The organism is Microbacterium gorillae (genome assembly GCF_000826185.2).
Lineage (GTDB): Bacteria > Actinomycetota > Actinomycetes > Actinomycetales > Microbacteriaceae > Microbacterium > Microbacterium gorillae.
The window spans coordinates 57672-171469 of the sequence record NZ_LN648870.1 but is presented as its reverse complement, the minus strand read 5'-3'; the positions used below and the strand labels follow the sequence as shown (position 1 = coordinate 171469).

Below are 113798 nucleotides of genomic sequence, written 5' to 3'. Positions count from 1 at the left end.
GTCGAGGGGCTGCGCGATGACACGCCGTCGTGTCTCGTCGAAGGACTCATCGTGGGTGGACGACGGTGTCAGCGCGTCCGCGATGAACTGGTCTCGTCCGATGAACGCCCGCAGCAGCGGCCAGTGCACGCCGAACGCGGGGTCGCGCCGCATCATGCCGACCACCTCGGTGCGCCAGCGACGATGCAGCGCCGGGTCCACGACGACCGCGCGCACGGCCGTGACCGTCTCCCACCACGGCGAGACCACGAAGCGGATCCGCGCCAGGTCGTCGTACTCCAGAGGGAGGAACATGCTTCGAGCCTAGGTTGGGTGTCCGACAACGCCAGGATTCGATCTCAGCCGAATCCTGGCGAACGCTCGGCGGTGAGGGGCGGAATCGGCGCCGATTCGGGACCATCCGAATCGGTGCGCGCCGTCCGGACCGAGCGGACGCTGGGGACATGTTCCAGAAAGCACGCAAGCCTCGTCAGTTCCACCACCAGACGGTCGCCCCCTCGCCGGACCCGCGACGCGAGGACGCCCACGCTCGAATCCGAGCCGAGGCCGACCGGCTGGTGTTCCGCTACGGGTTCGGCCCGCACTTTCCGTAAGGGGGTCGGCTTCAGATTCACGCCATGAATGAACGCGTCAGGCGGCGGATGTCGTCGCGTACCGACCGGAGGCGACCGCCCGGGCACGGGCCTTCGCGGCTTCCTCCTCGCGGTTCTTCGGCGGCGCCGCTGTGACCAGATCGTCGAGAAGGTGCTGGGTCGCGTGGGCGATTGTGGCGACGGCGCGGTCGAACGCGTCCTGATTCACCTTCGACGGTTTCGTGGTGCCCGCGACCTTGCGGACGTACTGCAGCGCCGCCGCGTGCACCTCGTCGGAGGTGGCGGCGGGTTCGAAGTTGTGGAGCGTGTGGATGTTCCGGCACATGCCGCCGACGATACGCCGGGCGCACGCAGGTCGGAACCCCGCGGCGTACCTCAGAGTTCGGGGGTCCAAGCCGGTGCCGCCGTGGCGGCCGCGCGCTCGGAGCCGTCGCGAGCCGCAGCGGCCAGAGCGTCCAGGAGCGCGACGTCTCCGGAGACCTCCAGCCCGTCACCGCGGGTCATCGACCCGCCGTCCGCACCGAACACCGCCCAGGCGAGCGCAGTGGAGTCACCCCGCACCGTGGCGACCGTGCCGGCGAGCGCTCCGCGCACCGCCCGCACGCCGCCGCCGTCCCATTCGAGCGTGTAGGTATAGGTCTCCCGACGCTCGGTCCGCTCGTCGCGCAGTTCGGCGGCGATGCGTACGGGGACGGCCGGTCCGGGGCCGGCCATGGTCTTCAGCGCCAGCACCGCGCCGTCGGGAGTGAGCCCGGTGTCCTCGATCTCCCGCGTCGTCGAGCCGTGCGCCCAGCGCGAGAGCCCCTCGACCAGTGGCTCCAACGCGTGCCCCCAGTCGGTGAGCTCATAGACGCTCCCCCGCGCGGGTGGGGCGAGGCGAGCGGAGCGCACCAGGCCGCGACGCTCCATCTCCCGCAGCCGCGAGGTCAGCACGGCGGGCGTGATGCCGTGCACGAGGACCAGCAGTTCACCGAAGCGCTTGGGCCCGAGGAACATCTCGCGCAGCAGCGGATAGGTCCAGACCTCGCCGATCAGCTCCACCCCGTGCGCACCGACGCAGGCGTCGCCGTGTTCGGCGTACGAGCGGCGGATCGGCATGCCCCAATCCTAAGTGAGAAAACTCTTGACCGCATAGTTCCGGATATGTTTAATAAAGTCCATGACCGTTCAGACACGAATCAATGGTGTCGCCACGTCCGCGGACGGCACCCCCATCGCCTACACGATCCAGGGATCGGGCCCGGCTCTCCTGTTGATGAACTGCGTGAGTTGCGACCGCGTGAGCACGCCGCAACCGACCCTCGCCGACGAGCTCGCCGCGAACTTCACCGTGATCTCGTACGACCGCCGCGGCAACGGCGCCTCGCCCAGCACTCTCCCGTACGCCCTCGAGCGGGAGTTCGAGGACATCACCGCCCTCACCGCGCTCGTCGATGGACCGGTGGATGCGTACGGATTCTCGTCCGGAGCGGTGCTGGCTCTCCTCGCCGCAGGTGCCGGCGCGCCGATCCGACGTCTCGCGCTGCTCGAGCCGCCGTTGATCACCGAGGACTGGCCCGACGAGCGGGAGCGCATTGCGACGCTGATGCCGACCGATCCCGCGGCCGCGCGCCAGATCTACCTGACCGAGATCGTCGGCGTGCCGCCCGAGGTCCTCGCCACGATTCCGGCGACGGACCGCGATCTCGCCAACGCCCCGACGATGCTGCACGAACTGGAGTTCCTGCCCGGCGCGGACGCGTCGGCGTTCGCCGGCCTTGCGAACCCCACCCTGCTGATCCGCAGCGACCACACCGTGCCCGAGATGGCGATGTGGGCCGAGCAGCTCGTGGCGGTGATGCCGAACGCCCGGGCCGTCGCGGTGCCCGGGCAATGGCACGGCGTGGACGACGCGACGCTCGCCGACGTGCTCGTCGGCTTCCTGGCAACGGAGGAATGATCATGAGACTGCCGATCCGGTCCGTCAGCGCGGACGCACGCCCCGAGACCACAACGCGCGAGGCGTGGCAACGGGAACTGGATACCCTGCTCGTCCGGGAGAAGAAGCACACGCGCGAGGGCGACGCCATCGCGGCCGCACGCCGACGCCTGCCGATGGTCGAGGTGCCCGCCGACGCCACGATCGAGGGCCCGGACGGCGTGGTGCCGTTCGTGACCGCCTTCGAGGGGCGGCGCATGCTCGTCGGCTACTTCCACATGTGGCACGACGGTCAGGGCTTCGAGGGACAGTGCATCGGCTGCACGTTCACATCCAGCCAGATCCAGGTGCCCGAATACCTCAACGCCGCCGATGTCACTCTCGCGGTGTTCAGCGAGGGCACCTACGCGGAGTCGCGTCCATACGCGGACTGGCTCGGATATCGGCTGCCCTGGTACTCGGCGCGCGGGTCGTCGGTGCCGGCCGGCCGGGACTTCGGCTTCTTCGCGTTCTTCCTCCGCGACGACGACGACCGGGTCTACGAGACCTACTGGACGACCGATCGCGGCACCGAGGTGGCGGACATGAGCTACATACTGCTGGACCGCACGGTCTACGGCCGGCAGGAGGCGTGGGAGGACTCCCCCGACGGATGGCCGCGGTTCTCCGGCGGCGACTACACCTGGCGCATCGCCGGACGTCCGACGGTGCAGTGGCGGTTGCTCGAGGGGTGAGGCCCACCCACCGGGGTGCCCCCGTCGTCCGATTCATGGTTGGATGGGCGCCGCGACCGGAGACCCCGGTCGCGACGTATGAGGAGCATGCATGGGATACGTGGCCGAGCCGTTCAAGATCAAAGCCGTCGAGCCGATCCGGATCACCACCCCTGAGGAGCGGCGAGCGGCGATCATCGCGGCGGACTACAACAATTTCGGCCTCTCCTCCGATGACGTCTACATCGATCTGCTGACCGACTCCGGCACCGGCGCGCTGAGCGATCGGCAGTGGGCCGGGCTCATGATCGGCGACGAGGCGTACGCCGGTGGACGCAGCCATCGACACCTGATGCAGGTGACGGACGAGATCTTCGGTTACGACTGGGTGCAGCCGGTGCACCAGGGGCGAGCCGCGGAGAAGGTCCTGTTCCCGTTCATCACGACGCCCGGGCAGTACGTCATCTCCAACACTTTCTTCGACACCACTCGCGGGCACGTCGGTCTCGCGGGTGGCATTCCGGTCGACCTCGTCTGCCCGGAGGGCGGCGATGTGGAGGTCGACGCCCCGTTCAAGGGAAACATCGACGTTCCGCGGCTGGAGGCGTTCCTCGCGGAGCACGGCGGAGAGTCCGTCGCCGCCATCGTGATGACGATCACGAACAACTCCGTCGGCGGGCAGCCGGTGTCCGTCGCGAACATGCGCGAGGCGTCCCGCGTCGCACGCGAGCACGGCGTGCTGCTCGTGATCGACGCCGCCCGCTTCGCCGAGAACGCCTACTTCGTCAAACGCCGCGAACCGGAGTTCCGGGACGCTTCGATCCGTGAGATCACGCGGACCACGTTCGCGCTCGCCGACGCCTTCACGATGAGCGCGAAGAAGGACGCCATCGTGTCCATGGGCGGTCTGATCGCCGTCCGGGACCGCGCCGCGCACCCGGACCTCGTGGCCGGGTTGCAGGCCAACGTCGTCGCGGGTGAGGGATTTCTGACCTATGGCGGTCTCGCCGGACGGGACCTGGAGACCCTTGCGATCGGCCTCAAGGAGGGCCTGGACGAGAACTTCCTGCGCTATCGGCTCGGCCAGAGCGAGTACCTCGCCGACCGACTGCTGGAGGACGGGATCCCGCATCAGCGTCCGGTCGGCGGGCACGGGGTCTTCGTCGACGCGGGGGCGCTGCTGCCACACATCCCCTGGTACCGCTTCCCCGGGCACGCGCTCGCCGTCGAGCTGTACCTGGAGGCAGGGATCCGTTCCTGCGACATCGGCTCGTACCTCCTGGATCCGGACCCCGTGACGGGTGAGCCCCAGCAGGCGGTCGCCGAGTTCACCCGCCTCGCGATCCCCCGCCGCGTGTACACGCAGTCCCACCTGGACGTCGTCGCCGATGCGCTGCGCGCCATTCGGGACCGTGCGGATACGGTGCCCGGCTACCAGATCGTCGAGCAGCCGGCCGTGCTGCGTCACTTCACCGCGAAGCTGCGGCCCATCGTCTGACCCCCGCCACGAAGGCCGCGACACGCCCGGGTTGCGCGCGACGTCCCCGCCCGGGTACGGTTGCCAGTCCGTGCCGAGATCGGCCCGGACGTCACCCGGAGGAACACTCATGAACTCGAAGCTCGAACTTCGCAGCGGTGTGCAGCGTGAGCCGCAGTACCGCGATGAGTCGTACCCTCCGGCGCCACCCGTGCATCAGTGATCTCCTGATCGCACGCCCCGGCACCGCTGAAGGTTCCGGGGCGTTTTCCTTTTCCAAGCGCCGTCCACAGGGGGCGTACCGGATGGGCCGGGGTCGCCGGGTTCGAATCCCGCACGTCCCGCCAGGGCGCCGAAGGCGTCCGCACAGACGCCTCCGGGCGTTCGACGAAGGAAAGGAATCATGGAGACCATCTCCGCACGGCTGCTCAACTGGGCCAGTGTCCTGGACGAGAAGACCCTCGACCAGGCGCAGACCACGGCCACGCTGCCGTTCATCTTCCCGCACCTGGCACTCATGCCGGACGCGCACCTCGGCAAGGGAGCGACGGTCGGTTCGGTCATCCCGACGCTCGGCGCGATCATCCCCGCGGCGGTCGGTGTCGACATCGGCTGCGGCATGATCGCCGTCCGCACGCAGTTCACGCGCGCCGAGCTCGAGGGCGCCGACCTGCGCGGCCTCCGGCAGCAGATCGAGCGCGCCGTGCCGCTGTCCGCCGGTGCCCGCAACCGCAAGGTCGTCAAGACCGCCCAGCCCCGGGTCGCCGAGCTGGAGACGCTCGCGTCCGACACGGGCGTGAACCCCGACACCTTCGCGCCGCAGTGGCGGCTGCAGCTCGGCTCGCTCGGCTCGGGCAACCACTTCATCGAGGTATCCGTCGACGAGCTGGATCGGGTGTGGATGTTCCTGCATTCAGGATCACGAGGCGTCGGCAACCGGATCGCGACGCACCACATCGCCGTCGCGCAGCGCCTGGCGAAGCAGTGGTGGATCGAGCTGCCCGACCCCGACCTGGCCTACCTCGTCGAGGGCACCGACGAGTTCGGCGCGTACATCCGGGACCTGCGGTGGGCGCAGCACTTCGCCCTGCTCAACCGCGAGGAGATGATGGACCGCGTCGCGCGGCAGCTGTCCGAGACGATGGGCCGTGTCGTGGTCGAGGCCGAGCGGATCAACTGCCACCACAACTTCACCGAGCACGAGCGGCACTTCGGCAAGCAGGTGTGGGTGTCGCGGAAGGGTGCGATCCAGGCTGACGTCGGGCGTCCGGGGCTCATTCCGGGGTCGATGGGCACCGCGTCCTACGTCGTCGAGGGCCTCGGCAACCCGCTGTCACTGAACTCGTCGCCGCACGGTGCGGGTCGGGAGTACTCCCGGACGGCGGCGCGCCGGACGTTCACGCACGAGCAGCTCCGAGCGGCGATGGTCGGCATCGAGTATCGCGACACCGACGCGTTCATCGACGAGATCCCGCAGGCGTACAAGTCCATCGATCAGGTGATGGCCGACGCGTCCGACCTGGTGCGGGTGCGGCACACGCTGCGTCAGCTCGTGAACGTGAAGGGCGACTGACCCACCCTTGTCCCGCTTTCTGTCGATTTCCGTGAGGCGGAGATCGGCGGGAAGTGGGACAGCAGGGTCAGAGGTCAGGAGTTGAGGGAGCCGGACAGGCGCGTGTGGAAGGCGGCGCTGTGCGGGTTCAGCCCGATGAGGTCCACCGTCGCGCCGTGTTTGGCGTAGCGGGTCGTGACGGCGTCCAGGGCGGCGACGCTGGACGCATCCCAGACGTGTGAGCCGCTGAGGTCGATCTCCACGCGGACCGGATCGTCGACGTAGGAGAACTGGTCGACCAAGTCATTGCTGGAGGCGAAGAACAGCGGACCGAGGACGCGGTAGCGGACCACGGTGCCGTCCGGGTCCAGCTGCCGCTCGACGTGGACGACGTGCGCGATGCGGCGGGCGAACAGCACCAGGGCCAGCAGCACGCCGACGCCGACGCCGGTGGCGAGGTTGCTCGTGATCACGGTGACCGCGACGGTGACCAGCATGACCAGGGTCTCCGGTACCGGCATCCGGCGGAGCGTCGCGGGCCGGACGCTGTGCCAGTCCACCGTGCGCAGCGCGACGATCATCATGACCGCCGCGAGCGCCGCCATCGGGATCATCGCCATCACGGGCGAGAGCACGCCGATCAGCAGCAGCAGGAACAGGCCGGCGACGACGGTCGACACCCGGGTGCGAGCGCGTCCGATCTCCACGTTGACCACGGTCTGACCGATCATCGCGCACCCGGCGACGCCGCCCCACGCTCCGGCGAGGATGTTCGCGATGCCGAGGCCCCAGGACTCGCGTCCCTTCGCCGAACGGCTGTCCGTCATATCGTCGACGAGCTTCGCGGTCAGCAGCGACTCGAGCAGACCGACGAGGGCCGCCGCGACGGCCGTCGGGGCGATGATGCGCAGCGTCTCCAGGTCGAACGGCACGGTCCAGGGCGTCAACCCCGGCAGCACGCCGCTGACGGATCCCTCGTCCCCCACGGTGGGGACGTTCATGCCGAACACCACGGCCGCGGCGGTCACGAGCACGATCGCGACCAGCGGCGCTGGGACGGCCGTGGTGAGCCGGGGCAGGAAGATGACGATGAGCAGCGTGACGGCGAACAGCGGGTAGACCTGCCACGGCACATCGATCACGTGCTGCAGCTGCGCCACGAAGATCAGCACGCCGAGCGCGTTCACGAAACCGATCATCACGGAACGCGGGATGTAGCGGATGAGCTTCGCCAGGCCGCCGAGTCCGAACGCGATCTGGATCACACCGGTCAGCAGCACGGCGGGCAGGACGTACGCCGTGCCGTGCGCCTGCACCATCGGCGCCAGCACGAGCGCGACGGACCCGGCGGCCGCCGTCACCATCGCGGGACGCCCGCCGAGGAAGGACATCACGATCGCGAGAACGACCGAAGACAGCAGCGCGACGTCCGGTCCGACCCCGGAGATCAGGGAGAACGAGATGACCTCGGGAATCAGCGCGAGCGTCGTCACGATGCCGGCGAGGGACTCGGTCAGCAGCAGCCGCGGACGGCGCAGCACCGCCCGCACCGGCACCTGCCCGTTCGGCAGTCGATACGCGCTCGACGCCGGTGCATCGGGAATCTGCGGCACGGCCACCCTCGCTCTCATGCGAGACACCCAAGCGCGTCCGAGACCTCCCGCGGTGCGGGGTTTCTCGGACGCGCTTGGGTGTTTCGCGGGATGTTTACTTGCGGTAGTTCGGGGCCTCGACCACGATCTGCACGTCGTGGGGGTGGCTCTCCTTCAGACCGGCGGCGGTGATGCGGACGAACTTGCCGCGCTGCTGGAGCTCTTCGATCGTCCGCGCACCGACGTAGAACATCGACTGCCGCAGGCCCCCGACGAGCTGGTACGCGACGGCCTCGACCGGACCGCGGTACGCGACCTGACCCTCGATGCCCTCCGGGATGAGCTTGTCGTCGGTGGGCACGTCGGCCTGGAAATAGCGGTCCTTGGAGTAGGACGTCTTCTTGCCGCGCGTCTGCAGCGCGCCGAGCGAGCCCATGCCGCGGTACTGCTTGAACTGCTTGCCACCGACGAAGACGATCTCGCCCGGCGACTCATCGGTCCCGGCGAACAGCGACCCGATCATCACCGTGGAGGCCCCGGCGACGAGCGCCTTGGCGATGTCTCCGGAGTACTGCAGACCACCGTCGGCGATCACCGGGACACCGGCGGGACCGGCGGCCTTGTTGGCCTCATAGATCGCCGTGACCTGCGGGACGCCGACACCGGCGACCACGCGCGTGGTGCAGATGGAGCCCGGGCCCACGCCGACCTTGACCGCGTCGACGCCCGCGTCCACGAGCGCCTGAGCGCCGTCCCGCGTGGCGACGTTGCCGCCGATGACGTCGATGTGCGCGAAGGACTCGTCGGCCTTCAGGCGCTTGACGATGTCCACGACGCCGGCGGAGTCGCCGTTGGCGGTGTCGACCACGAGCACATCCACGCCCGCGTCACGCAGCGCCTCGGCGCGCTCCCAAGCGTCGCCGAAGAAACCGAGGGCGGCACCGACGCGCAGGCGTCCCATGTCGTCCTTGGTCGCGAGCGGGTACTTCTCGCTCTTGTCGAAGTCCTTGATGGTGATCAGGCCCGCGAGCTTGCCCTTGTCATCGATGAGCGGCAGCTTCTCGACGCGGTGCTTGGCGAACAGCGCCATGACCTCGTCGGCGTGGATCCCGACCGGGCCGGTGATCAGGCCCTCGGAGGTCATCACATCTTTGACCTTGGTGGTCGAGGCGGCGCGGTCGTTGACGAAGCGCATGTCGCGGTTCGTGACGATGCCGACCAGGCGTCCGTCGGTGTCGACGACCGGCAGGCCGGAGATCCGGTACGTGGCGCAGAGTTCGTCGACCTCGGCGATCGTGGCGTCCGGCGTCGTGGTGATCGGGTCCGAGATCATGCCGGACTCGGACCTCTTGACGCGGTCCACCTGTGATGCCTGATCGGCGATGGACATGTTGCGGTGCAGGATGCCGATCCCGCCCTGGCGCGCGACCGCGATCGCCATCCGCGCCTCGGTCACCGTATCCATCGCCGCCGACAGCAGCGGCGTCGCCACGGTGATCCGCTTGGTGAGCCGGGACGAAGTGTCCGCATCACTCGGGATGACGTCGGTGTGCGCCGGCAGCAGGAGCACATCGTCGTAGGTCAGTCCGACGAATCCGAACGGATCGTTCTGGTCCATGTATTGAGGGCTCCTCTCGCGCCTGCTGGCGCGCTGTGCGTGAAGATCGCGCGGGACGACGACGGCCGGCGTGGGATGACTCCCGACGACACCAATTGTAAGGTCCGCGGCCGCCCGAACATTCCCAACCATGACCGATCCACCGACAGCCGTCGTCGTGCTCGTCGATTCTGGCGCGTTTCCGCGCCGGGATCGGCAGCGAGGGTCCCGTGCGGGCACCGATTCCACCGCTAAGTGCGAAAACAAGTAGGCGGTCAGCGCGTCTCACAGTAGGTTTGCAGGATCACGCCGACCCACGCGGACGGCGTGCGCCGGTTCCCGACCCGACCCGACAAGGGAGGATGCGTGGCTTCCACCACATCCGATCTCACCCGTCCACGACGATGGACGCTCGCTCTGCTCGTCATCCTGATCGCCTTCGCCTCCGTCCTCCTGGCCCCCGCGACCGCGCATGCCGCGCCCGGGGATGACCAGGAGAAGACCGACTTCTACTTCGCCGGAACGATCACGTTCGACGACAAGCCCGTCCCCGACGTCGTCGTCGAAGTGGACGGCAACGGCTTCAAGGCGCACACCAAAACCGATGCCGAGGGCAAGTGGCGCCTGTACGTCCCCGAGAAGGCGAAGTACACCATCACGGTGGACGAGTCGACGCTGCCGAAGGGCGTGATCGTCGGCAGCGAGGACGGCTCGAGCGGGTCCGCCTCGCAGGAGGTGGAGTTCGGCCTGACCGGCTCCAAGATCGTCAACCTCTTCCTCGGTGAGGGGGTGAGACAGACCACGTCCAAGTTCGACGAATTCCTCGGCGGCCTGGTCAACGGCATCAACTTCGGTCTGCTGCTGGCGCTGGCCGCGATGGGCGCGGCGCTCGTGTACGGTACGACCGGCCTGTCGAACTTCTCGCACGGCGAGATGGTGTCCTGGGGCGCCGTCGTGGCGCTGATCGTCAGTTCGTTCTGGCATCTGCCGCTCTGGCTCGGCGTCACGGCCGCGATCGTCGGCGGTGTCGCGCTCGGCCTCGCGATGGACGCCGGCCTGTGGCGTCCGCTGCGCCGCCGAGGGCTCGGCACCGTGCAGCTGATGATCGTCAGCATCGGCCTCTCCCTCGCGCTGCGCTACGCACTGCAGTTCCTCATCGGCGGCGGGACCGCACAGCTGCCGGGGGCCAGCCCGGACCCGATGGTCTTCGGTCCGATCCGACTGAGCTACATCGACCTCATCAGCATGGGGGTCTCGATCATCGCGATCCTCGGCGTGATCTTCTTCCTGCGCGGCACCCGCGTCGGCAAGGCCACCCGCGCCATCTCGGACAACCCGCAACTGGCTGCCGCATCCGGCATCAACGTGGACCGCGTCATCCGTTTGGTCTGGATGCTCGCCGGTGGCCTCGCCGCCCTCTCCGGCGTGCTGTGGGCCTACTTCCGCCCCGGCGTGAAGTGGGACATGGGTACCGGCATGCTGCTGCTGATCTTCTCCGCCATCACTCTCGGCGGGCTCGGTTCCGCAACCGGCGCGCTGATCGGTGCGCTCATCATCGGCATCGTGGTGGAGACCTGCACGGTCTTCGGCGTACCCAGCGACCTCAAGTACGCGGGAGCCCTCGTCGTGCTCATCATCATGCTGCTGGTGAGACCGCAGGGACTGCTCGGACGAAAGGAAAGGCTCGGCTGATGGACTTCGGAAGCATCCTGAGCAACACCGCCTCCTATCTGCTGAGCCCGGTCACCATCGCGTACGCGCTGGCGGCCACCGGTCTCGCGGTGCACTTCGGCTACGCCGGCCTGCTCAACTTCGGTATGGCCGCATTCATGGCTCTCGGCGGCTACGGATACGCGATCGGCGTGCTCACCCTCGGCCTGCCGTGGTACCTCGCGATGCTGCTGGGCATCATCGCGGCCGCGGTGTTCGCGCTGATCCTCGGCATCCCGACCCTGCGCCTGCGCGCGGACTATCTCGCCATCGCGACCATCGCGGCCGCCGAGATCGTGCGCCTGCTGTTCACGACGCAGGCGTTCGATGACGTGACCAACTCCGCCGACGGCCTGGCCGGCTACCACGCCGGCTTCCGCGCCGCGAACCCGTTCCCGGAGGGGACGTACGGCTTCGGCCCATGGAAGTACACGGCCAATGACCTCTGGGTCATCGTGTTCGGTGTGATCCTCCTGGCGATCGCCGTGCTCGTCGTCTGGGCGCTGATGCGCAGCCCGTGGGGCCGGGTGCTCAAGGGCATCCGAGAGGACGAGGACGCCGTTCGCTCGCTCGGCAAGAACGTGTTCTCGTTCAAGATGCAGGCGCTCGTCATCGGTGGCGTGATCGGCGCCTTGGGCGGCATCGTCTACGTGCTCCCCTCGGCCGTGGTTCCGGGCAACTACACGACCTCGACCACGTTCTTCCTGTGGACGATCCTCCTGCTCGGCGGCGCCGCCACGGTGCTCGGCCCGACGCTCGGGGCGGTGCTGTTCTGGGTCGTCTTCGCCTTCCTGACCAACCTGCTGCCGGAAATGGCCAAGCACGGCTTGCTGCCAGTGACCACCACTCAGGCCTCGACGCTCTGCTTCGTGCTCGTCGGTGCCGCGCTGATGCTGATCGTGATCTTCCGACCGCAGGGCATCCTCGGAAACAAGAGGGAGATGACCTTTGTCAAGTGACGTGAACCCCCAGGACGCCCCGATCGAGGACGCCTCCGTGAATGAGACCACCACACCGACCGGCAGCGTTCGCCGCCCGAAGACCACCGGCCTCGCGGTCGGTGAGCCCGTCCCCGGTGTCGCCAAGGTCGACCCGATCCTCGTGATCGATGATGTGACGCGGCGCTTCGGCGGCCTCACCGCCGTGGACGTCGATCACCTGGAGATCCCGCGTCATGCGATCACCGCGCTGATCGGACCCAACGGCGCCGGCAAGACCACGCTGTTCAACCTGCTGTGCGGTTTCGACAAGCCGAACACCGGCTCGTGGACCTACGACGGCAAGAACCTCGCCGGCGTGCCCTCCTTCAAGGTCGCCCGGATGGGTCAGGTCCGCACCTTCCAGCTCACCAAGGCGCTCTCGCTGCTGACGGTGCTGGAGAACATGAAGCTCGGTGCTCCCAACCAGAAGGGCGAGCACTTCTGGGCGTCCTTCTTCCCCTTCCTGTGGAAGGGCCAGGAGGCCGAGATCGAGGCACGAGCGCGTGAACTGCTGACGCGCTTCAAGCTCGACACCAAGGAGAAGGACTTCGCGGCCTCGCTCTCCGGCGGCCAGCGCAAGCTCCTGGACATGGCGCGGGCGCTCATGAGCGACCCCAACCTGGTCATGCTCGACGAGCCGATGGCCGGCGTCAACCCGGCTCTGACGCAGTCGCTGCTCGATCACATCCTCGATCTCAAGGATCGGGGCATGACCGTGCTGTTCGTCGAGCACGACATGCACATGGTCCGGCACATCGCCGACTGGGTGGTGGTGATGGCCGAGGGCCGCGTGGTCGCGGAGGGTCCCCCGGAGACGGTGATGGACGACCCCGCGGTGGTGGACGCGTACCTCGGCAGCCACCAGGACGTGGATCTCGGTGTCGTGACCGGTCGCGTGTCCGGCGAGCTGAACACCGAGGCCATCAGCCTGCTGGAGGAGATCGACGTCGAGCGCGCGGAGATCGCTGGAGACCTGGAGGACAAGTCATGACCGACACCACGCCCACCCCGGCGGAGGACGTCGTCGTCCAGATGGCGGACGTGCACGCCGGCTACCTGCCGGGGGTCAACATCCTCAACGGTGCCAACCTCACGGCTCGCAAGGGCGAGCTGATCGGCATCATCGGCCCCAACGGCGCCGGCAAATCGACCCTGCTGAAGGCCATGTTCGGCATGGTCAAGGTGCGTTCCGGCTCGATCACCCTGAACGGCGAGAGCATCGTGGGCCTCAAGGCCGACAAGCTCGTCTCCCGTGGCGTCGGGTTCGTGCCCCAGACCAACAACGTGTTCCCCTCCCTGTCGATCGAGGAGAACCTGCAGATGGGTCTGTACCAGAAGCCGAAGGTGTACGCCGAGCGCCTGGAGTTCGTCACCGGGATCTTCGCCGAGCTCGGCGGTCGCCTCAAGCAGCGCGCCGGATCCCTCTCCGGCGGTGAGCGGCAGATGGTCGCGATGTGCCGGGCGCTGATGATGGACCCGTCCGTGCTGCTGCTGGATGAGCCGTCCGCAGGTCTGTCACCGGTGCGCCAGGATGATGCGTTCATCCGCGTCTCGGACATCAACAAGGCGGGCGTGACGACCATCATGGTCGAGCAGAACGCGCGCCGCTGCCTGCAGATCTGTGACCGCGGCTACGTCCTGGATCAGGGCAAGGACGCGTATGAGGGGCCCGGACGGGATCTGCTGAACGATCCGAAGGTCATCGCGCTCTACCTCGGCACCCTCGGCGCAGAGGAGGACGCCGCCTGACGGTCCGACACAGCTGACACGAAGGCCCGGGAGCACATGCTCCCGGGCCTTTTCGCTCGCTCCACGAACGCGGGGCCCGGAGGCGAGCCTCCGGGCCCCGCGCAGTGCGAGTGCGTCAGTTGATGCGCTCGTACTCGTTCTTGTCGTTGTACTTGTAGATGCCGATGGCAGCACCCTGCGGGTCGCCGTGCTCATCGAAGGTCACGTCGCCCGAGTAGCCGTCGTAGTCCGGAACCTTGCCCGAGTTGATGATGTCCGCGCACTCCTTGAAGGTGGTGCACTTCTTACCGTCACCGGAACCGCCGGAGACCTCCTGCATCTTGGACGCGATGTCCTTGCCCTCGACGGACTTGGCCGACAGGGCGGCCAGCGCCATCAGAACAACGGCGTCGTAGGCCTCACCGGCGTAGGTGAAGTCCTTGACCTCCTTGTTGCCCTCGCCCGTCCAGAACGTGTTCAGACGCGTCGTGAAATCGTCCGAGAGCTTCGGGCCCGGCTTGGTGCCCTTGGCGCCCGCGAGCGAGACCGGGATCTCGTCGCCGTACTGGGACAGGTTGCCGTCGACGAGGTAGAACGAGTCAGCCTTGACGCCGGCGTTCACCAGCAGCGGAGCGATCGTCTTGAACTGGTCGAACGTCAGGATCGCCACAGCGTCGGGCTTGGCGGCCGCGACCGCGGCGACCTGCGAGTCGAACGTGGCGTCACCGACGTTGAACGACTGCGCGGTGACGACCTTGCCACCGGTCTCTTCGAAGTTCTTCGTGACGGCGTCCTTCAGACCGGCACCGTAGGCGTCGTTCTGGTAGATGATCGCGAGGTTCTTGTGGCTGTCCTCGGCGATGAGGTTGCCGAGCACCTCACCCTGGAGCAGGTCGCTCGGGGCGGTGCGGAAGTACAGGCCGTTGTCATCCCAGTCGGTGAAGTCCGGCGACGTGTTCGACGCCGAGACCTGGATGATGCCGGCGCTGACGTTGCCGTCCAGGATCAGCTTGGACACACCCGAGGATGCTGCGCCGACGAGGCCGGTGATGCCCGCGCTGCGCAGCTTGGTGATCGAGGTCTCGTACGCCTTGGTGTCGGTGTCGCCCTCGTCCGCCGCGGTCAGGTCGATCGTGATGCCGGCCTTGGCATCGTTGACCTCCTTGACCGCGAGGCCCACGCCGGACTCCATGGGCGGGCCGAGGAAGGCGAGGCTACCGGTCTGCGGCAGCAGCGAGCCGAGCTTGAAGGTGAGGTCCTGCGTCGCAGCGGCGGTGCTGTCACCGGTCGCGGCACCATCGGTCTTCTCGGCAGAGGTCGATCCGCCGCCGCAACCGGCGAGAACCAGGGCGCCGGCGGTCACCAGGGCGGCACCCCACAGGGCGCGTCCCTTGCGCATACGTCCGTTCATCGTGCTCCTTCGTGTCATGAGCACACCCGATCCGGGTGCGTTCTCCCCCGCGAAACATTTTTCGGGTTCCCGCCACCCTATAAATTCGCCGAGCTCCGCGGGTATCGGACAGCTAACGATCTGTGGATGGACGACATCCGGCGTCATCGAACATCGCACGCACGAGCGCGACGCACCGCCCGTCAGCGGCTCGCACGGCGTCCGGCGCGCAGGGAGTCGACCGCGAACACGGCGACCGCGCACCAGACGATCGCGAAGCCGATCCATCGCTCCGGCGGCATCGGCTCGTGCTGCACCAGCACGCCGATGAGGAACTGCAGGATGGGCGCGGCGAACTGGAGCATGCCGACCACGGACAGCGGCACGCGCCGCGTGCCAGCGGCGAAGAGCAGAAGAGGGACGGCGGTGACCACGCCGAGTCCGATGAGCAGCAGCGTGTGGTCAGGACCGACCGAGCCGATGGTGAGCGCGCCGGACAGCGCCACGACGGCAAGCTGGACGACCGCCACGGGCATCAGCCAGACCGTCTCCAGCGTGAGGCCGCTCACCGCATCGACGCTGCCGCCGATCCGATTCTTGACCAGGCCGTAGCAGCCGAAGCTCAGCGCCAGTGCCACCGAGATCCAGGGGAACGCGCCGTACCCGATGGCGATCACGATGACGGCGAGGGCCGCCAGTCCGATCGCCACCCACTGCAACGAGCGCAGCCGCTCGCGCAGTACGAGGACGCCCAGCAGCACCGTGACGATGGGGTTCATGAAGTAGCCGAGACTCGTCTCGACCACGTGACCGGTGAGAGTCCCGAGGACGAACACCTGCCAGTTGATGTAGACCAGCACGCCGGCGAGCGCGATCAGGCCCATCAGCTTCGGCTGCCGCGCGATCGCCAGCAGCCGCCGCCACGAGCGGGTGACGAGCACGAGGAAGGCGCAGAACACCAGGGAGAACACGATGCGCCACGCCACCACCTCCCACGGGGTGGCGCGCCAGACCAGCAGGAAGTAGAGCGGAAGCACGCCCCACAGCAGGTACGCGGTGATCGTGTAGAGCACGCCGGCTCCGCGTTGCGACGACGCGGCCGGACCCGGCTGCGGTTGGACGGTCATCTCTCCCCCTCCGATCAGACGCCGACGGGCCCGCGCACCGAAGTGCGCGGGCCCGTCGGTCGAGCGTCAGCGAACGACGACAGCCAGGACGTCGCGCGCGGAGAGAACGAGGAACTCGTCCGCTCCGAACTTGACCTCGGTCCCGCCGTACTTGCTGTACAGGACGCGGTCGCCGACGGCGACGTCCATCGGGACGCGGTTGCCGTTGTCGTCGATGCGACCCGGACCCACGGCCACGACCTCGCCCTCCTGGGGCTTCTCCTTGGCGGTGTCAGGGATGACCAGACCACTCGCCGTGGTCTGCTCGGCCTCGACCTGCTTGATGACGATGCGGTCTTCGAGCGGCTTGATGGAAACCGACACGGTTTACCTCTTCCTTCTTGACGTACAAGACTGGTTAGCACCCGAACACCGCGAGTGCTAACGCCAGTGTACGTCCGCAACTGGCACTCCTGCAATGCGAGTGCCAACTCCCGGGCAGAGCACAGCGATCGCCGCGCCGTAGGCTGGTGCGGTGGAGACGGATGAACTGCGCGCGGTGCTGACCACGGCCGGCCTCGCCCTCATCGACGAAGTGGGCGAGATCACCACCTCCGAGGACGCGCTGCGTGCCGTCACCCGCCTGCGCGCACGGGGCGAGGACCCGACCCTCGTCGCCGCCGTCGTCACCCAGGCGCGGTTGCGCACCCGCGCAGCGGCGAAGTTCGGCCCCTTCGCCGGACGCATGCTGTTCACGCGCGCCGGGCTCGAGCAGGCGACCCGGATGCCGGTCGCCGCGCTGCACGCCGGCCGGTTCCGCGCCGCGGGCATCACCCGAGTCGCCGACCTCGGCTGCGGAATCGGCGGGGATGCCCTCGCCTTCGCCGGCGCGGGCCTGCGCGTCACCGCCGTGGACGCGGACGAGGTGACCGCGGGGATCGCCGCGTACAACCTCGCCGTCTTCGGCGATGACGCCCGCGTGCTCCACGCGCGGGCGGAGGAGGTCGACCTCGCCGACATCGAGGGTGCCTGGCTCGACCCGGCGCGCCGCAGTGCCGGTCACGCCGAGACGCACCGCGTCCGTGCGGACGAGTACACCCCGCCGCTGCCGTGGATCCACGACCTCGCCGGCCGACTGCCCGTCGGCGTGAAGCTCGGTCCGGCTCATGATCGTGCCGAGATCCCGGCGGACGCCGAGGCGCAGTGGGTCAGCGACGGCGGGTCCGTCGTCGAACTCGCGCTCTGGTTCGGCGCCCTCGCCCGCCCGGACATCCGCCGCGCCGCGCTGGTGCTCCGCGACGGGGTCATGCACGAGCTCACGGCGTCGCACGATGCGCAGGACGAGCCGGAGCGCGCGCTCGGAGCCTTCATCCACGAGCCGGACGGCGCGGTGATCCGTGCGCGTCTGATCGGTACCGTGGCGCGCGATCTGCAGGCGGGCATGCTCGCGCCGGGCATCGCGTACCTGACCGGAGATGCGGCGCTGACGAGCCCGTTCGTCTCCTCATTCCGGGTCCGCGAGGAAGTGCCCTTCGATCCGAAGCCCCTGGCGAAGGTGCTCCGAGCGCGCGGGATCGGGCGCCTGGAGATCAAGAAACGCGGGGTGGACGTCGATCCCGCTCAGCTGCGCAAGCGTCTCTCGCTCGCCGGAGACGACGCGGCGACGCTGATCCTCACCCGGCGCGGCGGGACCCGCCTCGCGGTCCTCGCCGACCGCGTCTGAAGTGCCCCGCCGTCACCACCAGACGAGCTGCGTGCCGACCCACCAGATCCAGCCGGCACTGTAGACGAGGGCGAGGATGCTCAGTCCGATCGCCCACGCGCCCAGGCGGCTGCTCTCCGCGGGACGGCGGACGGCGAGGATCCCGAGCACGAGTGAGAGCACCGCGACCGGCGCGAGCCAGCCCATGAAGAACGATCCGATCAGCGCCGACACGGCGAACGAGAACGCACTGCCGCCGAGCCCCTTGCGAACGAGCGTGGGCTCCGTCCACGCGGCCTCGTCCGTTCGGCGCGCGACGGGCGGCGTGCGCACCGGTCCGGTGGCCGGTCGCTGGATGGGGATCGCCCCGGTGCCGAACAGTTCCTCCGTGCGCGCCTGCAGGCGCTCCGCGTAGGCGTCGACGTCCTCCGCAGGCGAGATCGCCGGATCGGTCGGCTGCTGATCGGGCGCGGGATCAGTCACGGCTCGCCTCGGCGACCTGGATCTCGGTGACCGGCAGCGTCGAGTCCGCCCCGAACGCGAGCGTCGAGGGCGTCCGGCCGGCAGTGATCAGCTCGGCGGCGAGCCCGGCGATCATCGCGCCGTTGTCGGTGCACAGGCTCAGCGGCGGGATACGGACGGTGACGCCCGCTGCGGCACCGCGCTCGGTCGCGACATCACGCAGACGCTTGTTGGCGATGACCCCGCCGCCCAGGAGCAGGCGCGGGACGCCGTACCGGGCGCAGGCGTCCAGAGCCTTGGTCACGAGCACATCGACGACGGCTTCGCGAAAGCTCGCCGCGACATCGCCGACCGGAACCTCGGCCCCGGCGGCCTCCTGCTGCTCGATCCAGCGGGCGACAGCCGTCTTCAGTCCGGAGAAGGAGAAGTCGTAGCGGTGCTCGGCCATGTCCGACGCGCGCGAAAGACCGCGCGGGAAACGGATCGCCTTCGGGTCGGCTCCGGCGGCGACGCGGTCGATCTGCGGTCCGCCGGGGTACGGGAGGCCGAGGATGCGGGCGACCTTGTCGAACGCTTCGCCGGCGGCGTCGTCCACCGTCTCGCCCAGGAGTTCCACATCCGTCGTGAGATCACGCACGAGCAGCAGCGAGGTGTGGCCACCGGAGACCAGCAGGGCGATCGTCGGGTATTCCAACGGCTCGGCGTCCGCGTCCAGGATGTCCGCGGCGATGTGGCCGACGAGGTGGTTCACCGCGTACAGCGGACGATCCAGCGACACCGCGAGCGCTTTCGCCGCACCGACGCCGACCATCAGCGCCCCGGCCAGGCCCGGACCACTGGTGACGGCCACGGCATCGAGGTCCGTCAGCACGACGTCGGCTTCGGCCAGCGCCGCCTCGATCGCCGGCTGCAGGGCTTCCAGGTGCGCTCGCGCGGCGACCTCCGGCACGACGCCGCCGTAGCGGGCGTGCTCGTCCATGCTGGAGGCGATCGTGTTGCTCAGCAGCGTGCGGCCACGGACGATGCCGATACCGGTCTCGTCACAGCTGGTCTCGATGCCCAGCACCAGGGGCTCGTCGCGGTTCACGCGTTCTCTCCCGTTTCTCCGCCCGTCTCGCGACGGGTACGCCAGTCGGCCAGATCGATCTTCATCACGAGGGCGTCCACGTCATCCGGCTGGTAGTAGCGCGGGCGCCGCCCGACCTCGACGAACCCCTCGGTGATGTAGAGCTTCTGCGCGACGGGGTTGTCATCGCGCACCTCGAGGAACACATCCCGCACGCCGCGCGCATCGGCTTCGGCCAGCAGCGCCACGAGCATGACCCTCCCCCGCCCCCGTCCCCGCGCGGTCTCGGCGACGGTGATGGTCTGCACGTCCCCGCCGGCCGCTCCGCGGGGCGCGCGCAGCCCGGCGCAGCCGGTCACCTCGCCCGCCGTCCCATCCCCCGCCCCCGTCCCCGCGCGGTCTCGGCGACGGTGATGGTCTGCACGTCCCCGTCGGCCGCTCCGCGGGGCGCGCGCAGCCCGGCGTAGCCGGTCACCTCGCCCGCCGTCTCATCGACGAGGTAGTACCCGTGCGGGGACTCCAGTTCGGCGCGCATCGTCGCCTCGCTCCAGGCGTCGGTCGGGAACGACGTGCGCTCCAGGTGCATGATCGCGGCGAGGTCATCCACGGACGCGGTGCGCACCGTCACGCGCTGACCCGCTTCGGCGCGCTCGGTTGCTTCACGTCGGGCGAGCGGAGGTAGAGGGCGTCGTCGGGACCGACGACCCGGTCCGCCGCGATGGCACGACCGGCGACCCGGGCCAGCATCGCCGCCGAGACCGCGGTGGCGTCATGGCGGCGCGCGCCGAGCCCTGCCAGACGTGCGTCCACCTCGTCCCGCGGCGACAGCGCCGGCTCGCTGACGCGAATCGGCAGTCCGTCCGCGTCGAGTCCGGAATACACGGTGTAGGCGAACTCGCGACGGCGCGCGTCCGTCACCACGGCGAAGGGTTCCGTGTCCGGGTCGGCCGTCAGCAGCTCCAGCGCCACGGCGTCATGGGTCACGACCGGAACGACCGGGACGCCGCGACCGAGCGCGAACGCGCGGGCGGCCGCGATCCCGACCCGCAGGCCGGTGAAGGGCCCCGGGCCCATGCCCGCGGCGACATGTGTGATCTCGCCCGGGCCGGCAGCGAGCGCGTCGACGAGCATCGTGCCGATGATCTCGGCGTGTCCGAGAGGGTTCTCGTTGCGCAGGTCAGCGTGCGTCGCGCCGTCCGAGTCGATGAGGGCGACCGCCGTGCCGAGGGAGGTGTCGATGCCGAGGATCACCGTTCCAGGGTAGTCGCCTCCGCCTCGCTCCCACTTCCGGCGCTTCTGGCGCGGGCGAACCGTCGCGGTCGAGAGCGACGGCGGGGATGCTCTCATCCGCAGCAGATCCACGCCCGTGGAGGTGTCGAACGTGAGAGCATTCGCGGCGTGACCAGGGCCCCTCGACTCACGACAGGAGGCGGTCGACGAGACGGTCGATGACGGCGGAGGTCGGGGTGTCCGGGTCCAGGGGCGTCGTCAGCCGGTCGAGCATCAGGCCGTCGACGGCGTAGTGGAACAGGGCGATGTCCGCGGCGGTCGCGGGCAGACCGGCGGCCGTCGTGAAAGCCACGTCGGCGGCGAACCCCTGCCGCAACCAGTCGCCCAGCGCCGCGGCGACGGCGGGACGGCGGGCAGCCTCGAGTCGCAGTTCGAACAGGGCCAGGGTGACCTCGGGGGCGGCGGTGAGCCGCTCCGCGATGTCGCGCACGTAGGCGGCGAACAGGGCTCGATCCGGTGTCCGCGAGGCCAGCTGCGCATGGGTGATCGTGTCCGGGGTGAGGCGCTCGCCGATCCGGGCCACGAGTGCGCCGATCAGCTCGTCCCGCGTCCCGAAGTAATTCGATGCCGTGCCCCGCGGGACGCCTGCCGCCGCGTCCACCGCGCGGTGCGTGAGTCCGCGTGCCCCCTCCGTCGCGAGCACGCGCAGCCCCGCATCCGCGAGCGCCGCGCGCCGGTCGATGTTGCGAGCCATGTCACCACCGTAGCGGAACCACGACGGCTGTCGTAGTCTGTCTAACCACAACACCTGTCGTGATGGGAGAACAATGCGCGAACTCGTCTACTACGTCGCCGTCAGCATCGACGGCTTCATCGCGGACGCTGACGGCGGCTTCGACGCGTTCCCCGTCGAAGGCGACCACGTCGCCGCCCTGCTCGAGGACTACGCCGACGCGTTCCCCGCGCACGTGCTCTCCGCGTTGGGCCGCACGGCACCCGGCACCCGGTTCGACACCGTCCTGATGGGGTGGAACACGCTGCGGCCGGCGCTCGAGGTGGGCATCGCCAGCCCCTACCCGCACCTGCGACAGTACGTCGCGAGCCGGAGCGAGCGCGACGTGGCGCCGGACCTGACGCTGACCCGCGACCCGGTCGCCACGGTGCGCAGCCTGAAAGCCGAACCCGGTCGCGACATCTGGCTGTGCGGCGGCGGCGTGCTGGCCGGAGCGCTGATCGGCGAGATCGACCGGCTGGTCCTGAAGCGGAACCCCGTCCTGATCGGCACGGGCATCCCCGCGCTCCGGACCGACGACAGCGCGGTCCGTCGCTTCCGGCTGAAGTCGACGCGCCCGTTCGCATCCGGCGTCGTGATCGAGGAGTACGTCCGTGAACCCTGATGCTCTCAGGTCCGGCACTTTCATCTCGATGGAACCGTCACAGGTGAGAGCGACCCCGGGCACGCTCACACATGCGGTAGTTCTCACGCCGCAGAAGTGCGGGAAGGTGGAGCGACGTCAGAGGTGATGGTGAGTGAGCTCGGCGACCCGGGGGGCGTCGTCATCGAGCTCGGCGTCGGGTGCGGGGGCGCCGCCCACCGGACGAATCAGCTCGAGCTCCCACCACTCGTCGACGATCGCCTCGACCATGCCGCGTCCCCACTCGACGACGACGACGGATCCGGGCAGGTCCAGGTCCAGATCGTCCAACTCCGCCGCGGATCCGAGGCGGTAGGCGTCCACGTGGACGAGGGGCGGTCCGTCCACCAGCGACGGGTGGGTCCGCGCGATGACGAAGGTGGGGCTCTGGATCGGTCCGCGCACGCCGAGACCGGCGGCGAGACCGCGCGTGAGAGTGGTCTTTCCCGCCCCGAGCGGTCCGGTGAGCACGAGCAGGTCCCCCGCCGACAGCCGCTCACCGAGGTTTCGACCGAACGCTTCCGTGTCCCGCGCGGTCGCCAGTTCGTGGCGACCGGTGAGGGCGGCGAGGTCGCTCACGAGTGCACCTCGCGGCGGGGTACGCGGGAGCCGATGCGCGTGACGATCTCGTAGTTGATCGTGTCCGCGGCCGCGGCCCAGTCCTCAGCGGTCGGGTCGCCCCGATCCGGGTCGCCGAACAGGACCACCTCGTCGCCCACGGCGACCGGGGCGTCGCCCACGTCGACGACGAACTGATCCATCGCGATGGTTCCCGCAACAGCGTGCATGGTGTCGCCGATGCGCACCGGACCGCGCCCGGACGCCGCCCGCGGCACGCCGTCCGCGTAGCCCAGCGGCACGAGGGCCAGCGTGGTGGCGTGGTCGGTGCGGTAGCGGTAGCCGTAGGACACACCCGTGCCGGCGGGAACCTGGCGTACCGCCGCGATCTGCCCGCGCACCGTCATCGACGGCCGCAGACCGAGATCGGCGGAGCTGCGGCCCTCCAGCGGAGACAGGCCGTGCAGTCCGATGCCGATGCGGACGGCGTCCAGTCGCGTGGCGGGCAGCGTGAGAGCGGCGCCCGTGGCCGCCATGTGCCGCCAGCGCGGGTGCAGGCCGGCGGCGGAGGTCTCCGCGACCGCATCCTCGAACCGCGCCAGCGCCGCGAGGTCGTCGATGTCGGTCGTATTGGACAGGTGCGAGAACACGCCGTCGAGAACGATGTCTCCGGACGCCACGAAGCGTGCGGTCTCCGCCAGCACGGCGGACCGGTCCGCGGGCGCGATGCCGTTGCGACTCAGCCCCGTCTCGAACTTCAGGTGCACGGACGCCGGACGCTCCGCCACGCGGGCCGCGGCGACCGCGCGCAGCTGCTCGAGCGAGGACACCCCGATCGTGATGTCCTGCGCGAGCCCGGCCCGGAAGTCCGTCCCGGGCGCGTGCAGCCAACTGAGGATCGGCGCGTCGATGCCCGCGTCCCGCAACTCGAACGCCTCCCCGAGGTCGGTCACCCCGAGCATCTGCGCGCCCCCGGCCAGCGCCGCGCGCGCGGTGCGGACGGCGCCGTGGCCGTAGGCGTCCGCCTTCACGACCGCGATGATCGGGACCCCGACCGCGGCGGCGATGTGGCGAGTGTTGTGCGTGATCGCCCCGACGTCGATCGACGCCTCACGCAGCACTCCGGGAGGCAGGGCGCTCATGCCGATTCCCCCCGCGCCTCGGCGATGACGTACGCCGTGGCCAGGCCCCCGTCATGGGACAGCGAGACGTGCATCATGTCGATGCCGCGCGCGGCGATGACCTCTGCGGTGGACCCGGTCAGGTCGAAGTACGGGCGCCCCTCCGGGTCGTTGCGCACCTCGATCTCGCTCCAGTGCACACCGTCCGAGCCGCCGAGCGCCTTGATGAGCGCCTCCTTGGCGGCGTACCGGGCGGCGAGGGAGCGCGTCGGCAGGGGTCGTTCGGTCGCCGTGAACAGCCGCTCCCGCAGGCGCGGCGTGCGGTCCACCGACCGGGTGAATCGGGCGATGTCAACCAGATCGACCCCGATGCCGACGATCACTCCACCGTCACCGACTTTGCGAGGTTGCGCGGCTGGTCCACGTCCAGACCCTTGGCCGTCGCCAGGCCCATCGCGAAGATGTGGAGCGGGACGACCGACAGAATGGGCTCGAACAGCGGCTCGGCGAGCGGAATGCGCAGCACCTCGTCGGCGAACGGCAGCACGGCGGCGTCGCCCTCCTCGGCGATCACGATGACGCGCGCACCGCGCGCTCGGATCTCCTGGATGTTGGAGACGACCTTGCTGTGCAGCAGCGCGGAGTGACGCGGCGACGGCACGAGCACGAACACCGGCTGGCCCGGCTCGATGAGCGCGATCGGACCGTGCTTGAGCTCACCGGCGGCGAAGCCCTCGGCGTGGATGTAAGCGAGCTCCTTGAGCTTGAGCGCGCCCTCCATGGCGATCGGGAAGCCGACGTTGCGGCCGAGGAACAGCACCGAACGCGTGTCCGCCATCCAGTGCGCGAGCTGCTCGATGTGCGCCTGCTCGTTCTCCAGGACCTGGCTGATCTTCGCCGGCAGCGACTCCAGCTCGCGTGCGTGCTCGGCGGCCTCGGCAGCCGAGACCGTGCCGCGCACTCGCCCGACGTGCAGAGCGAACAGCTGCAGGGCGGTGATCTGCGCCACGAACGCCTTCGTCGAGGCGACCGCGACCTCCGGGCCCGCGTGCGTGTAGACCACACCGTCGGACTCACGCGGAATCGTCGCGCCCTGCGTGTTGCAGATGGACAGCGTCTTGGCGCCGTGCTCACGGGCGTACTTGACGGCCATGAGCGTGTCCATGGTCTCGCCGGACTGGCTGATCGAGACGATCAGCGTGTGCTCGTCGATCACCGGGTCGCGGTAGCGGAACTCGTGCGCGAGCTCCACGTCCACCGGCACGCGGGTCCACTGCTCGATGGCGTACTTGCCGACCTGGCCGGCGTAGGCGGCGGTACCGCACGCGGTGATGATGATGCGGTTGATGTCGCGGAAGAGGTCGTCCATGCCCTCGAGCTCGGGTACCGAGATCACACCGTCGTGGATGCGGCCGCGGATCGTGTTGGCCACGGCCTCCGGCTCCTCGGACACCTCCTTGGCCATGAAGGAGGACCAGCCGCCCTTCTCCGCGGCGGCGGCGTCCCAGCTCACCTCGAACGGCTCGGCCTCGGCGGGGTTGCCGGCGAAGTCGGTGATCTCGACGGCGTCCGGAGTGATCGCGACGATCTGGTCCTGTCCGACCGCGAGGGCGCTGCGGGTGTACTCGACGAAGGCGGCGACGTCGGAGCCGAGGAAGTTCTCACCCTCGCCGAGCCCGATCACCAGCGGGGAGTTCCGGCGGGCGCCGACGACGACACCGGGCTCGTCCTGGTGGACGGCGAGCAGCGTGAACGCGCCCTCGAGGCGGTTCACGACGTTGCGGAACGCCGTGCGGAGGTCTCCGGTGGCGCGGTATTCGCGGCCGACGAGGTGTGCGGCGACCTCGGAGTCGGTCTCGCTGCGGAACGTGTAGCCCTCCGCGATGAGGTCGGCCTTCAGCTCGGAGAAGTTCTCGATGATGCCGTTGTGGATCAGGGCCAGCCGGTCATCGTCGGCGAGGTGCGGGTGGGCGTTCTCGTCCGTCGGTCCACCGTGGGTCGCCCACCGCGTGTGGCCGATGCCGGTGTGCCCGTCGGGCATCGGGTGCGCCTCGAGGTCCTCGCGCAGGACGGCGAGCTTGCCGGCGCGCTTGCGCATCTCGATCTTGCCCGCGTCATCGACGACAGCGATGCCCGCCGAGTCGTAACCGCGGTATTCAAGTCGGGCGAGCCCGGCCAACAGGACGGGCTGCGACTCGCGCGCGCCCACGTATCCGACGATTCCACACATGGATCCGATTCTACGGGTCCGCTGTGCCGCCCTGCTGTGAGGCCCCCCGCGAGACGCCGGACGAGAGTCAGAGCTTGCGCAGGGAGACGGACTCGACCGCGTGGTCGGCACCCTTGCGCAGCACGAGCGTGGCGCGGTGTCGCGTCGGCATCACGTTCTCGACCAGGTTCGGCATGTTGATGTCGTTCCAGTACCCGAGCGCGGCCTGCTCCGCTTCCGCATCGGTGAGATGCGCGAAGACGTTGAAGTACGAGTGCGGGTTGCTGAACGCACCCTGGCGCAGGGCGAGGAAGCGGTCGACGTACCAGGTGCGGATGTGCTCGACGTCCGCGTCCACGAAGACGGAGAAGTCGAACAGATCACTGACCGCGACCTCGTTGGGGCTCGGCGGGGGCTGCAGCACGTTCAGCCCCTCCACGATCACGATGTCCGGACGGCGGACCACGACGTGGGCGTCCGGAACGATGTCGTATCGCATGTGCGAGTAGAACGGCGCGCGGACCTCCGGCGCCCCGCTCTTGACCTCGGTGAGGAAGGACAGCAGCGCGCGGCGGTCGTATGACTCCGGGAAGCCCTTCCGGTCCATGAGCCCGCGCCGCTCCAACTCCTCGTTCGGATAGAGGAAGCCGTCGGTGGTGACCAGCTCCACGCGAGGCGTGTCCGACCAGCGGCTGACGAGCTCGCGCAGCAGACGGGCCACGGTCGACTTGCCGACGGCCACGGACCCCGCGATCGCGATCACGAAGGGCGTGGTCGCGTCCTCCTCCTGGAGGAACTCACTGGTCGCGGCGCCCAGACGCTTGGTGGAGCTGGCGTACAGGCTGAGCAGACGGCTGAGCGGGAGGTACACCTCGCGCACCTCGGTGAGGTCCATCCGGTCACCGAGCCCACGCAGCTGCACCAGCTCGGTCTCGCTCAGCGGTTGAGCGAGCCCGGCGGCCAGGCGCGCCCATTCCGCGCGCGGGATCTCACGCGACAGACTGAGCGACGGATCGGAGGCGACGTCGGGCATTTCGCCATGCTATCGCGGCGCGCGACACCCTCCACTCGCGTCGGAGACGCCCCACCGCGCCGGGCGGGGACGGGTAGGGTGCCAGCATGCGTCTGGGCGTTCTCGACATCGGCTCGAACACCATCCATCTGCTGATCGCCGACATCCATGCCGGTGGCCGCCCGATCGCCGCCACGAGCGAGCGCGCCGTGGTCCGGCTCATGCGCTACCTCGGCACCGACGGCGCGATCGCGAGCGAGGGCGTGACGGCCATCCTGGACGCCGTGCGCGAGGCGCGGCGGGTTCTCGACGCCGAGGCTCCGGACGATTTCATCGCGACGGCGACCAGCGCGATCCGCGAGGCCCCGAACGGACCCGCGGTGATCGCCATGGTGGAGGAGGCGCTGGGGCGTCCGCTGCGCGTTCTCTCCGGAACGCAGGAGGCCGACCTGACGTTCCTCGCCGCCCGACGATGGTTCGGCTGGTCCGCCGGCCAGCTGCTGATGCTGGACATCGGTGGCGGCTCCCTGGAGCTCGCCGCCGGCAGTGAGGAGCTCCCCGACATCTCCCGCTCGCTCCCCCTCGGTGCGGGTCGGATGACCGTCGAGTTCCTTCCGCAGGACCCTCCCGGGGAGGAGGCCGTCGGCGCGCTGCGCGCGCACGTCCGCACCGCCCTGGCACCCGTCGTGAGCGAGTTCGCCACCCAGCTCTCCCCGGACCACGTCGTGGGATCCTCCAAGACCATCCGGTCCCTGGCGCGCCTGGCCGGGGACCAGCACCCGGGATGGGCGGGCTCGGACCGCGTCACGCTGTCACGCAGTGCGCTGGGCAGCTGGATCCCGCGCCTGGCGAGGCTTCCCGCCGATTCGCGCCAGATCCTGCCGGGGATCACGGCCGACCGGACGATGCAGATCGTCGCCGGCGCGGTGGTGCTGCACGAGACGATGGACGCCCTCGGGGTCACCGAGCTGGAAGCGTCGCCGTGGGCTCTGCGTGAGGGCCTGCTGCTGCGCTACATCGAGACCGTCCGGGACTGAGCCGGAAACGACGATGAGCCCGGGACCGAGATCCCGGGCACATCGTGACGTTCAGATCGCGAGGCGCGTCTTGACGAGATCGGCCAGCTCCGCCGCGTGACGGTGCGCGGTGTCCTCGTCGGCCGCTTCGACCATGACGCGTACCAGCGGCTCGGTGCCGGACGGACGCAGCAGCACCCGGCCGGTCTCCCCCAGCTCATCGCCGGCGCGCGCGACCGCAGCGGCGATCTCGGAGTCGCCGTGGACGCCGTCCCGGTTCACGCCGCGGACGTTGATCATCACCTGCGGGTAGACCGTCATGATCGAGGCCAGCTCGGCGAGGCTCTTGCCCTGACGCGCCATCTCGCTGACCAGGTGGAGCCCGGTCAGCAGGCCGTCACCGGTGGTGGCGAACTCGCGCATGATGACGTGCCCGGACTGCTCGCCGCCGAGAGCGAAGCCGCCCTCGTTCATGGCTTCCAGGACGTAGCGGTCACCGACCGCGGTCTGCTTGACCTCGATACCGCGACCCTTCATCGCCAGGCGCAGGCCGAGGTTGCTCATGACGGTGGCGACGAGCACGTCGTCCGTGAGCGTTCCGGCGTCGTGCATGGCGGCCGCGAGGATCGCCATGATCCGGTCGCCGTCGATGACGTTGCCCTCCGCGTCCACCGCGAGGCAGCGGTCCGCGTCGCCGTCGTGAGCGATGCCGACGTCGGCGCCGAGGCGGACGACGGCCTCAGCCAGGTTGTCGAGGTGCGTCGAACCGACGCCGTCGTTGATGTTCAGCCCGTCCGGGTCCGCACCGATCACGGTGACCTCGGCACCGGAATCGCGGAAGGCGTCCGGAGAGACGCCGGCTGCCGCACCGTGGGCGCAATCCAGCACCACGTGGATGCCGTCGAGGCGATGGGTCAGCGACCCGAGCAGGTGCACGACGTAGCGGTCCTCCGCGTCGGAGAACCGGATGATCCGGCCGACACCGGCCCCGGTGGGCTGCAGCTTCGGACCGGCCATGGCGGCCTCGATGCGCTGCTCGACGACGTCCGGCAGCTTCACGCCGCCACGGGCGAAGATCTTGATGCCGTTATCGGGCGCCGGGTTGTGCGAGGCCGAGACCATGACACCGAAGTCGGCGTCGTGGTCACCGACGAGGAACGCGAGGGCCGGCGTCGGGATGACACCCGCGTCGTACACGTCCACGCCGGAGGATGCCAGACCCGCTGCCACGGCCGCCGCGATGAACTCTCCGGAGACGCGCGGGTCGCGGGCGATGACGGCGCTGAGCCGCTTGCCCTCCTGACGACGCGCCTCCGCGGAACGGCCCTGGCCCAGGACGACCGCGGTCGCCTGGGCCAGGGTGAGCGCCAGATCGGCAGTGAGGGAGCCGTTGGCCAGCCCCCGCACGCCATCCGTGCCGAAGATCGGCATAGAAGGTCCGAGCCTCAGCGCTTCGAGTACTGCGGCGCCTTGCGGGCCTTCTTGAGACCGGCCTTCTTGCGCTCCTTGATGCGAGCATCGCGGGAGAGGAAGCCGGCCTTCTTCAGGGTCGGGCGGTTGTTCTCAGCGTCGATCTCGTTCAGCGCGCGAGCGATGCCGAGGCGCAGGGCGCCGGCCTGGCCGGAGGGGCCACCGCCGCCGATGCGGGCGATCACGTCGTACGCGCCGACGAGGTTCAGCACCGTGAACGGGTCGTTGATCAGCTGCTGGTGCAGCTTGTTCGGGAAGTAGTCCTCCAGCGCACGGCCGTTGACCGTGATGGTGCCGGAACCCGGGACCAGGCGCACGCGCGCGATGGCCTCCTTGCGGCGGCCCACGGCGCCACCGGGGACGCTCAGGACGGGACGGGGAGCCTCGACGGCGGTCTCGACGACCGGGGTCTCGGTGGAGTAGTTCTGCGGAGTTTCGATGTCAGCCACGAGTGTGTCCTTTTGTTCTCGGCGCTTACTGGGCGACCTGGTCGAAGACGTACGGCTTGGGCTGCTGGGCAGCGTGCGGGTGCTCGGCACCGGCGTACACCTTGAGCTTGCTCAGCTGGTCACGGCCGAGGGTGTTCTTCGGCAGCATGCCGCGAACAGCCTTCTCGACGGCGCGGACCGGGTTCTTCTCCAGGAGCTCGGAGTAGGCGACGGCCTTGAGTCCACCCGGGTGACCGGAGTGGCGGTAGGCGATCTTCTTCTCGAGCTTCTGACCCGTCAGCGCGACCTTGTCGGCGTTGATGATGACGACGAAGTCGCCGGCGTCCATGAAGTTGGTGAAGGTCGGCTTGTGCTTGCCGCGGAGGAGAGCCGCCGCGTGCGAGGCCAGGCGACCGAGCACGACGTCAGTCGCGTCGATGACCAGCCATTCGCGCTGGAGCTCGCCAGCCTTCGGAGTGAAAGTGCGCGTCACGATAGTGCTGCTTTCTTTGATCGAACGGAGAGGTTCGTGAATCCCACTCCCGTGGTGATTGCGACGAGGATGTCGCCGCAGTCGGCCGGTGGAGGGCTCACGTTCGCGGTGGACTGCAGCAGGCGCAGCACACCAAGGGAAGAGTCTACGCCATTCGGGCGTGTCGACCAAACCGGACCGGGGTCACGGCGAGGTGACCGAGGTGTCCTCCGGCGAGGCGGGGCGCACACCCGGCAGGGCGCCGACCGTGACGAGGATCGGCAGGTGGTCGCTGGATCCCTGCGGGAGCGTCCGGACGGATGAGATGTCCATTCCCACGGAAGTCGCGAAGTCGTAGTAGCCGCGGAAGTAGCGGTACCGCGTGTAGGTGCGGCTGTCGCTCATCACCAGTTCGTAGCCGTGCTCACGCATCCGGCGGGAGAGGTCTTCCTTGAAGACCGGGTAGTTGTAGTCGCCGACCATGAGGATGGGATGGTCCCCGAGGTCGGACAATCCGGCGAGAGCCGCGCGGATCTGGTGCCGACGAAGCGAGTTCAGCGCAGTCAGCGGAGCCGCGTGGAAGGACGCCACGATGACGTCGTGGCCGTCATCGATGTCGTGCAGGCGGACCCCCAGCACCCGCTCGTGCGCCGGACGGAGCACGCGATCGTGCAGCGACTTCTTCAGCTCCAGCGTGGTGGTCGCCTCGCAGCGGTACGCGCTCTCGCGGTAGTACACCGCGAGTCCGAGCCGGTTCCCCCGGGTCGCATTGGCCAGCCCCAGCTCTCCGACCTGCTCCGGGAGGTCGGTGGTGTCCGCCTCCTGCAGGCACAGCACGTCCGGATCGTGGTCGGCGACGAGCGCGCTGAGCTCGGAGGCGGCACGGTGCTTGCGGAGGTTGTACGAGATCACTCTCATGACCATCCAGCGTACGTGTCCCGGCTGTCCTCCGTATGCGCATCGGTCAGATGACGCCCGGCGACTCCCGCCGTGCGCGCGTCTGGTCGGCGCGCGTCGCGAGCAGGTCGTCCGCCGGGTAGCCCACTTCGGCGAGGGTGAGGCCCCGCGCCGCGAGGACCTTGAACGCGCTCGTGCGCTCCCCCGCCTCGCGCAGCGTCTCCACATCCGCCGGCGCGAGCTTGCCGACACCGACCGCGGAGCACGCGCCCACCAGGGCCCGCACCATGCTGTGGCAGAACGCATCCGCGCGCAGGTGCGCCACCAGGGTGCCGGCGTCGTCGCGGGTCCAGGTGTACTCCAGCAGCGTGCGGATCGTCGTCGCCTCCTCACGCGGCTTGCAGTACGCCGCGAAGTCGTGCAGTCCGATCAAACGGGATGCGGCGTCGTTCATCGCCGCGAGGTCATGCTCGCCGCGGACCTGGGTCGTGCGGTTCCGCTCGAAGACGTCGTAGCCGGACGCATCGTCGGCCAGCCGGTACTCGTACCGACGCCACACCGCGGAGAATCGGGCGTCGAATCCCTCCGGAGCCGGCGTCGTCCGCGATACGTCCACGTCCGCGTACGCCCCCAGAATGCCCCGGAGGCGGTGCGCGAGGCGTTCGACCGGGTCGCCGTGGTCCCCGCGGCGCACCGCCGTCACACGCGCCGCCTGTGCGTCATCGAGATCCACGTGCGCCACCTGCCCGGAGGCGTGCACGCCGGCGTCCGTGCGACCGGCGACGACCAGGGCGGCGCGGGAACCGACGATCCGCGCGAGGGCCTCCTCGATCGTGCCCTGGACGGTCCGCAACCCCGGCTGGCGAGCCCAGCCGCGGAAGGCCGTGCCGTCGTACGAGATGTCGAGGCGGAGGCGCATGCCCTCAGCCTAGCCAGGCGCACCTCGTCGCCCGGACGCTCGCCCTCGGCTGCGCCACTTCGGCGGAATGGCAAGGAGTGGGAGCGAGGGAACAACGAAGGCGCCCCACCGGATGGTGGAGCGCCTTCGTTCGGGCTGTTACTTGCCGGCCTCGGTGAAGCCGGCGGCCTCAGCGGCCTCGGGGGTGCGGAACCAGACCTCAGCGATGGTCTGGTCGTACCACTGACCGTCCGGGCGGTGGAACTTCATCGAGTCCGCGTTGCCCTTGATGTCGAAGCCCTCGGGAGCCGAGCCGTCCTCGTTGGCCGGAGCCGAGTCCGGACCGAAGTCCTTGGCGTCAGCGGCGGGAGCCTCGGTGGCGGGAGCCTCCTCGACGGGAGCCTTCTCGGCCGGAACCTCAGCGAGCTTGGCCGGGGCGGCCTTCTTCGAGGAAGCCTTGGTGGACTTCTTCACGACGGGCTCGAGAACGAGCTCGATCACGGCCATGGGGGCGTTGTCACCCTTGCGGTTGCCGATCTTCGTGATGCGGGTGTAGCCACCCTCACGCTCGGCGACCAGCGGCGCGATCTCCGCGAAGAGGATGTGCGTGGCGTTCTTGTCGCCGATGACGCTCAGGACGCGACGGCGAGCGTGCAGGTCGCCGCGCTTGCCGAACGTGATGAGGCGCTCGGCCAGCGGACGCAGGCGCTTGGCCTTCGTCTCGGTGGTCGTGATCGACTTGTGCGTGAACAGCGCCGAGGCGAGGTTCGCGAGCAGCAGGCGCTCGTGCGCGGGTCCGCCTCCGAGGCGGGGGCCCTTGGTGGGCTTAGGCATGGTTTCTTACTCCAGGAATAAAAGGGTCAGTCGGGATCAGATCGCGTCGTCTTCGTAACCGCCGTAGAAGTGCGCGGACCCGTCGAAACCGGGAACCGAGTCCTTCAGCGACAGTCCGAGCGACGTGAGCTTGTCACGAACCTCGTCCACCGACTTCTGACCGAAGTTGCGGATGTTCATCAGCTGGGTCTCCGAGAGGGCGACCAGCTCGGACACCGTGTTGATGCCCTCGCGCTTGAGGCAGTTGTACGAGCGGACCGACAGATCGAGATCCTCGATCGGCATGGACAGCTCGTTCGACAGGACGGTCTCGACCGGCGCCGGGCCGATCTCGATGCCCTCGGCCTCGACGTTCAGCTCGCGAGCGAGGCCGAACAGCTCCACCAGGGTGCGGCCGGCCGAGGCGACGGCGTCGCGCGGGGCGATCGCAGCCTTGGTCTCCACGTCCAGGATGAGCTTGTCGAAGTCGGTGCGCTCACCGGCACGGGTGGCGTCGACGCGGTAGCTGACCTTCAGCACCGGCGAGTAGATCGAGTCGACCGGGATCTGGCCGGCTTCGGCGTACTCGTTGCGGTTCTGCGTGGCCGAGACGTAGCCGCGGCCACGCTCGATCGTCAGCTCGAGCTCGAACTTCGCGGTGTCGTTCAGCGTGGCGATGACCAGCTCGGGGTTGTGCACCTCGACACCGGCCGGAGCCGAGATGTCAGCGGCGGTCACTTCACCGGCACCGGTCTTGCGCAGGTACGCCGTGATCGGCTCATCGCGCTCGCTGGAGACGACCAGCTGCTTGATGTTGAGGATGATCTCGGTGACGTCTTCCTTGACACCGGGGATGGTGCTGAACTCGTGCAGCACACCGTCGATGCGGATGCTCGTCACGGCGGCACCCGGAATCGAGGACAGCAGGCTGCGACGCAGCGCGTTGCCGATGGTGTAGCCGAATCCGGGCTCGAGCGGCTCGATGACGAACCGACTACGGAACTCCCCGATCTTCTCCTCGGTCAGAGTGGGACGCTGTGCAATAAGCACTCTGTGTTCCTTTCAATCAAGTGCCCGCTATATGACACTTGCGGCTTGAGGTGTTGAGTTGTCTCGGTCCGCGGCGCGAACCGGAAGCCTGCGCCGCGCCGGGACGAGCCCGGCGCGGCGAGAGGAATCAGACGCGGCGACGCTTCGGGGGACGGCAGCCGTTGTGCGCCTGCGGGGTGACGTCGGAGATGGATCCGACCTCGAGGCCCGCGGCCTGCAGCGAACGGATCGCCGTCTCGCGACCCGAACCCGGGCCCTTCACGAAGACGTCGACCTTCTTGACGCCGTGCTCCTGCGCGCCCTTGGCGGCGGCCTCAGCGGCCATGCCAGCGGCGTACGGGGTCGACTTGCGCGAGCCCTTGAAGCCCACGCCACCGGACGAGGCCCACGCGATGACCGCGCCGGTCGGGTCCGTGATCGAAACGATCGTGTTGTTGAACGTCGACTTGATGTGGGCCTGGCCCAGCGCGATGTTCTTCTTCTCCTTGCGACGCGGCTTGCGCGCAGCAGTCTTAGGTGCAGCCATGTGCTCTCTCCTAATCCTTTCCCGCCGCTATCAGCGGCCGGCCTTCTTCTTGCCGGCGACGGTCTTCTTCGGACCCTTGCGCGTGCGGGCGTTGGTCTTGGTGCGCTGGCCGCGGACGGGCAGTCCACGACGGTGGCGCAGGCCCTCGTAAGAGCCGATCTCGACCTTGCGACGGATGTCGGCGGCCACCTCGCGGCGAAGGTCACCCTCCACCTTGTAGGTTCCGTCGATGTAGTCACGGAGAGCGATGAGCTGGTCGTCGCTGAGGTCCTTGACGCGGATCGACTCGTCGATTCCGGTCGCCTTCAGGATCTCGACGGAGCGGGTACGGCCGATGCCGTAGATGTACGTGAGTGCGATCACCACGCGCTTGTCGCGCGGGATGTCGACGCCGGCAAGACGTGCCATGCGGTTCTCCTCGGAGTTGGTGGAGGTGTGGAGCAGGAGCTGTTCCCGGGCCTCCACCCCGGGGTGTCCCCCGCGAACGGGTTCTCGATCCTGCCGATTTCTGTTGTTGAGTTGTTCTGCCCGAGGTTTCGACTCGGCCCCTGGGGGCCTCGCTCAACCCTGAGTCGTCGACGTGTCAGCGCGGCTTCGCCGCGGTGGCACGTCGCGGCTCAACCCTGGCGCTGCTTGTGGCGCGGGTTGCTCTTGCAGATGACCATGACGCGACCGTGGCGACGGATGACCTTGCAGTGGTCGCAGATGGGCTTGACGGAAGGCTTGACCTTCATGATGTTCCTTATCGCTGTCTTCGTCCCGGCGGACCGGGACGTTACTTCTCGACCGGAGGGCTCAGCGGTAGCGGTAGACGATACGGCCGCGGGTCAGGTCGTAGGGGCTGAGCTCCACGACCACACGGTCCTCGGGGATGATGCGGATGTAGTTCTGTCGCATCTTGCCGGAGATCGTTGCAAGCACCTTGTGTCCGTTGGTGAGCTCAACGCGGAACATCGCGTTGGGCAGAGCCTCCGACACCGTGCCTTCGATCTCGATGACACCGTCTTTCTTAGCCATAGCCTCGCTGACGCTGGGCAGACCGGTCGGTCTGCGGTGGATTGATGAGTGTTCGGTACCGCGACACGCCAACAAAGGCGCAAGGCACCAAAGATTGATACTACGTGATATCGGATCGGCAGGCAAACCGGGGCGCCCCGGCGCGCCGACCGCTGCGCGCGATCACTTCGCGGCGGGTGCGCTGGGCGTCGGCGTCGGAGCTTCAGTGGAACCGGTCGAGCTGCCGAACTTGTCGGTGAAGTACGTCTGCGACGCGCCGATGTCGGACAGCGACGTGTACTTGCCGTTGATCACGATGGTCGGGGTGCCGCGACGGCCCGTGGTGGGATCGGCCGGCATCTGCTTGGTCATCGCGGTGACGAACTTCTCGTACTTCTTGCCCGTCTGGCAGGTCGCGATGTCCGCTCCGGCATCCTTGGCGTACTGGATGAGCTGCTCGTCGGTGAGACCGGCCGTGCCCTCCGAGGGCTGGTTGGTGAAGAGGGTGGACATGAACGGCAGCACGGCGCTCTCCGCGGTGTCGGCGACGCAGTAGAAGGCGTTCGCCGCGCGGGTGGAGTAGTTCGTGCCCATCGACTGCGAGTCGAGGATCGCGACCGGGTGCAGGTCCAGGGCGATGTCGCCCTTCTGGGCGAGCTCCTTCAGCTGCGCACCGTAGACACCCTCGAACTGGTTGCAGATCGGGCACATGAAGTCGATGTACGTCGCGACCGTGTCCTTCGCGTCGGCCTCACCGACACGCACCGCGCCGGTCTTCGCGTCGACGGACGCAGCACTCGGGGCCTGCCCCGGGCTGTTGGAGATGTTGTTCGCGATCACGACGGCCGCGCCGACGCCGACGACGATGACGGCGACGATGATGGTGGTCCAGATCGCGAACCAGTTGGTCTTGCGCGCAGCGGTTGCCATGGTTCCTCTTGGGTGGTTGCTGTGGGAGGCCGTGCGCGGTGCCGCGCAGGATGGCGGATGGATCCGCCTACACCATCTTGCACGGTGTCGCTGGGCCGGGCGTGTGAACGGCTCACCGTGTCAGCGCAGCAGAGTCCCCAGCACGTCCAGGCGCACCTGTGCGACACCGAAGATGAGCACCAGGACGACCAGGGACAGGATCGGCACGGCCCACGTGAGCGCGCGACCGCGGTCCCGCGCGAGGGTGCCGAACGCGCCGGACGCGGGAGCGGCGACCAGCGTCGCGATCCACATCGGGATCACCGCCACGTACACCAGCGCGCACCACGGGCACAGTGTCCGGAGGGCGAAGACGCTCTGATAGGCCAGCCACAGCACGAAGACCGCGGCGAAGGTCATGCCGATCCCGAACAGTGCCCAGAACCAGGCGCGGAACCGGGCGCCGGACAGGAGCATCATGCCGACGACGATCGGCGCGACGAACAGGCCGAGTCCCCATACCGGGTTGGACACGCCGAAGAAGACGTGTCCCTGCCAGGACGCGATGTTCGTCGCGCAGTTGACCGTCGCGTTCACCGAGCAGGTGAGGGCCGCGTTCGGGTCCGCCGCCACGGCGAGGGAGTCCAGCACCAGCGCGAACGCGGCGATGACGCCTGCCGCTCCCCCGATGATCAGCGTGAGCGCGTACAGCACGACGCGCGAGCTGGGGCGAGGACTGACCACGGTGGCGTCAGTTCCCGCCGAAGTTCTCGGTGAAGTAGTTCCGCTGGCCCCAGAAGGTGTTGAGGTCGAGGTAGGAGCCGTCCACCATGACCGTCGGTGTGCCGCGCGAGCCGTCCGAGTTCGCCGGCAGCGCCTCCGTCCACGTGGCGATCTTGTCCGCCCACGGCATCTTCTTCTGGCAGGACGCGATGTCGGCTCCGGCGTCCTTCGCGAGCGCCACGAGCTTGTCATCGTCAAGCCCCGTCGAGTTCTCCTGCGGCTGGTTCTTGAACAGTGCGCGAACGAACGGCACTACGGCGGCGGGAGTGCTGTCGGCGACGCAGTAGAACGCGTTCGCGGCCCGCGTGGAGTACTTCGTGCCGCTGGAGGCTCCGTCCAGAATCGCCACCGGTCGGTATTCCAGCGTGATGTCGTTCGCCGCCGCGAGGTCGACCAGCTCGTCGCCGTAGTTCGTCTCGAACTGCCCGCAGATCGGGCACATGAAGTCGATGTACGTCGTGATCGTCTTCTTGCCCGTGCCGACGGGCACCACACCGGAGTCCGCATCGAGCTGACCCGCCACTGGGGCCGTTTTCGAACCGGTGCCACCGCCGCTGTTCATGGCCAGGACGGCCCAGCCGACGCCGATCACGATCACGGCGACGATGACGACGGTCCAGATCGCGAACCAGTTGGTCTTGCGGGGGGCGGCCATCGGAACTCCTGTCAGGGAATGGGGGTGGGTGTCACGCCGAAGGGGGCGAGTCCGGCGGCTCCGCCATCCGCGGCGGTGAGGACCCAGATGCCGCGGGCGTGCACGGCGACGCTGTGCTCCCAGTGCGAGCCCCAGGATCCGTCCACGGTGGTGACGGTCCAGTCGTCGTCCTCGACGTACGTCTCATCGCCGCCGGTCGTGGTCATCGGCTCGATCGCCAGGCACAGGCCCGGCTTGATCTCCGCCCCGCGCGCGGAGGTGTGGTAGTTGAACACGCTCGGTGCCTCGTGCATCTTGCGCCCGATGCCGTGTCCGACGTACTCCCGCAGAATGCCGGCCGGTCGACCGTGCGCGAGCCGATGCTGCAGCAGGTACGCCTCGATCGCCGTCGAGATGTCATCGACGTGCGTCGCGGACGCGATTGCCGCAAGACCCGCCCACATCGACCCTTCGGTCACGCGGGAGAGCTCCTCGCGCTCGGCGACGAGCTGTGGGCGCGACGGGTCCGGAATCACGAAGGTGCGCGCCGAATCGCCGTTCCATCCGGCCAGCTCCGCACCCGCGTCGATCTTCACGATGTCGCCGGGCTCCAGCACCCGCGAACCCGGGATGCCGTGCACGACCTGGTCGTTCACGGACGCGCACACGGTGTGCCGGTAGCCGCGCACCATCTGGAAGTTCGACTTCGCTCCGCGCTCGCGCATCACGCGCTCGGCTTCCGCGTCCAGGTCGGCCGTGGTCACGCCCGGGGCGATCATCGCCTGCACGGCGTCGAGCATCGCCGCCGTGATCAGGCCGGGCTCGATCATCCCCCGCAGCTGTGCGGGATTCTTGTAGATCCCCCGACCGAACACCATCAGGCCGTGGCGGGCGTGAAGCCGCGAGCGGCCAGCGCGTCCATGATGCGAGCGGTGATCTCATCCAGCGAGCCGACGCCGTCGATCTTGTCGACGATGCCCTTCTCGCCGTACACCGCGAGGATCGGAGCGGTCTCGCGCTCGTAGATGTCCAGGCGATGGGCGATCGCCTCGTCGGTGTCGTCCGCACGGCCCTGCTCCTGGGCGCGCAGGCTGAGGCGCTCGATGGACTCCGCACGCGGCACGTCCAGCTCGATCACGGCGTCGAGCTCTTCGCCGCGACCGGCGAGGAACTCGTCCAGGTGAGCGACCTGCGCGCGGTTGCGCGGGTAGCCGTCCAGCAGGAAGCCCGGCTGCGCGTCGTTCTGCGCGAGGCGGTCGCGCACCAGTTCACCGGTCAGCTCGTCGGAGACGAGGTTGCCGGCGGCGGTGATGGCCTGGACCTTCTTGCCGAGGTCCGTGCCCTCCTTGATGTTGGCGCGGAAGATGTCGCCGGTGGAGACCACCGGGATCCCGAACGACTCGGCGATGCGGACGCCCTGCGTGCCCTTGCCGGAGCCCTGCGGGCCGACGATCAGGAAGCGTGCGGAGGTGTTCGTCATCGGAGGAGCCCTTCATAGTGGCGCTGCTGAAGCTGCGCGTCGATCTGCTTGACGGTCTCCAGACCCACACCGACCATGATGAGGATCGAGGTTCCGCCGAACGGGAAGTTCTGGTTCGCCCCCACCGTCGACAGCGCGATGAGCGGGATCAGTGCGACCAGACCGAGGTAGATCGAGCCCGGCAGGGTGATGCGCGTGAGGACGTACTCGAGGTAGTCCGCCGTCGGCCGGCCGGCACGGATGCCGGGGATGAAGCCGCCGTACTTCTTCATGTTGTCCGCGACCTCGGTCGGGTTGAACGTGATGGCGACGTAGAAGTAGGTGAATCCGACGATCAGCAGGAAGTACAGCAGCATGTAGAGCGGGTGATCGCCCTTGACGAGGTAGTTCTGGATCCAGACGACCCAGCCCGCGATTTCGCCGGTCTTGGGGTCCGGGGTCTGGTTGAACTGCGCGATCAGCTGCGGGATGTACAGCAGCGAGGACGCGAAGATCACCGGGACCACACCGGCCATGTTGACCTTGATCGGGATGTACGTGTTGGTGCCGCCGTACGTGCGACGACCGACCATGCGCTTGGCGTACTGCACCGGGATCCGGCGCTGCGACTGTTCGACGAACACCACGAGCGCGACCACCACGATGCCGACCGCGATCACCATGAAGAAGACCTCCGGACCCTTGGCGGTCCAGATCGCCATCATCGAGGCCGGGAAGCCGGCGGCGATGGAGGTGAAGATCAGCAGGGACATGCCGTTGCCGATGCCGCGCTCGGTGACGAGTTCGGCGAACCACATGATGAGGCCGGTGCCGGCGGTCATCGTGATGATCATCAGCATCTGCGCCCACCAGGCGTCATTGGTCAGCAGGTTGTTGCAGGCGCTGACGCCACTCGTGCCGAACAGCTGGCCGGTGCGGGCGACGGTGACCAGAGTGGTCGACTGCAGCAGCGCGAGCGCGATCGTCAGGTACCGCGTGTACTGCGTGAGCTTCGCCTGGCCGGACTGCCCCTCCTTGTGGAGAGTCTCGAAGTGCGGGATGACCACTCGCAGCAGCTGGGTGATGATCGTCGCGGTGATGTACGGCATCACACCGAGAGCGAAGATCGACAGCTGCAGCAGCGCGCCACCCGAGAAGAGGTTGACGAGCGAGAGCAGTCCCTGCGAAGTCGACGTGCCGGCGAGGCACTCCTGGACGTTCGGGAAGTCCACGAACGGAGCCGGGACGTGCGCGCCGAGGCGATAGATGGCGATGATCGCCAGGGTGAATCCGATCTTCCGCCGAAGATCTGGCGTGCGGAAGATCCGCGCGATTGCGCTGAACAAATGCATTCCTCCTGACGAGAATGTCCATACGGGGACGGGCGGCCGGGGTCGTGACCCCAGCCGCCCGTCTCACGGCTCAGGTGTGAGCCTTAGCCTACCGAACCACCGGCGGCCACGATCTTCTCCTGTGCGGAGGAGGAGACCTTGTCCACCTGAACGGTGAGCTTCACGGTGATGTCGCCGTTGCCGAGGACCTTCACCTTCTCGTTCTTGCGAACCGCGCCCTTGGCGACCAGGTCGGCGACGGTCACGTCGCCACCGGTCGGGTAGAGCTCCGCGAGCTTGTCCAGGTTCACGACCTGGTACTCGACGCGGAACGGGTTCTTGAACCCGCGCAGCTTCGGGGTGCGCATGTGCAGCGGCATCTGCCCACCCTCGAAACCGATCTTGACCTGGTAGCGAGCCTTCGTACCCTTGGTACCGCGGCCCGCGGTCTTACCCTTGGAGCCCTCACCACGACCGACGCGGGTCTTGGCAGTGTGGGCACCCGGGACCGGACGCAGGTGGTGAACCTTCAGCACACCGGGGCGCGAGGCCGGAGCCTCGGCCTTGGCGGCCGTCTTCTTGGCAGCCGGCTTGCGCGCCGGAGCCTTCTTGGCGGGAGCTTCAGCCGTCTCGACGGCTTCCTTCTTCTCGGCCATCAGTCGATCTCCTCAACCTTGACGAGGTGTGCGACCGTCTTGATGTAACCGCGCGTCTGCGCGTCATCCGGACGGACGACCGAAGCGCCGATGCGCTTCAGGCCCAGCGAACGCAGCGTGTCGCGCTGGTTCTGCTTCTCCGACACCTTGGACTTGATCTGCGTGATCTGCAGGCGAGCGGCCATCAGGCACCCACCTTCGCAGCAGCAGCGTCAGCAGCGGCCTGAGCCTCTGCCTTCAGGATCTTCGCGGGCGCGACCTGGTCGTAGTCCAGGCCACGGCGAGCGGCGACCGCACGCGGCTCCTCGAGCTGCTTCAGAGCCGCCACGGTCGCGTGCACGATGTTGATCGTGTTCGACGAACCGAGGGACTTCGAGAGCACATCGTGGATACCGGCGCACTCGAGCACGGCGCGGACCGGACCACCGGCGATGACACCGGTACCGGCAGCAGCCGGACGCAGCAGCACGACACCGGCAGCGGCCTCGCCCTGCACCGGGTGCGGGATCGTCTTGAGGATGCGGGGAACGCGGAAGAAGTTGCGCTTCGCCTCCTCGACACCCTTCGAGATCGCCAGCGGGACCTCGCGGGCCTTGCCGTAACCGACACCCACGAGACCGTTGCCGTCACCCACGACGACGAGCGCCGTGAAGCTGAAGCGACGGCCACCCTTGACGACCTTCGACACGCGGTTGATGGTCACGACGCGCTCGAGGAACTGGCTCTCCGAACGGTCACGCGAACCGCGGTCACCGCGGGTCTGGTTGCGCTCACGGCCGCCACGACGTGCTTCACGGGGCTCGCGCTCCGTGGTCGCAGCCGCGGTGGTCTCTGCCGCAGCAGTTTCGGACACTGCGTTCTCCTTGTTGTCGCTCACAGGCTCAACCCTCCTTCGCGGGCGCCATCGGCGATCGCGGCGACGCGACCGGCGTAGCGGTTACCACCGCGGTCGAAGACGACCTCGGTGACGCCGGCGGCCTTGCCGCGCTCGGCGATGAGCTCGCCGACCTTGCGGGCCTTGGCGGTCTTGTCATCGTTGGCACCACGCAGGTCGGCCTCGAGCGTCGAGGCGGAAGCCAGCGTGTGGCCCTTGCTGTCGTCCACGATCTGGACGAAGACGTGACGCGCGGAGCGGGTCACGACCAGGCGCGGCCGCTCGGCGGTGCCGACGATGCGCTTGCGCAGGCGAGCGTGACGACGCGACCGCGCTGCGGACTTCGACTTCACAGCCATGATTACTTACCAGCCTTTCCGGCCTTGCGACGCACGATCTCGCCGGCGTAGCGGATGCCCTTGCCCTTGTACGGCTCCGGCTTCTTGATCTTGCGAATGTTCGCGGCAGCCTCACCGACGGCCTGCTTGTCGATGCCGGCGACGGTGACCTTGTTCGTGCCCTCGACCGTGAAGGTGATGCCCGCGGGCGGGTCCACCAGAACGGGGTGCGAGAAGCCCAGAGCGAACTCGATCGAGCCGCCCTTCTGCTGCACGCGGTAACCGGTACCGACGACCTCGAGGCCCTTGGAGTAGCCCTCGGTGACACCGATGATGTTGTTATTGATCAGCGTGCGGGTCAGGCCGTGCAGCGAACGCGACTCGCGCTCGTCGTCGGGACGGGTGACCAGAACCTGGCCCTCCTCGACCTTGACCTCGATCGGGCTGGCGACGGCGAGCGTCAGCTCACCCTTCGGGCCCTTGACGGCCACCTCGTTGCCGTCGACCGAAACGGTGACAGCGGAGGGGATGCTAATGGGAAGACGACCGATGCGTGACATAGGTGATCACCACACGTAGGCGAGGACTTCCCCACCCACGCCCTTCGTCTCGGCCTCACGGTCAGTCAGCAGACCGGAGGAGGTGGACAGGATGGCGATGCCGAGGCCGCCGAGGACCGAGGGCAGCTCGGTCGACTTCGCGTAAACGCGCAGACCGGGCTTCGACACGCGCTTGATGCCCGAGATCGAACGCTCACGGTTGGGGCCGTACTTCAGCGAGATGGTCAGGTTCTTGCCCACGCGAGCGTCGGCGACGTCCCAACCGGCGATGTAGCCCTCCTTCTGGAGGATCTCGGCGATGTGCGTCTTGAGCTTGCTCGACGGCAGGGTCACGGAATCGTGGTGCGCCGAGTTCGCGTTGCGCAGACGGGTCAGCAGATCTGCGACCGGGTCTGTCATTGTCATGTGTTTTTTCCTTCGTTCACCAGGTTTCGACGCCGCGTTACGCGCGAGCCGACCTGTGGTGGAGATACCAAGGGTCTATCCTCTCATGCCGATTCCCTGCGTGTCTAAACGCAGGGAATCGGCAGAGCGGAAATGCCCTCGGTGGGGCGTTCAGCCCGACTTACGCCTGAGCGTCCGTCGACTTGAACGGGAAGCCCAGCTGCTTCAGCAGCGCGCGTCCCTCGTCGTCCGTCTTCGCGGTGGTGACGACGGTGATGTCGAAACCGCGAACGCGATCGATCTTGTCCTGGTCGATCTCGTGGAAGACCGACTGCTCCTGCAGACCGAACGTGTAGTTGCCGTTGCCGTCGAACTGCTCACCCGACAGACCGCGGAAGTCGCGGATGCGGGGCAGCGCCAGGGAGACCAGGCGGTCCATGAACTCCCACGCGCGGTCGCCACGGAGGGTGACGTGCGCGCCGATGGCCTGGCCCTCACGCAGCTTGAACTGCGCGATGGACTTGCGGGCCTTCGTGACGATCGGCTTCTGGCCGGTGATCGCGGTGAGGTCTGCGACCGCACCCTCGATCACCTTGGAGTCGCGAGCAGCCTCGCCGACACCGGTGTTCACCACGATCTTGACCAGACCGGGGATCTGCATGACGTTCTCGTAACCGAACTCCTTCTGGAGTGCCGGCGCGATCTCGCTCTTGTACTTCGCCTTCAGGCGCGGCTGGATCTTGCCAGCCACCGCGGCGTCGTTGGTTGCCATCAGAGGTCCTTACCGCTCTTCTTCGCGACGCGCACGCGAACGGTGCGCTTGACGCCGTCCTTGGCCTGCTCCTCGACGCGGTAGCCCACCTTGGTGGTCTTCTTGGTCGAGGGGTCGACGAGTGCGACGTTCGAGATGTGGATGGGGGCCTCGATGGTCTCGATGCCGCCCGTCTTGGTGCCGCGCTGGGACTGTCCGACCTTCGTGTGACGGGTGGTGTAGTTCACACCCTCCACCACGACGCGGTTCGTCTCGGGGTTGACCGAGAGGACCTTGCCCTGCTTGCCACGGTCGCCGCCCTTGTCCTGCTTGCGACCGGTGATGACCTGAACCAGGTCACCCTTCTTGATCTTCGCCATGATCAGATGACCTCCGGTGCCAGGGAGACGATCTTCATGAACTTCTTGTCACGAAGCTCACGGCCGACCGGACCGAAGATACGGGTGCCGCGGGGCTCCCCGTCGCTCTTCAGGATGACGGCGGCGTTCTCGTCGAACTTGATGTACGAGCCGTCCTGACGGCGCGTCTGCTTCTTCGTGCGAACGATGACGGCCTTGACCACATCGCCCTTCTTCACGTTTCCGCCCGGGATCGCGTCCTTGACCGTAGCCACGATGACATCGCCCAGACCGGCGTACCGGCGGCTGGAGCCACCGAGAACGCGGATCGTGAGCAGCTCCTTGGCGCCGGTGTTGTCGGCGACCTTGAGGCGGGATTCAGTCTGAATCACTTCTTACTCCTTGGATTCCAAGCAAGCCCGAGGGCTTACTTGGCCTTCTCGAGGATCTCGACCAGGCGCCAGCGCTTGGTGGCGCTCAGCGGACGGGTCTCGTTGATCAGGACCAGGTCGCCGATGCCGGCGCTGTTCGTCTCGTCGTGCGCCTTGACCTTGGTGGTCTGGCGGATGACCTTGCCGTACAGCGGGTGCTTCACGCGCTCTTCGACCTCGACGACGATGGTCTTGTCCATCTTGTCGGAGACGACGTAGCCACGACGCTCCTTGCGGTAGGCGCGAACGACGGTCTCGGCCGTCTCAGCCTTCTTGTCAGCCATTACTCGGCCTCCTCCTTCGGCGCCTCGGCCTCAGCCTTCTTCGCCTTGGACGCCTTCTTAGCCTTTGCGGGGGCTTCGACGACGGCCGGCGTGGCGCGGATTCCGAGCTCGCGCTCACGGATCACGGTGTACAGGCGCGCGATGTCGCGCTTGACCGCACGGATGCGGCCGTGGCTCTCGAGCTGGCCGGTGGCCGACTGGAAGCGCAGGTTGAACAGCTCCTCCTTGGCCTTGCGGACCTCCTCGAGGAGTCGCTGGTCTTCGAACGTGTCGAGCTCGCTCGTGGCGAGCTGCTTGGTGCCGATCGCCATTATGCGTCGCCTTCCTCGCGCTTGATGATGCGTGCCTTCAGCGGCAGCTTGTGGATGGCACGGGTGAGTGCCTCGCGAGCGAGCTGCTCGTCGACACCCGCGACCTCGAAGAGGACGCGACCCGGCTTGACGTTGGCGACCCACCACTCGGGCGAACCCTTACCGGAACCCATGCGGGTTTCGGCCGGCTTCTTGGTCAGCGGACGGTCGGGGTAGATGTTGATCCACACCTTTCCGCCACGCTTGATGTGACGCGTCATGGCGATACGAGCTGCCTCGATCTGACGGTTGGTCACATAAGCCGGGGTGAGCGCCTGGATGCCGAACTCACCGAACGACACCTTGGTGCCACCGGTGGCCTGGCCCGTGCGGCCCGGGTGGTGCTGCTTGCGGTACTTGACCTTGCGGGGGATGAGCATTACGCCGAAGCTCCTTCCGCGACCGGTGCGTCGTTCTGCGCGTTGTTGTTGCGCGGTCCACGACGACGGTCGCCACGGTCGTCACGACGAGCCTTCGGCGCGTTGGCCTGCTCGCGTGCGAGTTCCTTGTTGGTCAGGTCGCCCTTGTAGATCCAGACCTTCACGCCGATGCGGCCGAAGGTGGTCTTGGCCTCGTAGAAGCCGTAGTCGATGTTCGCCCGCAGCGTGTGCAGCGGCACACGACCCTCGCGGTAGAAGTCCGACCGGCTCATCTCGGCGCCGCCGAGGCGGCCGGAGACCTGGATGCGGATGCCCTTGGCACCGGCACGCTGGGCGCCCTGCAGGCCCTTGCGCATCGCGCGGCGGTAAGCCACACGTGCGGAAAGCTGCTCGGCGATGCCCTGCGCGACCAGCTGAGCGTCGGCCTCGGGGTTGCGCACCTCGAGGATGTTCAGCTGGATCTGCTTGCCGGTGAGCTTCTCGAGGTCGGCGCGGATGCGCTCGGCCTCCGCACCACGACGACCGATGACGATGCCCGGACGTGCGGTGTGGATGTCGACGCGAACGCGGTCACGCGTGCGCTCGATCTCGATGTTGCTGACTCCCGCGCGGTCAAGCTGCTTCTGCAGCAGCTTGCGGATGCGGATGTCCTCGGCGACGTAGTCGGCGTAACGCTGACCCGGCTTCGTCGAGTCCGAGAACCAACGCGACACGTGGTCCGTCGTGATGCCGAGGCGGAAGCCGTACGGGTTTACTTTCTGTCCCATTACTTGCTCGCCTTCTTGCTGTTGCCACCGGCAGCCGTGTCAGCGGCCTCCGGCGTCGAGAGCACGACCGTGATGTGGCTCATGCGCTTCTTGATCTGGAAAGCACGGCCCTGGGCGCGGGGCTGGAAACGCTTGAGCGTCGTGCCCTCGTCGACGTACGCGTTGGACACGTACAGGTCGCGCTCGTCCAGGTACTCACCGTTCTTGTCAGCGGTGACTCGTGCGTTGGCCATGGCCGACGCGACGAGCTTGTAGATCGGCTCAGAAGCGGACTGCGCTGCGAACTTCAGGATCGCCAGCGCCTCCTCGGCCTGCTTGCCCTTGATCAGTGCAACGACACGACGAGCCTTCTGAGGGGTCACGCGGATGTGTCGCACACGTGCGATTGCCTCCACCATTTCTCTCTCCTCCTCTGTCGCCTTAGCGGCGACGGCCCTTCTTGTCGTCCTTCACGTGACCGCGGAAGGTGCGGGTGGGCGCGAACTCGCCCAGCTTGTGGCCGACCATCGACTCGGTGACGAACACCGGGATGTGCTTGCGGCCGTCGTGCACGGCGATGGTGTGTCCCAGCATGTTGGGGACGATCATCGACCGGCGCGACCACGTCTTGATGACGTTCTTCGTTCCCGCCTCGTTCTGCGAGACAACCTTGCGAAGCAGGTGCTCGTCGACGAAGGGGCCCTTCTTCAGACTGCGTGGCATCTTCTTGACTCCTACTTGCGCTTCTTACCGGCGTTGCGGCGACGGACGATGTACTTGTCACTTTCCTTGTTGGCGTGACGCGTACGGCCTTCCTTCTGTCCCCACGGGGAGACAGGGTTGCGGCCACCGGAGGTCTTGCCCTCGCCACCACCGTGCGGGTGGTCGACCGGGTTCATGGCGACACCACGCACGGTCGGGCGGACGCCCTTCCAGCGCATGCGGCCGGCCTTACCCCAGTTGATGTTCGACTGCTCGGCGTTGCCGACCTCGCCGATCGTCGCGCGGCAGCGGACGTCGACGTTGCGGATCTCACCGGAGGGCATACGCAGCTGGGCGTAGGGGCCGTCCTTGGCGACGAGGCGAACCGAGACACCGGCCGAACGTGCGATCTTCGCGCCGCCACCGGGACGGAGCTCGATGGCGTGGATGACCGTACCGGTCGGGATGTTCTTCAGCGGCAGGTTGTTGCCCGGCTTGATGTCAGCCGAGGCACCCGACTCGATGACGTCGCCCTGCTTGATCTTGTTCGGCGCCAGGATGTAGCGCTTGGTGCCGTCCACGTAGTGCAGGAGCGCGATGCGCGCGGTGCGGTTGGGGTCGTACTCGATGTGAGCGACCTTGGCGTCCACGCCGTCCTTGTCATTGCGACGGAAGTCGATGACGCGGTACTGGCGCTTGTGGCCACCACCGATGTGACGGGTCGTGATGCGGCCCTGGTTGTTACGACCACCGGTCTTGGACAGCGGACGCAGCAGCGACTTCTCCGGCGTCGATCGGGTGATCTCAGCGAAGTCCGCCACCGACGAACCGCGGCGACCCGGGGTCGTGGGCTTGTACTTGCGAATAGCCATGTTTCTCTACTCCTCCGGTCCTCAGCCGACAGCCGTGAAGATGTCGATGGTGCCGGACTTCAGGGTCACGATGGCGCGCTTGATGTCCTTGCGCTTGCCCGTGCCGAAGCGGGTGCGACGGGACTTGCCGACGCGGTTGAGCGTGTTGACCGACGCGACCTTGACATCGAAGATCTTCTCGATGGCGAGCTTGATCTCGGTCTTGGACGCACGGGGGTCCACCTCGAAGGTGTACTTGCCCTCGTCGATCAGGCCGTAGCTCTTCTCAGAGACGACCGGCTTGAAGATGACGTCGCGCGGGTCCTTGTTGATCGCGGTCATGCCGAGACCTCCTCAGCGCCGGTCTTCGCTGCGACGAACGCGTCGAAGGCGGCCTTGGTGAAGACGATGTCGTCGGAGACGAGCACGTCGTAAGCGTTGAGCTGGTCGAAGTACAGCGCGTGCAGGTTCGACAGGTTGCGAACCGACAGGGCGCTGACCTCGTCGTCACGGGTGAGCACGACGAGCGTGTTCTTACCCGGGAACGAGGCGAGAACCGCGGCGGCCTTCTTGGTCGAGGGAGCACCCTCGATGCCGAAGGAGTCGACGACGTGCAGACGCTCGCCACGAACACGGTCGCTCAGCGCACCCAGCAGGGCGGCGGCGATCATCTTCTTGGGGGTGCGCTGCGAGTAGTCGCGCGGCTTCGGTCCGTGGACGATGCCACCACCGGTCATGTGCGGCGCGCGGATCGAGCCCTGACGGGCGTTACCCGTGCCCTTCTGCTTGAAGGGCTTGCGGCCGGCACCGGAGACCTCACCACGACGCTTGGTCGAGTGGGTGCCCTGACGCGCGGCAGCCTGCTGCGCGACGACCACCTGGTGGATCAGCGGGACGTTGGTCTTGACGTCGAAGAGCTCTGCGGGCAGGTCGACCGAGCCGGCCTTCTTGCCTGCAGCACCCTGAACGTCGAGCTTGAGCGTGGAGTCAGCCATGAGGATCAGGCACCCTTCACTGCGTTGCGGACGTACACGACGCGGCCGCGGGCACCGGGGACGGCGCCCTTGACGAGCAGCAGACCCTTCTCGGCGTCGACGGCGTGCACCGTGAGGTTGAGAACGGTCACACGCTCGCCACCCATCCGACCGGCCATGCGCATGCCCTTGAAGACACGCGACGGGGTCGCGGAAGCACCGATGGAACCGGGCTTGCGGTGGTTGCGGTGCGAACCGTGCGAAGCGGACACACCCTTGAAGTTGTGGCGCTTCATGACACCGGCGGTGCCCTTGCCCTTGCTGGTGCCGACGACGTCGACCAGCTGGCCGGCCTCGAACGTGCCGTCCACCGTCAGCTCCTGGCCGAGGGTGTAGTCAGCGGCGTCCGCGGTGCGGATCTCGGTCACGTGGCGACGCGGCGTGACGCCGGCAGCCTCGAAGTGACCGGTTGCGGGCTGGTTCACCTTGCGCGGGTCGATCTGACCGGCGGCGATCTGAACGGCGTTGTAGCCGTCGCGCTCCGCCGAACGGACCTGGGTGACCACGTTCGGGGCGAGCTCGATCACCGTGACGGGGATCAGCTTGCCGGACTCGTTCCAGACCTGGGTCATGCCCAGCTTGGTGCCGAGCAGGCCCTTGGAAACCTTCGTGTTGATATCAGTCATGTCGATCCCGGCCCTTACAGCTTGATCTCGATGTTGACATCGGCGGGCAGGTCGAGGCGCATCAGCGAGTCGACGGCCTTGGGCGTCGGGTCGATGATGTCGATGAGGCGCTTGTGGGTGCGCATCTCGAAGTGCTCGCGGCTGTCCTTGTACTTGTGCGGCGAGCGGATGACCGCCACCACGTTCTTCTCAGTCGGAAGTGGCACCGGGCCCACGACGGTTGCGCCCGCCCGGGTCACGGTGTCGACGATCTTGCGCGCCGACGAGTCGATGACCTCGTGGTCATACGACTTCAGTCGGATGCGGATCTTCTGTCCCGCCATCTTTCTTCTCACTTTCCGCGTCTTACCTCACGGGCATTGGACGCACGGGGCGCTGTTCGCGCCTCTGGCACTTCCACGCGACTGATGGTCACGTGTTGCGCACCACTGTTCTGATGTCATTCCGGACGGATCCGGACCGAGTCGTCCGCGCGCGGGCGTGCCGTGCGTGGAGGATTCGGATGCGGTTCTCCCGCCTGCGGCCCAGGACCTTGCGCTCTCGCGCCGCCTGTGCACTGCCCTGGCAGTGATTCCCCGTGGCGCACCCGTAGGCGCGCGAACACGCGGAAATGTGGAACCTGACAATTCTGCCATGCTGATTCGCCCACCGCAAACCCGGGCGTGTCGCGCGGATGGGATCCTCAGGTTCCGCGTCGTTCCGGCTCTCGCGGACCGTCTCTCCCTCAGCCTCGCTCCCCCCTTCATCACTTCCGCCGTTGTGGATCTGCGCTGATCGAGAGCAACCCCGCGCATGCTCCCCGTCGCGACACTTTCGCGCGCCCAGAAGTGTCGCGGGTGGGAGCGACGGCGGAAACGACGACGGGGCCCGACCGGAATGGTCGGGCCCCGTCGGGGAATCGGGCTTACTCGTTGCCGATCTGCTTGTCCGCCTCGTTACGGATCTCATCGATCTTGTCGGCCGCACCGGGCGCGACCTTCTTGGCGAAGTCCGCGACACCGTCGAGAACCTTGTCGCTGATCTCCTCGGCCTGCTCGCTGTGCAGCGCGCCCTCGACCTTGTCCTTGTTCTGCTCGTACGCGTTCTTCGCGCCGTTCACGATGTCATCGATACCCATACCGATGCCCTCCTCTGGAAGTGGTGCGCACCCGGGACGAGTGCGCGCTCAATTCTGTCGGTTCCACGGGCGAGAGGGAAGGGTTGGGGGAATGCCAGCGTCACATTGCGGCGATCCACTGCGTCACTTCGCCGTGGTCTGGGTACCCGGGAACAGCGTCGCGCAGCCCGCGCCGACGGTCACCGGCGTCTCGGAGGTCGTCGGGCTGAAGCGCACCGACAGCGGAGCGTTGTCTCCCTCCGCCACCGTCGAGGTGAACGAGACCGTGCGGGATTCGCCCTTCGGGACCCCGATGACCATGCTCTTCGTCTGGCGCCCGTTGTACACGCCGGACCGGTCCCATCCGCCCACGTCTCCGGCGGCCGGATCCGAGCCGACGAGCTCGCCGCCGGGGAGCGCCATCGAGATGACGTCCATCAGCGCCGTGGTCTTCGGGAAGCCCCAGCCGCTGTTGCGGTGACCCAGCGTGTAGGTGGAGTAGATGTCATCGGGGAGGCTGTTCGTCATCGTCACGCTGGTCGTGACGGTGCGCGCATCCGCGTTGCACTGGACGTCCATCTTCGTGGACAGCCAGTAGTCGAGCTTCGAGACCGAGACGTCGTTGAGGTAGATGCCCGTCTGCGTCTTCGTCTTGTTATCGCTGGTGATGCCACCGTCGACACCGAACTCGACGGCCATCGCCTGCGTGGCCTCGTCCGGGAACCACATGTAGAAGCGCTGCTCCGCGACACCGCGCTGGAACTGCTCGAACATCTTGATCGGGTCCCACCCGCCGGCGGAGACCTTGGCGAAGATCGCCGAGGACGCCTTCGCGAAGTATTCGTCGGCGGCCAGTCCGTCGCTGCCGAAGCGCTCGTACGTGTCGCTGAGGAGAAGCTTGACCGCGTTGTCGGCGGTGATCTTCTCGTCCTCGCCCGGGACCGTGACCGGGCCGGTCACCTTGAGCATGTACGACAGGAACACGGGGTCGATCGAGATGACGCCGGCGAGGTTCGTGCCGGTGGCTTTGTTCCACAGCGTCGAGATCTGGGCACCGGTGTCGCGGAAGTCGGGGTAGCGCGTGAAGTTCTGCACGTACTTCCACGTGTCGCTCTCGAACAGCTGCGCCTTCTCGGACGGTTCGATCGGCGGCATGCCGGTGTTGTTGTAGCCGAGCCAGGCGTACTGCATCACCTCCCAGTCCTCGCGCATCTCGATCTTGCCGTTGTCCACGTGCAGGATCGCGGCGGTACCGGGGTTTCCACCGGTGGCGCGGATCTCGGCGTTGTTCTGGAACAGGATCGCGTAGTCGCGCGGCCCGTCGCCACCGAGGACCGTCAGCAGGGTCGGCAGGTACTTCTGCGCGAGCGCGATGGACGGCGTGGCCTGGTCGACGATGTCCACGAGCTGGCCGATGCTGTCATCGACGAAGGGCAGGATCGCGGAGCGGTCGATCTTGTCGACGTGGGTCTTGGCGTCGGCGAAGGCCGCGGTGAGCGCGGGGAGTTCGGTCTGCGCGTCGCGGAACGGCTGCAGGTTGAAGCCGCCGCCTTCGAGCTTGAGGTTGTCCACGTTCAGCTTCTGCAGCAGCTGGAAGGCCAGCGGCATCGCGTCGCGCACCAGGATGTGCGTGGCTTTGGTCGTCTCCTGGACGGCCTCCACGTTCTCGCCGACCACAGGAATCTTGCTCATGATGTCCCACAGCGGCGTGCTGACTCGGGCATTCGCGGAGTTCACGTGCTTGGTCACCTCGGCCGCGGTCTTCTCCACCGCGGCGGTATCACCCGCCGTGATGTCTGCGGTGACCGAGGACAGTTCCTTCTTCGCCGCCGTCAGGTCATCGCGCACCTGCGTCGCCTCGCCGTAGAAGATGTAGCCGACCACGGCGGCACCGCCGAGGATCACGAGGATCACCAGCAGCGGGAAGACGATCCACGGCCAGACGCGGCGACGACGCTTCTTCTTCTTGCGCGGCACCGACTCCTCCGTCTGCAGAGCGAGGAGGTCGTCGAACGCCTCGGTCGGCGTTCCGTCCGCGGACGACGCCTGCTTGGCCTGACGGGCCGCGCGACGGCTGTGGGGAGGTGTCGGGTCAGAGATGATCGCGCTCCTCGCGTGCGGGTGACGGGTCGACATCGGTGGGGCGGGACGTGCGTCCACACCGAACCACGATGATAACCGCCCGCATCCGCATCATTCCGGGAGAGCGCCGTGTACGAAGGCGGCGGCGAATGCCGGGCAAGCGCGCCATCGCTGTGCCACGATGGACCGGTGAAGGGCATCATTCTCGCCGGCGGGTCCGGCACGCGTCTGCATCCGATCACCCTCGGGGTGTCCAAGCAACTCGTCCCGGTCTACGACAAGCCGATGATCTACTACCCGCTCTCGACGCTCATGCTCGCGGGCATCCGGGACATCCTTATCATCACCACCCCGCATGATGCGGCGCACTTCGAGCGGTTGCTCGGCGACGGCTCGCAGTTCGGGATCAGCATCACGTTCGCGCAGCAGCCGGCACCGGACGGCCTGGCCCAGGCGTTCACGATCGGCGCGGACTTCATCGGCGATGATTCGGTCGCCCTGGTCCTCGGCGACAACCTGCTGTACGGCCCGGGCCTCGGCACGCGGCTGCAGCGCTTCGAGAACATCGATGGCGGGGCCGTCTTCGCGTACTGGGTGGCCGAGCCGCAGGCGTACGGCGTCGTCGAGTTCGACGCGAGCGGGACGGCGGTCTCGCTGGAGGAGAAGCCCACCCGGCCGAAGAGCAACTACGCCGTTCCGGGTCTGTACTTCTACGACAACGACGTCGTGGCGATCGCCCGCGACCTCGAACCGTCCGCGCGCGGGGAGTATGAGATCACCGACGTCAACAAGGCGTACCTCGAGCGCGGCAAGCTCCAGGTGGAGGTGCTCCCCCGCGGCACCGCCTGGCTGGACACCGGCACGTTCGATCAGATGACCGATGCGGCCGACTACGTCCGGACCATGGAGCGCCGGACCGCGATGAAGATCGGCGTGCCCGAGGAGGTGGCCTGGCGACAGGGGTTCCTCACCGACGACCAGCTGCGTCAGCGCGCCGGAGCGCTGGTCAAGAGCGGCTACGGAACGTACCTGCTGGAACTGCTCGAGAGGGGCAAGGCATGAGCCGCCTGTTGGTCACCGGCGGCGCCGGATTCATCGGTTCGAACTTCGTCCATCACGTGGTGGAGACCAGCGATGATCACGTCACCGTGCTGGACGCGCTGACCTATGCGGGCAACCGCGCCTCGCTGGCGGACCTCCCCGAGGACCGCGTCACGTTCGTGCACGGCGACATCACCGACGCCGCGCTCGTGGACGAGTTGTTCGCGGACGTCGACGCGGTGGTCCACTACGCCGCGGAGTCGCACAACGACAACTCGCTGCACGACCCGCGGCCGTTCCTGGACACGAACATCATCGGCACGTACACGCTGCTGGAGGCCGCCCGCAAGCACGACCGCCGCTTCCACCACATCTCCACGGACGAGGTGTACGGGGATCTCGAGCTCGATGATCCGGAGCGGTTCACCGAGTCCACGCCGTACAACCCGTCCTCGCCGTACTCCTCGACCAAGGCCGGCTCCGACCTGCTCGTGCGCGCCTGGGTTCGCTCGTTCGGGGTGCAGGCGACGATCTCGAACTGCTCGAACAACTACGGCCCCTACCAGCACGTGGAGAAGTTCATCCCCCGCCAGATCACCAACGTGATCCGCGGGATCCGCCCCAAGCTCTATGGTGCCGGCGAGAACGTGCGCGACTGGATCCACGCCGACGACCACTCCTCGGCCGTCTCGACGATCCTCGCGAAGGGCGAGATCGGCGAGACCTACCTCATCGGGGCGGACGGCGAGAAGAACAACAAACAGGTCGTCGAGCTGATCCTGCAGCTGATGGGGCAGCCCGTCGACGCGTACGACCACGTCACCGATCGTGCCGGCCACGACCTCCGCTACGCGATCGACTCCACCCGCCTGCGCACCGAACTCGGCTGGACACCACGCTTCAGCGACTTCGCCGCGGGCCTGGCGGACACCATCGACTGGTACCGCTCGCACGAGGACTGGTGGGCTCCGTCCAAGGACGGCGTGGAGGCGTTCTACGCCTCGAAGGGACAGTGACCCGGTGACGGAGTACGGCAAGGACCTCACCCGCATCGAGACGCCCATCCCGGGCCTGGTCGTGTTCGAGCTGCCCGTGCACGGCGACTCCCGCGGCTGGTTCAAGGAGAACTGGCAGCGCGAGAAGATGACCGCGCTCGGACTGCCCGATTTCGGTCCGGTGCAGAACAACATCTCCTTCAACGACGCGGTCGGCACCACCCGCGGCATTCACGCAGAACCGTGGGACAAGTGGGTCTCCGTCGCCACCGGTCGGATCTTCGGCGCGTGGGTCGACCTGCGCGAGGGGCCGACCTTCGGCACCGTCTTCACCACCGAACTCGACCCGTCCCGCGCCATCTTCGTCCCGCGCGGCGTCGGCAACTCCTACCAGACGCTCGAGGCGGACACGGCGTACGCGTACCTCGTGAACGACCACTGGTCCCCCACCACGTCCTACTCGTTCCTCAACCTCGCCGACGAGACGGTCGCGATCGACTGGCCCATTCCGCTCTCCGACGTCGAGATCTCCGCCAAGGACCAGGACCACCCCCGCCTCGCCGACGTGGTGCCGATCCCGCCGAAGCGGATCCTCGTCCTGGGAGCGGACGGGCAGCTCGGTCGCGCTCTGCGCGCCCGATACGCCGACGCCGCGCACGTCGAGTTCGCCACGCGCGCGGACCTCGACCTCACCGCCGGCGACCTGCGCGAGGCCCGTCGCTGGCGCGACTACGGCGCGATCATCAACGCCGCCGCCTACACCGCGGTCGATGCCGCCGAGACGCCGGACGGACGCGCGGCGGCCTGGGCGGCGAACGGCACCGCGGTCGCGCGCCTCGCGGCCATCGCGACCGAGTTCGGCGTCACCCTCGTGCACGTCTCCAGCGATTACGTCTTCGACGGCGCCGAATCGGGCGCCTACGGCGAAGACGCTGCGCTCTGCCCCCTGGGCGTGTACGGACAGACGAAGGCCGCCGGCGACCTCGCGGCCGCGACCGTCCCGCGCCACTACATCGTCCGCACCTCGTGGGTGATCGGAGACGGCAAGAACTTCGTGCGCACCATGGCCGCGCTCGCCGAACGCGGAGTGGATCCGGCCGTGGTGTCCGACCAGGTCGGGCGGCTGACGTTCACGGCCGACATCGCCGACGCCATCGCGCATCTGCTCGAGACCGGAGCGCCGAGCGGGACCTACAACGTGACCTCCGCCGGACCGGCGCGCTCCTGGGCCGACATCGCGCGCGAGGTGTTCCGGCTGACCGGCCATGACCCGGCCCGCGTGAGCGATGTCACGTCGGCGGAGTACTTCGCCGACGCCGCGGGTCCCACAGCGCCCAGGCCGGCCAACAGCGTCCTGGAGCTGGCGAAGATCACCGCCACCGGCTTCGTCCCACGCGACGGAGACGCGGCCCTGGCGGCCTACCTCGCGGACTGAGCCCGCCCCGCGGCCCGGATTCACGGTGCCGGCCGCTGGTAGAATCCTCTGATGCTGTGGCTCGGTCACACGTGCCCGCCACTCGCGGGGCGCCGGCCGGAACCGCGTGAGGGAGAGGTGAGCTCGTGTCCGGTGTGCTGGTGCACGAATGGCTCGCCCCGCACGGCGGTTCGGAGAACGTCTTCGAGGTCCTCTCCGACGTCTTCCCGGACGCGCAGCGGTTCTGTCTGTGGAACGACAGCGACGGCCGCTTCACGGGCGTCCGCGAGACGATGCTCGCGCGCACGCCCCTGCGTCGCAGCAAGGCCGCGGCGCTGCCGTTCATGCCGACCGCCTGGCGCGCACTGCCCGCGGTGGACGCCGACTGGGTGCTGACCAGCAGCCACCTGTTCGCCCATCACGCGCGTTTCCGTGGCCCCGCCCGGGACGCGCCGAAGCTCGTCTACGCGCACACGCCCGCACGCTACGTGTGGACGCCCGAGCTCGACGGTCGCGGCTCCGGAATCGCGGCGCGCGCGGTCTCGAGCGTGATCAAACCCCTCGACCGGCGACGGGCCGCGGAGCCGGTGGCGATCGCCGCGAACAGCGCCTTCATCGCCGAACGCATCGCCGACACGTGGGAGCGCGAGGCGACGGTCATCCATCCGCCGGTGGACGTCTCCGCATTCACGACGCCCGCGCAGCTCAGCGCCGCCGAACGCGCCGAACTCGCGACGCTGCCGGACCAGTTCCTGCTCGGGGTCTCACGATTCGTCTCCTACAAGCGGCTGGATCGCGTGATCGAAGCCGGCCATGTCTCGAACCTGCCGGTGGTGCTGGCCGGCAGTGGACCCGAGGAGGAGCGTCTGCGCGAGCTCGCCGCGGCGCTCGGCGTTCGCACGGTGTTCGTGCACCGCCCCTCCACCGCCCTTCTCGCCGAGCTGTACCGCCGGGCGCTCACGCTGGTGTTCCCCGCGATCGAGGACTTCGGCATCATGCCGGTCGAGGCGATGTCCACCGGTACGCCCGTCGTGGCGAGCGCGATCGGCGGCACCGCCGAGACGGTGGTGGACGGGGTGACCGGCGCCCTCGTGCACGACTGGGCCGGAGCCGACCTCGCCAACGCGGTGCAGCGCGCCGTCGCGACCGATGCGGCCGCATCCGTCGCCCGCGCGCAGGAGTTCGACACCCGGGTGTTCACCGAGCGCATCGCCGACTGGGTCGCGACCACGACCGGTGACACCGTGGCGCCCTCATCCGAATCGGCCGCCTCGTGACGTCGCTGTTCGTCGATGACCGCTACCGCGGCGCCCACGGCATCGGTCGGTACGCCCGCGAAGTCCTCCCTCGGCTGCGGCCGGAATGGCGCGCGCTCGGGCTGAGCGGGAGCCCCTACTCCCCCGTCGACGCCTTTCGCCGCCTGCCCGGAGTCGGTCCCGATGCTCGGGTGTACTCCCCCGGCTACGGCGCGCTCGTGCGCGCGCCCCGGCAGATCCTGACGATCCACGACCTCATCCAGTTGCGGTCACCGTGGCCGGGACGGGCGAAGTTCCTCGCGTACTACGCGGGTCCGGTGCGGCAGGTCGTGCGTCGCGCGGGTGTGGTGCTGACCGTGTCCGAGACGTCGGCGGAAGACATCCGCGCCTGGGTGCGGGATGACCGCGTGCGGGTGGTGAATGCGGGCAACGGCGCCTCCGCCGCCTTCCGCCGCGAGGGCCCGGCGGAGAACGCCGACGAGCCGTACGTCATGTACGTCGGCAACACCCGCCACCACAAGAACCTCGACGTGGTCATTCGCGCTCTGGCCCAGGCGCCGGACGTCCGGCTGCGCGCCGTGCTGCCCGCGGGCGAGCTGACGGTGGCATCCGAGTGGGCGGACGCGGCCGGGGTGAGCGCCCGCGTGGACCTGCTGCACGACGTGGATGACGAGCGTCTCGCGGAGCTGTATCGCGGAGCGGCGGCCACGGTGCAACCGTCCACGGACGAGGGCTTCGGGCTGCCCGCCCTCGAGTCGATCGCGTGCGGTGTCCCGGTGATCTTCTGGTCCGGATGCGCCTCCGTCGCCGAGATCGTCGGCGACCGCGGGTGGGCGGTGCAGGCCGCACATGACGAGGCCTCCTGGGCGGACGCCCTCACGGTCGCGGTCGGTGCGCGTCGCCGCGTCCGGTTGCCGGACGGACGGTACGACTGGGACCGCACGGCGGCCATCGTCTCCGACGAGCTCGAGCGCGCACGCGGCTGAGCACGTCTCAGCGGTCGGGCAGATCGCGCACGAACGCGCGCAGGGTCGCCGCCTTGGTCTCCCAGGACTCCGCGGCCGCGCGCCGCACCCCGGCGGTGTTCGGAGACGGGTGCGCGAGCGCCCGCTCCAGCGCAGCATTCGCGTCGGACCGGTCCGCGTACGTGTAGAGGCCGGCATCGGCGTCGCTCTGGATCACGGGCGTCGCGCGGCTGAGGACGGCGAGGCCGGCGGAAAGGTACTCGTACAGCTTCATGGGGCTGCGTCCGGCGTTCAGCGGGTCGTCCGAGAGCGGCAGCAGGCCGACGCGGGCACCGTGCAGCAGCGTGGGGAGCGCTTCGTACGGGACGGATCCCGGAAGCTCGATGTTGGGCGGCAGGTCCGCCCCCGGATCGCCCCCGGGCCCCGCCATCACGAAGCGCACGTCCGGGTGCGCGTGGGCCCAGTCGATCACCTGCGTCCAGTCGAATCGTCCGTCGAACGCGCCGACGTACACCGCGACGGGCGGACGCGGCTCGGTCGCCGTGGGTGGCGCGGCGAAGCGGTCGGCGTCGACGCCGTTGGCGATCACCAGAGCGGGGACGGTGAGCGGCCCGAGTGCGGCGCGGACCTCGGTCGAGGTGGCGACCACCCCGTCGGACGCGTCGAGGATGCGCTGCTGCAGAGTGTGCTTCACGCCGTCCGGGTAGAGGTCGGTCGGGCGGTACACGAGACGCTTCGCCACCCTGCGCAGCGACGGATGCCAGAGCAGCGGCTGGTCGATGAGGACGGCGTCGAAGTCCGACGCGAGGCCGTGCCGGGCGAGCTCGCGGTCGGCACGGAACGGGCCGTAGGGCACCGGGAGGAACGTCCGGGGCACGAGATGGACGACGCCGTCCTCGTCCCGGTACGGGCCCCTTGGCAGCGTCGCCAGGCTGTCGCGGTCCACCCGGCCGGTCAGGCGATGTGCGAGGGACACCGGCGTGGACAGGTGCACGACCTCCGCGCCGGATGACGCGAGCGTGCGAGCGTAGTGATGGCTGCCGACGCGAAACGGTCCGAACGCGTGGCTGTGGGAGAGGAAGAGGTACCGCTCGGTCATCCGCGCGCCGCCCGGATCGTGTCGCGCAGCTCGGTCTTGACGCCGGCGAGTTCTGTTTCAGCGGCCGAGACGCGCGCGATGACCTCCGCGTTCCGCTCGAGCTGGGCGCGGAGGAACGCCGCCAGCGTGACGGTGTCCGCGCCCTCGGCATCTCGGGTGATCCCACGCAACCCGATCACCTCGAAGGCGGCGGCGATCTTCGCGGTGGGCCGGGGCACGAGTTCGGCGGGGACCGCGCCGCTCAGGGCGGCGAGGACGAGCACGTGCATGCGGTCGCTGATGACCAGGCGAGCCCGGTCGTAGCGGTCGCGGAGCTGCGCCTCCTGCGTCACGGCATCGGTGTCGGCCCAGGGCTCGAAGGTGCCGCCGAGAGCCTGGGCGAGCTCTCGGGCGCGGTCCTCGTCCTCCCGCACCTGCACCACGGTCCGGATGCGCAGTCCTTCGTCGGCCGCGACAGAGCGGACGGCCTCGATCCATGCCTCATCAGGCATGGGGCGCGCGCCGCGCAGGCTGATGATCAGTTCGTCCCGCTCGGCCTCGGGCACCCCGGCGCGGATGCCGGCCGCGAACCCGATGTCGGGCACGACGCGTCGGCCGCCGGCGAGTTTCGCACTCGCCCGGTCCCGCCACAGCGCGACCTGCGAAAGTCGGGCGGCCCGGGCGTGGATCCACAGCGCCGGGTTCGTGGCCGCGCGGATCCCCCGCGGCGGGCGGACGACCACGCCGCCCTTGAGTCGCACGATCAGGGTCTCGGCGAGGAACACGATCTCGCGCAGCCCGTTGCCGCGATCCAGCGGGACCTCCCCGGCCTCGAACACGAGGACCGGCCGGCGCCGGGCCGTGGCCAGCAGCCACAGCCACCGCGGCACGCTGCGCTTCGATCGCAGGATCGTCGCGTCCGCCGGCACGCCCAGCTGCGCGAGCCAGACGTCCGGAGCCTCACCGACGTACGCGACGAGCTCGTCCGAGGTCCCGAGCGCCCACTCCAGTGTTCCGCGGCGGATCAGGGCATCGCCGATATTGCCCGCCGGGCCCGTGAGGGACACGAACGTGCGGGTGGGGCGGCGTGCCATGTTCATCGTCCTCAGGCTATGCGGATGCGGCGCACTCAGCGGGCGCGGAACGCTTTCAGCGCCTGGAAGGCGACCTGCGCGTCGGGCGCGGAATCGAGCGCCCCCACCTCGGCGAACTCGGCCGCGGTGAGAGCGGAGACCTTCTTCGAGGCGCCGTCGAAGACGCCGTACACGACCTCGCTCAGCATGTCCGTCACCGGCCGGGAGAACTCGCGTCCCTGGATCTGACGCACCATCGCGAGGTAGCTCAGGTAGTAGCCGGTCACCGAACGCGCGTCGCGCAGCGTCGTGATGGTGGAGCCCGGGCGGATGCGGCGCGCGTAGATGTCAGCGTCCGTGTGCGCCACGCGTGCGGCATCCAGCAGCAGCGCGAACGTGTAGGGATTGTCCTGGTGGATGATGCCCGGGATGAACCGTGCACCCGTCTCGCGAACGAACGCCGTGCGAGCGAGGTACATGCCCACGTGCGGCCGGTAGTCCCGGTGACGGCGCATGTCCGCGATCATCTCCGCCCCCGAGCGAACCTCCGCATAGGCGTGCGAGCGCTGGTAGTAGGTGGCGTACCGCTTCCACGTCGCCGCGGCGACGGTGCCGTCGAGGAAGGACAGGCAGTCGAACATCAGCACGTCGAGGTTCTCGTCGTCCGCGCGGCGCACGAGGCCGGCGAGCGTGTCCGCGGGCCAGAAGTCATCGCTGTCGAGGTACACGAGGTAGCGTCCGGCGGCGGCGTCCAGGCCGGCATTGCGTCCGACGGACTGCCCCTGGTTGGCCTGATCGAGGATCGTCACGCGCGGATCCGCGTCGGCGATCCGCTGCAGGACGGCGCGCGAGTCATCGGTGGATCCGTCGTTGATGCAGATGACCTCGACCGTCACACCGGTCTGGGCGAGCACGCTGGAGAGGCAGTCGTCCAGCCACGCCTCAGAGTTGTAGACCGGGATGACCACCGTGACGTCCGGGTTCGCCACGCGGTCGACCGTGCCACGGTCCGCGAGGGCACGCAGCGGCGTCGGTCGTTCGGCGGGTGCCGCCGCGACTGGACGCACAGCGCCCGACGGCTTCGACCCGTTGCCCAGCTCGTTCAAGCGACGCTTGAGCCCCCGAACCTTGCCCGGCACCCAGGCGATCTTGCCGCCGAGCCGGTACGCCGTGGAGGACTCCAGCTTGCGCACCTGCCGCCGAGCGCTGTCGCGCTCTCCCCGGACTGCGTCCAGCTCCCGCTCCAGCCGTTCGGCGTACGCGTCGGCGGGCGAATCGCGCTCAGCGGGCGACATGGCGGCGGGAGTCAGACGGGAATCGAGGCACCCTTGATTGTTTCATGCGCTGTCGCGTCCGCGGAGGGTGCTCAATGCATGCCCCGCGAGAATGCTCGATTCCCGCCCCTGCGCGGGTCAACCCACGGCAGGGGCAACGAATTCCGCCCACAATCCGGGTGATTCCGGTCGGGTAGGCTCTCTTCCTGTGACTCAGCCCGCGAACTCCTCTTCCCGTATCTGGCATACCGACGACCTTCTGGTCCGCATCGCCCGCGGCGACGACGCCGGCTCCGTCAACGACACAGCGACGACCGAGACGTGGGGTGAGAACAAGGCGGTCGCCGACGCCCAGTTCGGCGTCGCCACGCTGTCTCTCCTGGCGGGGGACCCGGAGCGCCAGGAGCGCATGGCCGCCCTGCGGAACAAGACCTTCCCCGATCGGGATGTGGTCGTGTTCGGTGCTCGCACCAAGTCGCAGTGGGCGCTCGAAGCCCTCGCCGGCCGCTTCACCGGCCACGCGCATGACTGGGCGTCCCTGCGCGCCTCCATCATCGCCGTCGCCGAGTCCGGCCGCACGGACGACCCGGTGGTCAGCCCACTCTCCCTCGAACAGCTCACCGGTCTGACCGACCTCCTGCACGAGCGCGACCTGGACGCCGAAGCCGAGAAGGCCTTGCTGCAGGTCACCGCCGCGGGCGTGATCGGCGGCGGGGCCATCCACAAGAACCACCTCGAGCCCCTCGCCGAGCGCCTGCTGCAGAACGATCTGCCTGACCTGGCGCGTGCCGTGCTGCCCCGTCTGCCCAAGCGCAACTGGGTGCGCCACGCGATCACCGCCGAGCTCGAGCACCCGCGGTTCGGCGGGTCGTTCGCCTCGGTGCTTCGCCTGCTGAACGAGCCGTACCACCGGGTGGGCATCGAAGCCGTCTCGCTGAGTGACGGTGAGGGGTCGGCGTTCGCGCGCCTCGCTGCGGCACCGGCGGCCCCCGTCACGGACGGCCCGCTCGTCACAATCATCATGACGACCTCAGCACCCGGCCCGGAGATCTTCGTGGCCGTGCGCTCGCTCATCGCGCAGAGCTACCAGAACTGGGAGCTCATCATCACCGATGATGCTTCGCCGCGCGGAATCGCGACCACCCTCAAGCAGCTCAGCGCCCTGGATTCCCGCATCCGCGTGATCCGCAACGACGAGAGCGCCGGCGTGTTCGTCCGCCGGAACGAAGCGCTGCAGGGCGCCACCGGGGAGTTCGTCGCACTGCAGGACCCCGCCGCCTGGGCGCACCCGCGTCGCCTGGAGATCCAGGTGCAGCACCTCATGACCAACCCGGGCCGCATGGCCAACGTCGTCAACGCCGCGCGCGTCACCGACGAGCTCTCGCTCCTCGGTGGGGCCGGAGCGGACTTGATCGTCGACGAAACGTCCCTGATGTTCCGCCGCGAAGACGTGCTCGCATCCGTCGGCTTCTTCGACTCGGTGCCGCGCGACGCGGACCTGGAGTTCCGTCGGCGTCTGGAGCGCGCGACCGGTGTCGCGGCTCCCGTCCTCCTGCCCGGAGCGCCTCTGGAGTACATCCTCACGGACAGCGCGTCCATCCCCGAGGGCGACCCGGGAGTCAGCCTCTGGAATCGCTCCGACCGACTGATGTACCTGAGTGGCGCCAAGCGCTATCTGCAGCGAATCGAGGAGGAGGGAAGCTCGCCGCGCGTCGCTTTCCCACTCGACCAGCGCCCCTTCGCTGCGCCCGCCCAGTGGAGCGGCGCCGGTTCCGAGGCTCAGGCCTTCGATGTGGTCGTCGTGCTCGACGGTCGCGATTTCTCCAAGCTTCGTGACTTCCACGCCACGGTGGTGGCCGAGCTCGAACAGGCCGTCGCCGCGGGCCTTCGCGTCGCTGTACTCCAGGCGCACTCCCTGCCGGGGCCGCGCGGTCGCGCATACTTCGCTCCCGCGCTGCAGGACCTCGTTGACGCGGGTGCCGTGACGCGCATCGTCGAGACCGACGCCGTCTCCGCCGGGGTCGTCGTCGTCCGACACGCTGGCGCCGCGCAGGGGCACCGCGCGGAGCGCCTGCCGATCACGACGTCGCGCGCTGTCGTCATCGAGGACGCCTCCGCGAACGATTCTCGCGGTGACACGTTCGCCCGCCCCGACGTCTCCGACACCGTGACCGCCTGGTTCGGCGTTGAGCCGTCCTGGGACGTGGCGGCCCCGCCGCTGCCGCCGGTCAGCGTCTCAACCGTCACCTACGGCGACGGGCGACTCGAGATGACCATCGAGACGGGGGTTCCCCGCAGCGTCCGAGAAGTACGCCTGACGTCCGAGGCGGAGACGGTCGTGCTCGACGTGACCGTCGCCGGCGGAGATTCCGTGCTGTGCCAGACGGAGACCGCGAAGCTCGCGGGACACGAGTGGACCATCGAGGTGGAGTACGACGCAGGCGCTGGGCGGACCACCACACAGGAATGCCCGCTGACCCTCACCACGACCATCATGAACCGGCCTTCCGAGGTCGCACTGCGGACCGAGAGCGGTGGCCTGTTGTTCCTCCCGGCCCGCCCGGAAGGTGACGTGCCCGGGAGCCGCGAGTTCGCGTCGTCCTACCTGTCCGCGTCCGCGGACCGCGTCGCCGTCGCTGGAGAGCAGTTCCAGGTTCGTCTGGCCTCGGGTGGCTCTGCGGCCGTGTCGCGCATCTACGCACTGCGCAAGGTCAATGCCGGTGTGGTTCGCCGGCGCGACTTCACGCTCGGCACCGCAGCGGACGGCTCGAAGGTCTGGGAACGGCCGCTCGCCAAGTTCGCCGACTCGCGCTGGTACCTCTACGGCACGTTCCGCACGCCCCAGGGGCTGGTCGAGTACCCGGTGGCTCTGGACGAGACCGCAACGGTCGTCGGCGGCGCCGCCTGGGCCCCGCAGATCCTCTCCGGCGGACGCCTCCTGATCGCCCCGCCCCGCCCCGGACGCGTCGCTCGCGCGACCAGCCGGGTGACACGGGTCGTCTCCTCCAAGTTCGGCGATGTGAGCGGCATCGTGAAGCGCCGTGGCGCGGTCGCCGAAGCTCCGGTTGAGAAGGTCCACTTCAACGCGAGCCACGCGGAGCCGCGCGTTCAGTCCGCGCCCACGGTCACCGTCGTGATGCCCGTATACAACGTCGAGCCTTACCTGGACGTCGCCATCTCTTCGGTGCTGGACCAGGAGTTCGCCGACCTCGAGCTGATCCTCGTGGACGACGCGTCGACGGACAACGGTCGCCGCATCATCCAGAAGTACTGGCAGGCGGACCCGCGCGTGCGCGTGTTCGGGCTGGATCACAACACCATCGGTGGCGCCGGAGTGCCGAGCAACATCGGCATTCGTGCCGCGCGCGGTGAATACGTCGCCTTCGCCGACAGCGACGACCACGTCACGCCGCAGGGGCTGGCCCGCATGGTGCGCCTGGCGGAGCAGCACGAGGCCGAGCTGGTCATCGGTGATTTCAAGACGTTCTCCGACAAGCTGCAGGAGGGCGCGGAGTCCTACGACCGCAAGGTCTGGGCCGACCTTCCGCTGAACAAGCCCATCTCGGCATTCACTGACCCGGCACTGTTCAAGCTGTCGCCCGTGCCGTGGCGGAAGCTGTACCGCCGGTCATTCCTGCAGAAGAACGCGATCGCGTACCCCGAGGGCGACTACTTCTACGAGGACAACCCGCTGCATTGGTTCGTGCTGTCGCGGGCGCACACGGTCGTCATGTGCGACGAGGTCATCAGCTACCACCGCATGGAGCGCGAGGGTCAGACGATGAGCGCGGCCACGTACAAGCTCGGCGCCTTCGTGAACCACATGAACACGATCCGCAGCTTCCTCACGACCAGCACCGATGAGAAGCGGAACGTGCTGTTCGAGGCGTTCTACGACTACCTCGCCCGGACCAACTGGGTCGCGAAGAACCAGACGCAGCCGGCGGCGAACGAGCTGATCCGGCGGGGAATGGACGAGGTCTACCAGCGCGCGCGGACGGCCGCACCGGACGCTGCCGTGGCCCCGAACCTCCGTGCCCGCCTGGCGTCGTACAGCGGGGCGTACCCGGACATCGATCTGACGATCATCGTGCCGGTGTTCAACAGCGCCGATCTGCTGAAGCAGACCATGGACTCCGTCCTGGGCCTGTCCGGTCTGCGGTTCAACGTCATCCTCGTCGACGACGGGTCCACCGACGACTCCCTCGCGATCATGGAGGAGTACGAGAAGGCGAACGGCAACGTCCACGTGTTCGCACAGGGCAACCGGGGCGCTGGCCGAGCGCGCAACTCGGTCATCCCGCTCGCCACGGGCCGGTACACCTTCTTCCTCGATGCGGACGACGTCATCGATCCGGAGGCACTCGTGGCCGCGGTCGCGAAGGCCGACGAGGACAACGCGGACCTCCTGTTCGTCGAGTACAAGATCGAGTACACCGACGAGGGACGCACCGACGGAATGTACAAGGCGGACCGCGAAGTGTGGCGCAAGCTGCGCGCATCGAGCCGCCACAAGCAGCGGCAGCAGATCGTGGCCCAGCTCATCAACTACCCGTGGAACCGGATCATCCGGACGTCGCTGCTGCACGATGCGAACATCTTCTTCGGCGCGACCGTCGTGAACAACGACGTCCCCTACCACTGGCAGTCGATCGTCGCGGCGCAGAGCATCGGATACCTGGACGCGGCTGTCGTCACCCACCGCAAGTTCGCCACGCGCGACCAGGTGACCAACATCCAGGACGGCCGCCGCATGGCGGTGCTGGAGGCGCTTCGCAGCACTCACGAGCGAATCTCCACGCAGGAGGCGTACGAGAACGTGCGCTCTGAATGGGAGAAGTTCGCCCTGCACCTGCTCGCGTGGGCCAAGGATCGCATCCCGGACTCGCTGCACGCCAACTATGAAGAGCGTCGCGCGGAACTGACTCGGGCTTTCGCGCAGGGCTGAGCCTCGGGCAGCCGCCCACCCCAACCCCGTCTGCGACTTCCGTCGCAGACGGGGTTCGTCGTCCCCCGCCAGAGCTTCGGCCGGTTGCAGACATTCGTCCCCTTCGGGTCGAGGGCCCGATCGCTGCACGATAAGGTAACCAAAGGGGCTTCGCGACCTGTCTCCTCCTCGGAGCGGAATGCAACGTGGCACGGCCGAGAGAGCACACAACAGCCATGCCGAGCGTGAGGCCGACGCGCGGTCACGCGCAGTGATCGCTATTGGTTTCGGCTTCAAGGTAGGCGCAATGATTCACCAGACGTTCGTGCACGGTCCCGTCGAGGGTGGCGGCTCATGAGCGAGCTCGCGAGCACCATCGTTTTCGATCTCGACGGGACGCTCACCCACGATGATGATGCCCCGTACGCGCAGAAGCGACCGAACCGCGCGATGGTCGAGCGTCTGTTGGAGTATCGGGAGGCCGGATTCCGCATCGCGATCCAGACCGCTCGAAACATGCGTACCTTCGACGGGCAGATCGGACGAATCAACGCTGTGACCCTCCCCGTGATCATCCGATGGCTGGACGAGAACGCCATTCCGTACGACGAGATCCACGTCGGCAAGCCGTGGTGTGGCCCAGACGGCTTCTACGTCGACGATCGGGCATTGCGGCCCTCAGAGTTTCTGGCCATGAGCACCGACGACATCGCTGAGCTGCTGGACGCCGAGCGTGCCGCGCTGGATAACACCCGGGAGCGAACGGAATGACCGGCACCGTGATCATCGCTTCAGCCGCATACGTCGGAGCGGAACTTTCAGCTGAACTCGGGCAACTTCCTCCCGCGTTTCTTCCGGTGGCCAGCGGGCGCCTGTACGAGAAGCAGATCGGATCGCTTGCGTCCCGCTTCGACCGCATCGTTCTCACCCTGCCGAGCGATTTCGCGTTGCCCGAGGCTGACGCGGCATGGCTGAGTGCGAATGACGTCGAGGTGATCACCGTCGACCCGAAGATCGATCTCTGCCATTCGCTCCTCCACGTCATCGACGACCTCGACTTCCGCGACGGCGAAGTCGCCGTGCTGCACGGCGACACGCTCTTTCCCGAAGCGGTCTTCCCCGACCCGGATGCGTTCTTCGTGAGCGAGACCCGGCACGCCTACCGCTGGGCGCAGTGCGATGTGCAAGACGGCCTCGTCGCCCACGTCGCGAGCGAAAGTCAGGCGATCGCCCATTCCGACACCGTGCTCAGCGGCTTCTTCCATTTCTCCGACGTACGAGAGCTCGCCCTGAGTCTCGCAGTGAGCGCCGGCTTCGCGGAAGCACTGGATCACTATGCCCAACGCGTTTCCGTGCACGCGGTGACGCCACCAGTGTGGCTGGACTTCGGGCACTCGAACTCCTTCTATACGTCCCGAGCGTCGTTCACCACTCAGCGATCATTCAATGACCTGACGATCCAGTCGGGTGTCGTGTGGAAATCCAGCCAGCGTCCCGGTCGTGTGGATGCGGAGGCGAACTGGTTCGAGTCCGTCCCGTTCGACGTCAAGGCCCTGACACCTCAATTCCTCGGACGATGGACCAACGATGGGGCGGACGGATACCGCCTGAAGTACGCGCACATGCCCTCGCTGGCCGAGCTGTTCGTATTCGCCGATCTGCCCGACTACGCCTGGTCGCACATTGTCGAAGCATGCGGTGAATTCCTCCGGCTGGCACGGAGCGCGAGCCAACCGCTGACACCCGTGCCGTCAGACTACGCATCGATGCACCGGCGAAAGACACTGGCACGGCTGGCGGAGTGGAGCACCGAGAGCGGCACCAGCCTCGAGACCCCGTGGCGGTTCAATGGTCGTGACCTTCCGGGCCTCGACGACATCGCAAACAGGCTCGCCGACATCGTCGAAGGAGGGGCGGAGGAAGCGACCACAATCGTGCACGGGGACTTCTGCTTCAGCAACATCCTCTACGACTTCCGAAGCGACACCGTCTGCGTCCTCGACCCGCGCGGTCAGGATGCCGATGATCGAACGACGATTTGGGGCGATCAGCGGTACGACGCAGCGAAGCTCATGCATTCAGCCAACGGTCTTTACGACCTGATCATCGCCGGTCGCATGCTCGCAACTCAGCCTGCGCCCCACGAACTCCTGATGGATGCCAACGCCTCTCACGTCCAGCAGATCGTCGGGAATCGGGTGGAGCAGCTCGTCGCGTCGCTTTTTCCCGGTGAGTTGCGCGTGATACAAGCGATGACCGCGCTCCTCTTTCTGTCCATGCTGCCGTTGCACGATGACCGCCCCGCGCGGCAGCGCACGATGCTCGCCAATGGCCTCCGCCTCTACACCGAAGTGATGGATGAAGACGCATGATCGTGATCCCGATGGCCGGCCTCAGCCGCCGTTTCACGGAGGCCGGCTACACGGTCCCGAAGTACCAGCTCCCGGTCGCGGGAGAATCGTTGTTCTCCCTGACGGTCAAGTCCTTTCAGGACTTCTTCTCATCTGAGCTCTTCGTCTTCGCTTATCGGAACGTGGCCGATACCCGGTCCTTCCTGGAACGCGAGTGCGCGGCACTCGGCATCTCGCAGTTCCACCTCACCGAGATCGACGAGCCGACCGAAGGACAAGCGCACACGGTTGACCTCGCTGTCCGTGACGTCTCCGTCGCCGATGAACCGATGGTCATCTTCAACATCGACACGATCCGTCCGGGGTGGCGACCGCCCACCTTCCCCGACGCGCGAGTCCCCGACGGGTACTTGGAAGTGGTGCGCGCGGCGGGTGAAGGCTGGTCCTTCGTGGACCCCGGCCCGGCTCAGTCGGTGCTCCGTACCACCGAAAAGCAACGAATCTCCGATCTCTGCTCCACGGGGCTCTACGAGTTCAGAACCGCATCGCTTTTCCGCTCGGCATTCGCTGAAGCGCGCGAACGGAGCATCACGACGAAGGGCGAGTATTACGTCGCACCGCTGTACAACATCCTGATCGAGCGCGGGCTGGCTGTCTCCTACTACGAGATCGCTCCCGAGGATGTCCGCTTCAGCGGTGTCCCGGACGAGTACGAGGAACTCGTGCGCACGACCAATGCCAGCGAAAGAGGCGGCGAGTAGTGGGTAGCCCATCCCGATACGCCGTCGTTTCGGGCGAGATACGCGACGAATTCGACTTCCTCGTGACTCTGTCGAAGGTCGTGGAGTTGCGGGATCGAGGCGTGATCTCAGGAATCGTTGTCTCCACGTGGGAATCCCAGATCAACAGCTCCCTTCGCCGCCAGTTGGATACCCTGGGCATCTCACTATTGGAGTACCCCGGAGACTTTCTCGCTTCTCGTGAAATTGAAGCGCAGGCAGTGTTCTTGCGTCAGGCAAAGTTGTTCCTGGAGGGCCTGAGGCTCATACCTGATGACGGCTACGTCATCCGAGTTCGCACCGACCGCTCGCTCGATGAGTTGGGAAGCGCGATAGGAAACGCGCGAGGCGACGACTTCCCGCTGCCCGACGACAAGGTCAGCGTGCATATCCGGGAAGTTCAGGCTCGGAACTTTGAGATGCCGCTCTTCTTCTCTGACTTCACGTTCTACGGGCCCAAGCTAGCCCTCCAACGGATGATCCTGCTCGAGTCCTCCTTTCACCTCATCGACCGCCCGATTGTGACGAACGCGATGTGGTTCGTGGGCCAGTCGCTTCACGACAGTCCGATCATCCGGGACTGGTACTACTACGTTGACATCCAACTGTTGAAGGCCGGAGTGCGAGAACTCGGTTGGGCGGGCGTGGGCGACTGGCCGATCGCATTCATCAATATGCTCGCCGAGCATTTCTGTTTGCTTGAGCGCGACTTCTTCATCGTTCCGGAGAACAAGGAGGTGACGGACCTCACCCTGGAAGAGTCGCTGACGACGGGGTCATGGACGATGAGCATCGCGGCAATCGTGTCCGGCCGACTAGGCCGCCCCAGCCGCAACTACGAAAGATTCATGGAAGCCGTCGACGCCGTTCGGCAAGGGCGAAAACTCGCGATCACAGCTGAAGTGCATCGGGACCTGATCGCTTTCGGGCATCGGATCTTCCCGAACGCACCGGCTCGTTGGTTGCGGCCATTCATCCAACTAGGTCCCGCCCGGTTGTCGAATACCGATTCTCGGTCGGACCCGGGAGCCATACTCTTCGACGGCGCTGGCCCGCGGGTGCGCGAGCTCGTGGACGAGGTGCGACGCACTTCCATCGTTCAGGGAGTCGAAGCAAAGCTCTCGCCCCGTGACGGACGCTTGTTCTATCTCGCGCTTGCAGCTGAGACCCGAAGCAGGGCAGAGATCGCACCACGACTCTCTCGCTTTCTCAGAGAAAAGGACTGGGATACCGTCCTTCAGGGTCGATTCGTGGCATCCCAGATCGAAAACATGCTGCGGCAGCAACTAATGCACCGCTTCAACCTCCAGGTCGTCTTTGACCTCATGGTCTTCTACGACCACTATCGGAACTCAGTGGACTTCCATGAAATCCCATTTCCGGAGAAGGCGAAGGACCTGCTCATCACTGTCGTTGCAAAGCGGTTCGCAACTGGCCTGGACTGGGACGATTCGTTGTCGGCGATGCAGAACTTCCGCCAGCAAATCGCCGCGTTTGCGGCATCGCTCGACGACGCATCGACGCGTGGACGGGTCAACGCCGTGCTCGCCCAAGCCAACAGCTATCGCAGCGAGCTATTCAGCTAGCCGCCGCGACGGAGAGGAAGTCAAAGAATGCCATCACAGTTGTTTCTAATCGCCGCCGACGGCAGCCGCACCGAGGTGGACCCCAAGCACAAGTTCGAGGGCCTCACCATCGATTGGCGCGGCGAAGGCAGCGTGGTCGAGATTCATGAGGGCGCGAAGTTCCGAGGCTCGAAGCTCATCCTCGGACACCGGTCGACGGTACGCATCGACGACAGCCGGGAGCGCGGAGTCTTCGACGGCGTGGTCGTGTGGCTGGGCGGCGCCGGCGCCGTGGATGTCAACCTCACGATCGGCCACAGCTTCTCGATGTTCGGAGGAGGCCAGATCTTCCTTCGCGACGAGTCCAAGCTGTCCGTAGTGATCGGAGATGACGTCATGATCAGCACCAACGTGGTCATCCAGGCGAGCGACGGTCATATCATCCGCGATGCCTCCGGCGAGATGGTCAACGCCGCTCACGACCCGTCCATCGTCATCGGCGACCACGTCTGGATCGGGCGGAACGTCCTCATCAACAAGAATGTTCGCCTGCCCCTGGGGACCATCGTGGGGTCCGGGAGCGTGGTGACGAAGAAATTCGAGACCGAGAACGCCGCGATCGCCGGCAATCCGGCGAAGGTCGTCCGGGAGGGCCTGTTCTGGGAGCGCAAGCACAATATCTGATCGAACAATCTGAGGAGGGGTCAGCCACTGCGGCGCCTGGGGCAGATGATCCTCTCAGAGGACGCGCGCTAGAATCTCGGAGGCCGCGGAATTCGCGGCCGTCGGTCTGAGCGGGGAGGGGAATCTATATGAGCGCGAGCTACGCCTCTGCCAACCTCACCGAGGTCGGACAACGCCCTCCACTTGGCCGCTACCTCGCCGAAGCGTGGCGACGCCGTTCGTTCGGCTTCGAACTGGCGCGGTACAAGTTGGCGTCGAGTCTGCTCCAGAATCGGCTCGGCGTTCTGTGGCTCATCCTCAGGCCGCTGTCGATGGTGCTGATCTACGGCGCGATCTTCCACTTCGTGCTCTCCGGGCCCGCGCGCCCGGCCAGTTTCGTACCGTTCCTCATCGTCGGGGTGTTCACGTTCGAGTTCTTCACCGGTTGCTTCGGAGCAGGCTCGAAAGCCATCACGGGCAATGCCAAGCTCGTGCAGAGCCTCGGCTTCCCGCGCATCCTGCTCCCGGTATCCGTCGTCGTAGAGCAGGCGATGCGGATGATCCCCGTGGTGGCGCTCCTCGGCATCCTGATGCTCGTGTTCGGCGAACCGATCTCGTGGTCGTGGCTGCTCCTGATCCCGATCCTGGCCGTAATGTCGGTGTTCAACCTCGGCGTCGCGCTCATCGTGGCCCGCTTGTCCACCCACGCACGTGATGTTCAACAGGCGATCCCGATCATCAACCGGGTCCTGTTCTACGTGACGGGTATCTTCTTCAGCATTGACGGTGCACTGGCGAATTACCCCACGCTGCTGGCGATCGCTCACTGGATCCCGACCTACGACTTCGTCTCCCTCGCGCGGTCAGTGCTTCTCAGTTCCTACACGGCCCCGGCCATCGCGTGGGTCGCCGCAGGAACGTGGGCTCTCGTCACCATCGTCGTCGGAACGGTCTTCTTCTGGCAGGCCGAAGCGAGGTATGGCCTCAGTGACTGAAACTCTCTTGATGAATGAGAACGCGATCGCCGGAGGCGGACGACGCGCCATGATCGTCGCCGACGACGCGCACGTCACCTACCAGGTCTACTCGTCGGGAAAGCCCGTCGGTGCACGGAGCAAGCTGCTCGGCCAATCCGGCCGACACATCAATTCGGTTCCGGCGCTGCGCGGAGTCAGCTTCACGGCCACCGAAGGCGAGTCCGTCGGCGTCGTCGGACACAACGGCTCGGGAAAGTCCACGCTGTTCCGCGCCCTCGCGGGCTTGATCCCGACGTCCGAAGGGAGCATCTGGGCGGCCGACCGACCGGTGCTGCTCGGCGTCAACGCGGCACTCATGCCGGAATTGTCCGGCGAGGTCAACATCAAGCTCGGCCTGCTCGCCATGGGGTTCACGCCCGAAGAGGCCGCCTCCCAGGTCGGTGAGATCGCGGATTTCGCCGAACTCAATGACTTCATCAGCCACCCCATGCGCACGTACTCGTCGGGCATGGGCGCGCGGTTGCGGTTCGCCATCGCGTCCGCACGGCCGCACTCCATCCTTCTCCTGGATGAGGCACTCGCCGTCGGCGACCGCCGGTTCCGCCAGAAGAGTGAAGAACGAATTCGCGGCCTCCGCGAGGCCGCCGGACTGGTGATGATCGTCAGCCACTCAGCCGGATCCCTCAAGGACGCGTGCGAGCGCGGGCTGTGGATCCACAAGGGCGAGCTGCGCGCCGACGGACCGATCAAAGACGTCGTCGACGAATACACCCGCTGGTCGAAGGATCCGACGAGCGTCGCCGTGGGTGCCGCGTCGAAGCCGAAAGCCGTGCCGGCCGCCGTCACGACTGCGCTCCCCACGGTGCCGGAGACGACCTCGACGAAGCCGGTGGCCGTCCCCGGGGAGAGCCCTCGAACGAAGGCACGACGAGACCGGTACCGTTCGGTGGACCGCCGTCGCTCTCGCCGCCGCATCCTCGCGTTCTCGCTCACCGGTGGCGCGATCATCGCCGCCGTCGGCGCCGGAGCCGCTGTCGCGCTCGTCGCCAACCAGTCCGATCGAAGCGAACTCTCCGAAGTGCGTGCGGCGCTCGAACAGAGCGCGTCACCGACGCCGACCACCACCCCGACACCGACGCCGACGCCCGTGCTGCCGGTCATCAACAACTTCGCGGCATCACCGCTGACGATTCACTGCGACACCACGGAGTCCACGGCGGCGTTGCAGCTGAGCTGGGATGTCGCGGGCGCGAAAACGGTCTCCATCTCGACGTCGATCCCGGACGGCAGCAACAGTCAACCGCTGCTGGTCGACCAACCGGCATCGGTCCCCGCACAGTCGGTCACCTACGGCTGCTACAACGAGGCGCTGATGTACACCCTCGTGACGCAGAACGCGCAGGGCCAGCAGGTCACCTCGTCGGTCGTCGTCGTGCGGGACCTCGCGGCGGCGGAGGTCGTTCCGGCGCCCGCCCCCGTGGATCCGGCCCCGACGGAGGATCCGGCGCCCGTTGACCCGGTGCCGACGGAGGATCCCACAACGCCCGTCGAACCGGGGCCCACCGAGAACCCGGTTCCCGAGCCCGATCCGACCGTCGACGCGCCGACCGATCCCTCACCCGCCGCTTCCGGGTAGTTCCTGACACCTTTCGAGTCCTCCCCGATCAGCCACGGAGACAAATGACGAAGAACGCATTGATCGTCGGGCCGTATCGGGCGCACAACTTCGGGGACGATCTCGTCGGAGGGATCCTGGCGAAGCATCTCCAGAAGGAGGGCTATGCGGTGACCATCCCGCGGCTCAGCGAGGAGAACAGCACCTGGCTCGGGACCACGTTCTCCGAGGGGTACGGCAAGCACTTCGAAACCGCCGACGTGATCGTCGTCGGCGGTGGCGGGATCATGAGCGACACGTCCGGCGCGAAGCCGGGGGCCTCGTACCTCGAGATCGTGGCGCGCGCCGGAATGGACGGACGCCTCGCCGGAAAGACCGTGTACGTCACCAGCGTGGGCGCGGGACCATGGCTCGTCGAGAAGTCGAAGCTGCTCGCCTACGGCGTCTCCCTCATCGCCGCAAGGGTCGGCGTTCGAGACCAGGAGTCCTACGACCACCTGCACGGGATCGGCGTCGGCGCCAAGCGACTCGTGCTGGGTGCCGACCTCGCGCTGCTCACACCGGACCTCCTCGACTTCCCCACCGTGCAGACCGGCCGGCTGGGGCTGCAGTTCGACGTCAAGGGATTCGCGGATGTCCAGGGCAATCGACGACTGCCGAAGATCGTCCGAGCCCTCGGCTCGTACGCGGCCGACCACGCCGCAGACGTCGTCCTGATTCGCAACGGTGAGGCGAAGTCCGAGATCGCCCCCTTCGCCCCGGCGGCGGAGAGGCTGAGCTATCGCGCGCTGGCGGACTTCCTGCCGCACCTGGCAGGGCTGCGAGCGCTGTTCACGTCCCACCTGCACCTCGCGATCACCGCCTACTCCCTGCGCATCCCGACGTACTCCCTGTACGTGCGCGAGAAGACCCGACGGTTCTACGAGCAGATCGGTCACCCGGAGCGCGCCATCGACCTCCGCACCGCGACCGTCGCCGACCTCAAGCGCTTCCTGGCGGCCGCGGAGACGGCTGTCTGGACCGAGGACGACGAAGCTGCGCTGCACCGTCTGAAGAACGAGTCCCGCAAACTCATCCACTTCATCCGCTGAGCTCAGCGCGCGCGCAACCAGCCCTTCGCCTTATGGGCGAGAGGACGGAGGCCGGGGAGGCGCTTGAGCGCTTCACGGCCGGCCGGCGCGGCAGCCTGCCAGAGGCGAGCCCCCGCGGCGGACGGATCCGCCGTGCTCTCGGCCGTCTGCGCGACACGACCGCGCTTGTTCGCACGCTCGGCGAAGAAGACCATCAGCCCCAGCAGATCGTCCGCGTCAGCCAGCGTGGGCTCGGGGGAGAATTCCGGCGGCAGCGTCCCGGTGATCGCGCCCTGGTACAGCCCGCCGAAGTCGTAGTCCAGCGCACGGCCGGCCGCCTCGACCGATGCGATCGACAGGCGACGATAGCGCTGCGGGTCCGCCAGCACCTCGCTGATCTGCTGGGCCAGGCCTCGAGCATCGCCCTGCGGGACCGACACGATGCCGGCGTTGTCCTGGACCAGCGTCAACCAGGGCAGTTCGTACATGAACACGGGCAGGCCGCGCGCCTGGGCCTCCGCGATCGTGAGCTGATAGCCCTCGATGATGCTCGTCGACACGAACGCGTCGGCGGCATCGATCGCCTGCAGCAGTTTCTCCCCGTGCAGCGGCCCGATCGCGACCACCTGGTCGCCGACATGCCGGCGCCGCGCTTCCGCGTTGAACTTCTTGGCGGTCAGGTCGTCCCAGTCCGGACCGATCACGGTCAGGTGGAAATCGACGTTCAGGCGCCGCAGCTGCACACCGACCTCGATGAGCTCGCGGACCTGCTTGGTGCGCTGCTCGAGGCGACCCCACCAGACCAGCTCGATCCGCTTGGCCGGCGGGGCCTTGACCACCGACTCCTCGGCGGACGCGAGCAGCATCGGTGAGGGCGGGTTCGGGACGAACGCGGCGTGCCCGATCCCTCGCAGTTTGAAGTAGGCGACGTCCAGGGGCGCGAGCGTGATCAGCTGCGCCAGGGTGTTGCTGCACTGTTCGATGAGGGAGAGGCGGTCGTTGCCGTCGTAGATCGGACGCCCGACGAAGTTGTGCAACCACCCCACCGTCGCCGCACCCTCGGACCGCGCCATCAGCGCGAATTCGGGCCAGTACCGCGTGTAGAGCACCTGGTGATCGATCACGACGTCCACCGCGTGCGTGCGACAGATCTCGGCCCACTCCTCGAGCCGATCGACCAGGTCGCGCTTGGTCAGCTCGACGAACTCGACGCCCTCCGGGACCGCTTTCGGATCGCTGCCCTGGCTGCGTGCCACGACGGTCACGCGGTAGCCCGCCTCACGGAGGTAGCGCGCCTGTGACGCGAGCACGGCGGAGACCCCGCCGGTGCGCAGGGTGGAGGTGGCCAGCAGCACGCTGCGCACCGGACGCTCCCCCAGCGGCTGGTGCGGCGTGTGGAACTTGAGCGTGGTGAGGATGCGGGGGTAGAACCGCGCCGCCGCATGGATGATGTCCTGCGCCGGTGCCACCGTGTGCAGATGCGCGAGGGCGGCGTCCAACACCGTGCTGTCGCTCTTGTCGATCAGCTGCGAGGCCACGTAACCGATGATGGACAGCCGGGCCGACTCGTACGCGTCACGCAGCGGGTGCGGGTCCGCGCGCCGCGTGGCGAGCTCCTCGACCGCGGGACGGATGCTGTCGATCGAACGAATGGCGGAGACGTAGAACTCCGCGCGCTCGATGCTCTCCACCAGCTGCCCGCTGCCGCCACGACCGAAGTGGTAGCGGTACAGCTTCTCGTTGGTGGAGACGTACCGGGTGGCCAGCGCCGCCACCAGCACCATCAGGGGCAGATCGTTCACCCGCGGCAGGACGAGATCCTCCGGCAGCAGCGCATACGCGCCACGCAGCACGGCGGTGCGGAAGAGGTAGCGCCAGAGCTGTCCCTGGGCCGGCTTGCCGACCGGGAAGAGGCCGGCGAGCACGTCCGCCCCTTCCAGCCTGTCGTGCTTCGGCTGCAGTCGGCCCTCGTACGATCCGCCGTCGCGTCCGTCCTTCTCGATCACGGTGACACCGAAGCCGACGAGGTCCGCGTCCGTCTCCCGCGCCACGGTGACCGCGCGACGGGCCGCGTCCGGAACCAGCTCGTCGTCACCGTCGAGGAACATCACGTACTCGGCGGCGGCCGCGAGAATGCCGGCCCGGCGCGCCTGGAACGCGGACAGGTTGCGCGGCTGCCGCACCACGCGCACGCGGGCGTCCCGCGCCGCGAAGCGCTCCAGCACCGCCGCGGAGCCGTCCGTGGACGCGTCGTCAACGCAGACGATCTCGATGTCGGTCAGCGTCTGGGCCAGCGCGCTCTCCAGGGACGCGGCCAGCGTCGCCTCATCATCGAAGACCGGCATGACGATGGAGAGAACGGGAACCGGCTTCACTCGACCGATTCTAGGCGGTCCGGCGGTGGCGCCCCCGGCGTCCGGCGGTGCACAACGGTCCCGGTCGGAGCGAAGTAACAACTATCCTGGAGGGATGAAGATCGCGATCGCCGGCACGGGTTACGTCGGATTATCCAATGCCGTCGTCCTCGCACAGCACAACCAGGTGGTCGCCGTCGACCTCGACGCGCACAAGGTCGACCTGCTGAACCGGCGGGTATCCCCGATCGTCGACGCTGAACTGAGCGACTACCTCGCCACGCACGAGCTCGATCTGACCGCGACCCTCGACGCCGATGCCGCCTACGGCGACGCGGAATTCGTCGTGATCGCGACGCCGACCAACTATGACGAGGAGACGAAGTTCTTCGACACCTCGTCGGTGGAGTCCGTGATCGATCAGGTGCTCGGGATCAACCCGCGGGCGGCGATCGTCGTCAAGTCCACGATTCCGGTCGGCTTCACGGAGCGCGTCAGCGCGGAGCACCCCGACGCGACGATCATCTTCTCCCCCGAGTTTCTCCGCGAGGGACGAGCGCTCTACGACAACCTGCACCCCTCCCGAATCGTCGTCGGCGACCGCGGTCCGATCGGCCGGCGCGTCGCCGACCTGCTGATCGAGGGCGCGCTGGACACGGATGTCCCGGTCCTGCTCACCGGCGCCACCGAGGCCGAAGCGATCAAGCTGTTCGCCAACACCTACCTGGCGCTGCGCGTGGCCTACTTCAACGAGCTCGACACCTACGCGGCGATCCACGGCCTGTCCAGCCCGGAGATCATCGAGGGCGTCGGCCTCGACCCGCGCATCGGTTCGCACTACAACAACCCGTCCTTCGGCTACGGCGGCTACTGCCTGCCCAAGGACACCAAGCAGCTGCTGGCGAACTACTCCGACGTCCCGCAGAACCTCATCACCGCGATCGTCGACGCCAACAGCACCCGTAAGGACTTCGTCGCCGATGACATCCTGCGCCGCGGCCCGAAGACGGTGGGCGTCTACCGCCTGGTCATGAAGTCCGGCTCGGACAACTTCCGCACCTCCTCGATCCAGGGCATCATGAAGCGGATCAAGGCGAAGGGCGTGGAGGTCATCGTCTACGAACCCACCCTGGACGCGGGTGACTTCTTCAACTCCGAGGTCGTGGCCGACCTGGACGAGTTCAAGTCCCGCGCGGATGTCATCATCGCGAACCGCTCGCACGACGTCCTCGCCGATGTCGCGGAGAAGGTCTACACCCGCGACATCTACGGTCGCGACTGACCGCCGCCCGCCGACACCATGACCGCGGACCACGCTGACTCCTCGCACCCGCCTCGGGCGGATGCGCTCGAGCGGCGTCGGGTGGTCACGTGGGAGCGCCGATACGCGAGCCGTCTGATCTACACCGACGCGGCCATCATCACCCTCGTTCTGCTCGTCTTCGGCGTCACGGTGCTGCGCAACGTCATGCTCGAATGGGACAGCGGCCCCACCCTGCCGTACGCCGTCCCGCTCGTGGTGATCGGCGTGCTCTGGTTGATCGCGCTGGACCTGTTCGAGTCCCGCGACCGGCACATCGTCGGCCACGACGTCGGCGAGTACCGCCGCATCATCAGCGCCACGATCTTCACCTTCGCCGTCGTCGTCTGCGTGTGCTTCTTCGCACGCATCGAGATCTCCCGCCTCCTGCTGCTGGTCGCGTTCCCGGTCGGCCTCGTCGCGCTGCTGCTCAGTCGCTGGATCTGGCGCCAGTGGCTGCGCCGCCGCCAGCGTGAGGGGGACTTCGTCTTCCGCGCCATCGTGCTCGGTGAGCGCGCGAAGATCGCGCACATCGTGCGGTCGATCCGGCGCGCACACGGCAGCGGGTACGTCATCGTCGGTGCGATCACCCCCAACGGCTCACCGCACGACGTCGCCAACCTCCCGGTGCTCGGTGCGATGCAGGACACCGCGCAGGCGATCGACGACGTCGGAGCCGACACACTCATCGTCGGCGGTGCGGACGAGCTCGACCCCACCACGATGCGCCGACTCGGCTGGGCGATGGCCGACCGCGACGTCAACTGGGTCGTCGCACCCGCGCTGACGGACGTCGCCGGGCCCCGCATCCACGCACGCCCGGTGGCCGGTCTGCCGCTCGTCCACGTGGACTTCCCGCGGCTCGAGGGATACCGCCGCGTCGCCAAGCGCACGTTCGACATCCTCGCGGGGGCGGCGCTGCTGATCGTCACGTCCCCGGTCATGCTCGCCACCGCCATCGCGATCCGCGTCGACGGGCCGGGCCCGATCTTCTACACGCAGCAGCGAATCGGGCGGCACGGAGAACCGTTCGCGATGCTCAAGTTCCGCTCGATGGTCCACGGTGCGGACGATCAGCTGGCCAGCCTCCTGGACCTGCAGGGCTCGGCGAACAAACCGTTCTTCAAGGTCACCGACGACCCGCGCATCACCAAGGTCGGACGGTTCATCCGTCGGCATTCCATCGACGAACTCCCCCAGCTGCTCAACGTCCTCGTCGGGAAGATGAGCCTCGTCGGTCCGCGTCCGCAGCGCCCCGACGAGGTCGCGCTCTACGACCTGGACGACGGACGCCGCCTGCGCGTCAAGCCGGGGATGAGCGGGCTGTGGCAGGTCAACGGCCGCTCCCAGCTCTCGCCGGAGGACTCGATCCGCTTCGACCTCTACTACGTCGAGAACTGGTCGTTCGCTCAGGACCTGCTGATCCTGTTCCGAACCTTCAAGACCGTCCTCGCCCCCGGCAAGACCGCGCACTGACGCCGCGTCAGCGCAGCGGTTCCCCGCGCTCGGCGAAGTAGGCAGCCCGCGCGAGCAGCTGCCGGTCGCGTCGGCGGACGAGCGCGCGCAGCACGACCGCCACGGCGACACCGATCCAGCCGCCGATCGAGTTCGCCAGGAGATCTTCGAACGTTCCCCAGCGCTGGGCGAGGAAGATCGTCTGGGTCAGCTCGATCGCGCCGGAGAAGGCGGTGACCAGCAGCAGCGCCACCCAGATCCGCCGCCACGGCAGCAGCAGCGCCACAAGGAATCCGAAGGGGAGGAACATCACGATGTTCGCCGTGAACTCCAGCGCGTCGTAGTCGAACGCCCGGCCGGCTCCCGCCTGGTGCGCGACCTGGAGCACCTTGGTGATCGCTTCGCCCTTGCCTTCCGTGACCGGAACGGGGCGCAGCGTGATCGCCAGGATCACGGCCGACAGAATCACCAGCAGAACGCTGGAGACCCCGACGCGCAGCCGGCTCTTCCGCGGCGGCCCGTCGCCGTCGCGGTCCGTCGCGGACGGCGTGATCTCACCGTCGGACACGTTGCTCTCCCTCATCTGCGCAGCCGACCCGCACCGGCCGGAGGCCGGGGCGTCGGCCACGCTCACCAACCGTACCCGCGCGCGTTCAGCGCGGTGGCCCGAACCGGGCATCGTGCAGGGCCCGCGCGATGACTTTCTGATCGCGAGCATAGACGAGCGCGCGAATGATGACCGCGGCCAGGAGCCCGACCCACCCGCCGATGCTGTTCGCGATCACGTCCCCGATCGTCGCGAAGCGCGCGGCCAGGAACATCGCCTGGCAGGCCTCGACGCCGGCGGAGAACGCCGGAAGCAGCAGGATCCCCACCCAGATCCCGCGGCGCGGCAGAACCAGTCCCAGGAGGAACCCCAGGGGAATGAACATCGCGACGTTCGCCAGGAACTCGAGCTCGGCGTAGCCGAACCATGCCGGCAGGCCGTTGCGGTATCCCACACTCAGCACCTTGTCGATCGCGCCGCCGTATCCCTTGTCCAGGGGCGTGGGCGAAAGAGTGGCGGCGAGGACCACCCCGAGGTAGGCGAGCAGGCCGACGCCGGCCACCCACGCGCGCAGATGACTCTTCGGGGGTCGACGAACCGCGGGGGCTCGTCCGCCCCGAAGCAACCGCGTCATCTCGTCGGTCACATCGCCTCCCATCGCCTCGGCAAGCATAAGAGTCCACACCTGGGACTGCGCCGATTCGAGGGCGTTCAGCCTGATCGCGTAGGGTCGGCTCCCAATGCGACATCGACTGGACGTTCAAGGACTCCGTGCGCTGGCAGTGGTGCTGGTCGTCGCGTTCCACCTGTTCCCGGCGGCGCTCACCGGCGGTTACATCGGCGTGGACGTCTTCTTCGTGGTGTCCGGCTACCTCATCACCTCGCATCTGCTGCGGCAGGTGGAGAAGGACGGCCGCATCCGGCCGGTCGAGTTCTGGGCCCGCCGCGTGCGGCGCCTGCTGCCGGCCGCGCTCCTCGTGCTCGCGGTCAGTGCCATCGCGGTCATCACCGTCCTCCCGGGAACGGCTCGGGCGCAGAATGACGCCGAGATCATCGGGGCCGCGACCTACGTGCTCAACTGGCTCCTCGCGGCCAACTCGGTCGATTACCTGGCCGAGGACAACACGCCCTCCATCGCCCAGCACTACTGGTCGTTGTCCGTCGAAGAGCAGTTCTACGTGATCTGGCCGTTGCTGATCATCGTGGCGGTGTGGCTCGGTCGGCGCTGGTTCCGCGCCCGGCCACGGACCGCGCTGCTCACCCTTCTCGTGATCGTCTGCGCGGCGTCGTACGCGTATTCCGTCGTCCACACCGCTTCCTCGGCGTCGTCGGCGTACTTCATCACCACGACGCGCGCGTGGGAGTTCGCGCTCGGCGGCCTCGTCGCTCTGCTCCCGGCCGCCGCCGGCCGGATGCCGGCACCGGTGCGTGCCGGCGCCTCCTGGGTGGCGCTGGCGGTCGTGATCGCCTGCGCTGTCCTGTTCACCGGCACGACCCCGTTTCCCGGGTGGATCGCTCTGCTGCCGGTCGGGGCCACCGCGTACCTGCTCTGGAGCGGTCCGGACGAGAATCCGTGGGCGCCCCAGCGCCTGGCGAGCCCCCGTCCGATCCAGTTCGTCGGTGACGTCAGCTACAGCGCCTACCTGTGGCACTGGCCGCTGATCATCGTCGCCACCGCGATCCTGGGCACGCGCCCCGGTTGGCCCCTGGCCATCCTCATCGGGGCTCTGACGCTGCTGCTGGCGTGGTTGACGAAGAAGTACGTGGAGGACCCGATCCGCCACGCTCCCGGCATGCTCAAGCGCCGCCTGCCGACCTTCGCCGGCGCCGCGGTCGCGATGCTCGTCGTGCTCGGGATCGCCGTGCCGGCCTCCGCCGTCCAGCAGAGCCGGGATGCCGCCCTGTCCACCCGGACCAACGACCTCGCCCGCGACCCGTCCTCGTGCTTCGGGGCCTTCGCGTTGACGCACGACAGCTGCACGAACCCGTTCGCTCTCACGGACACGGTCGCGCCGTCCGTGACGCTGAACGACAGCTACGGGTTGAAGAGCTCCGACGAAGTCGCCTGCAACTGGAAGAAGACCGGCCAGCGATCCGAGATGCACTGTGAACTCGGCGTCGAGCCCACGGACGTCACCGCGCGGTTCGCCCTGGTCGGCGACTCGCACGCCGACCAGTATTCACTCCCCCTGGCCCTGGCGGCGATCGAGAACAGCTGGTCGGTCAGCGTGTACAGCCGGGGTTCCTGCTCCCCGTTCTCGCCACCGTACGACGGTGCGGACGAGAAGAAGTCCGCGTGCGATTCGTGGTTGGACGACACCTTCGACGATATCCTGAGCGACCCCACGACCTCCGCCGTGATCCTGGCCGGCCGGTTCGAGGAGCACGAGGAGGCGCCGGAGCACGCCGCAGACCTCATGCGCCGGATTCAGGACGCCGGCAAGCAGGTCATCTTCATGCGCGACCTGCCCGGCACGCAGCATGAGTGGGGGCACATCGATCAGATGGAGAAGGCGCCCATGTGCGTCGAGCGGGAGGACGTCGACGACGCCTGCTCCTGGACGCCGAAGGCGGTGGACCGCTGGGCCACGGTCGCCGCTCGGGACGCCGGCGCGACGATCATCGACCCGTGGGAGCTCGTCTGTCCGGACGGAACCTGCCACATGATCATCGGCGGCACGATCGTCTACGCGGACGGCCATCACCTGGCCCGCGCCTTCGCCCGCACCGCCTACCCCTGGCTCGCCGACCAGATCCGCAACGCCCTCAGCGCGCGCTGACGCGCTCCCGGGAACCACGAAGCGGGCCGGACCCGAAGGCCCGACCCGCTTCGCGAGTAAGAGAACTTACTTGATGATCTTGGTGACGGTACCGGCACCGACCGTACGACCACCCTCACGGGCGAGAGGCCATGATTTTTTCGTGTGAGCGAAGTGGTGGTTTCAGGTCGGGCTTACCGCGTTGGCCAGCAGCGCCGTTCGCTGTGTCTCAGTTTGGTCGGTCGAGACGCAGATACTGGATCGTTCGGTCTTGTATTGGGCTACGCTGGGGGTATGGCGCGCACGAAGGAGTTTGACCCGGACAAGGCCCTGGATGATGCGATGTCGCTGTTCTGGCAGCGAGGCTATGAGGCGACCTCGATGTCCGACCTTGTGGACGAGCTGGGTGTCGCGCGCGCGAGTCTGTATGCGACTTTCGGGGACAAGCACTCGTTGTACTTGAAGGCGCTCGATCGTTACACGGAACGCCGCGACCCGGTGGTGGTGGAGCGTCTGTCGGCGGCGGGGTCTCCGCTGGCGGCGGTGCGGGCGTTCGTTGCGGAGTACGGCGCGGAGATCATCGCTGATAAACAGCCTCGGGGCTGCCTGGTCGTGAACACTGCGGTGGAGCGGCTGCCGGGTGATGATGAGGCGGCACTGCGGGTGCGAGCGAGCTGGCAGACCTTGGAGGTCGCGCTGACCGCTGCGCTATCGCGCGCAAAGGCCGAAGGCGAGCTACCAGGCGGGAGCGATCCTCGGGCGCTTGCGCGGTTCGTCGTCGTGTTCCTTCAGGGCTTGCGGGTCGTCGGCAAGGCTGACCCGAGCCTCCCGCTGGTGCGTGACGCGCTCGCGCAGTTCTCGTTGGTCCTCGGGGCCTGATCGCATGGAAGGTCGGTCGGCGGCGGCTTCTCATGCCCTAATATTAGATCGTTCGTTCTTGAATGTGGGTGTTCGCACAGGGTCGCGGTGGGTGGCGTTCGCGGTGCTCGCGGCGGTGCAGGTGACGTTGATCGCGGCGATTACGATCGTCGTGGTCGCGCTGCCGGACCTGCGCCGCGGGCTGGGGTTGGATCAGGCGCAAGCGATCCTGGTCAACACCGGCTACGGGCTCTCGCTCAGCGGCCTGTTGCTGCTTGGCGCACGGCTCGGTGAGCGCTGGGGACTACGCCGGTGCCTGCTGGCCGGGCTGGTGGTGCTCGTGGCGGGATCGCTCGCTGGTGGGCTGGCGTCGGGCTGGTGGGTCTTGATCGCGGCCCGGCTCCTGCAAGGCGTGGGTGCCGCGCTCGCTGCACCGGCCGCGATGGGTCTGCTCCCGGTTCTTTTCACTGACGAGCGGACACGCGGGCGGGCGCTCGCGACCTGGGGCGTGCTTGCCAGCGTCGGCGCGATGACCGGCACTCTCGCTGGTGGTGTCTTGACCGGCGTGGTCTCGTGGCGCTGGTGCCTGCTGGTTGTCGGTATGGCGGCAGCGGCCGAGTTCATCGCGACCTGGCTGCTCGTACCTTCGGCCCCCAGGCGACGGACAGATGCGCGCCTTGATATTGCTGGCGCTGCCGCGATCACTTGTGCGGTCGTCGCGTTGAGCTACGGGCTGATCCAGACCGCTGACCGTCCGTGGACCTCACCATCAGTGACCGGCCCGGTCCTCGCAGGACTCGTACTTTTGACGGGGTTCGTGGTGATCGAGAGACGGGCAGTCACCCCGTTGGTCGATTTGCCGCTGCTGCGTAATCGATGCCGGGTCGCGGGGCTGGTGACGATCTGGATCACATCGGCGGCCACCGCTGCAGTGTCGCTGTTCTGCTCGCTGTACTTCCAGCAAGTCCAAGATCGCCCCCCGCTGGGGACCACCGCGCGGCTCGCTCCGCTGGGCGTCATCTTCGCCCTGACCGCCGTCACGGCTGGAACGGTGCTCCGCCGTTTCGGCTCGCGAGCCAGCCTGATCGCGGGGCTCACCGCCGCCGCGATTGGATTGGGGCTCCTCAGCGCTCTGGCCGTCGGCAGTACCTATGCCGGGCCGATCTTGGCTGGGCTACTGATCTTCCCTGCCGGGGCTGGGGTCGCGTTCGCGGCCGGAACCGTCACGGCTGTCAGCGACCCGCCTCAGCGGGACGCAGCCTCTGTTGCCGGGTTGACGAATCTGGCGATGGAGACCGGCCCGACCGTTGGCGTCGCGCTCCTGGTGACCCTTGCCTCGGCTGTCACCGGCACCACTGGCAGTCCGGTAGCCGTCGCGGACGGATATAGCGCCGCGCTACGAGCCGCGGCCGTTGCTCTGCTTGCCGTCGCGGGCCTCGCCACGGCGCTGCTCATCCCAACCATCAACCGTTCACGCCGGACTATCCGGCCGGATCAGTCCGCTGAGAAGGAGTTTCAATGACCACGATCCACGCAGATAGCTTTCACGGCAAGACGGTGCTGGTTACTGGCGGCGGGAGCGGCATCGGCCGGGCCGTCGCACTCGCGTTCGTCCAGTACGGCGCGACCGTCGCAGTTACCGGACGCCGACCCGAACCACTCCACGAAACCGTCAGGCTGATCGAAGCGTCAGGCGGTTCCGGGAGTGCGATCCCTGCCGACCTGACCGACTCCGCGCAGGTTTCCGATCTGATCCGGCAGGTGGTGGATCGTCACGGGCGGCTGGATATTGCGGTCAACAACGCTGGGGTCAACGCGCCCGGCCCGGTCGCGGACCTCGACGATGCCGATTGGGACCGGATCGTCGCGACCAACTTGACCGGCGTGTGGCTGTCGATGAAGCACGAGATCAACCAACTCCGCCGCACCGGTGGCGGAGTGATCGTGAACATCGCGTCCAATATCGGCGCGCACTCCACTCGGCCCGGCATGGGCGCATACGCCGCCACCAAAGCAGCCGTGAGCGCGCTGACTCGTACCGCCTCGCGGGAGTACATCTCCGAGAACATTCGGATCAACGCGATCAGCCCCGGCCCCATCGACACCCCCATGTCCGTCCGGCCCGGAGAGACGATCGCCGGCCGCGACCAACGCCTCACCACGGCGCTCCCGATCGGCCGGGTCGGGAGCCTGGACGAGATCGCCAGTACCGTGCTCTGGCTCGCCTCGCCCGCCTCTGGATTCGTCGTCGGTCACGATCTCGTACTCGACGGAGGCGCGACCGCATGACCGACAGGCGCACGAGGCGTGACGCATCGCCATGTCGTTGAGGCCGCCGACGTGATGCGCCGCGATCCTGCGTATCCGTGGACGCCGCAGGAGTTGTGTGAGGCGATCCATCTGACTCGGGCGCGCCTCTTTCGACCGCCGCGCCGGGATGATTCTCGGCTCCGGGTCAGTCGCCGGTAGAGCCGCAGGACGGCCTTCTGGCCGTGCCGAGCCGACAGGACCGCGCATTGGGCGCGGTATTGGGTGCCGCGCTTGGCGATGGGCGGCGGGTTCAGGGGCGTGCTGGTGCGCGTCGTGGTTTGGGTGCTGGTGGCGCACCTCCCTCGCGGGAGGCGCCACCGTGAGCGAGCACACTTCACGGGCCGCAGGCGATCCGGCGGCCTCGGCTGGGTCGGCCAGCCACGACGCCTGCTCCTGGACGCCGAAGACGGTGGACCGCTGGGCCACGGTCGCCGCCCGCGACACCGACGGGACGCCGGCGCGACGATCATCGACCCGTGGGAGCTCGTCTGTCCGGACGGAACCTGCCACATGATCATCGGCGGCACGATCGTCTACGCGGACGGCCATCACCTGGCCCGCGCCTTCGCCCGCACCGCCTACCCCTGGCTCGCCGACCAGATCCGCAACGCCCTCAGCGCGCGCTGACGCGCTCCCGGGAACCACGAAGCGGGCCGGACCCGAAGGCCCGACCCGCTTCGCGAGTAAGAGAACTTACTTGATGATCTTGGTGACGGTACCGGCACCGACCGTACGACCACCCTCACGGATGGCGAAGCCGAGGCCCTCCTCCATGGCGATCGGCTGGATCAGCTCGACCGTCATGTCGGTGGTGTCGCCGGGCATGACCATCTCGGTGCCCTCGGGCAGCGTGATGACGCCGGTGACGTCGGTGGTACGGAAGTAGAACTGCGGGCGGTAGTTCGTGAAGAACGGGTTGTGGCGGCCACCCTCGTCCTTGGACAGGATGTACGCGGTGCCCTCGAAGTTCGTGTGCGGCGTGACCGAACCCGGCGCCACGACGACCTGGCCGCGCTCGACCTCGTCGCGCTTGGTACCGCGAAGCAGCAGACCACAGTTCTCGCCGGCCCAGGCCTCGTCGAGCTGCTTGTGGAACATCTCGATACCCGTGACCGTGGTCTTCTGCGTCGGGCGGATGCCGACGATCTCGACCTCGGAGTTGATCTTCAGCGTGCCACGCTCGGCGCGACCCGTGACGACGGTGCCACGACCGGTGATCGTGAAGACGTCCTCGACGGGCATCAGGAACGGCTTGTCACGGTCACGCTCCGGGTCCGGAACGTTGTCGTCGACGGCCTGCATCAGGTCGAGGATCGACTGGACCCACTTCTCGTCGCCCTCGAGCGCCTTCAGCGCCGAGACCTGGATGACGGGAGCGTTGTCACCGTCGAAGCCCTGCGACGACAGCAGCTCGCGAACCTCGAGCTCGACGAGCTCCAGGATCTCCTCGTCGTCGACCGCGTCGGACTTGTTCAGCGCGACGAGCAGGTACGGGACACCGACCTGCTTGGCCAGCAGCACGTGCTCGCGCGTCTGCGCCATCGGGCCGTCGGTGGCGGCGACCACGAGGATCGCGCCGTCCATCTGAGCCGCACCGGTGATCATGTTCTTGACGTAGTCAGCGTGACCCGGGGCGTCAACGTGCGCGTAGTGGCGCTTCGGGGTCTCGTACTCGATGTGCGAGATGTTGATCGTGATACCGCGCTGACGCTCTTCCGGAGCCGAGTCGATCGACGCGAAGTCGCGCTGAACGTTGGTGGCCGACGGGTACTTGTCAGCGAGCACCTTCGAGATCGCGGCAGACAGCGTGGTCTTGCCGTGGTCGACGTGACCGATCGTTCCGATGTTGACGTGCGGCTTGGTCCGCTCGAACTTGGCCTTAGCCACGGGGTCCTCCTCAGGACATTCGTGTAGAGATTCCGGGCACTGGATTGCGACCGGCTCGCTACAGGGGATTGATTTCAGTGTAGTGGAGGCAGAGCCCCCGATTCTGTGAAGTTGTAAGCCCGAAGGCGGCCCGGGGGTGGTCACCCACCCCCGGGAGGGCGATCACTCGCCCTTGGCCTTCTGGACGATCTCGTCGGAGACGTTGCGCGGCACCTCGGCGTAGGAGTTGAACTCCATCGAGTACACAGCGCGGCCCGAGGTCTTCGAGCGCAGGTCACCGATGTAGCCGAACATCTCGGACAGCGGCACCTGAGCGCGGATGACCTTGACGCCCTGGGCGTCCTCCATCGACTGGATCTGGCCACGGCGGCTGTTCAGGTCACCGATGACGTCACCCATGTACTCCTCCGGAGTACGCACCTCGACGGCCATGATCGGCTCGAGGATGACCGGGTTCGCGCGGCGCGCAGCTTCCTTGAAGCCCATCGAGCCGGCGATCTTGAACGCCATTTCGGAGGAGTCCACGTCGTGCGAGGCACCGTCAACGAGGGTGGCCTTGACGCCCACCATCGGGAAGCCGGCCAGGACACCGACGTTCATCGCGTCCTGGAAGCCCTGGTCGGTCGGCGAGATGTACTCGCGCGGGATACGACCACCGGTGACGGCGTTGACGAACTCGTACGTCTTGTCGCCCTCGACGTCCATCGGCTCCAGCGTGAACTGGATCTTGGCGAACTGACCCGAACCACCGGTCTGCTTCTTGTGCGTGTAGTCGTGCTTCTCGACGGCCTTCTTGATCGTCTCGCGGTACGCCACCTGCGGCTTGCCGACGTTGGCCTCGACCTTGAACTCGCGCTTCATGCGGTCCACGAGGATGTCCAGGTGCAGCTCGCCCATGCCCTTGATGAGGGTCTGGCCGGTCTCCTGGATCTGCTCGACGCGGAACGTCGGGTCCTCTTCGGCGAGCTTCTGGATCGCGGTGCCCAGCTTCTCCTGGTCAGCCTTGGTCTTCGGCTCGATGGCGACCTCGATCACCGGCTCCGGGAACGTCATCGACTCGAGGACGACCTGGTGCGTCGGGTCGCTCAGGGTGTCACCGGTGGTGGTGTCCTTGAGGCCGATCACGGCGTAGATGTGACCCGCCGTCATCGAGTCGACCGGCATCTCCTTGTTGGCGTGCATCTGGAAGATCTTGCCGATGCGCTCCTTCTTGCCCTTGGTCGAGTTGATGACCTGGGCACCCGAGTCGAGGTGACCCGAGTAGACGCGCACGAAGGTGAGACGACCGAAGAACGGGTGCACGGCGATCTTGAAGGCCAGGGCCGCGAACGGCTCGTCCTTCGAAGGCTTGCGCTCGATGATGATCTCTTCGTTCTTGGGGTCCTTCGCCTCGATGGCGGGGACGTCCAGCGGCGAAGGCAGGTAGTCGACGACGGCGTCAAGCATCGGCTGAACGCCGCGGTTCTTGAACGCGGAGCCACACAGCACCGGGTACAGCTCGCCGGCGATCGTGAGCTTGCGGATGCCCGCCTTGATCTCCTCGACGGTGAGCTCTTCGCCACCGAAGTACTTCTCCATGAGAGCGTCGTCGGTCTCGGCGACGGCCTCGAGGATGAGCGTGCGGTACTCGTTGGCCTTCTCGACCAGGTCAGCCGGGATGTCTTCGATCTCGTACTTGGCGCCCATGGTGACATCACCCTTGGCGTCGCCCGGCCAGGTCAGCGCGCGCATGTTGATCAGGTCAACGACGCCGTAGAACTCGCTCTCCGAGCCCAGCGGCAGCTGGAGCACGAGGGGCTTGGCCTTCAGGCGGTTGATGATGGTGTCGACCGTGAAGTAGAAGTCGGCGCCCAGCTTGTCCATCTTGTTGACGAAGCAGATACGCGGGACGTCGTACTTGTCGGCCTGACGCCACACGGTCTCGGACTGGGGCTCAACGCCCTCCTTGCCGTCGAAGACGGCGACGGCACCGTCGAGGACGCGGAGCGAACGCTCCACCTCGACCGTGAAGTCCACGTGACCGGGGGTGTCGATGATGTTGATCTGCGTGCCGTTCCAGAAGCACGTCACAGCAGCAGAGGTGATCGTGATGCCACGCTCCTGCTCCTGCTCCATCCAGTCGGTCGTCGCGCCACCATCGTGGGTCTCGCCGATCTTGTGGTTGACGCCCGTGTAGAACAGGATGCGCTCGGTCGTCGTCGTCTTGCCGGCATCGATGTGCGCCATGATGCCGATGTTGCGGACCTTCTTGAGGTCGGTGAGCACTTCTTGTGCCACGGGGTCTTCCTTACATCGAGGAGTGGATCAGGGTCCGGTCCGCCCATGGGGTCACCACGGGCGGACCGGAGGGGCTCATTACCAGCGGTAGTGAGCGAAGGCGCGGTTCGACTCGGCCATCTTGTGGGTGTCTTCGCGGCGCTTGACCGCGGCACCCAGGCCGTTCGCCGCATCGAGGATCTCGTTGCGCAGGCGCTCGGTCATCGTCTTCTCACGACGACCCTTCGCGTACGACACGAGCCAGCGCAGCGCGAGCGTGTTCGCGCGGTGCGGCTTGACCTCAACCGGAACCTGGTAGGTCGAGCCACCGACACGGCGGCTGCGGACCTCGAGGGTGGGACGGACGTTGTCGAGCGCCTTCTTCAGCGTTGCGACGGCGTCCTGGCCGCTCTTCTCCTCGACACCCGAGAGGGCGCCGTAGACGATCGACTCGGCGAGCGACTTCTTGCCGTCGACGAGGATCTTGTTCACGAGCGACGTGACGATCGGTGCGCCGTATACCGGGTCGTTGACGACCGGGCGCTTGGGGGCGGGACCCTTACGAGGCATTGGACTCAGCCCTTCTTCGCGCCGTAGCGGGAACGAGCCTGCTTACGGTTCTTGACAGCCTGCGTGTCGAGAGCGCCACGCACGATCTTGTAGCGGACACCGGGGAGGTCCTTCACACGACCACCGCGCACGAGCACCATCGAGTGCTCCTGCAGGTTGTGGCCCTCACCGGGGATGTACGCGGTGACCTCGGTACCGTTGGACAGCTTCACACGAGCGACCTTGCGCATCGCCGAGTTCGGCTTCTTCGGGGTGGTGGTGTACACGCGGGTGCACACGCCGCGCTGCTGCGGGTTCGCCTTCAGGGCGGGAGCCTTGGTCTTGGTGACCTTGGGCGTCCGTCCCTTGCGAACCAACTGCTGAATAGTTGGCACTTCTTCTCCTTGATTTGCTGCACGGTGACAGCTCGTGTTCTCGTCCCCCGCAGTGAGAAGATTTCTCTTCGTGTCGAGGGGCTTCACGTTCATCCGCCCGCGCGCCAGAATCACTGACACGCTGTGGGTGGATATGCCGTGGGGGTGACCTGTTCGCAGGCCCGTCCCGAGATGTGTCCGCTTCCGCTCACCGTGGACCTGCAGGCAGGACCGTAGGCACGCGGGCGCGCACACCCTCCCATACTACGCGTATTTCGATTCCCCCGGCAACGCGGGCGTGTCGCGCCGAAACTCGCGTCGCCGGACTCCGCGGACCGTCATGTGCGGGCGGGAGTCCGCAGACGACGGACCGGAGCGGGCGGGCGCGTGGAGCGCCACCGGCGGGTGCGGTCGATCCACGCTGGGGCTTGGACCTCCGGGACGCCTGCGGTCATGCGGACCGCCCAGCCGTTGGTGTCGAGGAATCGGTGGTGGTTCCAACACAGCAGGACACCGTTGTCGATGCTGGTCGGGCCACCGTCCTTGTATTCCGTGACGTGGTGGAACTCGCACCACCGCGCGGGGGTGTGGCACCCGGGGATGACGCAGGTCCGGTCCCGTGCGGCGATCGCTCGGCGCTGGGTGGCGTTGAAGATGCGATCGGTGATCGTGGTCGCCAGCACGCGACCGTCGCGCCCGGTGACGACCCGCTGGATCTGGCCGATGCAGGCGGTGTGCGTCGCGACGGCGACGGGGACGTGGACATCGGTTCCGGTCGCGTCGACACCGTTCATCCGCGCCCATCCCGTGCCGGCGCAGAGGTCCGGTTCGTCGACATGGACGACCAACGTCGGTGCGGCCCCGCCGATGACGGGGAGGTCGGAGCTCGCGGCGACGGCGAGGATCGTGGCGAACGCGTCATGGCGGCACTGCCCGGCCGTGCGCTCATCGCGAGGATCGCCTTCGCCGGCGGTGTCGCGGAATCGGACTCCGGCATCCTTGCCGTGGGGGTTGATGATGGCGTCGATGGCCGTCTGCAACTGCGCCGCGACCTCGGGCAGGAGCCGTCCGTGCAGACTGACCACACCGTCCCGCGCGCGCCCGAAGTACAGGGCGCGCAGCCGTCGGGCGCGATCCTCCTGCGGCTCCGCCCCGTCCTGATCCAGCGCCGCCGCCCACGCACCCGCGTGCACGCTGAGGCAGTCGGCCATGGCCGGCACCGAGCGGCGGGTCGTAGTCTCCGCCTCCGCCGGCGCGGGGGCGCCCCAGTCCCCCGCACTCATCGTTCGCTCGGTGAGCACCAGATCGTCCTCGTTCACCCCGGCGACGTCGGCGAGGGCTCGATCGGCCACCGCGAGGTCGTCAGCGGGGACCCGATCACGGACCGCGTCGAGAGGCAGGGCCGCGGCCGCGAGCCCGTCGGCTCCGATCCGTCCGCTCATCAGGGCGTCCCGCAGCGCCGGGAATCGGGCCGACCGCGGTTCGCCGTTCAGGCCGAGGTCCTCGCGCACGAGCGCACCGAGTCGACTCCACTGCTTGACCACCCCCGGAGCCGCGCCGGTGGCGCGTTGCATCAGTTCGTTCACGTTGCGGCATCCGCACGCGAGGTCGAAACGATCCCGACCCGTTCCGGCGGAGCGGCGGTCGGCCTCGCTCGTAGCGATGATCAGGGCCGCTTGCGCGGCTCGGAGCAGAGCGCCGGCCTCAACCGCGAAGTCCAGGAGATCGGCTCCGCGCGCCGCCCGAGCGGCCCCGTCGTGAAGCGTCCCGGTGACGGCGACGACGGCCTGTGCCATCATCTCCCGGGCCCGCTCCATCGAGGTCTCCATCCATCGATTCTACCGCCCTGCAAGCCTCGCGTTCGGGGATAAAGGCCAGTTCAGTACTATTTTCAGACCTCCCGACCGAGAGTGCAGTGCAGATTCCGTAGTGCGCGGACCCGCCGGCGCAGGGCCCGTCGTTTCGGCCTCGTGACGCTCTTTCGACGGACCGGACGGGGTGAGAGAACCCTCACCCGCCGACACGGGTGCGGCGCGGGTGGATCAGAGCATCGACAGAACGATCAGCGTCGCCGAGACCACCGCAGCCACGATGACGACGGCCACGATCGCCGCGCCGATCCAGAACCGGCGACGCGCCCGCTCGCTGCGGTGCGCCTCGTCGGCCATCGTGTCCGCCGGCACCTGCGGTGGTGGGCCGGCCGCGGCGGGCGTTCGCTGGATCTCCGTGCGCGGGATCTCGCGCGGCCGGTAGGCCTCGCGCAGGATCGCCGCGTCCGGCTCGTGCGCCTGGCGCTGCACGGGCGGGTCGACGAGATCCGCGGTGCGGGCGCGACGACGCGAGACGACGACGGTGTCCTCCGACGCCGCCGGGTCCGCCTCGTCCTGCGGCGCGCCGTCCGCGGCGACCTGGGTGGTGTCCAACTGCGCGGTCACGACGCCGGGCTCGCGTCGTGGTGCGCCGCCCCGGCGGGAGCCGAGCACGGTGGTTTCGAGGTCCTCCGGAGCCGTCCCGCTCGCACGGCGGGCGCTGATCACCGTGGCATCGAGGTCCTCCGCGTTCGATCCACCACCACGACGCGCACTGAGCACCGTCTCATCGAGGTCCTCCGGCACGCCGGGGCGCGCACTGCGCACGGTCTCGATCTCGTCCGCCCGGTCGGCGGACGCGGCGGACGCGCGGCGCGGACGGGGAACGGTGTCCTCATCCGGGCGCTCGTCCGCCGGGTCAGACGTCATCGCGGGTCGGCTCCGGCGAGGGTGAATTCGGCGTCGCCGAGGAGGAATCGCTCGGTGAGCGCCACCCGCTGCTGCGGTGCGATCTCCGTCTCGCCGCCGTCGGCGCCGAGCAGCACCACACCGTTCGTGGAGTCGAGGTCGACGATGTGCCACGAGCCGTCCAGCAGTTCCAGCCGGGCGTGCGTCTTGGACACCGTGCGCGTGCCGTCCTGGACGGGCACGAGCTGGGCGTCGGAATCGCCGGCGTCCGGGCGGCGCCCGAGCAGAACCACGGTCCCGGTCAGCTCCACCGACCGCCCCATCGGCAGTCCCAGGGTCCACACCGTGGTGCGACGTCGCACGGCGAGCTGCGTCGCCTCGTCGAAGTCCTCGTCCGCGGGCTCGTTCGCGGCTGCCTCGTGCGCGGCCGCCTCGGCGGCGGCCTGCTGCGCTGACACCGCGGCCGATGCCGAGCGCGGTGAGCCGGCCTCGGGTGATCCGGCCACGGCGGACACCTCGGCCGACTGCTCCAGCCCGGCCTCGCCGGTCGCTTCGGCGGGCCGACGCCGCAGGCGCGGCGACCAGTCGCCGTCCGCCGCGTCCACCGCGGGCGTCGGGGCCCATCCGGTGCCGGGCACCGGCGGCGGCGGGACGATCCCCGGCAGCACGCCGGCCCCGCGTCCGGGCACGATGATCGGCGGAACGTCGTCGTCGAAGGGCTCCGGCTCGGCGGGTTCCAGTGCGGGCGGCACGGACATCGCGGCGCGGGCCTGAGCGATGACCTCGGAGTCCTCTCGCAACCGGGTGGCGCCTCGCCGGGGGCCGGCCTCGGCCGCGGGCGGCACGGCGGGTGCGGCGGGCACTGCCGCGGGAGCCGCGGGGCGCGACCTCCGCGGGAGCGGGTGCTGCCGCCGCCGGAGCGGGGTACCGGTCCGAGGCCGGCGCGAAAGGTGCGTCCACGACGCCGTGACCTCCCGCCGCCGGTCGGGCGACATCCGCGTCAGCGGCCGCGGTCGGGGGCGCGGCGAACGGGCTCGACACCGGCGCGATGGGCTCGGCCGTCGGCGGAGTGTACGCGGGCGGAGCGACGAAGGCGGTCGTGTCGTGGATGCCCGGTTCGGCGACCGGCACCGCCGGCTGTCCCGGGACCGCGGGCTGCTCGGTGGCGAAGATCTGCGGGTCGTATGCGGCCGCGGACGGCGCCGGAGCCACGGCCGCCACCGGCGACGCGGCGTGCACGGGACGCCCGTCCGCGCCCGCCGTGGTCTGATGCAGGGCGGCGCCGAACAGGTCGCTGACCTGGGGGCTGAGGTCCCCGGTGGCCCCGGGGGCGCTGGCGTACGGATCCATCGCGTAAGCGTACGCATCGCGCTGCGTGGGCTCGGGACCGAGCCAACGCGCCGAGCCCCAGCCGATCACGCTCAGCCAGATCACGGGCGCGAAGAACGCCAGGATGGCCCACAGCGGGGACAACCCGAACCGCGGACTCAGCTTGACGCCGAGGAAGAGGAAGACCAGGGAGCTGAACGGGATGACCAGCAGCCCCAGCAGAGGGTTCATGCCCGCCGCCTTGAACAGCAGCATGACGTTGTAGATGGGGACCCAGCCGGCCCACGTGGCTTCCTTGTCGCCGGTCTTGCGCAGCACGGCGACGCACGCCAGCGACATCCAGACGTAGAGGGCGGCGATCACGAGAACCCAGACGATGACGGCGATGAGCACCACGACCATGCTCGAACCGGACGGATTGATATCAGGCATAGCGGTCAGACGTCGCTGTCGCGACGTGTCCTCCTCTCCGATCGCGTCGAGGACGCGGGGCGGGGTCGCGCGGCCATCCGCCGCGTGAACGATTTCAACGATAAGGCCGCCCGCACCCGGCGCCACCATCCGAGGTCGGAGCTGAGCGCGCGGCGTTCGTCGCCGACGATCTCCCAGAACCGGGACGCCTCGTCGTCGGCGACGGCGGTTCCGGAGAACACGGCGTGATCGGCGCGGGTCGCCAGCTCCGGTCCGGAGGGGGTGGCGTAGAGGGCGGCGAGTTCGTGGCGCGTCTGGGTCGAGGGAGCCGGATGACCGGCGTCGACGGCCGCGTCGACGTACTCCTCCCAGCCGCCGGCGACGGCGCGGGCGCGATCGGGATCTCCCCGTCGACTTCGGCGTCGGAGGACCTTGGCGATGAGGACGCCGAGGAACGGCGCCAGCACGATGATCAATCCGAGCAGGGACAGCCCCGCGATGCGCACGATCTGCCACAGCGCACCGAGGTCCGCTCCCCCGTTCGGGTCGTCCGGGCTCTCCGCGGCCTGCTGACCCAGCGGATCCGGCGGGGCAACCTCCTGAGCGGACCGCGGGCGCACGGTGGTGGGAACCTCCGGATCGCGTTCGCGCTTCGTCTTCGTCTGCACGTCATCGCTGTGCTGCGGCGTGGTGTCCAGCGGGTGCCAGAGGCCGTCGGCGTCCTGCACCTCCAGCCAGGCCGAGACGTCGCCCGACGTGCACGTGCCGTCGGTGCAGGCGGGCAGGTCCTGACCCTCGGCAGAGGTCCGCACGCCCACCACGACCCGCGACGGGAAGCCGAGGCTCTGCGCGATGATCGCACTCGCGACGGCGAACTGCTCGTCGTCGCCGACGGCGGCTACCAGGGACGCGCCTGCGCCCTGCTCGGCCGCCTGCGACTCGCGCTCGAGCAGCTGACGGAACAGCTGATCCACCCGCGCCAGCGAATGTCCGGAGGCTGAGGAACGGAACGTGTAACCGTCCAGGTCGCGCATCCACAGGGGCGGCTCGCCCTCGTCGATGCTCAGCGCGTGGCTGAGGTAGCCGCGCTCGCGCAGCGCGCCGATGACCTCGACCAGACCGGCCCCGCTGTGGGCGGGGTTCTCCTCCTCGAGCCACCGCTCCAGATTCGGCGGCGGCTGCACCGTCGCGGCCGCGTTCGGTGAGGCGACGGTGGCGAGGTCCGGGACGGTGGGGATCACGGCCGTCATGCGGTAGGCGTCCCCGGAGTTCAGGCCCGCGGACTCCAGAGCGGTCTGCGTGCCGGCGTCGTAGTAGAAGCGATCGGCGAGAGTGGGCGCGTCTCCCGCGGTGAAATCAATGGTGGCGAGGGACCCGAAACTCGGCACCCAGACCCCGCCCAGTCCGGCGATCGTGATGGTCGCGGTGGCCTCGGTGCCCGCCGGCGTCGACAGGCGCGACGGCACGCGCTGGAACGCACCGTCCTCGCCGGTGGACGCGCGGTACGCGGTTCCGTCGTAGGAGACCAGAGTCGCGATCCGCACGCGGTCCGGCAACGGCCCGTTCGCGGTGATCGAGAACAGGGGCGTCTCGTACGTGTCGTCGCGGAAGCGGTTGCGGTAGGTCGCCAGCGGACTGAGCGCATCGGTGTCGGAGATCTCCGGGCCCACGGCGGTGCGCAGGACCGTCCGGGGGCGGGCGTCAGCCAGGGTGGGCGTGACGACGATCCCGACGATGAGCGCGACGACGATCATCCCGGCCGCGAGCGCGCCCCGACGGACCATCGCACCCGTGGTGGCCGCTCGCCGCCGCACGATTCCGGTGGCCTCGGCCGCACGGTGCAGAGCGGAGCGGCGCGAATCGCGCGCCCGCCAGGCGAGCCAACCGACGCTCGCCAGCAGCGCGGCGGCGCCTGTCGCGGTCTCGACGGGAGCCGCCAGTTCGAACCCGCCCAGTCGCAGCGGGCTCGACGTCGAGGTGCGCCCGAAGACCAGGCCGAACACCGGCATCAGCGCCGCCACCGGGACCGCCCACGCCGCGCGGGACGAGGACTGCCCGCACCGGCGGACGGCGACGAAGACCGCGACGAGGAACACCACGCCCGCCACGACCAGGAGGTTGCGGTACTCGCCGACCGGCAGCGGGACCGTCGCGAGGTCCTTGAAACCCAGGATCGGCGCGGTGAGGACGTCCACGACGCCACCCGGCCACACCGAACCGCCCGCCCAGCGCGCAGGGATCCCGAGACCGATCCCGATCAGCAGCCAGCCACCGACGAGCGCCGCCGTCCATCCCCACCACGGCCAGCGATAGCGCACGCTGAGCGCCGCCACCGCCGCCCCGACCAGGGAGGCGGCAAGCACGATCCAGACCACGGCGAGCGACTGGTAGATCGGCCAGACCGCGACCAGACCGAGCGCAGCCATGACGGCGACGTAGGCACCACCGGCGATCACCGAGCGCGTGTTCATGCGGACAACCCCCGAGCGATCAGGGACGGCAGGTCCTCCAGCACACCGATCGTGAGCACGGTGAGATCCCCGATCGGGCGGATGCGCGGGTGCGCCATCTCATCGCAGATCACCGCGACCACACTGGTGTCGGCGGCGTACGCCAGCGCCGCGCGGCGCAGCCGCTCCAGCCCGACGTGAGATCCGCACACGACGAAGGCGATGGACAGGCCGTCGCCGGATTCCGCCTGGAGCGCGCACACGTCCTCCAGCGGCACCGTGCTCTCCAGGGAGTCCACGGCGCAGAACTCGTCCAGGAGACCACGGGGGGTGATCGCCCCGAGCTGACGGACCGACCGCAGCCGCCCCCGTACGACGCGCGGGATCTCCGCCCCGACGGTCACGTCCACGTCCCGACCATCGCGCAACGCCTGCACGCTCAGCGATGCGGCGGCGCTCACCGCGAGCTCGTACTCGTCCGCACCGGCGTAGTCGGACTCCGCGAGCGAGACGGCGATCGCCATCCGCGAGCGCCGGGTCTCCTCGTACTGGCGGACCATGAGCCGGCCCGTCTTGGCGGTCGATTTCCAGTGCACCAGGCGCTGCGCGTCACCGGGCGCGTACTCCCGGATGGCGTGGAACGCCATGTCGTTGTCGACCAGTCGCCGCGTCGCGTTGCCTTCGAGGTCGCGGATCAGCCCCGCACTGGTGGTCGGGATCATCGTCGTCCGCGGGTGCACGAAGACCTGGTGGATGTCGGCCCAATCGTTCTCCCGCCGCAGGAGCCCGATCGGATCGGACCGCACCGCGGTCGCCGGGCCCACCACGATGATGCCGCGCTGCGGCGTCGGGATCTCCACCGGATTGTGCACGGTGTGATCGGCACGCAGCAGCGGCACCGGGATCTCGATGAGGCCGTCGCCGACCGGCAGATCGATGCGACCCGGCAGCGCGATGCGGGAGCCCCGGTTGCGGACCGTCACGTCGGTCGGCACGCTGCCCCCGGCGACCACGCGATCGGCGTCCAGGGACAGCCCCACGTCGTAGGCGCGCGCACCGAACAGGAACGGCAGGCTGAGCAGCAGCAGGGCCAGGGCGACCAGTCCCCCCGCGAGCCATTCGTTCCAGCCCAGCAGCCAGCCGACCAGGGTGCCCACAACGGCGACCAGGACCGCGATCCACCCGGCGGTGGTGATGGTTCCGGACACCTCATCGCGTGCCGTGCGCAGCCACCGACGCCCCCGCCCGAAGGCGCGCGACACCGCCAGCGCGGCCTGCATCGGCCTGCTGCGTCGGGTCGTGGAGCGGGTTCGAGTCCGGGTCCGGGTGTGCGTCCCGGTCCCGGTGCCCGTGCCGGTGGAGTCGATCGTCATGCGTTCTCGCGTTGCGTGGGCGGCGCGACCTCCAGCAGCACCTGGCCGACCACGGACTCCGCCGTGACGCCGTCGAACTCCGCCTCCGGGTGGAGGATCAAACGATGCGCCAGCACCGGGACGGCGAGGCTCTTCACGTCGTCCGGCGTCGCGTACGTCCGGCCCTGAGCGGCACCGCGCGACTTCACGGCCTTCGTCAGCGCCAGCGCCCCGCGGATCGACACGCCCAGGCGCACCTGATCCGCCGATCGGGTGGCGTCCACGACGCGGGCGATGTAGTCCAGCACCAGGGCGTCCACGTACACGTCGCGGGCCAGGTCCGCCATCGACACCAGCGCCTGCGGCGTCACGACCGGGCGCAGCTGGGCGGTGTCGACCGCGGCGCCGTCCAGGATCCGCAGCGTGGCGGCGTGGTCCGGGTAGCCCAGGGAGGTCTTCAGCAGGAAGCGGTCCAGCTGCGCCTCCGGCAGGCGGTAGGTGCCCGCCTGCTCGACGGGGTTCTGCGTCGCGACGACGAGGAACGGCACGCCCGCCTCACGGGTGACGCCGTCGACGGTGACGCTGCCCTCCTCCATGACCTCCAGGAGGGCGGCCTGGGTCTTCGGGCTCGCGCGGTTGATCTCGTCCGCGAGCACGATGTTGGCGAAGATCGGCCCGGCGTGGAATTCGAACTGTCCGGTCTTCTGGTCGTACACCGTGATGCCGGTGATGTCACCGGGCAGCAGGTCCGGCGTGAACTGGATCCGGGTGTGCGTGCCCTGCACGGACTGGGCGAGCGCACGCGCCAACGAGGTCTTCCCGGTGCCCGGCACATCCTCGAGCAGCACGTGCCCCTCGCTGATCATCGCCGTGAGCACGAGCTCGATGACCGGACGCTTGCCCAGCACCGCCAGCTCCACGTTGTCGGCCAGTTGCGCGAACGTCTGCGCGAACCAGGTCGCCTGCTCCTGCGTGATCGTCATCGTCGTCCTCGTGTCATTCCTGTGTCGTCGTGCGCGTCAGCCGCAGTTCGCGCTGAAGGTCTTCTCGTAGTCATCCAACGGGATCCCGCCCGGCCACGAGATCTGCACCGTGATGCCCCGCACCTTGACGGCGCCGTCCGGGACCACGCCGTCCTGCGTCGGGGTGAGCTTCTTGTTCTTGTCGTTGTAGTACGTGGCGTCATCGAACGAGATCGCCACGTGCGCCCCCATGCCGCCGTCCGCGATGTCGGGCTGGCCGGAGGGCTTCTGGCCCGGGGTGCACTGGGCGTCCCACGTCACGCGTGCCTGGTAGGCCGCGCTCGATCTCGCCGCCGCGACCGTCCCGCTCTGGGACTTCCAGCCGGCGATCACCGAACTGCTGAAGTAGACGCTGATCCCCGGGTCCTCGCCGAAGAGCTTCTTGTTCGGCCACACGACATGCGCCTCGTAGCCCTCCGGGACATCCCCCTGCGGATCATCCGTGATGCGCCACTCCGCCCAGCGATCACCGCCGCGCGGCTCGCGGTTGACGGTGTACGTCCAGCCCTCCGGGGGTGACTCGTCACCGGCGACGGCGACCGTCACCTGGGTCTCGGTCGTGCCGAAGGTCTTCCCGTCCTGCACCGACGTGGCGCAGACCGTGAAGGTGTACTTCCGGTTGTTGTCGACGGTGAACTCCGCGTCAGCATTCGCACCGGGATCGCCGCACTTCTGATCCGGCGCGCTGATCGCGTAGAGGACGTCCGCGCCGGTTCCGCCGGGGTCGGCGCTCACGGTGAGGTGGACGGTGGAGCGGCGGTCATCGATCGGCGTGACGGTCGGCTCGGCGACCGTCAGCGCGACCGGCTTGCCGATGCCGTTGGCCTGACGCGTGATCCCGACGCCGTTGCTCTGGTTCGGCCCGTCACCGGAGGGCACGTCGAAGCGGCTGACCGGTGTCGCGGTGACGCTGACCGGGGTGTTCGATCCGACCCGGTACTCCAGGGTGACGCTGTCGTCCCCGCTGCCGATGGGCTGGTCCACCGTCTTCGCGCCCGGCGCGGTGATCGACAGCCGCGCCGTATTGGCGGTGTCGATGCCGCTCACGGTCAGCCGGACGAGTCCGCCGGAACCGTCCGCGGTCGGCAGCGCGACGCTGGTCATGTTCGCCGGGGTGCGCGGCGGGTTGTACGCCCACGCGACCGTGGAGACCGAGTCCCGCGACGAGCCCACCGCGTTGACCGCGACGACGTCGAACTGCTTCTTGTCGCCGTTCGCACCGGAGATGGCCGGGCAGACCCCGTCGGCCGTGCACGAGGTCACGGTCCGGCCTGCGCTGGAGACGACGAACCCGGTGAGGGCCGGGTACGACGATCGGGCCGCTCCGGGGTCGATGCGCAGCGTCAGCGAACCGTCGGAGAAGGCGCTCTGGGCGACGCCGCCGGGCGCCCGCGGGTAGCCCTGCAGGTCGAGGATCGCGGACCCGGCGCGATCACCGAGCGTCCGGCGGCCCTGCGCGTCCTCGAGCACGAACGACGCCGTGCAGCTGCCGCCGGGGCTGTCGCCGGTCCAGGACGCGACGACCGCGTCGCCGTGCACCGTGAAGGAGACCCCGGCGCACTGACTGGAGCCGGTCACGTCCACCAGCTTCAGCGGCGTGTGCGGCAGCGGGTTGACCTCGCCCGGGGCGCCGAGCACCGGGATCTCGCAGGAGGTGCCGTCAGCGACGGAGCAGACCTTCTGCGTCGTCCCGGCGCGGGGCAGCGCGTTCGGCGCGGCCCCGACGCGCAGGATCAGCTGCGTCGGGGTCACCCCCTCCTGGCTGACGACGTTGACCGTCACGGCGGTCTCCCGTCCGGGCGATGCGGTGTCCGCGGCGCGGGCGGTGACGATGCCACCGCTCTCGGTCACCGCGAAGTCACCGCCGGGGGAATCGATGGCGTACCGGATCGTGTCCCAGTCCGCCGCACCCTGCCACGAGGTCATCTCGCGCAGATCGTAGCGCGCCTCCGCACCCGGTGAAACGGTCAGGGACGCCCCCCGCAGCGTCGGCACCGGCGTGAGCGCCTTCACCGCGATGGGGACGGAAACGATCGTCCACTGCTCCTGACCGACGAGGCGGACATGGACGACGCAGTTGTCCGTCCACGGCGCCCCGGACCCCGCCGTGTAGGTCAGCTTCGTGCCGCCGGAGGGCGCGCACGTGGCGGCCGATCGCGCCCCGGAGGCGGCCGTGTCGGCGGAGATCTCCAACTGTCCGTCGCGCGGCATGACCATCATCGGACGCAGGTCGAAGGTCACCGCCCCGTCCTCGTCCGCCCGCTGCGCGGCGACGCCGGGCGCGAGCGAGATCGTGGCGTCATCGGCGGCCGGGACGCGCACGAACGCGTAGGTCGTGATCTTGGTGCCGTCCGAGAGCGTGCCGGCCACGGCGAACGGCACGATCTGCGGACGAGCGGTGACCTGTCCGGAGATCTTGCGTCCGGACACGTTGACGTTCGACGCACCCGCCCAGGGCTGCAGCTTGAGCGTGCCGACGTCGCCACCGGTCCAGGTGACCTTGCCGGCGAGCACGTCGACACCGTCGGCGAAGCGGTCCCGTGTCTGGGTGGTGAGGACGGTGTCCGCCACGACCGGGTAGTCCGGGACGGTCTCGCGCACGACCTTGACGACGATCAGGCCGCGGCCGGTGTTGCCGGACGAACTGGTCACGTCGTAGAGGAACGACATGGTCCCCGGGTTCGCGCCGGCACCGATCACGACGCCGGTGTCGGTCTGCGAGCGGATCAGGTCCGCCCATGCCCGGTACTCGGGGTTGGGGGTGTCGCCGTCCAGCTTCTCCTGGAGGTTCGGCACGATCTTCGAGATCGTGAGTTTGCCGTTGGTCGGGTCGATGTCGTTCTCGAGCGGGCTGACGCGCACTTCGGAGTCGCTGCCGGCCTGCACCTGCACGTAGTCGGTGAAGGTGACCGGGCTGGGGTTGGACTGCGCTTCCAGCACTCCCACGCGAGCCACCCCGACCGTGCTCTTGCCGAAGGCGTCGGTGACGCGGTACGTGAACGAGTCCTGTCCACCCTGGGAGCCGGGTGTCGAGGTGTAGACGATCGCGTCGCCGTCGGAGGAGATGGTGGCCGTGCCGCGCGTCGGCTGGGTCTCAATGCGCTCCAGCGTGACCGCATCACCGTCCGGGTCCACGCCGTACGGATCGAACGGGATCGTCACCGTCTGCCCGGGCAGGACGCGACCCTCGAGCATCTGCGGTCGGGGCGCGCGATTCGCCTCGTCACCGATCACGGTGAGCTTGACCGTGGCGTCCGTGGACAGCGATGGCGCCCCGGACGTGTACACGCTGTACGGCACCGTGTAGGAGCCGGGCTTGCTCGGAGCGAGCAGGCGCAGGGAGGACCCGGCCGCGAACGCCAGGCCGTCGCCGGGCGAGGTGATCGAGGAGGGGTCCAGGGTCAGCGACGAGCCGGAGGGAGCGACGTCGTTGTCGAGCACGGGGACATCCACCTGTGCGCCGGCGCGAACCACGAGGGCGTCGTCCACCGCGATGGGCGCGAGTTCCTGTGCGGCCGGCAGCAGGTACACCGTCGCCTGGCCGGAGACGGACGCGCCGCCCTCCGTCGAGCCGTCGCTGACGGTGTAGTCGACGACGCCGAGCGCACCCGGTCGACCGTCCGCCGTGCTGCCCGAGACGCGCAGGTACTGCTGGCCGACGGTGTCCACCTGGAGCGTGGAGCCCTCGGTCGTCGTCGAGTGGACCCCGCTGAGCAGCAGGACGCGCCGCGTCGGGTTCGACACCGCCGCCAGCACGTCGATCGTGGTGTCCTCCTGCGGACGCAGGAACGCCACCACCGGCGCGGTCGCGAGCTGCGCGGGCGCGTCCGCGGCGAGCAGGGTGATGCGCGCGGTCGCGCTGGCCTCCGTGGTGCCGTCGGTGACGACGTAGCGCACGCGATAGGTCCCCGGCTTCGCGGAGGTGAAGTCGATGCCGGTCCCGGAAGCGGCGACCGCGGGTCGGGCGTCCTGACTGTCGATGAGCTGGACGCTCTTGACGGTGACATCGCCCGCCGTCCCGCGGACGTGCCGGAGCACGTCGACGGTGAGATCGGCGTTGACCGAGTCCAGGACCGTGAAGGAGTCCGCCTCGAGCTTCGGGGTGGGCGAGACGCGCACCTTCAGCGTCTTGGTGGCCGTCGCGCCCCGGCTGTCCGACACCGTCACCGCGATCGGCACGACCTGGGCGGTGCCGGCACCGGTCCCGGCGTTCTGGTAGACGACCGCGCCGGTCGGCGTCACCGTGGCGACACCGGTTCCTGCGGGCGCGGAGGCGGACAGCACGAGCAGCGGGTCGCCGTCCGGGTCCACCCAGCCGTTCTGCACCGGAAGGCTGATCGTCCCGCCGGTGCGAACCTCCGGCTCGGGCCAGGGCGCGAGGCAGCCGGGTACCCCGCACCACTCCGGCGCGCGATTCTCCGTCGGCTCGACCGTCGTCATCGTCACCGTGGTGACGTTCGAGTACAGTCCATCCGCCTTCGTGCCGTCCGTGACGCGGTAGGACACGGTGGCCGAGCCACTCGCGTCCGGCGCCACCGAGACGACCAGCCGCCCGCCGTCATCGGCGATGCCCACGGTGCCGAATTCCGGGTCGGACAGTTGGACACTCGCCGGGTCGATGCTCAGCACGTCCTCGTTCGGGTCGTGGTCGTTCAGCAGGACCGGGAGCACGGCGACGGTCCCGGCGCGAACACCGAACGAGTCCGGCTCGGCCACCGGCGGCTTCGGATCCAGCACGACGTCGGCCTCGACGTCGCTGACCTCCTGCGAGACGTCCTTGGACTCATCCAGGCTCCAGTCCTGGCTGGACAGGACCAGCGCGCCGTCCGGAACCTGCCACACCCATCCGCTGCGCGTCTCGTTGAGGATCATCGTCGACCCGTTGCCGGTGAACGTCGCGCGGCGTGTGTCATCGAGCGTCTGCCCGTTGTAGTCCAGCTCGACCTCGCCATGGCCCGAGCGCCACATCGTGCCGGCGGTGGTCCCGAGCCAGGCGGCGTAGGTGGAACCGTCGAAGGTCGCCGGTCGTGCCGGATGGCCGAGGCTCGTCGAGGTTCCGCCGACGATGCGCTCAGCCGCCGAGCCGTCCGCCGAGATGCGGACGAGGCCACCCTCATCGGCGAGATACGTGTCCGGCGCGTCCTTCGCCGCCGGCCGAGCGAGGAGGACCGAACCGACGGTCGCGACCTTGATCGATTGCTCCCGGTCGCGGCGGATCAGCACGCCGCTGTCGGCGTCGAAGAGGAACCAGTTCTCTCCGATCGCGGTCAGCGCGGGTTGGTCGCCGACCTTCGCCGTGACCCGGTCGACGCCGAGGATCCGGCCGTCCGGAATGCTGTAGCGCAGCACCGACTTGTCGGTCGCGGAGTATGCGAACAGCACGCCGTCGTCGTTGACCGTCACGGCGGCGGCGGCGTAGGCGGGCGTCTCGTCGCCGCCGTCCTTGCCCTTGGTGTCCTCGCTCTTGTGCGGACTCGGGTCCACGGCCGTCGCCGCCCCGGTGGACAGCCGTCCGCCGAACACCCCGCCCACGTCCGTCCGATAGGCGACGTAATCGCCCGCCGTCGCCGATTCGGTCGTGCCGGTCGGCGTCGCGGCGCCGGCTCGCAGGGCCTCCTCGTCCAGGTCGGCGGGCAGGGCGCCGTCGATCGTGGTGAGGTGGCCGTAGCTGTCCGAGAAGAGGTAGGCCCCGGTCGAGGACTGCACGATCGCGGACGGGTTCGCGACGTTGCGCACCGTGTCGAGCTCACCGACGGCGGTGTTCACCCGGGCGTAGTGGCTGCCGCTCGCGGTCTGCAGCGCCCAGACGCTCGCATCCGTGGGCGGCGTGTCCCGTGCGTCCAGGCCCGGCCACACCGCACTGGCACCGATGACCAGCGCCGCGGCGACCGCACCGACCACCAGGCCGACGATCGTCCTCCGCTGCATGTCAGAGCACCCCCGCGAGCCAGACCCCGAGGCCCGTTCCGACCGCGATCAGCGCGACACCACCACCGATGAGCCAGCCCCACGGCACGCCGGAGCGGCGGGCGACGGGAATCCCGTCGTCCTCAGGTCGGGCGTAGGTGGACAGTGCCGTGCCGGCGGCGGTCTTGCGGGCACTCGTCTGGGACACGTGCGCTCGCACGTGACCGCGCGTGGAGGCGTCGTCGAAGCTGATCGCGGGTGCCGCCCAGACGTCCTCCGCGACCTCGAGGGGCGTGGGAGCGAGCCCGAGCGAGGTCTCGACGGCGCGCAGCGCCTCGGCCAGCGCCAGTGCGGAAGCGTAGCGCTCACGCGGGGTGCGTCGCATCGCGGCGGCGAGCACCTCCTGCAGGGCGTCCGGGACGTCCGACCGGTGCACGGGTGTGTAGGTGGCCCGCAGGATGCGACGACGCAGCTGCTCCCGACTGTTCTGCCCCTGTTCGGGTCGCTCGAAGGGCGACTGCCCGGCCAGGAGCGAGTACACGGTCGCACCGAGCGACCACACCTCACTCGTGACGTCACCGGACGTGTGCTCGGCGATCACCTCCGGTGCGGTCCACGGCACGGACATCGCCATCATGCCGTCCGGGGTCGCGCGCGCGAGCGAGGAGGCGATGCCGAAGTCCGCCAGGACCGGCTGCCCGAACGCGGTGATGAGGATGTTGCCCGGCTTGATGTCGCGGTGCACGAGTCCGGTGCGATGCGCGGTCTCCAGCGCGCCGGCCATCTTCACGCCCACGGCGAGCACCTCGGGCACCGGAATGCGCTCGGTGCGGTACCGCGGCGACATCGACCCCGGGCAGTACTCCATCACGATGTAGGCCCGACCGTCAGCGGAGATCCCGGCCTGGTAGACGGTCACGATCGACGGGTGCGCGCTCAGCCGGGCGAGCACGTCCGCCTCGGCGTTGAACATGCGCAGCAGGTCGGAGTCGCGGACGTCGCTGGGCAGCACTTTCACGGCGACTGAGCGGCGCGGCATGGCCTGTTCATAGAGGAACACGTCCGCGAAGCCACCGGAGCCGAGCGGGCGGACGAAGGTGAGTCCGGCCAGCACAGGCGGCGCGGACAGCACTCTTTTCGCCAACGCCGACCCCCTCCTGGTGACTTGAGCCGATACGCGCGACACACGCCTCGGCGAACGCGACAACTCCGCCAGCCATGGTAACAGGCACGTCCTGGCGGACTCCTTGACGCTCAGGGGGCGAAGCCATGCCCATCGGGGTCGAACGGCGTGTCGAGCGCGCGGGCGAGGTCGGCCAGCATGGCGTCGATCTGCGGCTCCACGAACCGTCCGACCGCGGCGTGGATCTCTTCTCGGTGGTGCTCCAGCAGCGCGCACACTTCGCGGCCGACGAGGTTCGCGTACTCGTCGGCGAGCGCCACTTCCTGACGGAGGGCGGCCTTCGCCTCGGCGCTCAGCGGCGGCAGCGCCGGCATCGCCGCGGCACTCTCGGCGGCGAGACCGGCGATGGTGAACAGGAACGGCGCTTCCGGGTCCGGGTCCGGATCCAGGGGCAGTCCCTCGAACTCCGGCGGCAGGTCCTCGGCCGGACGGTAGGAGCGGGCGCGGTTCCGCTCGGCCTGCTCATCCAGCTCGGACTGCAGCATCGGGAGGTTGCGTGCGGTGTAATCCGCGACGGCGTGATCGATGATCGTCTTGATGCGTGTGGACATCCCGTGCTGGACACCGTGCGGCACGTCCGCGCCCAGGCCGGCAGCGGCCAGCACCGGAGATCCGAGACAGCGACGGCACACGGCCACGCGCCCACGATGGGTGGCCGGTTGCCACCGCGGCAACCAGCGCATCCAGGCCTCGACCGCCTGGTTCACCTGGGTTTCGAGCGACCGCTCCACGCCTCCACCGTAGTGCGCGCGGGCACCGGCGGCGCTCATTCGTCGTCGTGCTTCTCCCAGGGCCACCGCGCGGTGGGGCCGGGCGAACGCAACGCAACCGCGACACCGACCTCCGCCAGCAGTCCGGCGACGAAGACCACGGGCGTGAAGCCGCCGACCACGAGGTGAGTGGCCGCCGCCCCCGCATCGACCAAGCCCAGCGGCGCGATCGTCACCGTCACGGCCAACAGGTGGACCGCGGCCGCCACCAGTCCGGCGACCACGGCGGTCCCGAGGCCCGGACGGCGTGCGGCGGTCGTGACGGCGACGGCGAACCAGGCAACGGTCGCGAGCGCGACTCCCAGCGCACCGGGGAACGGCCCGAGCTCGCCGACCGTGATCACGTCCGTCCGGGTCACGAAGCTCACCGCGCCGAATCCGGCGATCAGCAGCGCGACGAAGACGACCGCGCCCGCCCCCGCATAAGCGAGATGGCGGACGCGGTCGTTCTGCGTCATGAGGCGGTCACTGCTGGTACAGCTGCGGGCCCGCGTCGAGCGTGCGCTGGTACTCCTCCTGCGCCTCCTCGTTGGCGACGATGACCCTGCGACCACGGCGGGCGATCCAGCCACCGAACCAGATCGGCAGTTCCCGGCCCACCACGAAGGCGACGAGTCCGGCGACGGAGAAGACCGAATCGCGCGCCAGCGTGACGCCCTCGTGCGCGGTGAGCGAGCGCGGGTCGGCCTGCAGCACCTGGCCGAGGACGTGGCCACCGAGCGCGGCGAGACCCACCAGCAGGCCGAACACGACCCAGTAGCCCCACTTCGCGGTGTTGATGAAGGCGCCGAGCAGCCAGAACGCCAGGAAGAAGACCACGACCGGCGTCCAGAACGAGAACGTTCCGACCTGATCCAGCGCGGCGTGCCCGAGCGCGTCGCCGGAGGCGAGCGTCCGGCCGGCGTCGGCCAGCAGGATGGCGGCGAGGTAGAGGACGGCGAAGATCACGGTCGCGATGAGGGCGACGACGCCGGCGAATCCGCGGTTGCCCCGCTTGGCCGGCGGTTCCGGAGCCTGCACGAAGATCGGCTGCTGCGACACCGGCGAAACGTTGGAGGCCACCACCGTGGGGGTCTCTTCCACGGGCGTCACCGCCGCCGGCGGCGGGTCCAGCGGGGTGTCGCGCACGGACTCGGGCAGCTGCGTGGTCGCCTCGGTCACCTCGGGACGGTCGTACCAGGGCGTGTCATCGTCGTCGGCGATCGCCGCGGCGGCGGCTGCCGCTGCCGGGTCGTGCGCGGCCGGACGGGCGGACGTCGCAGCGGCGGCGCCGATCGCGGCGGCCTCAGCGGCGGCGTCGGTGCCGGCGTGGGTCGCGGCTTCGGTGGCGACCGGACGCGCGGGCTCGTCGGCCGTCGTCGCGGCCGGAGCCGCCGGGACCGTCTCGCCGCCGAAAGCGGACTCGGTGGCGGGGTCGCCGAACGCGGCGGCGTCGGCCGCCTCGGTCCGCAGCGCGGCGTCATCGGACGTCGGCGTGACCGGCTCCTCGGCGGACGGAGCGGGCGAGGCCTCTTCGGTGGCACCGGAGGCATCGGTGGCGAACGTTCGCTCGGGCACCTCGTCGGCGGGACGGGGTGCCGCCGCGGGCGTCACCGTGCGGTCCACGGTGTATTCGTCGGCGCCGGCGTTCTGCGCATCGGCGATGTTGCCGTTGGCGCGGTCGACGACGTCATCGATCGATGAGTGTGCGGCGGTGTCCGCGACGGGGTCACCGGCGGTCTCGAACTCGACGGCGGGATCGCCGGACGTGTTCTCGTGGTCAGAGGACCTGGAATCGCTCATGACGCTCTCCTCGTGCGGTGGTGGATATCCGGCCGCCAATTTATCGCGGTGAACAGCGCTTGCGGTGGAGCCCCGCCGCGCGTTGGTGAGCCCCGCCGCTCATCCGCGTACTCGGTCCCCCGCACCTCCGGCATTCGCGGCGCGGATTCGTGACGGCGCCACGGATGACGCGTGCGCTCAGTGCGGCAGGTGTTGGGTCAGAAAATCGCCGATCTGAGCCCGAACGGGCGAATCGGCGGTCAGGAAGTCCGCACCGTGGCTCTTCGAGTCCGCCACGATGACGAGCTTCAGGTCCGCGGCGCCGGCCTCGGACAGTTCCGTCGCCTGCTCCCCGAAATCGTCGTCCTCCGCCCCGGCGATCAGGAGGATCGGCGCGGTGATCTCCGGCATCGCGGTCAGCGCGTCCACGTCGCCGAACGTCGTCGGCGGCGACAGGGCCACCACGACCGCCGGATCCGTCAGCGGCGCCGCCGCGAGCACCTCCGTGGCACCGCGGGAGGTGCCGACCAGTCCGACCTCTGCGGTGCCGTTCGCGCGGAGCCAGTTCGCCACCGCGACGACCCCGCCCACGGGGTCGGGGACGTCGGCGTTGACCAGGGCCACGCGATACCCCTCCGCCGCGAACTCCCTCCCGCGATCGTCGAGCCCGCACACGTCCATGCGCACCTGTGGGACGAGGATGAGCGCGGGGCCCGTCCCGTACACGACCGCATCGACGACGTCATCACCGTGACTGAGGGCGGTGTCTCCAGCCCTGGCGCAGTCCGGCGCCTCCCCGGTGTGCACCTGCAGAGGCTCGACGGTCGCCACCGGAGCCGCGGTCGGCGTCGACGTCGGCGCCGCGGACTCCGCTGAGCGCGTCGGCACCGGCGATGCCCCGCCGCCCTCCCCTGACGCCGCGCAACCGGTGAGCAGCACGAGCACGGCCCCGATCCCGATCCCCCACGGTCTCATGCGGGTCACGCTACCCGCCGCCCGCGCTCCGCGACACCCCATCGCTCTCACCCGTGACACTTCCACGCTTCCACTCCTGCCGATGTTGGGAGCATCCCGCGATCGCTCACTCCTGCGGCAGGAATCCGGCGACGGATGTGACGGGAGTGGGAGCGATGCGGGGAAGCGGAAAGGGCCCCGGAACCGAAGTTCCGGGGCCCAGATCACGCTCGGGTCAGTTGTAGGTGCCCGGGGTCGTGAAGTTGTCGTCCGTGGAGAAGCTGTCGAAGTCGACGTACGTCAGGTCATCGCCCGAGTACGCGCCGTCGGACGCGAAGATGCGGTTGGGGTACCGCTCGCTCTTCGCCTCTTCGGTCGCCTCGACCACCACGTTGCGGTACTTGGTCAGACCCGTACCGGCGGGGATCAGCTTTCCGATGATGACGTTCTCCTTGAGACCGACCAGCGGGTCGCTCTTGCCCTCCATGGCGGCCTGCGTGAGCACGCGGGTCGTCTCCTGGAAGGACGCGGCCGACAGCCACGACTCGGTCGCCAGCGACGCCTTGGTGATACCCATCAGCTCCGGACGACCCGAGGCCGGCCGCTTGCCGGACTGGACCGTCGCGCGGTTGATGTCCTGGTAACGGCGGGAATCCACCATCTCACCGGGCAGCAGATCGGTGTCGCCGTGGTCGACGACGGTGACCTTGCGCAGCATCTGGCGCACGATGACCTCGATGTGCTTGTCGTGGATCGGCACACCCTGGCTGCGGTACACGCCCTGCACGCCACCGACGAGGTACTTCTGCGCGGCACGGGCTCCCTGCACGCGCATGACCTCCTTCGGGTCCAGCGTGCCGACCTGCAACGCCTGGCCGACCTCGACGTTCTGCCCGTCCTCGACGAGCAGCGTGGCGCGCTTGAGGACCGGGT

The 113798-nt window shown here is 68.5% G+C and carries 115 protein-coding genes, 1 tRNA gene and 1 pseudogene (2 of these 117 cut by a window edge); 35 read left to right on the top strand and 82 right to left on the bottom strand.

The annotated features are described in order from the left end of the window. Window positions 1-294, bottom strand: the 5' portion of a protein-coding gene (locus BN1193_RS00970) for an ArsR/SmtB family transcription factor (RefSeq protein ID WP_052460305.1). Its footprint begins 711 nt before the window's first position; only the first 294 of its 1005 coding nucleotides appear in the window; its start codon is at window positions 292-294; the stop codon falls past the left edge of the window. Between the two features lie 149 nt (window positions 295-443). Between BN1193_RS00970 and BN1193_RS17980 the strand changes: the two genes are divergently transcribed. Further along, window positions 444-593: a hypothetical protein gene (locus tag BN1193_RS17980; protein ID WP_154670775.1), complete on the top strand. Its 150-nt coding sequence runs from the start codon at window positions 444-446 to the stop codon at window positions 591-593. Window positions 594-630: 37 nt separating this feature from the next. On the opposite strand, the gene BN1193_RS00965 is transcribed toward BN1193_RS17980, so the two are convergent. After that, window positions 631-918, bottom strand: a complete 288-nt coding sequence (locus BN1193_RS00965; protein ID WP_040163106.1) for a DUF2277 domain-containing protein — start codon at window positions 916-918, stop codon at window positions 631-633. 50 nt (window positions 919-968) lie between these two features. Further along, window positions 969-1691, bottom strand: coding sequence for a winged helix-turn-helix transcriptional regulator (locus BN1193_RS00960; RefSeq protein ID WP_052460304.1), 723 nt, complete (start codon window positions 1689-1691; stop codon window positions 969-971). A 61-nt stretch (window positions 1692-1752) separates the two neighbouring features. On the opposite strand from BN1193_RS00960, the gene BN1193_RS00955 reads away from it, so the two are divergent. From BN1193_RS00955 to BN1193_RS00940, 5 genes are all read left to right on the top strand, one after another. After that, window positions 1753-2532 carry an alpha/beta fold hydrolase gene (locus tag BN1193_RS00955; protein ID WP_052460303.1) on the top strand — a complete coding sequence of 260 codons (780 nt, stop codon included), beginning with the start codon at window positions 1753-1755 and terminating at the stop codon, window positions 2530-2532. A gap of 2 nt (window positions 2533-2534) precedes the next feature. Further along, window positions 2535-3245: a DUF899 family protein gene (locus tag BN1193_RS00950; protein ID WP_040163231.1), complete on the top strand. Its 711-nt coding sequence runs from the start codon at window positions 2535-2537 to the stop codon at window positions 3243-3245. 91 nt (window positions 3246-3336) lie between these two features. Continuing rightward, window positions 3337-4722, top strand: a complete 1386-nt coding sequence (locus tag BN1193_RS00945) for a tryptophanase (protein ID WP_040163103.1) — start codon at window positions 3337-3339, stop codon at window positions 4720-4722. A gap of 239 nt (window positions 4723-4961) precedes the next feature. Then, a tRNA-Pro gene (locus BN1193_RS17975) sits at window positions 4962-5048 on the top strand. A gap of 56 nt (window positions 5049-5104) precedes the next feature. Then, window positions 5105-6274: an RtcB family protein gene (locus tag BN1193_RS00940; protein WP_040163101.1), complete on the top strand. Its 1170-nt coding sequence runs from the start codon at window positions 5105-5107 to the stop codon at window positions 6272-6274. A 74-nt stretch (window positions 6275-6348) separates the two neighbouring features. On the opposite strand, the gene BN1193_RS00935 is transcribed toward BN1193_RS00940, so the two are convergent. After that, window positions 6349-7884, bottom strand: coding sequence for a SulP family inorganic anion transporter (locus tag BN1193_RS00935; RefSeq protein WP_094770193.1), 1536 nt, complete (start codon window positions 7882-7884; stop codon window positions 6349-6351). Window positions 7885-7960: 76 nt separating this feature from the next. Next, window positions 7961-9463 carry an IMP dehydrogenase gene (gene guaB / locus BN1193_RS00930; RefSeq protein WP_040163098.1) on the bottom strand — a complete coding sequence of 501 codons (1503 nt, stop codon included), beginning with the start codon at window positions 9461-9463 and terminating at the stop codon, window positions 7961-7963. A 345-nt stretch (window positions 9464-9808) separates the two neighbouring features. Between guaB and BN1193_RS00925 the strand changes: the two genes are divergently transcribed. From BN1193_RS00925 to BN1193_RS00910, 4 genes are read left to right on the top strand one after another with little or no spacing between them, the layout of a single operon-like run. Continuing rightward, window positions 9809-11134 carry a branched-chain amino acid ABC transporter permease gene (locus BN1193_RS00925; RefSeq protein WP_052460302.1) on the top strand — a complete coding sequence of 442 codons (1326 nt, stop codon included), beginning with the start codon at window positions 9809-9811 and terminating at the stop codon, window positions 11132-11134. Then, window positions 11134-12111, top strand: a complete 978-nt coding sequence (locus tag BN1193_RS00920) for a branched-chain amino acid ABC transporter permease (RefSeq protein WP_040163095.1) — start codon at window positions 11134-11136, stop codon at window positions 12109-12111. Before BN1193_RS00925 ends, BN1193_RS00920 begins: the two co-directional genes overlap by 1 nt. 37 nt (window positions 12112-12148) lie before the next feature. Further along, window positions 12149-13123, top strand: coding sequence for an ABC transporter ATP-binding protein (locus BN1193_RS00915; protein ID WP_040163221.1), 975 nt, complete (start codon window positions 12149-12151; stop codon window positions 13121-13123). Then, window positions 13120-13881 carry an ABC transporter ATP-binding protein gene (locus BN1193_RS00910; RefSeq protein ID WP_040163092.1) on the top strand — a complete coding sequence of 254 codons (762 nt, stop codon included), beginning with the start codon at window positions 13120-13122 and terminating at the stop codon, window positions 13879-13881. The genes BN1193_RS00915 and BN1193_RS00910 overlap by 4 nt, the downstream gene beginning before the upstream one ends. 115 nt (window positions 13882-13996) lie before the next feature. On the opposite strand, the gene BN1193_RS00905 is transcribed toward BN1193_RS00910, so the two are convergent. From BN1193_RS00905 to groES, 3 genes are all read right to left on the bottom strand, one after another. Next, the gene (locus BN1193_RS00905) at window positions 13997-15271 is read right to left on the bottom strand and encodes an ABC transporter substrate-binding protein (RefSeq protein ID WP_094770192.1); all 1275 of its coding nucleotides are present in this window, start codon (window positions 15269-15271) and stop codon (window positions 13997-13999) included. Between the two features lie 182 nt (window positions 15272-15453). Further along, window positions 15454-16377, bottom strand: a complete 924-nt coding sequence (gene rarD / locus BN1193_RS00900) for an EamA family transporter RarD (RefSeq protein ID WP_040163089.1) — start codon at window positions 16375-16377, stop codon at window positions 15454-15456. Between the two features lie 66 nt (window positions 16378-16443). Then, window positions 16444-16740, bottom strand: a complete 297-nt coding sequence (gene groES / locus BN1193_RS00895) for a co-chaperone GroES (protein ID WP_040163087.1) — start codon at window positions 16738-16740, stop codon at window positions 16444-16446. A gap of 151 nt (window positions 16741-16891) precedes the next feature. Between groES and BN1193_RS00890 the strand changes: the two genes are divergently transcribed. Further along, entirely contained in the window at window positions 16892-18079 is a 1188-nt protein-coding gene (locus BN1193_RS00890) for a class I SAM-dependent methyltransferase (protein WP_040163084.1), read from the top strand. Between the two features lie 12 nt (window positions 18080-18091). On the opposite strand, the gene BN1193_RS00885 is transcribed toward BN1193_RS00890, so the two are convergent. The 6 genes from BN1193_RS00885 to BN1193_RS00860 form a co-directional block, all read right to left on the bottom strand. Beyond that, complete coding sequence (locus BN1193_RS00885) at window positions 18092-18541, bottom strand: hypothetical protein (RefSeq protein WP_052460301.1); 450 nt, start codon at window positions 18539-18541, stop codon at window positions 18092-18094. Further along, on the bottom strand, window positions 18534-19607 hold the full coding sequence (tsaD, locus tag BN1193_RS00880) for a tRNA (adenosine(37)-N6)-threonylcarbamoyltransferase complex transferase subunit TsaD (RefSeq protein ID WP_040163081.1): 1074 nt from the start codon (window positions 19605-19607) through the stop codon (window positions 18534-18536). Before tsaD ends, BN1193_RS00885 begins: the two co-directional genes overlap by 8 nt. After that, complete coding sequence (locus BN1193_RS00875; protein ID WP_094770191.1) at window positions 19604-19945, bottom strand: GNAT family N-acetyltransferase; 342 nt, start codon at window positions 19943-19945, stop codon at window positions 19604-19606. The genes tsaD and BN1193_RS00875 overlap by 4 nt, the downstream gene beginning before the upstream one ends. Continuing rightward, a complete protein-coding gene (locus tag BN1193_RS00870) occupies window positions 19942-20214 on the bottom strand; it encodes a GNAT family N-acetyltransferase (protein ID WP_040163078.1) in 273 nt (90 codons plus the stop codon). The genes BN1193_RS00875 and BN1193_RS00870 overlap by 4 nt, the downstream gene beginning before the upstream one ends. Continuing rightward, the gene (tsaB, locus tag BN1193_RS00865; RefSeq protein WP_040163075.1) at window positions 20211-20837 is read right to left on the bottom strand and encodes a tRNA (adenosine(37)-N6)-threonylcarbamoyltransferase complex dimerization subunit type 1 TsaB; all 627 of its coding nucleotides are present in this window, start codon (window positions 20835-20837) and stop codon (window positions 20211-20213) included. The genes BN1193_RS00870 and tsaB overlap by 4 nt, the downstream gene beginning before the upstream one ends. Window positions 20838-21003: 166 nt before the next feature. Further along, the gene (locus tag BN1193_RS00860; protein ID WP_040163073.1) at window positions 21004-21570 is read right to left on the bottom strand and encodes a TetR/AcrR family transcriptional regulator; all 567 of its coding nucleotides are present in this window, start codon (window positions 21568-21570) and stop codon (window positions 21004-21006) included. Between the two features lie 73 nt (window positions 21571-21643). Between BN1193_RS00860 and BN1193_RS00855 the strand changes: the two genes are divergently transcribed. Next, entirely contained in the window at window positions 21644-22213 is a 570-nt protein-coding gene (locus tag BN1193_RS00855) for a dihydrofolate reductase family protein (protein ID WP_040163070.1), read from the top strand. Between the two features lie 117 nt (window positions 22214-22330). Here the strand turns inward: BN1193_RS00855 and tsaE are convergent, their stop codons facing one another. From tsaE to coaA, 5 genes are all read right to left on the bottom strand, one after another. Beyond that, window positions 22331-22810: a tRNA (adenosine(37)-N6)-threonylcarbamoyltransferase complex ATPase subunit type 1 TsaE gene (gene tsaE / locus BN1193_RS00850; protein WP_040163066.1), complete on the bottom strand. Its 480-nt coding sequence runs from the start codon at window positions 22808-22810 to the stop codon at window positions 22331-22333. Then, entirely contained in the window at window positions 22807-23931 is a 1125-nt protein-coding gene (gene alr / locus BN1193_RS00845; protein ID WP_040163063.1) for an alanine racemase, read from the bottom strand. The genes tsaE and alr overlap by 4 nt, the downstream gene beginning before the upstream one ends. Next, entirely contained in the window at window positions 23928-24293 is a 366-nt protein-coding gene (locus tag BN1193_RS00840) for a holo-ACP synthase (RefSeq protein WP_040163061.1), read from the bottom strand. The genes alr and BN1193_RS00840 overlap by 4 nt, the downstream gene beginning before the upstream one ends. Then, the gene (gene glmS / locus BN1193_RS00835) at window positions 24290-26140 is read right to left on the bottom strand and encodes a glutamine--fructose-6-phosphate transaminase (isomerizing) (protein ID WP_040163058.1); all 1851 of its coding nucleotides are present in this window, start codon (window positions 26138-26140) and stop codon (window positions 24290-24292) included. Before glmS ends, BN1193_RS00840 begins: the two co-directional genes overlap by 4 nt. A 67-nt stretch (window positions 26141-26207) precedes the next feature. Beyond that, complete coding sequence (coaA, locus tag BN1193_RS00830) at window positions 26208-27152, bottom strand: type I pantothenate kinase (protein WP_040163055.1); 945 nt, start codon at window positions 27150-27152, stop codon at window positions 26208-26210. An 86-nt stretch (window positions 27153-27238) separates the two neighbouring features. On the opposite strand from coaA, the gene BN1193_RS00825 reads away from it, so the two are divergent. Next, on the top strand, window positions 27239-28168 hold the full coding sequence (locus tag BN1193_RS00825) for a Ppx/GppA phosphatase family protein (protein WP_040163053.1): 930 nt from the start codon (window positions 27239-27241) through the stop codon (window positions 28166-28168). A gap of 51 nt (window positions 28169-28219) precedes the next feature. Here the strand turns inward: BN1193_RS00825 and glmM are convergent, their stop codons facing one another. From glmM to BN1193_RS00630, 39 genes are all read right to left on the bottom strand, one after another. Further along, window positions 28220-29578, bottom strand: coding sequence for a phosphoglucosamine mutase (glmM, locus tag BN1193_RS00820; RefSeq protein WP_040163050.1), 1359 nt, complete (start codon window positions 29576-29578; stop codon window positions 28220-28222). Window positions 29579-29592: 14 nt separating this feature from the next. Further along, window positions 29593-30066 carry a 30S ribosomal protein S9 gene (rpsI, locus tag BN1193_RS00815; RefSeq protein ID WP_052460300.1) on the bottom strand — a complete coding sequence of 158 codons (474 nt, stop codon included), beginning with the start codon at window positions 30064-30066 and terminating at the stop codon, window positions 29593-29595. Window positions 30067-30091: 25 nt separating this feature from the next. Next, window positions 30092-30538, bottom strand: coding sequence for a 50S ribosomal protein L13 (rplM, locus tag BN1193_RS00810; protein WP_040163049.1), 447 nt, complete (start codon window positions 30536-30538; stop codon window positions 30092-30094). 183 nt (window positions 30539-30721) lie between these two features. Continuing rightward, window positions 30722-31435, bottom strand: a complete 714-nt coding sequence (locus BN1193_RS00805) for an endonuclease/exonuclease/phosphatase family protein (RefSeq protein ID WP_040163208.1) — start codon at window positions 31433-31435, stop codon at window positions 30722-30724. 46 nt (window positions 31436-31481) lie between these two features. Then, window positions 31482-32333 carry a tRNA pseudouridine(38-40) synthase TruA gene (gene truA, locus BN1193_RS00800; RefSeq protein WP_040163047.1) on the bottom strand — a complete coding sequence of 284 codons (852 nt, stop codon included), beginning with the start codon at window positions 32331-32333 and terminating at the stop codon, window positions 31482-31484. A 138-nt stretch (window positions 32334-32471) separates the two neighbouring features. After that, on the bottom strand, window positions 32472-33146 hold the full coding sequence (rplQ, locus tag BN1193_RS00795; protein WP_040163044.1) for a 50S ribosomal protein L17, sunset domain variant: 675 nt from the start codon (window positions 33144-33146) through the stop codon (window positions 32472-32474). Between the two features lie 36 nt (window positions 33147-33182). Beyond that, window positions 33183-34175 carry a DNA-directed RNA polymerase subunit alpha gene (locus BN1193_RS00790; RefSeq protein ID WP_040163041.1) on the bottom strand — a complete coding sequence of 331 codons (993 nt, stop codon included), beginning with the start codon at window positions 34173-34175 and terminating at the stop codon, window positions 33183-33185. Between the two features lie 127 nt (window positions 34176-34302). Continuing rightward, window positions 34303-34701, bottom strand: a complete 399-nt coding sequence (gene rpsK / locus BN1193_RS00785) for a 30S ribosomal protein S11 (RefSeq protein ID WP_040163038.1) — start codon at window positions 34699-34701, stop codon at window positions 34303-34305. A gap of 30 nt (window positions 34702-34731) precedes the next feature. Beyond that, window positions 34732-35109: a 30S ribosomal protein S13 gene (rpsM, locus tag BN1193_RS00780; RefSeq protein ID WP_040163206.1), complete on the bottom strand. Its 378-nt coding sequence runs from the start codon at window positions 35107-35109 to the stop codon at window positions 34732-34734. A gap of 209 nt (window positions 35110-35318) precedes the next feature. Next, window positions 35319-35435 carry a 50S ribosomal protein L36 gene (rpmJ, locus tag BN1193_RS00775; RefSeq protein ID WP_017885303.1) on the bottom strand — a complete coding sequence of 39 codons (117 nt, stop codon included), beginning with the start codon at window positions 35433-35435 and terminating at the stop codon, window positions 35319-35321. A gap of 61 nt (window positions 35436-35496) precedes the next feature. Then, window positions 35497-35718, bottom strand: a complete 222-nt coding sequence (gene infA / locus BN1193_RS00770; protein WP_013583992.1) for a translation initiation factor IF-1 — start codon at window positions 35716-35718, stop codon at window positions 35497-35499. 162 nt (window positions 35719-35880) lie between these two features. Then, the gene (locus tag BN1193_RS00765) at window positions 35881-36627 is read right to left on the bottom strand and encodes a DsbA family protein (protein WP_052460299.1); all 747 of its coding nucleotides are present in this window, start codon (window positions 36625-36627) and stop codon (window positions 35881-35883) included. Between the two features lie 120 nt (window positions 36628-36747). Beyond that, window positions 36748-37350, bottom strand: coding sequence for a vitamin K epoxide reductase family protein (locus tag BN1193_RS00760; RefSeq protein ID WP_040163026.1), 603 nt, complete (start codon window positions 37348-37350; stop codon window positions 36748-36750). Window positions 37351-37357: 7 nt separating this feature from the next. After that, the gene (locus BN1193_RS00755; protein ID WP_040163023.1) at window positions 37358-38044 is read right to left on the bottom strand and encodes a DsbA family protein; all 687 of its coding nucleotides are present in this window, start codon (window positions 38042-38044) and stop codon (window positions 37358-37360) included. Between the two features lie 11 nt (window positions 38045-38055). Beyond that, on the bottom strand, window positions 38056-38901 hold the full coding sequence (map, locus tag BN1193_RS00750; protein WP_040163021.1) for a type I methionyl aminopeptidase: 846 nt from the start codon (window positions 38899-38901) through the stop codon (window positions 38056-38058). Beyond that, on the bottom strand, window positions 38901-39503 hold the full coding sequence (locus BN1193_RS00745) for an adenylate kinase (protein WP_040163018.1): 603 nt from the start codon (window positions 39501-39503) through the stop codon (window positions 38901-38903). The genes map and BN1193_RS00745 overlap by 1 nt, the downstream gene beginning before the upstream one ends. Continuing rightward, window positions 39500-40828, bottom strand: coding sequence for a preprotein translocase subunit SecY (gene secY / locus BN1193_RS00740; RefSeq protein WP_040163015.1), 1329 nt, complete (start codon window positions 40826-40828; stop codon window positions 39500-39502). The genes BN1193_RS00745 and secY overlap by 4 nt, the downstream gene beginning before the upstream one ends. 89 nt (window positions 40829-40917) lie before the next feature. Next, the gene (gene rplO, locus BN1193_RS00735; protein ID WP_094770190.1) at window positions 40918-41469 is read right to left on the bottom strand and encodes a 50S ribosomal protein L15; all 552 of its coding nucleotides are present in this window, start codon (window positions 41467-41469) and stop codon (window positions 40918-40920) included. Then, a complete protein-coding gene (gene rpmD / locus BN1193_RS00730) occupies window positions 41469-41654 on the bottom strand; it encodes a 50S ribosomal protein L30 (RefSeq protein WP_040163013.1) in 186 nt (61 codons plus the stop codon). Before rpmD ends, rplO begins: the two co-directional genes overlap by 1 nt. Then, a complete protein-coding gene (gene rpsE / locus BN1193_RS00725; protein ID WP_040163011.1) occupies window positions 41654-42346 on the bottom strand; it encodes a 30S ribosomal protein S5 in 693 nt (230 codons plus the stop codon). The genes rpmD and rpsE overlap by 1 nt, the downstream gene beginning before the upstream one ends. Beyond that, window positions 42343-42702 (bottom strand): 50S ribosomal protein L18, encoded by a 360-nt coding sequence (gene rplR / locus BN1193_RS00720; RefSeq protein WP_040163008.1) that lies wholly within the window; start codon window positions 42700-42702, stop codon window positions 42343-42345. Before rplR ends, rpsE begins: the two co-directional genes overlap by 4 nt. 2 nt (window positions 42703-42704) lie before the next feature. Next, on the bottom strand, window positions 42705-43241 hold the full coding sequence (gene rplF / locus BN1193_RS00715) for a 50S ribosomal protein L6 (RefSeq protein ID WP_040163005.1): 537 nt from the start codon (window positions 43239-43241) through the stop codon (window positions 42705-42707). A 6-nt stretch (window positions 43242-43247) separates the two neighbouring features. Further along, window positions 43248-43646: a 30S ribosomal protein S8 gene (gene rpsH / locus BN1193_RS00710; RefSeq protein ID WP_040163002.1), complete on the bottom strand. Its 399-nt coding sequence runs from the start codon at window positions 43644-43646 to the stop codon at window positions 43248-43250. A 160-nt stretch (window positions 43647-43806) separates the two neighbouring features. Further along, entirely contained in the window at window positions 43807-44397 is a 591-nt protein-coding gene (rplE, locus tag BN1193_RS00705; protein WP_052460298.1) for a 50S ribosomal protein L5, read from the bottom strand. Beyond that, a complete protein-coding gene (rplX, locus tag BN1193_RS00700; RefSeq protein ID WP_040162999.1) occupies window positions 44397-44756 on the bottom strand; it encodes a 50S ribosomal protein L24 in 360 nt (119 codons plus the stop codon). The genes rplE and rplX overlap by 1 nt, the downstream gene beginning before the upstream one ends. Window positions 44757-44758: 2 nt before the next feature. Next, on the bottom strand, window positions 44759-45127 hold the full coding sequence (rplN, locus tag BN1193_RS00695) for a 50S ribosomal protein L14 (protein WP_040162996.1): 369 nt from the start codon (window positions 45125-45127) through the stop codon (window positions 44759-44761). Window positions 45128-45162: 35 nt separating this feature from the next. Further along, a complete protein-coding gene (gene rpsQ, locus BN1193_RS00690; protein WP_040162993.1) occupies window positions 45163-45450 on the bottom strand; it encodes a 30S ribosomal protein S17 in 288 nt (95 codons plus the stop codon). Beyond that, window positions 45450-45761, bottom strand: a complete 312-nt coding sequence (gene rpmC / locus BN1193_RS00685; RefSeq protein ID WP_040162990.1) for a 50S ribosomal protein L29 — start codon at window positions 45759-45761, stop codon at window positions 45450-45452. The genes rpsQ and rpmC overlap by 1 nt, the downstream gene beginning before the upstream one ends. Then, window positions 45761-46180, bottom strand: a complete 420-nt coding sequence (rplP, locus tag BN1193_RS00680; RefSeq protein ID WP_040162986.1) for a 50S ribosomal protein L16 — start codon at window positions 46178-46180, stop codon at window positions 45761-45763. The genes rpmC and rplP overlap by 1 nt, the downstream gene beginning before the upstream one ends. Then, the gene (gene rpsC, locus BN1193_RS00675; RefSeq protein ID WP_040162983.1) at window positions 46180-46947 is read right to left on the bottom strand and encodes a 30S ribosomal protein S3; all 768 of its coding nucleotides are present in this window, start codon (window positions 46945-46947) and stop codon (window positions 46180-46182) included. Before rpsC ends, rplP begins: the two co-directional genes overlap by 1 nt. Further along, window positions 46947-47345, bottom strand: a complete 399-nt coding sequence (gene rplV, locus BN1193_RS00670) for a 50S ribosomal protein L22 (RefSeq protein ID WP_040162980.1) — start codon at window positions 47343-47345, stop codon at window positions 46947-46949. The genes rpsC and rplV overlap by 1 nt, the downstream gene beginning before the upstream one ends. 22 nt (window positions 47346-47367) lie before the next feature. After that, window positions 47368-47649: a 30S ribosomal protein S19 gene (rpsS, locus tag BN1193_RS00665; RefSeq protein WP_040162977.1), complete on the bottom strand. Its 282-nt coding sequence runs from the start codon at window positions 47647-47649 to the stop codon at window positions 47368-47370. Window positions 47650-47660: 11 nt separating this feature from the next. Further along, window positions 47661-48500: a 50S ribosomal protein L2 gene (gene rplB, locus BN1193_RS00660; protein ID WP_040162975.1), complete on the bottom strand. Its 840-nt coding sequence runs from the start codon at window positions 48498-48500 to the stop codon at window positions 47661-47663. A 21-nt stretch (window positions 48501-48521) separates the two neighbouring features. Continuing rightward, entirely contained in the window at window positions 48522-48821 is a 300-nt protein-coding gene (rplW, locus tag BN1193_RS00655; protein WP_040162972.1) for a 50S ribosomal protein L23, read from the bottom strand. After that, window positions 48818-49474, bottom strand: coding sequence for a 50S ribosomal protein L4 (gene rplD, locus BN1193_RS00650; protein WP_040162969.1), 657 nt, complete (start codon window positions 49472-49474; stop codon window positions 48818-48820). Before rplD ends, rplW begins: the two co-directional genes overlap by 4 nt. 5 nt (window positions 49475-49479) lie before the next feature. Next, the gene (gene rplC, locus BN1193_RS00645) at window positions 49480-50139 is read right to left on the bottom strand and encodes a 50S ribosomal protein L3 (RefSeq protein ID WP_040162966.1); all 660 of its coding nucleotides are present in this window, start codon (window positions 50137-50139) and stop codon (window positions 49480-49482) included. A 14-nt stretch (window positions 50140-50153) separates the two neighbouring features. Next, complete coding sequence (gene rpsJ, locus BN1193_RS00640) at window positions 50154-50462, bottom strand: 30S ribosomal protein S10 (protein ID WP_040162964.1); 309 nt, start codon at window positions 50460-50462, stop codon at window positions 50154-50156. Between the two features lie 581 nt (window positions 50463-51043). Continuing rightward, complete coding sequence (locus BN1193_RS00635; RefSeq protein ID WP_040162961.1) at window positions 51044-51256, bottom strand: hypothetical protein; 213 nt, start codon at window positions 51254-51256, stop codon at window positions 51044-51046. A gap of 123 nt (window positions 51257-51379) precedes the next feature. Next, a complete protein-coding gene (locus tag BN1193_RS00630; protein ID WP_141396594.1) occupies window positions 51380-53395 on the bottom strand; it encodes a DUF4012 domain-containing protein in 2016 nt (671 codons plus the stop codon). A gap of 111 nt (window positions 53396-53506) precedes the next feature. On the opposite strand from BN1193_RS00630, the gene rfbA reads away from it, so the two are divergent. The 5 genes from rfbA (at window position 53507) to BN1193_RS00605 (ending at window position 59009) form a co-directional block, all read left to right on the top strand. Beyond that, entirely contained in the window at window positions 53507-54379 is an 873-nt protein-coding gene (rfbA, locus tag BN1193_RS00625) for a glucose-1-phosphate thymidylyltransferase RfbA (RefSeq protein ID WP_040162953.1), read from the top strand. Next, window positions 54376-55374, top strand: a complete 999-nt coding sequence (gene rfbB / locus BN1193_RS00620; RefSeq protein ID WP_040162950.1) for a dTDP-glucose 4,6-dehydratase — start codon at window positions 54376-54378, stop codon at window positions 55372-55374. Before rfbA ends, rfbB begins: the two co-directional genes overlap by 4 nt. A 4-nt stretch (window positions 55375-55378) precedes the next feature. After that, complete coding sequence (locus BN1193_RS00615; protein WP_040162948.1) at window positions 55379-56788, top strand: sugar nucleotide-binding protein; 1410 nt, start codon at window positions 55379-55381, stop codon at window positions 56786-56788. Between the two features lie 125 nt (window positions 56789-56913). Further along, complete coding sequence (locus BN1193_RS00610; protein WP_052460297.1) at window positions 56914-58044, top strand: glycosyltransferase; 1131 nt, start codon at window positions 56914-56916, stop codon at window positions 58042-58044. Beyond that, window positions 58041-59009 (top strand): glycosyltransferase family 4 protein, encoded by a 969-nt coding sequence (locus tag BN1193_RS00605; protein ID WP_040162946.1) that lies wholly within the window; start codon window positions 58041-58043, stop codon window positions 59007-59009. Before BN1193_RS00610 ends, BN1193_RS00605 begins: the two co-directional genes overlap by 4 nt. Window positions 59010-59016: 7 nt before the next feature. Here BN1193_RS00605 and BN1193_RS00600 read toward each other — a convergent pair whose 3' ends face one another. Genes BN1193_RS00600 through BN1193_RS00590 form a run of 3 tightly spaced genes read right to left on the bottom strand, consistent with a single transcriptional unit; the run spans window position 59017 to window position 62434 of the window. Further along, complete coding sequence (locus tag BN1193_RS00600; RefSeq protein WP_040162943.1) at window positions 59017-60087, bottom strand: glycosyltransferase family protein; 1071 nt, start codon at window positions 60085-60087, stop codon at window positions 59017-59019. After that, a complete protein-coding gene (locus tag BN1193_RS00595) occupies window positions 60084-61166 on the bottom strand; it encodes a polysaccharide pyruvyl transferase family protein (protein ID WP_040162940.1) in 1083 nt (360 codons plus the stop codon). The genes BN1193_RS00600 and BN1193_RS00595 overlap by 4 nt, the downstream gene beginning before the upstream one ends. Window positions 61167-61195: 29 nt before the next feature. Continuing rightward, on the bottom strand, window positions 61196-62434 hold the full coding sequence (locus BN1193_RS00590) for a glycosyltransferase (protein ID WP_040162937.1): 1239 nt from the start codon (window positions 62432-62434) through the stop codon (window positions 61196-61198). 187 nt (window positions 62435-62621) lie between these two features. On the opposite strand from BN1193_RS00590, the gene BN1193_RS00585 reads away from it, so the two are divergent. The 9 genes from BN1193_RS00585 (at window position 62622) to BN1193_RS00545 (ending at window position 76381) form a co-directional block, all read left to right on the top strand. After that, the gene (locus BN1193_RS00585; protein ID WP_052460296.1) at window positions 62622-67361 is read left to right on the top strand and encodes a glycosyltransferase; all 4740 of its coding nucleotides are present in this window, start codon (window positions 62622-62624) and stop codon (window positions 67359-67361) included. 333 nt (window positions 67362-67694) lie between these two features. Beyond that, entirely contained in the window at window positions 67695-68111 is a 417-nt protein-coding gene (locus tag BN1193_RS00580) for an HAD family hydrolase (RefSeq protein WP_040162934.1), read from the top strand. Beyond that, window positions 68108-69712: a phosphotransferase gene (locus BN1193_RS00575; protein WP_040162931.1), complete on the top strand. Its 1605-nt coding sequence runs from the start codon at window positions 68108-68110 to the stop codon at window positions 69710-69712. Before BN1193_RS00580 ends, BN1193_RS00575 begins: the two co-directional genes overlap by 4 nt. Then, window positions 69709-70452 carry a glycosyltransferase family protein gene (locus BN1193_RS00570; RefSeq protein WP_040162927.1) on the top strand — a complete coding sequence of 248 codons (744 nt, stop codon included), beginning with the start codon at window positions 69709-69711 and terminating at the stop codon, window positions 70450-70452. Before BN1193_RS00575 ends, BN1193_RS00570 begins: the two co-directional genes overlap by 4 nt. 62 nt (window positions 70453-70514) lie before the next feature. Next, on the top strand, window positions 70515-72056 hold the full coding sequence (locus tag BN1193_RS00565; RefSeq protein ID WP_141396593.1) for a hypothetical protein: 1542 nt from the start codon (window positions 70515-70517) through the stop codon (window positions 72054-72056). Between the two features lie 27 nt (window positions 72057-72083). Then, window positions 72084-72719 (top strand): acyltransferase, encoded by a 636-nt coding sequence (locus BN1193_RS00560; RefSeq protein ID WP_141396592.1) that lies wholly within the window; start codon window positions 72084-72086, stop codon window positions 72717-72719. Window positions 72720-72847: 128 nt separating this feature from the next. Then, the gene (locus BN1193_RS00555; RefSeq protein WP_040162921.1) at window positions 72848-73693 is read left to right on the top strand and encodes an ABC transporter permease; all 846 of its coding nucleotides are present in this window, start codon (window positions 72848-72850) and stop codon (window positions 73691-73693) included. 10 nt (window positions 73694-73703) lie between these two features. After that, a complete protein-coding gene (locus BN1193_RS18105) occupies window positions 73704-75311 on the top strand; it encodes an ABC transporter ATP-binding protein (protein WP_195907776.1) in 1608 nt (535 codons plus the stop codon). A 44-nt stretch (window positions 75312-75355) separates the two neighbouring features. Then, entirely contained in the window at window positions 75356-76381 is a 1026-nt protein-coding gene (locus BN1193_RS00545; protein ID WP_040162913.1) for a polysaccharide pyruvyl transferase family protein, read from the top strand. 2 nt (window positions 76382-76383) lie between these two features. Here the strand turns inward: BN1193_RS00545 and BN1193_RS00540 are convergent, their stop codons facing one another. Next, window positions 76384-78735 (bottom strand): glycosyltransferase, encoded by a 2352-nt coding sequence (locus tag BN1193_RS00540; RefSeq protein WP_052460294.1) that lies wholly within the window; start codon window positions 78733-78735, stop codon window positions 76384-76386. 94 nt (window positions 78736-78829) lie between these two features. Between BN1193_RS00540 and BN1193_RS00535 the strand changes: the two genes are divergently transcribed. Then, a complete protein-coding gene (locus BN1193_RS00535) occupies window positions 78830-79996 on the top strand; it encodes a nucleotide sugar dehydrogenase (RefSeq protein ID WP_040162910.1) in 1167 nt (388 codons plus the stop codon). A gap of 18 nt (window positions 79997-80014) precedes the next feature. Further along, on the top strand, window positions 80015-81490 hold the full coding sequence (locus BN1193_RS00530; protein ID WP_052460293.1) for a sugar transferase: 1476 nt from the start codon (window positions 80015-80017) through the stop codon (window positions 81488-81490). 7 nt (window positions 81491-81497) lie between these two features. Here the strand turns inward: BN1193_RS00530 and BN1193_RS00525 are convergent, their stop codons facing one another. Then, a complete protein-coding gene (locus BN1193_RS00525) occupies window positions 81498-82052 on the bottom strand; it encodes a VanZ family protein (protein WP_195907775.1) in 555 nt (184 codons plus the stop codon). 70 nt (window positions 82053-82122) lie between these two features. Continuing rightward, window positions 82123-82662, bottom strand: a complete 540-nt coding sequence (locus BN1193_RS00520) for a VanZ family protein (protein WP_195907774.1) — start codon at window positions 82660-82662, stop codon at window positions 82123-82125. 94 nt (window positions 82663-82756) lie between these two features. Here BN1193_RS00520 and BN1193_RS00515 point away from each other — a divergent pair, with 94 nt between their 5' ends. The 5 genes from BN1193_RS00515 (at window position 82757) to BN1193_RS00495 (ending at window position 88570) form a co-directional block, all read left to right on the top strand. Next, window positions 82757-84796, top strand: coding sequence for an acyltransferase family protein (locus tag BN1193_RS00515; protein ID WP_094770188.1), 2040 nt, complete (start codon window positions 82757-82759; stop codon window positions 84794-84796). Between the two features lie 273 nt (window positions 84797-85069). Further along, window positions 85070-85654, top strand: a complete 585-nt coding sequence (locus BN1193_RS00510) for a TetR/AcrR family transcriptional regulator (RefSeq protein WP_040162898.1) — start codon at window positions 85070-85072, stop codon at window positions 85652-85654. Between the two features lie 4 nt (window positions 85655-85658). Then, on the top strand, window positions 85659-87155 hold the full coding sequence (locus BN1193_RS00505; protein ID WP_094770187.1) for an MFS transporter: 1497 nt from the start codon (window positions 85659-85661) through the stop codon (window positions 87153-87155). After that, window positions 87152-87922: an SDR family NAD(P)-dependent oxidoreductase gene (locus BN1193_RS00500; protein WP_040162893.1), complete on the top strand. Its 771-nt coding sequence runs from the start codon at window positions 87152-87154 to the stop codon at window positions 87920-87922. Before BN1193_RS00505 ends, BN1193_RS00500 begins: the two co-directional genes overlap by 4 nt. 285 nt (window positions 87923-88207) lie before the next feature. Next, on the top strand, window positions 88208-88570 hold the full coding sequence (locus BN1193_RS00495; RefSeq protein WP_141396590.1) for an SGNH hydrolase domain-containing protein: 363 nt from the start codon (window positions 88208-88210) through the stop codon (window positions 88568-88570). A 66-nt stretch (window positions 88571-88636) separates the two neighbouring features. Here the strand turns inward: BN1193_RS00495 and tuf are convergent, their stop codons facing one another. The 7 genes from tuf to BN1193_RS18100 form a co-directional block, all read right to left on the bottom strand. Next, window positions 88637-89830, bottom strand: coding sequence for an elongation factor Tu (tuf, locus tag BN1193_RS00490; RefSeq protein WP_040162888.1), 1194 nt, complete (start codon window positions 89828-89830; stop codon window positions 88637-88639). A gap of 162 nt (window positions 89831-89992) precedes the next feature. Next, window positions 89993-92107 (bottom strand): elongation factor G, encoded by a 2115-nt coding sequence (gene fusA / locus BN1193_RS00485; RefSeq protein WP_040162885.1) that lies wholly within the window; start codon window positions 92105-92107, stop codon window positions 89993-89995. Between the two features lie 78 nt (window positions 92108-92185). Further along, window positions 92186-92656 carry a 30S ribosomal protein S7 gene (gene rpsG / locus BN1193_RS00480; RefSeq protein ID WP_040162883.1) on the bottom strand — a complete coding sequence of 157 codons (471 nt, stop codon included), beginning with the start codon at window positions 92654-92656 and terminating at the stop codon, window positions 92186-92188. Between the two features lie 5 nt (window positions 92657-92661). Then, window positions 92662-93030: a 30S ribosomal protein S12 gene (gene rpsL / locus BN1193_RS00475; RefSeq protein WP_040162881.1), complete on the bottom strand. Its 369-nt coding sequence runs from the start codon at window positions 93028-93030 to the stop codon at window positions 92662-92664. Between the two features lie 317 nt (window positions 93031-93347). Beyond that, window positions 93348-94838: an HNH endonuclease signature motif containing protein gene (locus BN1193_RS00470; RefSeq protein ID WP_040162879.1), complete on the bottom strand. Its 1491-nt coding sequence runs from the start codon at window positions 94836-94838 to the stop codon at window positions 93348-93350. Between the two features lie 213 nt (window positions 94839-95051). Next, complete coding sequence (locus BN1193_RS00465; RefSeq protein WP_040162875.1) at window positions 95052-95747, bottom strand: hypothetical protein; 696 nt, start codon at window positions 95745-95747, stop codon at window positions 95052-95054. After that, on the bottom strand, window positions 95744-96589 hold the full coding sequence (locus tag BN1193_RS18100; RefSeq protein WP_040162873.1) for an FHA domain-containing protein: 846 nt from the start codon (window positions 96587-96589) through the stop codon (window positions 95744-95746). The genes BN1193_RS00465 and BN1193_RS18100 overlap by 4 nt, the downstream gene beginning before the upstream one ends. Before the next feature lie 185 nt (window positions 96590-96774). Here BN1193_RS18100 and BN1193_RS18095 point away from each other — a divergent pair, with 185 nt between their 5' ends. Further along, window positions 96775-96996 carry a hypothetical protein gene (locus BN1193_RS18095; protein WP_052460291.1) on the top strand — a complete coding sequence of 74 codons (222 nt, stop codon included), beginning with the start codon at window positions 96775-96777 and terminating at the stop codon, window positions 96994-96996. A gap of 125 nt (window positions 96997-97121) precedes the next feature. Here the strand turns inward: BN1193_RS18095 and BN1193_RS18525 are convergent. The 11 genes and pseudogenes from BN1193_RS18525 to rpoC all read right to left on the bottom strand — a co-directional run. Further along, window positions 97122-97394 (bottom strand): annotated as a pseudogene (locus tag BN1193_RS18525) (DUF5684 domain-containing protein); the annotation flags it as partial. Window positions 97395-97492: 98 nt separating this feature from the next. Next, window positions 97493-99937, bottom strand: coding sequence for a transglutaminase domain-containing protein (locus tag BN1193_RS00445; RefSeq protein WP_052460290.1), 2445 nt, complete (start codon window positions 99935-99937; stop codon window positions 97493-97495). Continuing rightward, entirely contained in the window at window positions 99934-101289 is a 1356-nt protein-coding gene (locus BN1193_RS00440; protein ID WP_040162867.1) for a DUF58 domain-containing protein, read from the bottom strand. Before BN1193_RS00440 ends, BN1193_RS00445 begins: the two co-directional genes overlap by 4 nt. Then, a complete protein-coding gene (locus tag BN1193_RS00435; protein ID WP_040162866.1) occupies window positions 101286-102251 on the bottom strand; it encodes an AAA family ATPase in 966 nt (321 codons plus the stop codon). The genes BN1193_RS00440 and BN1193_RS00435 overlap by 4 nt, the downstream gene beginning before the upstream one ends. Before the next feature lie 36 nt (window positions 102252-102287). Beyond that, a complete protein-coding gene (locus tag BN1193_RS00430) occupies window positions 102288-108218 on the bottom strand; it encodes an Ig-like domain-containing protein (RefSeq protein WP_052460289.1) in 5931 nt (1976 codons plus the stop codon). 1 nt (window position 108219) lies between these two features. Continuing rightward, window positions 108220-109341: a serine/threonine-protein kinase gene (locus tag BN1193_RS00425; protein ID WP_040162863.1), complete on the bottom strand. Its 1122-nt coding sequence runs from the start codon at window positions 109339-109341 to the stop codon at window positions 108220-108222. Window positions 109342-109451: 110 nt separating this feature from the next. Continuing rightward, on the bottom strand, window positions 109452-110111 hold the full coding sequence (locus BN1193_RS00420) for a hypothetical protein (protein WP_040163164.1): 660 nt from the start codon (window positions 110109-110111) through the stop codon (window positions 109452-109454). Window positions 110112-110146: 35 nt separating this feature from the next. Next, on the bottom strand, window positions 110147-110608 hold the full coding sequence (locus BN1193_RS00415) for a hypothetical protein (RefSeq protein ID WP_052460288.1): 462 nt from the start codon (window positions 110606-110608) through the stop codon (window positions 110147-110149). Window positions 110609-110615: 7 nt separating this feature from the next. Continuing rightward, window positions 110616-111932 (bottom strand): hypothetical protein, encoded by a 1317-nt coding sequence (locus tag BN1193_RS00410; protein ID WP_052460287.1) that lies wholly within the window; start codon window positions 111930-111932, stop codon window positions 110616-110618. A gap of 177 nt (window positions 111933-112109) precedes the next feature. Next, window positions 112110-112886: an alpha/beta hydrolase family protein gene (locus BN1193_RS00405; RefSeq protein ID WP_040162860.1), complete on the bottom strand. Its 777-nt coding sequence runs from the start codon at window positions 112884-112886 to the stop codon at window positions 112110-112112. Window positions 112887-113100: 214 nt separating this feature from the next. Continuing rightward, on the bottom strand, window positions 113101-113798 hold the end of the coding sequence (gene rpoC, locus BN1193_RS00400; protein WP_040162857.1) for a DNA-directed RNA polymerase subunit beta'. The gene runs 3184 nt beyond the window's last position; 698 of the gene's 3882 nt are visible here — the last part of the coding sequence; its start codon lies off the right edge, out of view — the gene reads right to left on this strand; it ends in the stop codon at window positions 113101-113103.

Coding starts and splice junctions, on each gene's coding strand:
- BN1193_RS00960 (WP_052460304.1), bottom strand. CDS start 1,691: ATGCCGATCCGCCGCTCGTACGCCGAACACGGCGACGCCTGCGTCGGT.
- BN1193_RS00500 (WP_040162893.1), top strand. CDS start 87,152: ATGACCACGATCCACGCAGATAGCTTTCACGGCAAGACGGTGCTGGTT.
- BN1193_RS00525 (WP_195907775.1), bottom strand. CDS start 82,052: ATGAGGGAGAGCAACGTGTCCGACGGTGAGATCACGCCGTCCGCGACG.
- BN1193_RS00910 (WP_040163092.1), top strand. CDS start 13,120: ATGACCGACACCACGCCCACCCCGGCGGAGGACGTCGTCGTCCAGATG.
- rpsC (WP_040162983.1), bottom strand. CDS start 46,947: ATGGGACAGAAAGTAAACCCGTACGGCTTCCGCCTCGGCATCACGACG.
- rplC (WP_040162966.1), bottom strand. CDS start 50,139: ATGACTGATATCAACACGAAGGTTTCCAAGGGCCTGCTCGGCACCAAG.
- BN1193_RS00935 (WP_094770193.1), bottom strand. CDS start 7,884: ATGAGAGCGAGGGTGGCCGTGCCGCAGATTCCCGATGCACCGGCGTCG.
- BN1193_RS00745 (WP_040163018.1), bottom strand. CDS start 39,503: ATGACGAACACCTCCGCACGCTTCCTGATCGTCGGCCCGCAGGGCTCC.
- BN1193_RS00945 (WP_040163103.1), top strand. CDS start 3,337: ATGGGATACGTGGCCGAGCCGTTCAAGATCAAAGCCGTCGAGCCGATC.
- BN1193_RS00950 (WP_040163231.1), top strand. CDS start 2,535: ATGAGACTGCCGATCCGGTCCGTCAGCGCGGACGCACGCCCCGAGACC.
- BN1193_RS00445 (WP_052460290.1), bottom strand. CDS start 99,937: ATGAACACGCGCTCGGTGATCGCCGGTGGTGCCTACGTCGCCGTCATG.
- BN1193_RS00965 (WP_040163106.1), bottom strand. CDS start 918: ATGTGCCGGAACATCCACACGCTCCACAACTTCGAACCCGCCGCCACC.
- infA (WP_013583992.1), bottom strand. CDS start 35,718: ATGGCTAAGAAAGACGGTGTCATCGAGATCGAAGGCACGGTGTCGGAG.
- rplD (WP_040162969.1), bottom strand. CDS start 49,474: ATGGCTGACTCCACGCTCAAGCTCGACGTTCAGGGTGCTGCAGGCAAG.
- BN1193_RS00590 (WP_040162937.1), bottom strand. CDS start 62,434: ATGTCGCCCGCTGAGCGCGATTCGCCCGCCGACGCGTACGCCGAACGG.
- rpsG (WP_040162883.1), bottom strand. CDS start 92,656: ATGCCTCGTAAGGGTCCCGCCCCCAAGCGCCCGGTCGTCAACGACCCG.
- BN1193_RS00470 (WP_040162879.1), bottom strand. CDS start 94,838: ATGGAGACCTCGATGGAGCGGGCCCGGGAGATGATGGCACAGGCCGTC.
- coaA (WP_040163055.1), bottom strand. CDS start 27,152: ATGCCCGACGTCGCCTCCGATCCGTCGCTCAGTCTGTCGCGTGAGATC.
- BN1193_RS00765 (WP_052460299.1), bottom strand. CDS start 36,627: ATGGCAACCGCTGCGCGCAAGACCAACTGGTTCGCGATCTGGACCACC.
- BN1193_RS00410 (WP_052460287.1), bottom strand. CDS start 111,932: ATGAGCGATTCCAGGTCCTCTGACCACGAGAACACGTCCGGCGATCCC.
- alr (WP_040163063.1), bottom strand. CDS start 23,931: ATGAGCGCCCTGCCTCCCGGAGTGCTGCGTGAGGCGTCGATCGACGTC.
- rplW (WP_040162972.1), bottom strand. CDS start 48,821: ATGACCGCGATCAACAAGGACCCGCGCGACGTCATCTTCAAGCCGGTC.
- BN1193_RS00515 (WP_094770188.1), top strand. CDS start 82,757: ATGCGACATCGACTGGACGTTCAAGGACTCCGTGCGCTGGCAGTGGTG.
- BN1193_RS00510 (WP_040162898.1), top strand. CDS start 85,070: ATGGCGCGCACGAAGGAGTTTGACCCGGACAAGGCCCTGGATGATGCG.
- BN1193_RS00535 (WP_040162910.1), top strand. CDS start 78,830: ATGAAGATCGCGATCGCCGGCACGGGTTACGTCGGATTATCCAATGCC.
- BN1193_RS00825 (WP_040163053.1), top strand. CDS start 27,239: ATGCGTCTGGGCGTTCTCGACATCGGCTCGAACACCATCCATCTGCTG.
- BN1193_RS00465 (WP_040162875.1), bottom strand. CDS start 95,747: ATGACGTCTGACCCGGCGGACGAGCGCCCGGATGAGGACACCGTTCCC.
- rpmC (WP_040162990.1), bottom strand. CDS start 45,761: ATGGCGATCGGCACCAAGCAGCTCGCCACGAGCGAGCTCGACACGTTC.
- rpsH (WP_040163002.1), bottom strand. CDS start 43,646: ATGACAATGACAGACCCGGTCGCAGATCTGCTGACCCGTCTGCGCAAC.
- BN1193_RS00570 (WP_040162927.1), top strand. CDS start 69,709: ATGATCGTGATCCCGATGGCCGGCCTCAGCCGCCGTTTCACGGAGGCC.
- rpsS (WP_040162977.1), bottom strand. CDS start 47,649: ATGCCACGCAGTCTGAAGAAGGGCCCCTTCGTCGACGAGCACCTGCTT.
- map (WP_040163021.1), bottom strand. CDS start 38,901: ATGGTGTTCGGTCGGGGGATCTACAAGAATCCCGCACAGCTGCGGGGG.
- BN1193_RS00635 (WP_040162961.1), bottom strand. CDS start 51,256: ATGGGTATCGATGACATCGTGAACGGCGCGAAGAACGCGTACGAGCAG.
- BN1193_RS00595 (WP_040162940.1), bottom strand. CDS start 61,166: ATGAACATGGCACGCCGCCCCACCCGCACGTTCGTGTCCCTCACGGGC.
- rarD (WP_040163089.1), bottom strand. CDS start 16,377: ATGACCGTCCAACCGCAGCCGGGTCCGGCCGCGTCGTCGCAACGCGGA.
- BN1193_RS00505 (WP_094770187.1), top strand. CDS start 85,659: ATGGAAGGTCGGTCGGCGGCGGCTTCTCATGCCCTAATATTAGATCGT.
- BN1193_RS00955 (WP_052460303.1), top strand. CDS start 1,753: ATGACCGTTCAGACACGAATCAATGGTGTCGCCACGTCCGCGGACGGC.
- guaB (WP_040163098.1), bottom strand. CDS start 9,463: ATGGACCAGAACGATCCGTTCGGATTCGTCGGACTGACCTACGACGAT.
- rpmJ (WP_017885303.1), bottom strand. CDS start 35,435: ATGAAGGTCAAGCCTTCCGTCAAGCCCATCTGCGACCACTGCAAGGTC.
- rplV (WP_040162980.1), bottom strand. CDS start 47,345: ATGGTGGAGGCAATCGCACGTGTGCGACACATCCGCGTGACCCCTCAG.
- glmS (WP_040163058.1), bottom strand. CDS start 26,140: ATGTGTGGAATCGTCGGATACGTGGGCGCGCGCGAGTCGCAGCCCGTC.
- BN1193_RS00855 (WP_040163070.1), top strand. CDS start 21,644: ATGCGCGAACTCGTCTACTACGTCGCCGTCAGCATCGACGGCTTCATC.
- BN1193_RS00405 (WP_040162860.1), bottom strand. CDS start 112,886: ATGAGACCGTGGGGGATCGGGATCGGGGCCGTGCTCGTGCTGCTCACC.
- BN1193_RS18105 (WP_195907776.1), top strand. CDS start 73,704: ATGAATGAGAACGCGATCGCCGGAGGCGGACGACGCGCCATGATCGTC.
- BN1193_RS00575 (WP_040162931.1), top strand. CDS start 68,108: ATGACCGGCACCGTGATCATCGCTTCAGCCGCATACGTCGGAGCGGAA.
- BN1193_RS00600 (WP_040162943.1), bottom strand. CDS start 60,087: ATGACCGAGCGGTACCTCTTCCTCTCCCACAGCCACGCGTTCGGACCG.
- BN1193_RS00905 (WP_094770192.1), bottom strand. CDS start 15,271: ATGAACGGACGTATGCGCAAGGGACGCGCCCTGTGGGGTGCCGCCCTG.
- rpsK (WP_040163038.1), bottom strand. CDS start 34,701: ATGGCTGCACCTAAGACTGCTGCGCGCAAGCCGCGTCGCAAGGAGAAG.
- BN1193_RS18095 (WP_052460291.1), top strand. CDS start 96,775: ATGGGCTCGGCCGTCGGCGGAGTGTACGCGGGCGGAGCGACGAAGGCG.
- rplP (WP_040162986.1), bottom strand. CDS start 46,180: ATGCTCATCCCCCGCAAGGTCAAGTACCGCAAGCAGCACCACCCGGGC.
- rfbB (WP_040162950.1), top strand. CDS start 54,376: ATGAGCCGCCTGTTGGTCACCGGCGGCGCCGGATTCATCGGTTCGAAC.
- rplO (WP_094770190.1), bottom strand. CDS start 41,469: ATGGCCGAGAAGAAGGAAGCCGTCGAGACGGCTGAAGCTCCCGCCAAG.
- BN1193_RS00805 (WP_040163208.1), bottom strand. CDS start 31,435: ATGAGAGTGATCTCGTACAACCTCCGCAAGCACCGTGCCGCCTCCGAG.
- truA (WP_040163047.1), bottom strand. CDS start 32,333: ATGCGCCTCCGCCTCGACATCTCGTACGACGGCACGGCCTTCCGCGGC.
- BN1193_RS00530 (WP_052460293.1), top strand. CDS start 80,015: ATGACCGCGGACCACGCTGACTCCTCGCACCCGCCTCGGGCGGATGCG.
- BN1193_RS00940 (WP_040163101.1), top strand. CDS start 5,105: ATGGAGACCATCTCCGCACGGCTGCTCAACTGGGCCAGTGTCCTGGAC.
- BN1193_RS00415 (WP_052460288.1), bottom strand. CDS start 110,608: ATGACGCAGAACGACCGCGTCCGCCATCTCGCTTATGCGGGGGCGGGC.
- rpmD (WP_040163013.1), bottom strand. CDS start 41,654: ATGGCCGCTCGCCTGCAGATCACGCAGATCAAGTCCAAGGTGTCGGAG.
- BN1193_RS00580 (WP_040162934.1), top strand. CDS start 67,695: ATGAGCGAGCTCGCGAGCACCATCGTTTTCGATCTCGACGGGACGCTC.
- glmM (WP_040163050.1), bottom strand. CDS start 29,578: ATGCCGATCTTCGGCACGGATGGCGTGCGGGGGCTGGCCAACGGCTCC.
- rplQ (WP_040163044.1), bottom strand. CDS start 33,146: ATGCCTAAGCCCACCAAGGGCCCCCGCCTCGGAGGCGGACCCGCGCAC.
- rplB (WP_040162975.1), bottom strand. CDS start 48,500: ATGGCTATTCGCAAGTACAAGCCCACGACCCCGGGTCGCCGCGGTTCG.
- rplR (WP_040163008.1), bottom strand. CDS start 42,702: ATGGCTGTGAAGTCGAAGTCCGCAGCGCGGTCGCGTCGTCACGCTCGC.
- BN1193_RS00440 (WP_040162867.1), bottom strand. CDS start 101,289: ATGACGATCGACTCCACCGGCACGGGCACCGGGACCGGGACGCACACC.
- rplE (WP_052460298.1), bottom strand. CDS start 44,397: ATGGCAACCAACGACGCCGCGGTGGCTGGCAAGATCCAGCCGCGCCTG.
- BN1193_RS00430 (WP_052460289.1), bottom strand. CDS start 108,218: ATGCAGCGGAGGACGATCGTCGGCCTGGTGGTCGGTGCGGTCGCCGCG.
- BN1193_RS00920 (WP_040163095.1), top strand. CDS start 11,134: ATGGACTTCGGAAGCATCCTGAGCAACACCGCCTCCTATCTGCTGAGC.
- BN1193_RS00560 (WP_141396592.1), top strand. CDS start 72,084: ATGCCATCACAGTTGTTTCTAATCGCCGCCGACGGCAGCCGCACCGAG.
- BN1193_RS00435 (WP_040162866.1), bottom strand. CDS start 102,251: ATGACGATCACGCAGGAGCAGGCGACCTGGTTCGCGCAGACGTTCGCG.
- BN1193_RS00545 (WP_040162913.1), top strand. CDS start 75,356: ATGACGAAGAACGCATTGATCGTCGGGCCGTATCGGGCGCACAACTTC.
- BN1193_RS00755 (WP_040163023.1), bottom strand. CDS start 38,044: ATGGCCGCCCCCCGCAAGACCAACTGGTTCGCGATCTGGACCGTCGTC.
- rpsM (WP_040163206.1), bottom strand. CDS start 35,109: ATGGCACGTCTTGCCGGCGTCGACATCCCGCGCGACAAGCGCGTGGTG.
- BN1193_RS17980 (WP_154670775.1), top strand. CDS start 444: ATGTTCCAGAAAGCACGCAAGCCTCGTCAGTTCCACCACCAGACGGTC.
- rplF (WP_040163005.1), bottom strand. CDS start 43,241: ATGTCACGCATCGGTCGTCTTCCCATTAGCATCCCCTCCGCTGTCACC.
- BN1193_RS00555 (WP_040162921.1), top strand. CDS start 72,848: ATGAGCGCGAGCTACGCCTCTGCCAACCTCACCGAGGTCGGACAACGC.
- rpsQ (WP_040162993.1), bottom strand. CDS start 45,450: ATGGCTGACAAGAAGGCTGAGACGGCCGAGACCGTCGTTCGCGCCTAC.
- BN1193_RS00860 (WP_040163073.1), bottom strand. CDS start 21,570: ATGGCTCGCAACATCGACCGGCGCGCGGCGCTCGCGGATGCGGGGCTG.
- rpsJ (WP_040162964.1), bottom strand. CDS start 50,462: ATGGCGGGACAGAAGATCCGCATCCGACTGAAGTCGTATGACCACGAG.
- rplX (WP_040162999.1), bottom strand. CDS start 44,756: ATGGCGAAGATCAAGAAGGGTGACCTGGTTCAGGTCATCACCGGTCGC.